Origin of the sequence: [Actinomadura] parvosata subsp. kistnae (genome assembly GCF_900323885.1) — a bacterium.
GTDB lineage: Bacteria > Actinomycetota > Actinomycetes > Streptosporangiales > Streptosporangiaceae > Nonomuraea > Nonomuraea composti.
Genome location: NZ_OOHJ01000009.1, coordinates 1 through 106,980, shown reverse-complemented (window position 1 = coordinate 106,980; position 106,980 = coordinate 1). Strand labels below are relative to the sequence as shown.

Genomic DNA, 106,980 nt, shown 5'->3' with positions numbered 1-106,980 from the left:
GCGCCGCCGACGTCCCGCTCGCCGGCGGCGGCCGGCTGTACGAGGCGCTGCGCGGCGGCCGCTTCGTCCTGCTAGGCGACGCCGACGTCACCGGCTGGGACGACCGCGTCCGCGTGGCCGCCTCCGCCGGGTTCGCCGCCCCTCTCGTGCTCGTGCGTCCCGACGGGTACGTCGGCTGGGCCGGGACCGACCCGCGGGCCTGCGCCGCGCCCTGGCCGAGCTCGCCGGGCCGCCGGCCCAGGCACTGCACCGGTGATCCGCTAGCCCGCAGGCAAAGGGGTAGTGTTCGCGTCAGGAAAGGTCCGGAGGCGTGGCCGCGACCGACCACCTGCACAGGTGAGGTGAGTGAGCCATGGCTTACATCTCGAGCCTGCTGACACACGGCCACTGGAGTGTCCTGCGCGTCGCCGGCACGGTCGACGACCGGCGGGTGCCGGCCCTGCGAGCCCAGCTCGACACCGCCGTCGACACCCGCCCGCGCGTGGCCGTCGACCTGACCGGCTGCCGGCTGACCGGCACCCGCTGGATGAGCGTCCTGCTCGGGGCGGCCCGCCGCGCGCACGAGCGCGGCCACCTGTTCGCCGTCGTCAGCCCCCGGCCGCACGCCGCGCGCCTGTGCCTGCCGGTCCTCGCCAGGGGCGGGCGGCTGCTGCTGTGCGAGTCCACCGAGCAGCTGCCGAAGCTGGAGCCCGCCGAACGCCGCTGACCGCGCGTCCCTCGCCGAACGCCGCTAACCGGACGACTGCTCTTGAAGCCGCTAACCGGACGACTGCTCTTAAAACGGTGGGAACCGGCCGAGTGTGTCCCACGTCCAACCAGAGCCAGCGTTCGCGCCGAGCACCCGCGCCGGCCGCGCGGCGGTGCCGGCGTCGTAGTCCGACCTGTTCGCCTTCGACCGACGACGCCAGTCAGCCCTCGTTCACCCGCCACGGCGGTGCTTCGCCGTGCGCGCGAACGGCAGGCAGCTGACCGCGAGGACCCCAGGGACCCCGAGAGGATCAGGTGACGCCCATGACTTCCGGCCGACCGCACGAGGAACGTCCCCGCCACCGGCGGCTGCTCAAGCTCGCCACCATCGCGATCGTCGCCACCGGCGGCCTCGCGGTGACCGTCTCGGCCTCCGCCGCCACCCTGACACCGGTGCCGCCGGCCACCGAGACCCCCACCCCGACCGAACCACCGGCCGAAACCCCGGCCCCGACCACGTCACCCACCCCGGCCGAGCTGCCGCCCATCAACCCGTGGGGGTTCGTCGGAGCGATGCACGGCGAGTTCGCGGTGGCCACCAAGGACGGATGCGGCACCGTCACGCTGCTCACCCAGACCGGCCAGGTGACCGCCCTGTCCGACGGCTCCATCACCGTACGCAGCCAGGACGGGTTCGAGCGGACGTACACCATCGACGAGTCCACCCGCCAGCCCAGCGTTCGGGGGCGCGACGGCGAGGACAGCGGAATCGAGCAGGACGACTGGGTGTCGGTGATCGCCACCAGCACCGCCGGCGGGACCGCCACCAGCACGGCCACCGCCACCGCCGTTCCTGAGGCCACCACCCCCACTCCCGCTGCCACCGACGGCCAGACCGCCACGGCGGCCTACCTCCTCGACCTGTCGCAGCCCGCCCGGCTGTACCCGCAGGGCAAGAACGGGTGGAAGCGCGCCAAGCAGTGGTGGGCGATCGTCCCGAACTGGCAGACCCCGACGCCATGTCCCACCCCGACCCAGACGGTCACCCCACTGCCGACCGACCCCACCCGGAGCCCCCGACCGAGACGCCCACGGAGACACCCACGGAGACTCCGACCGAAACGCCGACCGAAACCCCCACGGACACGCCTACGGAGACGCCCACCGCGACACCCACGGAGACGCCCACGGACACGCCGGCCTCCTGATCACGATCCCGCCTGTAGGAGGGGCGCGCCGGATCGTGCGAGGCGGAGCGTCACAGGGCCACGCGCCGGCCCGGAGACGCGGGGATCAGGCCGCGGACGCCCGCACCGGAGCCCGGTCCGACGGGTTGAGCGCGAGGAACACGATCCCGGCCGCGGCGGCGCCGATCAGCTCGGCCACCAGCCACACCCAGATCCGCGTCCAGTCGAACAGCCCGATCGACGCCGCCCCGATCGCGACCGCCGGGTTGAAGGCCCCGCCCGAGACCCCGCCGACCGTGAACGCCCCGGCCGCCACCGTGAACCCGATGGCCAGCCCGTAGAAGCTGTTGCCCGGGTGGTCCTTGCTCGTGGCCGCGTTGAGCACCACGTACGCCAGCGCGAACGTGAACAGCGCCTCGGCCACGAGCGCCACCCACACCCCGCGCCCGGACGGCGAGACGGCCCGCACCGCGGACGGGTTGATCACGTACGCGGCGACCATGGCCGCGACGACCCCGCCGGCCACCTGCGCGACCCAGTACGGCAGCGCGTCGGCCATCGTGATCCGGCCGCGCAGTAACACGGCCAGCGTCACCGCCGGGTTGTAGTGGCCGCCGGAGATGTGGCCGCCGGCGTACACCATGACCATCAGGATCGCCCCGATGGCCACCGGCGCCAGCGGCGCGCCCGTGAGCGCCGTGACGCCGACGGTGAAGACGAGGAAGAACGTTCCAATGAACTCTGTGATGTAACTGCGCACCGTGTCCTCCCACCTGAGGGACTTCGCATCGTGCCCTCCCAACGTGGGGCGGCACGGCGGGGTTCAACGCGGCGGGCCACTCCGGCGTCCCGCAGGTCAGAGCGCGCGCAGCTCGGCGACGGCCTCCTCCAGCGTGGCCCGCAGCTCCAGGACGCGATCGAGGCCGCGCTGCCGGAACAGCGCCCGCATCAGGTCTCCTGTCCCGCACACCAGCGCCCGGCCGCCCGCCGCCTGGGCGTGCCGGTGCGTCGCCAGCAGGACGGTCAGCCCGTACGAGTCGGCCGAGGTCAGCGCGGCCAGGTCGATCGCGACCCGGGGCCGCGCCCGCGCGAGCGCGGCCTGCAGCAGGTGGCAGGTGTCCATGTCGAGGTCACCGCCGACGGTGACCACGCTGACGCGGGAGTCGACCTCGGTCTCGGTGATCCGCAGACGTCCGGTCGTCATCGGCCGCCTCCCCACATGCGCAGGCGTCCGGCCGTCATGGGCCGCCTCGCCACACCCGTAGGCGCCCGGTCATGGGCCACCGCGCCGGTGCCGGCGCCGTCACGGCGCGGTCAGGGCCGCGTCGAGGGCGGCGGCGGGCCGTTCGCGCCCGCCTCCCGCAGCGGCGCGTCGGGCCGAGCCGGCGGCGGGCCGTGTCGCCGATGCGGACGGCCCCCTCGGTGACGTCCCCGCCGGCCGGCGGGATCTCGGGACGGGGCCCGGGCGGCTCGGCGTACGTGACGGCGCTCATCTCACCTCGAAGCAGTCTCGGGAAGCCCCCCATGATCTCATGCGACGGGAGTGAGCGACGGGCGCTTGGCCGCCCGCCCGTCGCCGGAGGAGCGCCCGCGCAGCCGCCGGCCGATCCACGGCCCCGCGAACGTCGCCAGCCAGCGCGCCTCGGCCACCGCGGCCCGCCAGACGCCGGGCGGGGGCAGCGCGGGCAGCGGCGCCATCCATGTGTCGTCGCTGCCGGGCAGCCCGAGCGCGTGCGCGACGCCGGCCGCGAACCTGGCGTGCCCCATCGGGCTGGCGTGCAGCCGGTCCACGCTCCACATGCGGGCGTCGGTCACGTACTCCAGCGGGTACGTGTCCACGAGCGTCACCCCGTGCCGGGCCGCGGCCTTCCTGACGCGTTCGTTGAAGTCGAGCACGCGCGGCACCAGCGGCCGGGCCAGCGGCGCGATCCTGCCGATGTCGGGGAACGTCACGGTCACCACCTGGGCGCCCGCGCCCGTCAGCGCCTCGAACATCTCCTCCAGCACCCCGGCCACCCGCGCCGCGTCGAACCCGGGGCGGATGACGTCGTTCATGCCCGCCATGACGGTGGCCAGGTCGGGCCGCAGCTCCAGCGCCGCCCCCAGTTGCTCGTCGCGGATGCGTGCCGCCGTCCGGCCGCGCACGGCGAGGTTGGCGTACAGCAGGCCGGGGTTGGCGGCGGCCAGGTGCTCGGCGAGCCGGTCGGCCCAGCCCCGGTGGCCCACGACGTCGTCGCCGTCGCCGAGCCCTTCGGTCTGGCTGTCGCCCAGCGCGACGTAACGCGTGTACGTCATGACACCCTCCTGCCCGCGCGTTCCTCCAGCGTCCGCGCGGTCTCCTGGCACCAGTCGCGCATCTCCCGCTCCAGCCGGCAACCGGCCAGGCAGGACAGGTACGGCCCGATCCGCTCGCCCTCGCGCAGGAACTCCTCCTCGCCGAGGTCGCCGCGCAGGCGCCGCAGGGTCTGCTCGAACAGGGCCAGCTTGGCCGCGGCCTCCTGCGCCCGCTCCCGTAGCTGCGCGATCAGCGGGGCCGGGTCGACCAGGTCGGCGGCGTGCACCTTGACGGCGAGGTCGTCGCGCAGCAGCAGGGGCTTGGCCGGGGTGGCGGCGAAGGCGGCCAGCTCCTCCAGCCCGGCGTCGGTAACCTTGAAGAGGCGCTTGTTGGGGCGGCCGCGCTGGACCACCTCGCGCCCCGCCACCAGGCCGTCGGCCTCCAGTTTGGCCAGCTCGGCGTAGAGCTGCTGGGGGGCGGCGTACCAGAAGTTGGAGACGCCGACGTCGAAGATCTTGGTGAGCTGGTAGCCGCTGTACTCGCCGTCGAGCAGTGCCGCCAGTACGGCGTGCCGGAGCGCCATCCTACTAGTCATCCCCATGAGTAGTCATGTCGATGACTATAAGGCGGCCGCTCCCGCCCTGCAAGGGTGTCCCTACGAGCCGGCCAGCGTCAGATCGAGCACGTCGATGCCGACAGGGGTGCGCTCGATCGCGATCCGGCCCACCGACCACGGGCCGGGGAAGCGGCGCAGCAGCGCGTGAACCGCGATCGCGACCTCGTGCCTGACCAGGTGCACGCCGAGGCAGAAGTGCACGCCGTGGCCGAAGGACAGGTGCTCGTTGGGTGTCCGGTCCGGCCGGAACTCCTCCGGCTCGGCGAACACCCGGGGGTCGCGGTTGGCCGAGAGCATCATGGCGATCACTCGCCGGCCGGGCTCGACGGTGTGCCCGGCGATGCGTGCCGGGCCGGTGGTGAAGCGGTCGGTGCCACCGGCCGGGGGCAGGAAGCGCAGCACCTCCTCGATGGCATGGGGCACCAGCTCAGGCTCGGCGCGGAGCCGGGCCAGTGCGTCGGGGTGGGCCGCCAGGCAGAGCACGACGTTGGCCAGCAGGGTCTTGGTGGTCTCGTGGCCGTTGATGAGCAGCAGCGTGCAGAAGTCGAGCAGCTCCTCGTCGGAGAGCCGGCCGCCGTCCGGCTCGGCGGCCAGCAGGGTGTCGATCACGTCGCCTCGGGGCCGGGCGCGGTGCTCGGCGAACACCTCCCGCAGGTACGCGGCCAGTTCGGCATGTGCGGCGCGGAACGCGTCCTGGCGCACCGGGTCCTCGGCGAACGAGCCGGCGAAGGACGTTATCGCCTCGCTCCAGCGCACGAAGTCCGGTTGCCGGTCGGCTTCGACGCCGAGCAGCGTGGCGATGGTGCGCACCGGCAACGGGTAGCCGAGCCGGCCGATCACGTCCAGCTCACCGCGCACGCCGGCCAGTTGCGTGCGCACGGTGTCGGTGATCGAGGGGAGGAGGGCCTGGATCGCGCGGGGCGTGAAGGCCCGGCTGACCAGCCGGCGCAGCAGGTGGTGCCGGGGCGGGTCGATCGCGGACAAGCTGCCGAGCACCGGATTGTCCCGGTGCGGCACGGGTCGCGCGCTGTGGCGCCGCTCGTCGGAGGAGAACGCCGCGTAGTCGGTGAGCACCTGCTTCACCTCGGCGTAGCCGTGCACCACCCAGGCGCCGACCGGCTCGGCGAACCGCACCCCGTCGCCGGCGAGACCGTCGCGTGCGGTCTCCCGGTACCAGCCGAAGATCTCCTCGACGACATCATCACTCATGCCTTCGAGTGTGTTGACCCCGGCCCGGCGGGGCTTGGAGAAAACGGACGTCCGGCAGCAGCGTGGCCGGCGGCGCCCCGACCGCGTGCCGGAACTCGGCGAGCAGGTGGGACTGGTCGTAGCAGCCGCTGCGGACGGCGATGGCCGCCCAGTCCGGGCGCTCGCCCCTGGCCATCGCGGCGCGCGCGGCGGCGAGCGCGTGGTGCAGCCGGACCACCCGCACGTACGCCTTGGGCCGCAGCCCGACCGCCACCCCGAAGCGCCGCCGTAGCTGCCGCTCCGACAGCCCGGCCCGGGCGGCATGCCGGTGCACCGGCGTACCCGGGCTCGCGTGCATGGCCGCCACCACGGCCCGCACCCGCTCGTCGACCTGGCACCGCCCGGCACGCGCCCGTACCAGGGCCAGCGCTCCGGCCGGCCGCTCGGCCACCGGCCCGTCCAGGCGCCCGGCATCGAGGGGCGCCCCGGCCAGCGGCACCTCGTCGGCCGCGACCCCGAACAGCCCGGTCACCGTGCCCGGCCGCAACCGCAGCCCGACGAGCGCTCCGCCCCCGGGCAGCGTCCCCTGCCGGACCCGCGTCTCCGGGCCGGCCAGCCGGCACTCCCCATCGGGCATGACCAGCAGATCGACGGCGGGGTGCGGCAAGCCTCGCGGCACCGCGCCGCCGGCCAGCACCCAGCTCGCGGCCACCAGGTGGGCCAGGTCGGCGGGCACGGGCAACGCGGTCACCCGTGCGGTCCGGCTGTTCACAGAGCGCCGCGGGCGGCGGCGATCACCCGGGTCAGCGACTCGTGCAGGCGCTGCAGCTCGTCGAGGCTCATGCCGAGCCGGGCCACGATGGCCGGCGGGATCTTCTCCGCCTGCGCCCGCAGCGCCCGCCCCTCCGGGGTGAGAGTCACGGCCAGGGCCCGCTCGTCCTTGCTGCTGCGCTCGCGCCGGACGTAGCCCAGCGCCTCCAGCCGCTTGAGCAGCGGCGACATGGTGCCGGGGTCGAGCTGCAGCAGCTCCCCCAGCTCCTTGACCGACAGCGGCTCGCGCTCCCAGAGCGCGAGCATCGCCAGGTACTGCGGGTGCGTCAGGCCCATGGGCTGCAGCAGCGGGCGGTAGAGGGCGATCACGCTGCGCGAGGCGACGCTGAGGGCGAAGCACACCTGCCGGTCCAGCGCCAGCAGATCTGTCGTCTCTGTCACAGGCTCCATCGGTGTGCACCCCTTTCGTCGTCTGGTAGCTTACTTGGTGTACAAACCATTGGCACACAAAACAAAACGTTCGGCTGGAGGACATCCCCGTGTTTCACCGCAAGCCGCTGGAGGAGCGCATCGCCGAGCGCCAGGCCAAGCTGCCGCCGCTGAAGGAAGGCAAGCACTTCGAGCACGGCCCGGCCAAGTTCGTGTTCGTCTCGCTGCTCGTCGCCGTGGCGCTCATGCACTTCGTCGGGCTGGCCGTCGTCATGCACTTCTCCTCCTGATCCGCCTCAGCGGCGGCGGCAGATCATCAGCTCCGTGGTGGGGCTCTCCCGCAGCACCCGCACCAGCCGCCGCTCCAGCGGGTAGAGCAGCGAGCCCGCCAGGCTCCCCGTCCACTCGCTCAACGTGACCGCGCGCAGGAGGCCGCCCCAGAGCTTGCGCCAGACGGGGTTCGCGTCGACCTGCGCGTTCATGAGGACGAGCATCGGCACCCGGCGCATCACGTCGAACCCGGCCGCCTCGAGCGCCTCGGTGATCCACGGCAGCGTGTGGTTGACCTGGTGGTCGCCGCGCTGCTCGGGCCGCCGCAGGAAGTTCTCCGACAGGACGAGGATGCCGCCCGGACGCAACGCCGCGGCCATCGAGCCGAGCGCGGCCCGGTAGCGGGCGTCGTCGGTGATGTGGAACAGCATGTCCATGGCCGACACCGCGTCGAACGCGCCCCGCTCCAGCACCTCGCCCGGCTCCGCGATGTCCACCTCGTGGAACTCCACGCCGGGGAAGCGCCCGCGCAGCCGCTCCACCGCCGCCGCCGTGAGGTCGCAGCCGACGATCGACCGGACCCCCAGGCCCTGCCAGCGGCGCACGTAGAAGCCCGTGCCCGAGCCGATGTCGAGGACGCGCGCCTCCGGCAGGTCGAGCGGCAGGGTGGCCGCCTCGCGGTCGAAGACCTCCGCGCGCACGCGGTACATCCACGTGTTGAACGCCCGGCCCAGCGCCGCGTAGCCGACCCCGCTCTCCGTCCAGTCGGACCGCAGGCGCCGCTCCCAGAACCCCTTCAGCTCACCATGCGTCTTCATCCGGACAGGCTAGCGGCGCGGCGCCGCCGATCTCCATGACCGCCGTCAGGCGATCTCGACGTGATCCAGCTCCGCCCAGCGGTCGTGGTGCCGGAACCGCAGCGTGTTCCAGCCGCGGGACAGCGGCAGCGACGCCGTCACCTGCCGCCACACGTCCCAGCCGTGCTGGGGGTAGTCGAGGGTGAACCGGGTCGAGCCGTTCACCGTCACCGCGTGCTGCGCGTCGCCGTAGCCGGCGGCGTAGGTCACGTGCGCGGTGTGACGGCCGGCCCGCGGCGCGTACACCTTCAGGTCCACCCAGCTGTCCTCGTGGTCGAGCCCTGCCACGACCGCGCCCTGTGAGGCGCCGGCGGCGCCGGAGCGGATCCTGGCGTGGCTGATCCGCCCGGCCTCCGCCTCGTAGCGGACCCGCGCGGCCGTCCTCAAGCTCGGTTCGAGGGTACGGCTGCCGCGGAAGGTCTCGCCCGCGACGCGGTAGCCGTGCGCGGCCTCGCTCTCCGCGTGGCCGACGTCGAGGGTGTCAGTGGTGCGCCATCCGCCGTCGGTCTGCTGCTCGACGGCGTACCTGAACTCGCTGAAGTCCCACTCCGAGGAGGTGAACGAGGTCAGGACGGCCAGCGTGCCGCGGCCTGCCGTCACGGACGGCGGCAGGTCGACGTGCTGCTCCGCCCAGCCGCCGCTGCCGTCGGGCAGGGGCTCCCAGTGGCCGGCGGGGGCGCCGTTCACCGTGATCGCGGCCCGCTGACGCGAGACGCGGGCGTCCAGGCGGCGGACCAGCCGCACCGGGCCGGCCGTCGGATCGATGCGCACGGTGAACCGGCTCGACCCGCCCGGGCCGAACGCGCGGCCGTCGTCGGTGAGCGTGTCCGAGCCCGGCCACGCGATCGCGACCGCCGTCACGATCGCGCCTGCCGTCACGATCACAGCCGCCGCCAGGGCCCCTGCCCGCACCGGCACGCCCCGCCTCCGTCTCGTGGATGCCTCCGGCGAGGCCGGCGGCGGAGCACCTGCGGCCGGCGGCGGCTGCATGCGGGCGAGGCGTACCCGCTCCCAGGCCCGCTCCCAGGCGGGCAGCCGCTGCTCGGGCACCTGGCAGGCCCGCAGGAACGCCACCATCACCGCCTTGCGCGGGAAGCGCCGGCCGGCGAGCATGTCGGCGCAGGTGGCGCGGGGCAGGCGGGTGCCGCCGGAGCGGTCGGCCCGCGCCTGCAGCTCCCGCAGCGACACGTCGGCCCTTGCGAACTGCTCGGCCAGCAACGCCACCAGCTCCTCGTGGCGGTGCACGGCCTCCGGCCGGAGCCGCCCTTCCTCCTCCGGCGCGGGAGGATCGTTGCCCGGATCGGCGTTCATCGGCCCCTTCCTGACCCCGTCCACGCCGGAAAGTATACGAATCATTACGCAGCGCGTCCGGGGGTGGCCGCAAAGTGTCCGGGACCGGCTCGCGGGCGGCCGGTTCCGGACGAGTTCGCACGAGTCCGTCCGCCTCCCTGTCGGACGGCCCGCCGGGCCCGTTTAGCTGGCACAGCGCCGGCCGGGAGCCCCCCGGAGCACCGGCCATCCGTCCTAGAGAGAAAGCAGGGACCACCATGCGGAAGACCATCCACCACGCCGCCCGCCCGACCCGTCTTCGCGGCGCGCTCCTGTCCTGCGGCGTCACGGCCCTCGCGGTGCTGGCCGCGCTGTCCGCCCCCGCCGCCGCCACGACCGGCCAGGTGCCGGCCATGGAAATGGAGCGCGCGAGAGCGGGATGCCCGTCCGGGCACGTGTGCATCTATCCGGACGCGACCCCGAACGGCAATCCGGACACGTACTTCAGGTACGGCGCCCACAACCTGAGGAACGTCTTCGGCGACCGCCTGGTCGTGAACAACCAGACCGGCGGCGCGGGCTTGCGCCTCTGCGCGGCCTACGGCGGCCAGAACTGCGGCGCCCGCCTCGGCCCCGGCGGCTACGTCGTGAACCTGTCGCCGGTCAACTCCATCCTGCTGGAGCCGTAGCCCCCGGCACCCGCGGGCCGGTCAGGCCGGGCCTCTCCCCCAAGGCCCGGCCTGACCCGGCTGGCGAGAATCCGTTGGAAGTTGGCGTTCCACCCCGTGGGACGCCAGGGCGGGACCGCTCTAGGCTGGCGGCGCCCCCCGGCCGGGCGGCTCGTCCATTCCTTCCACGTTTTCGCAGAACGGACCGTCATGTCCATCATCATGCCGATCGTGATCGGCCTGATCGCCGTCACCATCGTCTCCCTGGTGCCCGAGCCGCACCGCCGCCCCCTCAACGCCGTCGTGGTCGGGGGCGCGGGGCCGCCTACCTGAGCGGGTTCGGGCTCGGCTACTGGGAGTTCGTGCTGCCCGTCGTCATGTCGTACATCGCCTACCGGGGGCTCAAGAGCTGGACCTGGATCGGGATCGGCTGGCTCGTGCACACCGCCTGGGACGTCGTCCACCACCTCAAGGGCAGCCCCATCCTGCCCATCTCGCACGAGGCCTCCCTCGGCTGCGCCATCTGCGACCCGGTGATCGCGCTGTGGTGCTTCGCGGGCGGCCCGTCCATCCCCGGCTGGATCCGCGCCCGCTTCACCCGTACGCCGGCCGCCCCGCTCGCCGCCGGCCCCGAATAGCCCGCCGGCCCCGGACAGCCCGCCTGCCTCGGCGGACAACCAGCGGTTGTCCGCGCGTGAACGTCCGTTGTTTGAGCCTGCCGCCCTCCCCCGTGTTGGATCGGCTCCGGTCCGATCGGAGGGAGCGGGATGGCGGGCGACGGCGGCGGTCTGGGGCGCGACTTCGGCAGGTTGTGGGGGGCCTACGCGACCAGCGCCGCGGGGACGTACCTGGCCCTCGACTCCCTCCCGCTGATCGCCGTCCTCGTGCTGGACGCGAGCGCCGCGCAGCTCTCCTGGATGGCGGCGGCGTCCGGGGCGGCCGGCGCGCTGCTGGCGGTGCCGCTCGGCCCGTGGATCGAGTTCCAGCGCAAGCGCCCGCTGATGGTGCGCGCCGACCTGGTGCGCTTCCTCGTCCTGCTGAGCGTGCCGGCCGCGTACGCGCCGGGGCTGCTCACCTACGCCCAGCTCCTCGCGGTGGCCGTCGTGGTCGCCGTCTCCGACATCGTCTTCGTCGGGGCCGGCGGCGCGCACCTCAGATCGCTCGTCCCCGACCGGCACCTCGTGCGGGCCAACAGCCGGTTCGAGACCGTCTCCTGGCTGGCCACCGCCGTCGGGCCGCCCGCCGGCGGCGCGCTCGTCGGCCTGCTCGGCCCGGTCGTCACGGTCGCCCTGAACGCCGTCAGCTACGCGCTGTCCGCGCTGGGCCTGCGCTCGATCACCGCGCCCGAGCCCCCGCCGCCCGCCCGCGCCGCCGGCGGCTCCCGGCTGAGGGACGTGGCGGAGGGCTGGCGCGCGATCGCCGCCGACCGGGACCTGCGCCTGCTGTTCGCCAACGGCGTCCTGGTGAACGCCCTCATCATGGCCACCGCTCCCCTGCTGCTCCACCTGATGGTGCACGACCTCGGCTTCACTCCCCTGGAGTACGGGCTCGCCCTCGGCGTGCCGTGCCTCGGCGGGATCGCGGGGGCCCGGCTGTCCCGGCCGCTGGTGCGGCGCTTCGGGGAGCGGCGGATCCTGCTCGGCTTCGGGGCCGCGCGGGTGCTGTGGCTCGTGGGGCTGGCGTTCGTCGGCCCCGGCACGGGCGGGCTGCTCGTCGTCATGGCGGCCGAACTGGGCCTGATCACGTGTATCGCGGTCTTCAACCCGGTGCTGGTGACGTACCGGCTGCGCCGCGCGCCCCAGGACACGGTGGCCCGCGTCCTCACCGCCTGGACCATCACCAGCCGCGCCACGATCGCGACGGCCACGGCGTTGTGGGGCGTCCTGGCGGGCCTCGCCGGCGGCCGGACGGCGATCGCCGTCGCCGGCGTCCTCCTCATCGGCACCATCGCCCTCCTGCCCCGCTGAAGGGCCGGTGGTGTCCGGGGTCATGCGCACGGCGGGGCGTAGGCGACGTCCTTGCCCACGTCGCGCTGCCAGGTCTGGTGGGTGAAGAAGGTGCCCGTGAGGGTGCAGATGCGGTGGGCGGACTGTTCGGGGCGCAGGTCCCACAGGAGCACGTCGCCGTTGGAGGTCGCGCTGGCTAGGCGGCGGCCGTCCGGGCTGAAGAGGGTGCGGCCGATGACGGTGCCGGGGGTGGTCAGCGGGAGGCCGGTCGGGTGGGCCGAGGCGGGGTGGGTGGCGTCCCAGAGGCGGATGGTGTGGTCGGCGCCGGCGGTGGCCAGCCTCCGGCCGTCGGGCGAGAAGGTGACGGAGGCGACGGCGGCGGTGTGCGCGGGCGGGGGCAAGGGGTAGGGCGTGGCGTGCCGGGGGTCGCGCACGTTCCAGAGGCGTACGGTGCGGTCGCGGCCGGCGCTGGCCAACGTCGCGCCGTCCGGGCTGAACGCCACCGCGAGCACGTCGGTGCCGTGGCCGGCGAGCGGGCGGCCGAGGAGGGCGGGGCGGGCGGGTCGCGTACGTCCCACAGCCGCACCTTCCGGTCCTGGCCGGCGGTGGCGAGGGTGGTGCCGTCGCGGGTGAACGCGAGGGTGTAGACGCCGCCGCCGTGGCCGGTGAGCGGCCTGCCGCGCGGGGACGGGTGGTCGGGGTCGGCCACGTTCCACAGGCGGACCGTGCCGTCCTCGGCGGCGCTGGCCAGCGTCCGGCCGTCGGGGCTGAACGCCACCGCCATGAGGTAACTGGTGTGGCCGGTGAGCGGTTTGCCGCGGAGGGCCGGATGGTCCGGGTTCGTCACGTTCCACAGGCGGATCTCCCGGTCCTCGCCGGCGCTGGCGAGGGTGCGGCCGTCGGGGCTGAACGCCAGCCACGTCACCGCGTCGGCGTGGCCGGTGAGCGGCCTGCCCCGGGGTGCCGGGCGGTCGGGGTCGGTGACGTCCCACAGCCGGACGGTGCGGTCCTTGCCGCCGCTGGCGAGGGTGCGGCCGTCGGGGGCGAACGCCACCGTCCACACCTCGCCGGTGTGGCCCGCGAGCCGGCCCGGCGGCAGCTGCCAGAGGCGGACGGAGTGGTCGTTGGCGGCGCTGGCCAGGGTGCGGCCGTCCGGGCTGAACGCCAGGCCCCAGACCGCGTCGGCGTGACCCGTCAGCGGGCGGCCGCGCAGGCGGGGGACGCCGGGGTCGATGACGTCCCAGACGCGGATGGAATGGTCGGCGCCGGCGCTGGCCAGCGTCCGACCGTCGGGGCTGAACGCCACCGCGAGGACGGAGCCCGTGTGGCCGTCCAGCGGGTAGCCACGGGGAGCGGGGTGGCGGGGGTCGCGCACGTTCCACAGCCGCACGGAGGCGTCCATGCCGCTGCTGGCCAGCGTCTCGCCGTCCGGGCTGAACGCCAGCGCGGTGACCGTGTCGGAGTGCTCGGTCAAGGGCCTGCCGCGCGGGGACGGGTGGGCGGGGTCGCGCACGTCCCACAGCCGGATGAGCGTGTCGCCGCCGCCGCTGGCCAGCGTGCGGCCGTCGGGACTGAACGCCACCGCGATCACCTGGCCGTGGTGGGCGGTGAGCGGCTTTCCGCGCGGGCCGGGGGTTTCCACACTCCACAGACGTACGGTGCCGTCGGCGGCGCCGCTCGCCAGCGTCCTGCCGTCCGGGCTGAACGCGAGGGCGAAGACGTAGCCCTTGTGGCCGGTCAGAGGGGCGCCTCGGGGTGCGGGGCGGTCGGGGTCGGTGACGTCCCACAGCCGGATCGTGCCGTCGGCTCCGGTGGCGGCCAGCGTCCGGCCGTCCGGGCTGAACGCCACCTTGGCGTTGACGCCGGCGTGGCTGGGCAGCGGGCGGCCGCGCAGGGTGATGTGGCCGGGGGTCTCCATGTTCCAGAGGCGGATCGTGCCGTCGGAGCTGGTCGCCAGGGTCCGGCCGTCGGGGCTGAACGCGACCGCGTTGACCTCGGCCTGGTGGCCGGTCAGGACGATCGGCAGCGGGACGTGCTGGGTGTTGAGCAGGCGCGTGTCGGTCTCGTCCTTGGGCTGGTCGGCGGGGCGTTCGCGGCGGGCGAGCAGGGTGAGCTGGGCCGACAGGACGGTGTCGGTGTCGGCGGTGCGGTCGGCCTCCGACAGCAGCCGCTGGTAGACGGCGGTGTCGCGCTGGTGCAGCGCCTCACGCCGCTGCACGGAGGCGAACACGGCGGTGGTGGAGGCGAGCAGGGCCAGCGCCGCCAGCGCGGCGGTGACGGCGGTCCGCCGCCGCTGGGTACGCCGCCGCAACCGGACCGCGGCGTCCAGGAACGCCTGCGCGGCGGGGCTGAGTTCGTCGCGAGAACGGCCGGGGACTGCCTGGTCGTGGGAGCGGTGGCCGGTCCCGTTCCCGTCGAGGGAGCGGTGGCCGGTTCCGGTACGGTCGTGGGAGCGGTGGCCGGTTCCGGTGCGGGAGCGGCGCGGGTCGGTCTCGGCCCAGGCGCGGGCCGCGTCCAGGCGGCTGCCCCGGTACAGGAGGGCGGCGTCGTGGCCAGAGCGTACCCACGCGGCGGCTGTCTCCTCCAGGTCCTGGTGCAGCAGGCGGCCGGCGCGGTCGTCGCCGATCCAGCCGCGCAGCCGGGGCCAGCCGCGCAGCAGCGCCTCGTGCGTGATCAGCACCGTGCCGTCGTCCTGGGTGAGCAGGCGGTCGGCGGTGAAGGCGTCCAGCGCGACCGCGGCGGCTTCGGGGTCGGCGGCGGCCTCGATCAGCTCCGTGCGGGACAGGCGGCGCCGGGTGTCCTGCGTGCCGTCGCCGATCTTGACCAGGCGCAGGAACAACGGGCGCGCTGCCTGCCGCGCCGCCGGCGGCAGGGCGTCGTGGACGCGGTCGGCGGTGCGGGCCAGCGCGCGGTGGATGGTGCCGGCGTCGCGGTAGCCCTGCACGGTCATGGCGCTGCCCTGGCGCTGGACCCACGTGGCGCGCAGGGCGTGGGCGAGCAGCGGCAGGCGGCCGGGCTCGTAGCCGCCTCGCTCGTCCGGGTCCGTCCAGAGTGCCGTGTCGAGGTCCTGGTCCGGGACGGATGCGGGGTCGTGGCCGACGCCCAGGTCCCGTAGCAGCAGCTCGACCAGGCCGGGCTCGATCTCCAGCCCGGCCGCCCTGGCCGGGTAGGTGATCGCCTCCTCCACCTGGCGGGCGGTCATCGCGCCGAGCAGCAGGTGCCGGTCCTGGAGTGCGGCGCGCAAGGCGGGGTGGGCGGCGCAGGCGGGGTAGAAGTCGGCCCGCAGCCCGGCCACCACCAGCGCCACCGGCGCGGCGCCCGGGCGTTCGGGGGCGGCGAGGTGGGTGAGCGTCTCGATGAACGCCTCGCGCCGCCGGCGGTCGGGGCAGAGCGTGAACAGCTCCTCGAACTGGTCGACCACCACGACGACCCGCCGACCGGTCGCTGAAGCCGGGTCGGGGCCAGGGTTCAGGAGGTGGCGGAGTAGTGCGGCGGCGCGGGGTGGGCTCGCGGCCAGTTCGGCGGCCACCTGGGCCTGGTCGTCGCCGGGGCGGAGCTGGGCGGCCAGGGCGGCGAAGGGGTCGGCGGTCGGGGTGAGGACCAGGACGGGCCAGGTGCGGGAGCCCGGCAGCGCGCCCTCGGCCAGGCGGGGCAGCAGCCCGGCGTGCAGGAGTGAGGACTTGCCCGCCCCCGAGGGAGCCACCACCAGTTGCGGTCCGCCGGCGGTCAGGCGGTGGTCGAGCCGGGTGAGCAGGTCGGCGATGACCTCGTCGCGGCCGAAGAACCAGCGGGCCTGATGGGCGCCGAACGCGGCCAGCCCGGGGTAGGGGCAGTCGTCGGTGACCTCGTCCGTCGTGACGCGGGCGCGCTGCCAGGGGCCGTTGTGGATGATGACGGTCTGGGAGCCGCCGCTTGTCAGAAAGGCCCGGCCGTGCCCGGAGACCTCCACGTGGACGTCATGACGGACCGGCTCCTCTCCCGGCAGCCGTTCCCCGTCCGGCGGGGGTGCGGTCATGGGGTGGCGTCCATCGCGGTCCTCCTCGCCCTCGGTCGAGCCGGTCGGATGTCACCGTACTCGCATCCGTGACGGAAGGTAGGCAGATGACCGCAAGTGGTGATGAGGTCAGTCGTCCTGGGCGGGCGCGTAGTGGGCGACGCCGTCGCTGAACGACCAGTCGATCAGCTCGTTCTCGGTGAGGAAGACGAGGACGTTGCGCGGCTCGGTGCCCGTGTAGGAGTGGGCGAGTTCGGCGATGCGCCGGTACAGGGCGCGTTTCCGGTCGGGGGTGCGGCCGGAGCGCAGGGTGATGGAGATGTAGACGAGGTCGTCGTCGCGGCGGGTGTCGGGGAAGTCGCCGTACCGCATCAGGCTGTGCGTGCCGTCGTGGGCGGTCAGCACCTGGAACAGGTCGCCGGGCGGGATGCCGATGGTCTCGACGAGGGCGTCGTGGACGGCGCGGCCGAGCGCGTCGAGGCGGGCGGTGTCGGCGCGGAGGGCGTCGATGCGGACGAAGGGCATGTCAGTGGTTCTCCTTCTGCCGGTGGGGGCGGATGAGGGCGAGGGCGCCGTCGACGGCTTGGGCGTACAGGTCGGCGGTGCCGGCGGCGCGGGCCAGGACGTAGGCGCCCTGCACCACGGCGACCAGCGCGGCGGCCGTGGCCTGGGGGTCGAGTGCGGGGTCGAGCTCGCCGTCGGCGCGGCCCTGGGCGAGCAGGCCGGCCAGGGTGGCGGTGAGCCAGGAGAACGTCTCCTCGATGGGCCGGCGCAGGTCGGGGTCGGCCATGACGTCGGGGTCTTGGGTGAGGCGGCCGACGGGGCAGCCCTTCAGGGCGTCGCGTTCGCGGCGCAGGTAGGCGGTGACGCGGTCGGTCACGGTGCCGGGCCCGTCGAACGCGGTGCGGGCCCGCTCGCGCAGCTCGTCGGCGTTGCGGGTGATGGCGGCGAGCGCGAGGTCGGGCTTGCCGTGGAAGTGGTGGTACATGCTGCCCTGGCCGGCGCCGGAGCGCTGCTGGATCGCCTTGGGGCTGGTGCCGACGTAGCCGCGCTCCCACAGCAGCTCGCGGGTGGTCTCGATGAGTCGTTCCCTGGTGTCCACGCCGTACATACTAGTAGGTACAGACGGGGTTCTCACAACTCCCCCCTGCGCCAGGCTTCGGCTTCGGCCCGCAACGCGTCCTCGTCCGGCCCCTCCGGACGGGCGCGGGCGGCCCACTGCCGCAGCAGCCGGGCCAGAAGCGCCGCGTGCTCGGGGCGGGCCGTGGCGTGCACGGCGAAGTAGGTGACGAGCGGGTCGCCCGCGTCGCAGCGCGCGCACAACAGCACCTCGCCGAGCCCGCGCACCGGGCGGCCGGACGCGTTCGTCCAGGTGCGCGGCAGGCGCAGGACGGCGAGGATCTCGCCGAACCGGCAGCGTGGACAGGCGGGCGGGCAGGCGGGTGAGCCGTTCACGCGCCGCCGATCGCCGTGGCGCCCAGGAGCGCCTTGATGTCGCCGTAGAAGGACGGGCCGGGCGCGACCTGGAACGGCACCAGGTCCAGCAGCAGGCTCCCGGCGTGCCGGCGGTGCAGGTGCACATGGACGGGCGCACGCCCGGGATGGGCGGCGAGGATGTGCTTGAACTCCCGGACGATCCGGGCGTTCAGCAGGCTCTCCTGGAGCGATATCACCACGGGCTGCTCGGTGCCCGCCGTGGCGAGGTCGAGGACGGCGATCTCCTCGCCGTACACGCTGACCGTCTCGTCGCGCACGTTGATCCGGCCGCGCACCGAGATCACGCGGTCCTCGGCCAGCGCCTCGCCGTACAAGGTGTAGGTCTTGGGGAAGATCAGGCACTCCACGGAGGCGTCGTGGTCCTCCAGGGTGACGATCGCCCACGGGCTGCCCTGCTTGGTGACCTTGCGGTGCAGGCCGGAGACGATGCCGCTGATCCTGACGGTGCCGTCCTGGCGGCCGGAGGCGAGCAGGTCGGCGATCGTGGTGTCGCGGCCGGCGTCCAGGACGCGTTCGGCGCCGTCGAGCGGGTGGCTGGAGACGTACAGGCCGAGCATCTCCCGCTCGTGGGCGAGCAGGGTCGCCTTGTCCCACTCGCCGTCGGGGATCGCGATCGAGAAGGCGCCGCTCTGGCCCGCCTCGCCGAACAGCGTGTCCTGCCCGTGGGCCTGGTGGCGTTTGACGTCGATGACGGTGTCCACGGCCTGCTCGTGCACCGCCACCAGCGCCTTGCGGTGGTGGCCGAGCCCGTCGAACGCCCCGGCCTTGGCCAGCGACTCGATGACGCGCTTGTTGCAGACTACGGGCGGCACCTTGGCGAGGAAGTCGTCGAAGCCGGTGTAGGGGCCCTTGGCCTCGCGGGTGGCGACGATGGCGGCCACGACGTTGGCGCCGACGTTGCGCACGGCGCCGAGGCCGAAGCGGATGTCGGCGCCGACGGCGGTGAAGTCGAGCCTGCTGGCGTTGACGTCGGGCGGCAGCACCTTGATGCCGAGGCGGCGGCAGTCGGACAGGTAGACGGCCATCTTGTCCTTGTCGTCGCCGACGGAGGTGAGCAGCGCGGCCAGGTACTCGCAAGGATGGTTGGCCTTGAGGTAGGCCGTCCAGTAGGAGACCAGGCCGTAGCCGGCGGTGTGCGACTTGTTGAAGCCGTACCCGCTGAAGGGCACGAGCACGTCCCAGACCGCCTTGATCGCCTCGTCGGAGTAGCCACGGCCGCGCATGCCGGCCGAGAAGCGGTCCCATTCGGCGTCCAGGACATCCTTCTTCTTCTTGCCCATGGCGCGGCGCAGCAGGTCGGCGGCGCCGAGGGAGTAGCCGGCGAGCTGCTGGGCGATGGCCATGACCTGCTCCTGGAAGACGACCAGGTGGTAGGTGTCGCCCAGGATGGGCTCCAGGGCCTGCTCCAGCTCGGGGTGGATCGGCTCCACCTTCTGCTTGCCGGTCTTGCGCAGCGCGTAGTTGGTGTGGGCGTTCATCTCCATCGGGCCGGGCCGGTAGAGGGCGTTCACGGCCGCGATGTCGGTGAACGTGGTGGGCTGCATGAGTCTGAGCAGGACGCGCATGCCGCCGCTGTCGAGCTGGAAGACGCCGAGCGTGTCGCCGCGGGCCAGCAGCTCGTACGTGATGGCGTCGTCGAGCGGCACCTCGAAGATGTCGATGTCGATGCCCTTGTTGGCGCGCACGTTCGCGATCGCGTCGCCGATCACGGTCAGGTTGCGCAGGCCGAGGAAGTCCATCTTGAGCAGGCCCATGTCCTCGGCCTGCGTGAACGGGAAGCCGGTGATGACGGGCCCGCCGGCCTTGGGCTTGACCAGCGGGATCACGTCGATCAGCGGCTCGCTGGACAGGATGACGCCGGCGGCGTGCACGCCGGTGCCGCGGGTGAGCCCTTCGATGCCGGTCGCGGTGTCGATGACCCGCCGCACGTCGGGGTCCTGCTCGTACATGGCGCGCAGCTCGGCCGCCTCGCCGTGCCGGGGGTGGCTCTTGTCGTGGATGGCGGCCAGGGGGATCTCCTTGCCGCCGACGGCGGCGGGGAAGGCCTTGGTGATGCGGTCGCCGACGGCGTACGGCAGGCCGAGCACCCGGCAGGAGTCCTTGACGGCGGCCTTGGCCTTGATGGTGCTGAACGTGACGATCTGGCAGACGCGGTCGTCGCCGTACTTGCGGGTGACGTAGTCGATCATCTCGTCGCGGCGGCGGTCGTCGAAGTCGAGGTCGACGTCCGGCATGGTGATGCGCTCGGGGTTGAGGAAGCGCTCGAAGATGAGCTTGTGCTCGATCGGGTCGAGCTGGGTGATGCCGGTGCAGTACGCGACCATCGACCCGGTGGCCGAGCCGCGCCCGGGGCCGAGGCCGATGCCGTGCTCGCGGGCGTAGCGGCAGATGTCGGCCACCACGAGGAAGTAGCCGGGAAAGCCCATGGCGTCGATGACCGACAGCTCGTGGTCGATGCGGTCGAGCACGTCCTGGGGCGGGTCGCCGCCGTAGCGGCGGCGGGCGCCGGCCAGGGCCTCCTGGCGCAGCCAGCTCGACTCGGTCTCGCCCTCGGGCACGGGGAAGCGCGGCGTGAGGTCGCGGTGGGCGAACACCTCGCCGTAGTCGCCGACACGCTCGGCGATGAGCAGGGTGTTGTCGCAGGCGCCGGGCACCTCGGCGTCCCACAGCTCGCGCATCCGCGCCGGAGACTTGATGAAGTAGCCGGTGCCGCCGAAGCGGAAACGGTCGCTGTCGGCCAGGCGCTTGCCGGTGCCGACGCACAGGAGCGCGTCGTGCGCCTTGGCCTGGTCCTCGGTGACGTAGTGGGAGTCGTTGGTGGCCAGGGGCGGCAGGGCGAGGCGCTTGCCCAGGCGGAGCAGGTCCTCGCGGACGCGGCGCTCGATGGGCAGGCCGTGGTCCATCAGCTCCAGGTAGTAGTTGCCGGGGCCGAACAGGTCGCGGTGGCGGGCGGCGGCCTCGACGGCCTGCTCGTACTGGCCGAGGCGGAGCCGGGTCTGCACCTCGCCGGAGGGGCAGCCGGTGGTGGCGATGAGGCCGGCGCCGTGCTCGGCGAGCAGCTCGTCGTCCATGCGCGGATATTTCTGGACGTGTCCTTCGAGCCAGGCGCGCGACTGGAGGCGGAACAGGTTCCGCAGCCCCCGGGCGTCGGCCGCCCACATCGTCAGGTGCGTGTAGAGGCCGCGCCCGGAGACGTCGCCGCCCGCGCCGGTGTCGTCGTCGGAGCGGCGCAGGGCCAGGTCGTCGCTGAAGAAGACCGGCTTGCGGTGGTGCCGGGAGACGGGGGCCACGTACGCCTCGATGCCGATGATCGGCTTGACGCCGGCCTTGCGCGCGGACTGGTGGAACTCGTACGCCCCGTGCACGTTGCCGTGGTCGCTCATCGCCACCGCGGGCATGCCCTGCCGGGCCACCTCGTCCATCAGCAGCCCCACCTTGGCGGCGCCGTCGAGCATGCTGTACTCGGTGTGGACGTGCAGGTGGACGAAGGATTCCACCGGTCGATCACCCCTCGTGGTTGTAGTCTCGGGAACGGCGCCCGTCATTCGACCCGAGAGCAGGTGGGGTTGTCCAACAATCGACACGCCGATCCGGCACAACCATCGGTTGTGCGGGAAGGTGAGGCGGACCTGGATCTGGGCACGGTCCGCGCCTTCGTCGCCGTCACCGAGGAGCGCTACTTCAGCGAGGCCGCGGCCCGGCTCGGCATCAGCCAGCAGGCCGTCTCGAAGCGGATCGCGAAGCTGGAGTCCGACCTGGGGCTGAGGCTGTTCTCCCGGACGCGCTCCGGGGCCGACCTGACCGACGACGGGCGGGCGTTCCTGCCGCACGCCCGCGCCCTGGTCGGGCTGGCCGACCAGGCGCGGGAGGCGCTGCGGGGGCGGCGGCGGGCGCTGCGGGTGGACGTCCTGGACACCCGGCTGGCGCCGGTGGACCTGCTCAGGTCCTTCCACCGGCGGCACCAGGACGTGGACGTCGAGATCGTCACCTCCAACGGGCTCAGGAGCGCCCGCGACGCCATCGAACGCGGCTCCGTCGACGCCGCCTTCTGCCGGGTCAGCGGCCCCCTGGAGGAGCTGGGCAGCGTGCCGGCGTTCCTGGAGCCGGCGCACCTGCTCGTCAGCCGCGGCCACCCGCTGGCCGGCCGGACGTCGGTGCGCACGGCGGAGCTGTCCGGGTCGGTGGTGTGGATGCCGGGCAACGTGCCCGGCAGCGAGTGGGCCGAGTTCTACGACCTGCTCGGCGCCGCGTTCGGCATCCGGATCGACACCTCGGGGCCGGACTTCGGCTGGGACCACTTCGTCGCCGACGTCGGCGCGGGACGCGGGATGAGCCTGGTCGGCGAGACGATGCGGCTGCCGTGGCACCCCGGCACCGTACGGATCCCGCTCGTCGACCCGGTGCCCGTCTACCCGTCGTCGCTGCTGTACCACCGGCGCCACCGCCATCCGGCGCTGGAGGCGCTGATCCGATTCGTCCGGGACGACCGCCCGGTGTTCGACCCGGAGCGCCACTGGCTGCCCGAACCCGACCGAGCCGCGTTCTGCTGATTCGCGAAGAAGATCACGCAGAGCCGGATTTACCCGTATGATCCGGGTCAAGGCGAGGAAGGCAGGCGATGGTGGACGAGAACGTGCCCCACGGGATCGACCCGACGATCCCCAGCGTCGCGCGGATGTACGACTACTACCTGGGCGGCAAGGACAACTTCGCCGCCGACAGGGAAGCGGCCGAGCAGATCATCCGGCTCGCCCGCGACGCCGGCTCGAACGTCCGCGAGGTCGCCCTGGCCAACCGCGGGTTCCTCGTCCGCGCCGTACGGCACGTCGCCGAGGCCGGGGTGCGGCAGTTCCTCGACATCGGCGCCGGGCTGCCCACGCAGGACAACGTGCACCAGGTCGTGCAGCGCACCGCGCCCGGATCTCGGGTCGTCTACGTCGACAACGATCCGATCGTGCTCACCCACGCCCAGGCCCTGCTCGCCGACAACCCCGACACGTTCGCCGTGCACGGGGACCTGCAGCGGCCCGCGGACATCCTCCAGGCCGCCGCCGCCCACCTCGACTTCTCGCGGCCCGTCGCGATCGTCCTGGCCGCCGTCCTGCACTTCTTCAACGACGACGACGAAGTCACCAAGATCGTCACCACCCTCCGGGACGCGCTCGTGCCCGGCGGCTACCTGATCCTGTCCCACGGCTACATCGAGCCGGACGAGAACGACACGGACAAGATCGACGAGGCGCGCGGCGTCTACCGGCGCTCCGCCTCGGGGTCCATCGCCTGGCGCGACCGGGAGACCGTGCGCGGCTACTTCGAGGGGCTGGAGCTGCTGGAGCCCGGGGTGGTGCCGGCCCAGGACTGGCGCAACGACGACCCGTACCTGCCGCCCGGGCTGGACAAGGGCGGCGTGCTGGGCGCGGTCGGCCGCCGCCTCTGACCCCTGACACCGTGCGGCGCTGGGCGCCGCACGGTCGTGCGCGTGGGCGCCGGGGTGTTCGCTCTGGAACGGGGCGGGAGCCGCGTCTACCCTGACAGCGGGATCCCTGACGCGACGGAGGCCGCGCCATGCCGACCGAGATCAGCGATGACCCGCCCACGGGCAGGGAAGCGACGCGGTACCTCATCGACGAGGCCCTGGGCTACGTCTACTCGGGAGCGTTGCGCGCCGCCGCCTCGCTCGGCGTGGCCGACCTGCTCGCCGGCGGGCCGCTCACCGTGACGGAGCTCGCCGCCCGGGCCGGCGTGGACGCGGGCGGCCTGCGCCGGGTCCTGCGGGTGCTGGCCACGCGCCGCGTCTTCGAAGAGCTCGCCGACGGCCGTTTCGCCCTCACCCCCGCCGGGCAGGCGCTGCGCTCCGACGTGCCTCTGTCGGCGCGGCCGGCCGTCCTCATGCTCACCGACACCACGCTGTGGCGGCCCGCCGGCGAGGTGGAGCTGTCGCTGCGGCAGGGCGGCCCCGTGTTCGAGGACCTGTTCGGCATGTCGTTCTTCGACTACATCGCCCGCAACCCGCAGACCGCCACCGCCTTCCACACCGGCATGGCCGCCTTCTCCGACCAGGAGAACGAACCCATCGCCGCCTCCTACGACTTCCCCCGCTCCGGAGTCGTGATCGACGTCGGCGGCGGGCACGGCGGGTTCCTGCTGGAGGTGCTGCGCCGTCATCCCGGGCTCGACGGCGTGCTGATGGACGAGCCGCACGTCGTGACCGGGCACCGCCTCGACACCGAGGACGTCAAGGGCCGCTGGCGGCTCGCGCCCGGCGACTTCTTCACCGACGTGCCCGTCGGCGGGGACGTCTACGTCCTCAAGCGCATCCTGCACGACTGGGACGACGACAGCTGCGTCACCATCCTGCGCCACTGCCGCCGGGCCATGGTGCCCGGCGGGCGGATCCTCGTCATCGACGCCGTCATCCCGCCCGGCAACGAGCCCCACCAGGCCAAGGCCGTGGACATGATGCTGATGACGGCGTTCACGGGGCGGGAGCGGACGGAGGCGGAGTTCGCCGCGTTGTTCGCGGCGGCCGGGCTGCGGATCGCCCGGATCGTGCCCACGGGGACGATGGTCTCCATCGTCGAGGTGGTCGAGCCGTAACCTGGCATCGCGTCAGGCGGTCAGACGGTCAGGCGGTCAGGCGCAGGAGAGCCGGATCGGGCCCGCCGCCATCGACTGGTCGCCCGTCGCGTTCCCCGTGCCGGTGTCCTTGATCTCCACCATCACCAGGCCGCCCTCGACCGTCACCGGCGAGGGCGCCGCCACCCACGTGCCCTGCCGCATGCGCTGGTCGAGGGTGAACTCGGTGACCGTGCGGGCGCCCTTGTCGAAGCCGTCGGTGACCGTGTACCAGACGCGCTGGCCCGCCAGGCCGGAGCTGGGCACGTACACGCCCACCACGCACTGGTGCCGGCCGCGCAGGCCCGTCGTGAAGCGCCACTGGAACGTGTTGCTCGGCCGGACGGTGGCGGCCGGGTCGTCCTTCAGGTCCGAGAACAGGAAACCCTCGCCGCAGCCCGCGCCCGTCCAGCCGCCCGCCTTCGCGTCCTTCCAGCCGTCCCTGCCGGGGGCGCCGATGATGTTCACGCTGCGGCCGGAGTCGCGCGGGCAGCTCGGGCCGGCGACCGCCGAGAAGGCGAGGCCCACCCCGCCCTTACGTGCCTGCCCGCCCCGCTCCCCCTCGGCGGACCGGCCCGTCGCGCCCGCCCGGCCCTGCCTGCTCGTCGCGGCCGTCGTGGGCCGGGCATCCGGGGTGGCTTCCGTTGCCCGTGCTGGTACGGTCGCCCCGGCCGGTGCGGCGAGCGCCGTGCCCGGGTCGCGGTCCTGGTTGAGCAGCGTCACCGCGAACAGCCCGACCTGGGCGAGCACTCCGGCGATCACCCACAGCTTGAGTGAGCCACGCGACCGCCGCCCCTTGCGAGCCGCCACTTCCGGCGGGACGGGAGGCTCGGCCGCGTGAACCGCCGGCGCAGGGGTGTGCGCCTGGCGAGCTGGTGGTGCAGCGACTCGCGCCTCACTGGCTGCCGGTGCAGGGGCGGCCTGTGCCTGGCGAGCCGAAAGCGAGGGTGCCTGTGCCGGGCGGATCGGAAGCGCGGCCGGACGGACGTGCCGGAACTGGACCGTGGCCGCCGCCTCGTCGCTCCCCGCCGCAACGGCCGAGACGCCACCCGCCCGATCGGCGTCGTGAGCTCCAGGCTCAGCAGCCGCACGCCCCGACTCGGAGGCCGCAGGCCCGACAGTCGCGCGACCCGCCTCAGAGGCGGCATGCCGGGCAGCGGCGCGGCCCGGATCGGGGGCGGCAGGTCCGGTGACCGCACTGCGCGCGTTGCGGCCGGTGATGGCTCGGGTGGCGTCGCAGGTGCTGTCGGGTGGCGTTGTGCTTGCCTGTGCCGGGTGGGGGGCGTGGTCAAGGCCCCGTTCGTCGCGATCGTCCCGGGAGTTCCGGGCGTTCCGGGCGGGGCGGGCCGCCGGGTCGGGTGGTGGGGTGGGTGTGGGCTGGCCCTGGCGGTGGCGTCCGCCCGCCGATCTCCTGCTCGTCATCATGGCCCCCTGGATGCCGGTCGCCGCCCTCCCTCCGGGCGGCTCTCCGCTCCTGGATACGACGGGGCGCGGTGATCGGGCTGCTCGGCACGATGACCGGCGTTGTCCAGCCCGCACTGGACAAATCGTGGGGCACGTCGCGGCCGGGTGGTCGCGTTCCGGTCAAGGGGTGGGGTCGGGGTGGTCCAGGCAGATCTTGGGGAGGGGGAACCAGCGCAGGCGTTCGAACTCCTGCGGGAGGCCGGGTGGGTGCGGGTCGATCTCGGCGGGGCGGGATTCCAGGAGGGTGCGGGCCTCGTCCAGGTGGCCGGGAAGGGCGTCGTCGCCGGCTCGGGCGCGCGAGGAAAGCCACGCACCTGGGTCCGCCGAAAGCGGGCCGCCCGAACCACGGCCGTCCAAGCCACGGCCGCCCGAACCACGGCCGTCCAAGCCACGACCGTCCAAGCCACGGTCGCCCGGCGGTGGCTCGTCGAAGTGCAGGTCGGAGAGGTGGAGTGGGGGGTCGGTGGGGGCGGCGCGGTGGCGCCAGAGGCCGGTGGCGGGGTCGAAGCGGTAGTCGGGCAGCAGCCGGGTGCCGTACCGGGCGATGAGGTCGACGGCGTCGATCAGGTAGTCGCAGACGGCGTCCGAGATGAAGTAGTTGAAGTTGACCCGCACCCAGCCGGGTTTGATGCCCTCGCAGCCGTTGCCGATCTCCTCCTCGAACGCCCGGGAGCGGGCGGCGTCGATGGACAGCAGGCGGTGGCCGTAGGGGCCGGCGCAGGAGCAGCCGCCGCGCGCCTGGATGCCGAACAGGTCGTTCAGCACCGCGACCACGTAGTTGTGGTGCAGGAACAGGCCGTCGCCCGCGCGGATCCTGATGGAGACGATGGACAGGCGGCGGGCGTGGCGGTCGCCGAGGATGTCGATGCGGGGGTTGTGCTCCCAGCGGCGCAGGGCCCGCTGCCAGAAGCGTTCCTCGCGGGCCTGGATGAGGTCGGTGCCGATGGCCTGCTTGAGGCGGAACACCAGGCCGGCGCGGATCGACTCCACGATGGCGGGGGTGCCGCCCTCCTCCCTGGCGACGGGGTCGTCGAGGTAGCGGTGCCCGGTCGGGTCGACGAACAGGACGGTGCCGCCGCCGGGCGCGGTGGGGACCCGGTTGCGTACCAGCTCGCGGCGCACCACGAGCACGCCGGGCGTCTGCGGGCCGCCGATGAACTTGTGCGGCGACAGGAAGATCGCGTCCTTGTGGCCGCCCGCGCCGGCCGCCATCCGGATCGGCACGTACGGCGCGGCGGCGGCGTAGTCCCAGAACGACAGCGCGCCGTGCTCGTGCAGCAGCCGGGCCACGCGGTCGGTGTCGGTGAGGATGCCGGTGACGTTGGAGGCGGCCGAGAAGCTGCCGATGAGCAGCGGCCGGTCGGCGTGCCGGCGGAGCTGGGCGCGCAGGTCGTCGAGGTCGATGTGGCCGCTCGCGTCCTCGCCGACGGCGACGGTGTCGGCGATGGACTCGCGCCAGGGCAGCTCGTTGGAGTGGTGCTCGTACGGGCCGACGAACACGACCGGTCGCCCCTCGTACCGGCCGGGTGTGCGCAGGCCGAGGATGCCGACGAGCTTGTTGATCGCGGCGGTGGTGCCGGAGCCGCAGAAGATGACGACGTCGCCGGGGCCGGCTCCGACGCCTTCGTGCACGGCGCGGCGGGCCTCTTCCCGTAATCGGCTGGTCTGCAGGCCGGTGCCGGAGCTCTCGGTGTGGGTGTTGGCGTAGCGGGGCAGGACGTGGTCGCGGATGAAGTCCTCGATGAAGGTCAGCGATCGGCCGGAGGCGGTGTAGTCGGCGTAGATGATGCTGCACGGCCCGTACGGGCCGTGCAGCACCTCGTCGTCGCCGATGATGCTGCGGCGGATGCGCTCGAGCAGGGGCGAGGTCGGTGGAGCCTGCGGTGTCACCACTCCACCAGCATCCACGGCGTCGTCACTCTGGCAAGCGGCCTCTCACCGCTCCTGCGCGGAGGCGGCCGGTGCCGAGCGGCCTCTCCCCGCTCCTGAGGAGAGGTGGCCGGTGACGAGGGGGAGGTAGACCTCGTCGACGATCTCGACGAGCACGTCGTCGGGAACGTGAGGCGTGCCCCGGGTCACGAACTCGTTGCGCAGCAGCCCCATCGCGACCGTCGCGACCCTGGGCGTGACCTCGATGCCGGCCCGCCGCAGCACCGCCTGCCACATGCCCGCCCCGCTGTCGCCACCGCTGACGCGTGCGTGCAGGACGGACAGCAGCTCGGGGTCGTCGCCGGCGGCGGACAGCAGGCCGCGCAGGATCTCGCCGAGCGGCGACGACCAGTGGTCGTTGGCGGCCCGCAGCAGGGCCAGGACGTCGCCGCGCAGGCTGCCGGTGTCGGGGATCACGGTGCGGGTGGCGGCCAGCTCGGCGTAGGCGGCGACGCCGAGCGCGGCGCGGTGGGGCCAGCGGCGGTAGAGGGCGTTCTTGTTGGTGCCCGCCCGCTTGGCCACCCGCTCCATGGTGAGCCCGGCATATCCGGATTCGAGCAGTTCGTCCTGCGCCGCCTTCAGGATGGCCTGCTCCAGCTCTTGACCTCGACGCCTCATGCCCATCAGGGTACGGTACGTACCGTACCTAAGGGAAGGATGAGGACATGCGGGGCAAGGGCATCGTGTACGACACCGGCATCGTGATCGGCGACCACGACACCAGGGAGACGTTCGACATCGAGGACGTGCGGCGCGACCTCCAGGCGATCGGGCGCGACCTGCACTGCACGGCCGTCAGGATCATCGGCTCGAACCCCGACCGGCTGGAGGCCGCCGCCCGCGAAGCGGTCGCGGCCGGGCTGGAGGTGTGGTTCTCGCCGTTCACCGCCGACCTGTCGCCGGCCGAGCTGCTCGACCTGTACGCCGACTGCGCGGGGAGGATCAAGGGCAGCGACATGGTGTTCGTGGCGGGCGCCGAGCACAGCCTGCTCAGCCGGGGCTTCCTGCCCGGCGACACGATCGGCGACCGGGTCGGCCTGCTCTCCTCGCCCGAGACGCTGCGCCGGCACCTGGGGCGGGTGCCCGCGCTGGTCAATGCCTTCCTGGAGGACGCGGTGACGGTGGTGCGGGAGCGGTTCGCGGGCCGGATCACGTACGCGGCGATCCCGTTCGAGTCCGTGGACTGGTCGCCGTTCGACATCGTCGGGGTGGACCTGTACCGGTCGGCGGAGATCGCCGACCGGTACCGCGACGGCGTGCGCGAGCTGGTGGCGCGCAGCGGCAAGCCGGTGGCGATCACCGAGGTCGGCTGCATGACGTTCCGGAACGCCGGCGACCTCGGGGCGCGCGGCACGGAGGTCGTCCGGTACGACGGGCACCGGCCCGCCGGGCTCAGCCGGCCGCTGGCGCGCGACGAGGGCGAGCAGGCCGCCTACCTGGGCGAGGTGCTGGACGTGTGCGAGCAGGAGGGGGTGGACAGCGTGTTCGTGAACACGTTCGCGCAGCACGACATGCCCGGGGAGCTCGACGCGGCCAGCTACGGCATCGTGCGGGTGACCGGCGAGGGGTCGTGGGAGCCGAAGCAGGCCTTCCGCCTGCTCGCCGAACGCTACCGCTGAGCCGGCACCCGGCCAGGCCCGCACACCCCGCCCAGCCGCACGCCCGCCCAGCCGCACGCCTGCCCAGCCGCACGCCTGCCCAGCCGCACGCTCCCGGCCGCACGCCCTCAAGCGCGCTCTCCGCCCGGATCGGCGGCTACTTCCGGCGGGTCTCGCTCAGCGTCACGTGGAGGTGGTCGTTGTGGTCGGGGCGGAAGTCCTTGGCCGTGATGACCCTGTTGCCGATCCTGCTCCACTCCCCGATCCCGAGATCGAGCTCCCGGGTCTCCTTCTTCGCGTCCGTGTAGGCGTACACGCCGGTCCTGAGCAGCGCGCTCGCCCAGCCCGCGGTGAACCGCGGGTCCCCCTTCACGGCGCTGCCGGACGCGTAGTACATCCGCACCACGTTCCGGTCGTCGATCAGCCTGCCGAGCCGGGTCCTGGTCGCCTCCGCCCACTCCTTGACCTGTCCGAGCCCGTCCGCGTCGCCGTCCATGGCGGCCTGCGTGGCGGCCACCAGCCTGGCGTAGTCGCGGCCGCCGGAGCCGGCGGCGCCCGCGTCCACGCCGGAGAACCGGTAGGGGTGGAAGGCGTCGATGTCGTCGCCGGTCAGGTGGGTCTGGTGGCCGAGGTTGCGGGCGTGCTCGCCGGAGATGTCGTTGACGCGGGGCAGCAGCGCCCGGCCGGTCGCCGAAGACAGCCAGCCGTGGGTGAAGGACGAGCACCAGTCGTCCCCGCCGGTCTGGTCGTCGCGCAGACCGTACCGGTCGAGGCCGGCGGGCATCCGCCACAGCGGGAAGAAGTCGGCGGAGTCCTTGCGCGCGGCCACCACCGTGCCGTCCTGGTCCTCGCCGATCAGGCTGACGCGGTAGCCGATCCTGGTCACCTGCGCGGGCTTGACGCGGATCTTGGAGGGGTGCTGCTCGTCGAAGGTCACCCGCACCTTGAGCCGGTCGCGGCCGACGCTCCTGACGCCTTCGCCGCCGTCGGCGGTCGGCGCCGCCTCGGTGACCGTCTGCAGCACCGTCCCGCCGGAGCGCGGGGTGGTGTCGAGGAGGTCCACGCGGACGCAGGTCAGCTCGACGCCGGCGGGCAGCGCGTACTCGACGTCCAGGTACCGCTGCCGGGTGTTGGCCTCGTCCTGGCGCGGGATGCTGACCCGGTCGTCCCTGGCGAACCTCGCGTACTTCCGCGCCGGGTGGCGCGGGACCCGGTCGGCGGTGATCGCCGTGACGGCGAGCGCCGAGTCGCCGGCCGCGTCCGTCCCGGCGTCGCAGTCCGCGCCGGACGGCTCCGCGCCGTCCTCCTCCAGGCCGACGCCGGGGTCCGGCGACGGCGGGCCGGCCGCCCACGCGGGCCCGCCACCCGCCTGGAGCAGGCCCGCGGCGAGCACCGCCACGGCCACGGCCGGCAGCCGTCGCGGGCCTAACCCGCGGGCCATGGCCGGCAGCCGGCGCGGGCGTAACCCGCGGGCCGTGGCGCGCCCCGTCGAACCGATCATGATGGCCTCCTCCGTCAGGCGTCCGAGGGTTCGGTTGTACGGCGCCGCGTGTTGACCAGCCAGATCGGCACGTTGACCAGCGTTGTCCACGGTGATCGAGCAGGGCCGGGGCTAGCATGGGGGAGGCGGCCGTCCGCGCCTGCCGCACGGGAGACGTTCATGACCGAGCACGTGGACCTCACGCGGATGGCGGCGGCGCTGCACGTCAGCAACGGCGACGCCACCGACCTGGCGGGCACCGGGCTCGCGCGGCACATCATCTACTGGCGGGACACCCTGCACGAGGGGCCGGTCCCCGCGCTGCCGCCCGAGGAGCTGCGCCGGGTCAGGGCCGCGTTCCTGATGGGGGCCGGCGCCGACGACCGCGCCGAGGGGCTGCGCATGTTCGAGCAGCGGGACGCCGCCCTGGAGGCGCACCGCGACGGCGAGTACGTGCTGTGGTTCGAGGCCGACCTGTACGACCAGCTCCAGATCGTGGAGATCCTGTCCCGCCTGGCCGAGCTGAAGGTGCCGGCGGAGCGCGTCACGCTGGTCTGCGTCGGCGAGCATCCCGGCATCGCCCGCTTCGGCGGCCTCGGCCAGCTGCGGCCCGACCAGCTCGCCGCGCTGCCCGCGACCGGGGCGTGCGCCGCCCTCACCCCGGCCGCCTTCGACCTGGCCACTCGCGCGTGGGACGCCTTCCGCGCCCCCACCCCCGAGGGCCTGCCCGCGATCGCCGCCGACCGCTCCCCCGAGCTGCGCTTCCTCGGGGAGGCGTTCGAACGGCTGAGCCGCGAGTACCCCTCGACCCGCGACGGCCTCTCCCTCACCGAACGCCGCGTCCTGGCCGCCGCCGAGCCGGACGGCGGCTCCACGGCGGGAGACGTCTTCGCCCGCGCCTCCGCCAGGGAGGCCCGCCCCTACATCGGCGACACCTGGTACTTCGCGACGATCGACCGCCTCGCCGGCGGCCCGCACCCGCTGCTGAGCGTCGAGCCCGCCGGCCGCCCGGTCGGTTTCGCCACCGAGGTCCGCCTCACCCGGGCGGGTGCCCGCGTGCTGGAGGGTGAGGCCGACCACGTGACGCTCAACGGCGTCGACCGGTGGATCGGCGGCGTCCATCTGACCGGCCGGGACGTCCGCTGGAGGTGGGACGAAGGCCGGGAGCGCCTGACCGGGACCGCCTGACCCGCCCGGGTCTATGCCTCGACCAGCACCCGCACGTCCCACGGCCCCAGCCGCAGCTCCGTCCCCGCCGCGCGCTCGGTGCCGTCGAGGGCGTCGCGCACGGCGACCGGCACGGGCACGGCCGTCTCCTCCCAGCTCCAGTTGTGCAGGAAGCGCAGCCGCCGCCCGTCCCGCGCGGTCGCGCCGGTGGAGGTGACCGAGGGGGACGGGGCCGGGTGCCAGGGGCCCGGGTCCGGGGCGAGCCAGCGGAACAGGGCCGCGCCGAACGCCGGGTTCGGGAGGGTGCCGACGTAGGTGACGCGGCCGGCGCCGTGCGCCCGCGTGGTGGCGGCGGCGAACCGGCCGAAGTGCGGGTGCCGGTAGCCGGCCAGCACCTCGGCGCCGTCGGCCTGCAGCCCGTCGGCCCAGCGGGTGCCGGCGGCTTCCCCGGGCAGGTCGAGCGGGGAGCCGTCCGCCGCCCGTACCGGCAGGTCGGCGTCGAGGTTGCTGAACTCGTCGTACCAGGCCCCCGCCGCCTCCGCCAGCCGGGCCGGCTGCACGTCGCGCCGCGCCCGCGCCTCGTGATCGGCGTACGCGGTGCGCGGCCCGAGCACCAGGTGCCCGCCCGCCGCCGCGTACGCCCGGAGCCGGTCGAGGGTGGCGTCGTCGGTCACGTACAGACCGGCGGCCACCAGCACCGGGTGCCGGCGCGCGAGCGCGGCGGGGTCCTCGGCGACCGCCTGCCCGGCGTGCAGCACGCGCGCCTGGAGCCCCGCGTCGAAGGCGCCGCGGTAGAAGGCGTCGAAGATCGCCTCGTAGGAGCGCCGGTCGGGCCCGCCGTCGGCGGCCTGGAGCGGCGGCTGCGCGGCCAGCGCCCACTTGCTGGGGTGGGAGTAGAGCAGCGCCACGTCCGCGTCGGGGGTGAGACCTTCGACGAGGTCGCCGGCCCGCTCCAGCTCCGCGCCGATGCGGGCGATCTCCCGGTACGTGCGCCCGGGCCGCCCGCTGTGCGGCAGCACGCCGCCCCAGTACGTCTCGGTGCCGAACACGAGCGTCCGCCACTGCCAGTACTCGATCATTGACGCGCCCCGGGAGACGAGCGCCCAGGCGGCCTGCCGCCACTGCCCGTCGTAGGCGGGCTGGTTGACCCAGGGCGCGCCGATGGCCTGGGCGTTGGTCTCGGTGACGAGGAACGGCTCCTGCCGCGAGGAGTACATGCGGTCGGCCGCCCGGTAGAACGCCCAGATGTCGCGGGTGCGCCAGTCCTGGGTGGCGTGCGGCCGGGCAGGCAGGGCGAGGCCGTCCTGCATCGCGTAGTACGGGTTCCCGGCGGCGACGTCGAGCCCGGCGGTCAGCTCGTCGTCGGCGACGGCGGGCCGGTCGTAGGCGAGGCAGGTGGTGACGAACTGGCCGGGCCGGGCGTACTCGCGCACGATGCCGGCCTGCCAGCCGATGAACTCGGTCACCTGGTCGGCCTGGAAGCGCCGCCACGCCTGCTCGTACTGGGGCTGGGCGTTGCCGTCGGGCTGCCACAGGTCCGCCCACGTGGACAGCCGGTGCGACCAGTAGACGAGCCCCCATTCCTCGTTGAGGGTCTCGACGTCGCCGTAGGTGTGGCGCAGCCAGTCGACGAAGCGCTGGAAGATGCCGTGGTTGCGCAGCAGGTGCAGGCCGGGCTCGTTGTCCACCTGGAAGCCGATGACGGACGGGTGGCCGGCGTAGCGCTCGACGACCTTGCGGGTGACGCGCTCGGCGTGGAAGAGGAACGCGGGGTGGGTGAAATCCATCTCCTGGCGGGCGCCCCAGCCGATGCGCTCGCCGGTGCGCAGCTCGCCGGCGATCTCGGGGTAGAGGCGGGCCAGCCAGGGCGGGGCCGCGTACGTGGGCGTGCCCAGGATGACGCCGATGCCGCGCTCGTGGGCGCCGTCGAGCGTGGGTTGCAGCCAGTCGAGGTCGAAGCGGCCGTTCTCGGGCTCCCAGGTGGACCAGACGGACTCTCCGACGCGGATGACGGAGAAGCGGGCCTCGGCCATGAGGTCGAGGTCGGTCTTCAGCAGCTCGCTGGGGTGGTATTCGGGGTAGTAGGCGGCGCCGAAGAGCACTCGCGGCACGGGTGATCCTTTCATGGTCGGTACGGCCGGGTGGACCGGCGGGTCACCAGGCGCGTGGTCGGGACGTCCGGTGCGGGGGCGTCCTGGCGGCCTTCGATGCGGTCCACGAGCCGGGCCAGGCCCTGGGCGGCGGAGGCGGCGAAGTCCTGCCGGACGGTGGTCAGGGGCGGGGCCAGGTAGGCGGCGGCCGGGATGTCGTCCATGCCGACCACGCTCATCTCGCCGGGCACCGCGCGGCCGGCTTCGGCCAGGGCGTGCAGCACGCCGATCGCCATGTCGTCGTTGGCCACGAACACGGCGGTGACGTCCGGGTTCGCGGCCAGGGCCCGCCCGGCGGCGTAGCCGGAGGCGGGCGTCCAGTCGCCGGCCAGCAGCGGCGGCTCGGGGGCGCCGGCGGCGGCCAGCGCCGCCCGCCAGCCGCGCACGCGGTCGCGGGAGGCCCACCACCGCTCGGGACCGGCGACGTGCCACACGGTGGGGTGGCCGAGGCCGAGCAGGTGCTCGGTGGCCTCGCGGCCGGCGTCCTCGTTGGACGGGCGGTGCACGATCACATCCGGGCCGGACGGGCCGGGCAGCGGCCCCAGGCTGAGCACGGGCACGCCGGGATCGATGCGCGGCTCCTGGCCGCCGTCGATCGGGTCGGACAGCACGATGCCGTCCACGCCCTGCTCCAGCAGCGACTCCATGGCTCGGGCCACGCCGCCCTCGTCGCCTTCGAGGGTGTGCACGACGCTGAAGGCGTACCCGATCGCCCTGGCCCGCCGCTCCAGCTCGATGAGCTGCGTGGCGGGGCCGTAGAGCGCGCTGCCGAGCGAGACCACGCCGATGCGGTGGAAGCGGCCGAGGTTGAGCGCGCGGGCGGCGGTGTTGCGGCGGTAGCCGAGCTCGCGCGCCGCCGCGAGGACGCGCTCGCGGATCTCGTCGCTCACGTACGGCTCGCCGTTCATCACGCGGGAGACGGTCTTCTGCGACACTCCGGCCAGCCGGGCGACGTCGGTGCTGCCCGGCGGCCGGCGTCTGGTCCCGGACATGCGGCTCCTCCCGTGTGACTACGTAGTCAACATGATCGGTACTGTGCTGCTCCCGGCGGCGTCTTGTCAAGAGAGGGCTTCGCGCGGCCGGCGTTCCGCAGTACTCTCACGGGCACCAGGGTGTTCGAGCGGTACGGGCGGCTCGTGTGCTTCGTGGCGGGCGCCGTCCCGGGAGGGGGATGAGGCCCGTGAGCGCTCAGCCGGATGCGGGCGCGCCGGCCCTGAGCCGGTTCGTCACCGACGACCTGGGCGAGGTGCGCGAGTGGCTGGACCGGGTCTACGGCAGCCGGCTGCTCATGGGCAGGATCCGCGAAGGCACCGCGCGGCTCGCGGTCTCGGCCGCCGACGCCGGCCCCTTGCGCACCACCGACCTGACCCTCCCGGGCACGATGACCTGCCGCAACCGCGACATCGAGACCGTGCGGGCCGGTCTCGTCCTGAGCGGCACCGTCACGATCGAGGACGCGCAGGGCGTGCACCGCTACGGCCCCGGCGACGCGCTCATGGCCACCTTCCCCGGCGACGACCTCGTCTCCCGGGCCGAGAACCTGCGCATCCGTACCGTGACGCTGCCTGTGGACCTGCTGGCCGACGTCGCCGGCACCCCTCACAACGGCTCCGCCTGGCCGCCGCGGCTGCTGTCGCGCTCACCTCACGGCCCCGCCGCCTCCCGGATGATCGCCGACGCGCTGGCCCTGACCGACGCGCTGCTGTCCGGCCCCGCCGCCACGCATCCGCTCGTCGTCGGCAACGCCGCGCGGCTGCTGGCGGCCGGCATCCTGGCCGCGTTCCCCACCACGCTGACCGTGCGGGAGGAGGCCCGCGCCGACCACGTGGACGCCACCCCGGCCGTGCTGCGCCTGGCCGTCGCCCACATCGAGGCGCACTACGCCGACCCCGACCTGTCGCTGGCCGACATCGCGGCGGCCGCCTGCGCCACCCCGCGCGCCGTGCAGTACGCCTTCCGCCGCCACCACGGCACCACGCCGATGGGGTACGTGCGCCGGGTGCGGCTGGCGGCGGCCCACGCCGACCTGCTGGCCGCCGACCCCGCCGCGGGCGCCACGGTCAGCGCCATCGCCGCCCGGTGGGGTTTCTACCACCTGGGCCGCTTCTCCGCCTTCTACCGCCGCGTCTACGGCCGCTCGCCCCGCGACACGCTCAGCACCTAGATCACTGCCCGGTCTCTCCCCAGGCGCGCCGCAGGCGTTGCAACCGGATCGCGGCCTGGACGACTCGGAAGCGTTCGCCTTGCGTGACGAGATGGAACCGGGTCCGCCTGGCGGCGGCCACGACGCGCCGGGTCTCGGCCCGGATGTCACGCGCCTGGAGCCTGAGCCGGGCCGAGGTGGCGCGCATCTCCGCCACCCGCTCCACCACAGGGGGATCATCGGGCTGCCGCGCTGCCGGATCACACTCTGCGGCCCGCATCGCCCCTCGCCCTTCCCTCCCCGCCGATCTCCCGGCGACCCTCTTCACCATCGCCTCGCCCGGCCGGTCCCGCAGGTCGCGTGACGAACCGTTCGCCGTGGTTCATCCGGAAAACGAAAGACGCGGGCGGCCGTGCCAGTTGACCTGGAGTGCGCTCCAGGCGACAGTCTGGTCCTCATGCACAACACCACCATGCGAACGCGTGCCATCGGCGACCGGCAGGTCGGAGTCATCGGGCTCGGCGCCATGCCCATGTCGGTGGCCGGTCACATGCCGGACGAGGAGCAGTCCATCAGGACGATCCACGCCGCCCTCGACGCCGGCATCACCTTGATCGACACGGCCGACGCCTACACACCGTCCCACGAGGACGTCGGCCACAACGAGCGGCTGGTGGCCCGCGCCCTGTCCCGGTGGAGCGGCGACACCGACGCCGTGCTGGTCGCCACCAAGGGCGGGCACACCCGCACGCCCGACGGCTGGGACGTGGACGGCAGCCCGGCGTACCTGCGGGCGGCCTGCGACCGCTCGCTCAAGGCGCTCGGCGTGGACAGCATCGGCCTCTACCAGCACCACCGGCCCGACCCGAAAGTCCCCTACGAGGAGACGATCGGGGCGCTGAAGGAGCTGCACGACGCCGGCAAGATCCAGTACGCGGGCATCTCGAATGCCAATCCCGACCAGATCAGGCTCGCCCACAGCATCCTGGGTGAGCGCCTGGTCAGCGTGCAGAACGAGTACTCGCCGCGGTTCCGCACCAGCGAGCCGGAGATCGACGTGTGCGCCGAGCTCGGGCTGGCGTTCCTGCCGTGGTCCCCGCTCGGCGGCATCGGCCGCACCGGCGAGCTGAACGCCGTGTTCGCCGAGATCGCCGACGCCCATGGGGTCTCGCCGCAGCAGGTGTGCCTGGCCTGGGAGCTGGCCCGCAGCCCGGTCGTCATCCCGATCCCGGGCGCCAGCCGCCCGGAGACCATCATCGACTCGGCCGCCGCGGCCGGCCTGGAGCTGAGCGAGGAGGAGCTCGCCCGCCTCGGCTGAACGCCCGCGACGAGCGACGCCCCGCCCTGGCCAGGGCGGGGCGTCGCTCGCGTTCAGGGCTCGGCCGGTGAGGGCGGGGCGTCGCCCGCGTTCCCGGGCGCTCGCCTGCAACCTTCCGGCCCGCGGGTGGCGTTGGGAACGGGCGAGAGGAGCTCACATTGGATCACCACGACGGCTTCCGCGAGTTCGTGCTCGCCCGCCAGCAAGCGCTGATGCGGACGGCGTACCTGCTCACGGGAGACGCCCATCTCGCCGAGGACCTGCTGCAGAGCGTCCTGATCAAGGTCGCGGGGCAGTGGGGCAAGCTGTCCAGGGGCGGCAACCCCGAGGCGTACACCCGTAAGGCGCTGGTCAACCAGTACATCTCCTGGCGCCGCCGGCCGCGCCCCGAGCTGCCGAGCGCCGAGGTGCCCGAGCGCGCCGCCATCGGCGACGACGCCACGCTCGACCGCATCGTCCTGCGGCAGGCCCTGGCCAAGCTGGGCCCCCGGCAGCGGGCCGTGATCGTGTTGCGGTTCTGGGAGGACCTGACCGAGGCGCAGGCCGCCGAGGTGCTCGGCTGCTCCGTCGGCACCGTCAAGAGCCAGACCCACCACGCGCTGACCCGCCTGCGCACGATCGCGCCCGAGCTGGCGCACCTGCTGAACGACCCTGAGATCGTGGAGGTGTCCCGATGACCCGGCTGCGTGAGGCCCTGGACGGCATCGCCGAAGAGGCGCCCCTGGTGGACCTGCTCGACACGGTCGTCGCGGGGCACCGGCGCCGGCGGCGGATCTCGCTGGCGCTGGCCGCCGTGGCGACGGCCGCCGCGGTGGGCGCGGCGGGCACCGCCGTGGCGCTGCCCTGGCGGTGGAGCGCCGCCCCGCCGGGCCGCAGCAGCAGGCGAACGCGGTGCCCGACCTGCCCGGCGGCAAGGTGGGGCCGCTCGGCTACGCGTACCGGACGAAGTGCGAGAGGGTCGCCGAGCCGCCCGGCCTCGACTGCGACGACGTGGAGTGGCGGGTCGTCACGACCGCCGGGAAGACGTACCGGTTGCCGCAGGCGCTCGCCCGCAACGACGACGGCCACGACGCGCCGGTGGCGCTCAGCCGCGACGGGCGAAAGCTCGCCTACTACAGCCGCGACGCCCAGGCGCACGTGGTGCGCGACATGCTGACCGGGGCCGAGGTGGCCGCGCCGCCCATGCCGCAGGACAAGATCGGGACCGGCTCCATGCTGGTGGTCTCCGACGACGGCCGCTACCTGGTCTTCGACCCCCGGGAGGGCAGCAAGTACCCGGGCGTGCTCATCGACACCAGCACGGGGAAGCGCACGACGATCAACGGCAGGTACGAGCCGGTCGCCATCAAGGACGGCGTGGTCGAGCTGATCCGCTACATCAAGACGGACCTGTGGTTCATGCCCGTGACCGGGGGCGGCAAGCCGGTGCGCTTCGACGGGACGTTCGTCGCGCCCAGCGAGCCGGCCCCCGACCAGCGCACCGTGGTCGCGTTCGACCACGGCAAGTACGGCAGGAACACCAGGCCGGTGCTCACCGTGCTCGACGTCAGCACGGGGCGCGCCGTGCGGGAGATCACCGTCACCGGGCTGTCGGCGGACCGCGGCTACCTCACCCCGACCATCTGGCGCGACGCGACGGAGGTCGAGGTCAAGTTCGACGGCAAGCGCGGCTGGGAGCTGTACGCGCTGAACGTCACGACGGGCAAGGCCCGCCTCCTGAAGAGGTACGACACCAAGCTCTCGAACCTGACCCTGCCCGGGGAGGCGGCAGGCATCGGGCTCTGACCTCCCCGGCCGGGTCAGAGCGCCTGGTCGCGCATCAGCTCCGTCACGGTGGTGGCCCGCATCATGTGCGGGTCCAGCAACTCGGCCCGCTCGCGCGGCACCCCGCCCGCGAGCGCCGCCGCGGTGAGCGCCGCCGTGACCCACTGGACGTCCACCGGCCGGCCGTCGGGCCGCCTGAGCAGCGGCTCGCCCGGCGTACGGGCGGCGGACAGGGCCCGCAGCAGCGTGCGGGCCAGCGGCGGGACCGGGAAGGCGACCAGGTCGCCGCGGCCGTCGTGCACGGTCACGACGGCGGGCCCGCCGGCCGTCACCGCCCGCAGGTCCTGCACGGTCAGCCCGGCCAGCGCGGAGACGGGCGCGCCGGTCGCGTCCAGCAGCGCGACGGCCGCCGCCTCGGCCGCCCTGCCCTCCTCGGCCAGCCGGGCGACGCCCTCGCGCAGCAGCCGCCGGTCGGCGCGGCCCAGCACGGCGGGGTCGCGGGGCGGCGCCGGGCGCGGCACCACGGCGGCGTGGTCGTGGCGGACGACGCCGCTGCGCCAGGCGAAGGTGTAGAACGACGACAGCACGGCCCGCTTCCTGGACACGGTCGTCCTCGACAGGGGCCGGCCCGGGTTGCGCACGCCGACGGTCAGCTTGCCGGCGCGCGCCGCGTCGCAGTAGGCGTCGAGGTGCGCGCCGGTGACCGCGAGCAGCTCGATCGCCGGGTCCACGCTGCGCAGCCAGCGCACGAACGCGGCCAGCACCTGCAGCCTGGCCTGCCGGGTGGCCGCCGACTGCCTCTCCAGCAGCCAGGCCGCCACCGTGCGGCGGGTGGCTGGCGGCAGCGCGTCCACCAGGTCGACGTCGGCGCCCGACGCCTCACCCCCGTCGCCGGGACGGCGGCGCGGCCGCAGCCCGCCGATCCGCCCCACACTCAGCACCGCCTCCTCGGCCCTGTCCGGAACGGCCCGAGCCACCCCGGTCTCACCTCGCTCCTCCGCCATCGCCACCAGGCGCCACTCATCCGCGACCGGGCTCACCCGCGGCCCGCCCTGCTTGCCGCCCTGCTTGTCACTGGCCGCCGGGGGCATGCTCAGCACGCGACCGCTCCCGCCCGCACGGCCGCGGCGCCGAGCCCCGCCCGGCCGAGCAGCCCCGGCCGCGCCATGAACGTCACGGACGTGTCGGCGGCCGGCACGCGGGCGGAAGCGCCCCTGCGGCGGCCTGAGCCAGGCAGTGCAATCATGGATTCGATCTTCTCACGGAGCGACCCCATGTCGGGCTGTGACCGCTGATGTCATGATCGGACGGTTTCGCTGGTCAGCGCGCCCCGGCCCGCTCGATGGACCGGGCCCCGCCGTGAGGGGCGGGTGATGCGCTCCTCACCTCCAAGATGCTCGGCCGCGGCCGGAGGATCACCGCTTGGCGGCCCGCTCGACGAGGGCGTCGTAGCTGCTCGGGTCGAAGGAGCCGACGACGGGGAATCCCGCCGCCCACGGCCCCTGCCAGGAGACCTGGATGCCGGGATTGTGCTCGGCAGTCCCGTCGGGCAGGCGCAGCGTCGGGCTGCCCTTGACGGCGTCGGTCCGGGAGACGGCGAAGTCGCGCATCACGTCGCCGCGATGCCGGCCGCTGTCCAGGGCGGCGGCCAGCGCGTCCACGTCCACGGCCCCGCCCGGCACCTCGGCGGCGACGTCGAGGATGGCCTGGCGGTGGCTGATCGAGCGGGAACGCGTCCAGAACGCCCGGCGCAGCGCGAAGTCGAGCTCCTCCCCCGCCTGGAGGCTCTGCGCGTTCGCGGCGTGGACGGCCTCGGCGGCCAGCAGCACGGTGTGCGGGTAGAGGTCGTCGGACTCGGTCCAGATCCGGAACTCCGCCTCGGGCTCGATCTGCCCGAGACCGACCGCCTCGGTGTCGGTGCCGCGGCGGGGGTGCGGCCCGTTGAACAGCTCCAGCGGGAACGTGCGGTGCTCGACCCGTACGACGCCGTCGAGCCCGAGGCTGCGGCGGGCCCGCCGCAGCCAGATCAGGCCGACGTAGGCGAACGGGCACAGCAGGTCCGACCAGACCTGGACGGTGCCGGACGCCACCGGCGGCGGGGCGGGAACGTGGTCGGTGTGTCCGTCCGGGTTCGTCATGGGGTCTCCTGGTGTTCGGTGCCGGCGGGGTTGGTGGTGAAGTGGTGCGGGTGCAGCAGCACGGCGACCCGCCGCTCGGCGGCCATCACCCGGTCGTACTCGGCGAGATCGGGGTGGTCGCCGCCGGCCGCGTGGTAGATGTCGCGCAGCAGCCGGTCCAGCTCCACCCCTGGGAGGGGGTCGTCGGGGCCGGCCAGGTCGACCGGCCCGCGCACCGCCACCCACTCCCAGCCGGCGCGGAACACGAGGGTGGCGTACGGGTTCGCGCGCAGGTTGGCCAGCTTGGCGGTGCCGCCACGGGCGACGAAGGCGACCGTGTCCAGGCCGGTGACCGGATGGGGCAGCACTCCGGCGTTGACGACGCACACGGAGGGCCGGCCGTCCGTCCGCGTCGTCACCAGCACCGCCAGCCACCGCTCCGCGGCGCCGTACCGGCGGACCAGCCGCAGCCCGTCCTCACGGGCGAGCGCCATCACAAGCCCTCCTGCGCCGCGCCCGGGCACGCTCGCGCAGGGGACGAATACGGAAATGTCAGCATGGAACGCCCTCTCACGCGTACTGGCCGGACACACCGGCCTGACTGAAACGGCAGCATACGGACCACGGTCCGATTACGTCAATCCGCCGTGCCGCGAGCGCCCTTCCCTTCCCCTCCCGGGCCTATGATCAGCGGCATGGCGCTACGACTCGTACAGGTGAACTTCAAGGCCCGGGACGACGCGGCGCTCGGCCGCTTCTGGGCCGAGGCGCTGGGCTGGGGCGTCTCCAGCGAAGCGCCCGGGGTGACCAACCTGGAGCCCGAGGGCGTCACCTGGCCGGACCCCGCCGGCTTCTACATCGACCTCGTCACCGTCCCCGACCCGGAAACGGTGCGGTACCGCGTCCACATCGACCTGGCCACCACCTCGGCCGCCCACCACGCCGAGCTGGTCGCCCACCTGAAGGACCTCGGCGCGACCCCCGCCGACGTGGGCCAGGGCGACGTCCCGTGGACGGTGCTGGCCGACCCGGAGGGCAACGTCTTCTGCGTCCTGGAGCCCCGGGACCTCTACCGCGACACGGGACCGATCGCCGCCGTGGTGGTCGACTGCGCCGACCCGCCCGCCATGGCCCGGTTCTGGGGCGCGGCGGTGGACTCGGTCCCGCAGGAGGTGACCGACGACCACGCCCGCCTGCGCCCCTCCGAGGGCACGGGCCCGTACCTGGAGTTCCTGCGCACCCCGCCCGGCCCGCGCACCTGGTGTAACCGCATCCACGTCGACCTCCTCCCCGACCCCGTGGACACCAAGGACGCGGAGGTCACCCGCCTGCGCACCCTGGGCGCCACCAGCGCCGACGTCGGCCAGGGCGAGGTGCCGTGGACGGTGCTGGCCGACCCGGAGGGCAACGAGTTCTGCCTCCTCGGCAAGGGCTGACGCGGTGTGCTCGCTGCTCGTCCCGGCGGACCGGCAGCCTCTGCCGCCGCTCAGTCTTCAGAGCGCCAGTCCAGGCGGCCCTTCTCCACGCGCGGATGCCGGCCGCGCACCGGCTCGCCGCGCTCCAGGGCGTGGGCGACGGCCTTGAGCAGGGCCGGGTAGGAGGGCCAGACGTCACCGTCGCCGGAGTGCAGGCCGTCCTCGGCGTGCCAGCTGCCCGTGCGGCCGGTGTCCGGATCGACGAACAGGCTGCCGCCGGTGCCGTCGTCGCCGAACGGGATCAGGCGGCCGTGCCACCACTGCGCGCCCAGCTCGGGATCGGCGAGGACGATGTCGCAGTTGACCTGCCAATCGCGCCGCATCCCGCGGACCGACATGAGGGTGTGGATCGGCGGGAAGGTGAAGCCGCCGTCGCGTGCCCCGTCGTGGCGCAGCAGCGAGGCGCGCAGGCCGTCGGGCAGGCGCGCGCCCATGGCGGCCTCGGCCCGGGCGATCGCCTGCGGCGTGGCCAGCGGGCGCAGGCTCTTGTAGGTGGCGGGCGCGTGCCGGGCCAGCCACCGCTCGATGCGCCGCCAGGCGGCGTTCACCTCGGCGGTGACGGCGGCGCGAGGCATGCGCACGACGGAGGCGCGGCGGGCGGGCAGGCAGCCGGTGGCGCGCTTGTCAGCCTCGGTGGGCGGCTGCGTGGGCGGCTGCTCGGTCGGCGTGGGGGTGGGGGTCGCACGCGGCTCTCCCGCGCAGCCACCCGGCAGCGGCGCGGGCTCGGCGGCCCAGCGCAGCTCGCAGCCGCCGGTCACGGTCGGGTACGAGCCACCCAGCGCGGTGCCGCCCTCCAGCGCGGCGGCCAGCGCCTCCAGCATCGCCGTGTGGGAAGGGAAGCCCATCGGGCCGTCGTAGCGCAGCCGCTCGCCGGAGGCGGCCTCGCCCACCCGGCCGGTGCGGGGCTCGACGAACAGGTCACCTCCCGCGACGTCGCTGCCGGTCGTCAGCAGGCTGCCGTGCCAGGTGCCGTGCTCGGGGTCGGCGTCCGTCAGGTCACCGCGCAGGATGAGGCTGTGGCAGTTGCTGTCGTTGACGCTGTCCATGTCGCTGACCGGCAGCAGCCCGTACCCGCCCGGCAGCCGGAAGCCGTCGCCCAGGTTGCCGTCGGCGCCGTCATGGCGCAGGTAGGAGGCATACAGGTCGTCGGGCAGGCGGCGGCCCGCGTAGTGCTCCCACCCGGCCAGGTGCTCCGGCTCGACACCGAGGCGCAGCTTGCGCAGCGTGGCCGAGGCGTGCGCGCCGAGCCAGCGCTCGATGCGCCCCCACGCCGCGTCGACGCGGGCGGCCCGCGCCGGGTCCGGGGTGCGGACGGCGAAGGTGGGCTCGGGCGCCGGCCGGGTTTCGCCGGACGACTCCTGCTGCCGTCCCACGTAGAGCGGCGAGCAGCCGATGGAGCGGGCCTCGGCGGGCGTGAGCATGGCGGCCGCCATGGCCGCGTCACGCTCGGCAGAGCCACAGGACATCGTGTCGCCGACGAAGGCACAGAAATAGCTTTCGCCTTGGGGCAACGCGTCGGCGGCGAGGCAACCCAGCAGCAGCACGGCCGCGAGCCCGGCGGCCAGCGGCCGAGGTAAGCCGATCATGGGAGCCCACCCTACGGCAGCACGCCGACAGAGCGGCCCCTCTCGCCACCGACGGCTACCCGCAGGTCAGTCGAACAGTGACAGGTCCACGGAGTCGGCCAAAGCCTGGTAACCCGCGTCGTTGCCGTGCAGGTGGTCGCCGGAGTGGTAGTCCTGCCTGATGCGGGTGGGGTGGGCCGGGTCGCGCCAGACGGCGTCGAAGTCCAGGACGGCGTCGAAGGCGCCGCCGGTGCGGATCCACGCGTTGACCGCCTGGCGGGCGGTCTCGCCCTCCGGGGTGTGGATGTCGGCGCCCTCGAAGGGGGCGATCGTGGTGGCGTGGACCCGCACGCCTCGGTCGCGGGAGCGGGCGATCAGCTGGCGGAGGCCGGCGATGACGTCGTCCACGGTCACCGGCGCGCCGGGGAACATCTCCAGGAAGCCCGCCAGTGAGCCGCCGTCGCGGGCGGCGAACGAGACGCCCAGGTCGTTGCCGCCCACCGAGAGCACCACGTGGCCGAGGCCGGGGGTCGCCAGCACGTCCCGGTCGAAGCGGGCCAGGGCGGCGGGGCCGATGCCGTCGTTGAGCAGGCGGTTGCCGCTGATGCCCTGGTTGGAGACGTATCGGGCGGGCGTGCCGCGCTCGGCGAGGCGGGCGGCCAGCAGCTCGGGCCAGCTGCGGGCGGTGTCCGGGGTGGAGCCGGCTCCGTCCGTACGGGAGTCGCCCAGCACGACGACGGCCCTGGCCGGGGCGTCGGCGAGCACCTCGACGGCGGAGATCAGGGCCCGCACCGGCAGGACGGCGGCGTCGTCCGGCAGGGCGGGGGCCGCGACGGCGTTGCCCGGGATCGTCCAGCCGGTGTCGAGGGCGGGGTCGTGGCAGGTGCAGGTTTCCACGCGTTCCGGCAGGTACAGGCTGATGGACAGCCTGGCGAGGGCGGGCAGGGGCAGGTCCACCGGGTCGCTGAGGATCGGCGCGCCCGCCGGGACGGTGACCCGCGGCGCGCCGGCGAAGGTCAGCACGCGTGCGCTGCCCGGCCGCACCCCGCCGCCCGGCTCCGCCAGACCCACCTGGGCGGCGCCGATGGTGTAGGGCGCCGTCCCGTACTCGTTGGTGAAGCGGACGCGCACCTGGTGGCCGCCGCCGCTGATCCGCACCACCTGGCGCAGGGTCACGTCGGCGAGGGGCGGGTGGCCGTCCAGCGACCCGATCCCGCCGTCGGGCGGCTGCGGCGAGGCGCCCCAGCTCCGGACCCACGCGCGGGCGTCATGCTTGTCGGTCATCGGTCTGCCTCCGTGTTGATCATGGTGATGGGTACGGCAGGCGCCAGACTGGGGCAGCCCGGTGACATGCGGCGGACACCGGGCATACACGGGGCTGTTGTGCGGTTTCGCCGGTGGGCGCGCGAAGATTGGGGGATGGACGGGGAGGCGCCGCTTCGCATCACCTTGCTCGGCACGTTTCAGGTGTCTCGTGGTGAGGTCGTCCTGCCTGTTCCCGGTGCGCGGTTGCAGGCGCTGCTCGCCCGGCTGGCGCTCGCCGGTGGGCGCCGGGTCGAGCCGGGTGAGCTGGTGGACGCGATCTGGGGCGACGCGCCGCCGTCCGGGCCCGCCGCCGCCCTCCAGACCCTCGCCTCCCGGCTGCGCCGCGCCCTCGCGACCCGTGGCGCGGCCGGGCAGATCCCGGCCGGTGTGGTGGTGCAGCAGGTTGCCGGGGGTTACCGGCTGGCGGTGGACGTTGCCGACGTGGACGCGCTGCGCTTCGAGCGGCTCGCCGCCGCCGGCCAGGAGAGGCTGCGGGCCGGCGACGCGGAGGGGGCGGGGCCCGCGCTCGCGGAGGCCGTCGCGTTGTGGGGCGACCGTCCCGGTGCGGAGCCGGCGGTCGTCGCCGCTGTCGCCCCCACGGTCGCGACCCGGCTGGCGCAGGTGTCGATCGAGGCGGTCGCCGACCTCGCAGAGGCCGAGTCGTCCCGGGGACGGGCGGACGCCGCCGCGGCCCGGCTGACCGCGTTGCTGGCCGAGCATCCCGTCCATGAACGGGCGGCGGCGCTGCTGATGGACGCGCTGGCCGCGCAGGGGCGGCAGGCCGAGGCGCTGGCCGTCTACGAGCGGACCCGCCGGGCGCTGGCCGACGTGCTCGGCGCCGACCCCGGCACCGCCCTGCGGGAACGCCACCTCCGCCTGCTGCGCCCCGCCCCGCCCATCCCGGTGGCGGGCACCCCAGAGCGAGCCGTTCCGCCCCAAGGCCCGGCGGCGGCAGGCGCCCCGACCGCAGGCGTTCCAAGCGCAGGCGCCCCGGTCGCAGGCGTTCCAAGCGCAGACGTTCCGGCCCGACAGGTTCCGAGCGCAGGCGTTCCGACCCGAGACGTTCCAGGCGCGGACGTTCCGGGCGCTTTGTCTGTCACGGCGGTCTCGGAGCCCGGCCCGCTGCGGCCGTTCGCCCTGCCCGCGCCGCTGACCAGCTTCATCGGCCGCGACGACGACCTCGCACGCATCGCCGGCCTGCTCACCACCGGCCGCCTGGTCACCGTCCTCGGCCCGGGCGGTGCGGGGAAGACCCGGCTGGCGTTGGAGGCCGCGCGCCGCCACCAGCATGAGTACCGCGACGGTGCCTGGCTCGTCGACCTCGCTCTCGTCACCGAGCCGGCGAAGGTCGGGGCGGCCGTGCTGGCGGGGATCGGGCGGCGGGACGGCGGGTTGCCCGGGGTTCGCAGGCGGGCCGAGGGCGCGGAGCTGGATGTCCTCGTCGGCGAGTTCGGCGGCCGGGAGTGCCTGTTGCTGCTCGACAACTGCGAGCACCTGGTCGACGCCGTGGCTCATCTGGTCGCGGCGCTGCTCCCCCGCTGTCCCGGGCTGCGGGTGCTCGCCACCAGCCGCGAGCCTCTCGCGGTGGACGGGGAGGCGCTCGTGCCACTCGGGCCGCTCGCCCTGCCCGGCCCGGACGACGGTGTCGAGCAGGCCCGGGAGGCGGCTTCGGTGCGGCTGTTCAGCGAGCGGGCCGCTGCCGTGCGGCCCGGTTTCGGCGTCGATGAGACGACGCTGCCCGAGATCGTACGGGTGGTGCGCGCCCTGGACGGCATGCCCCTGGCGCTGGAACTGGCGGCCGCCCGGCTGCGGACGTTGTCGCTGCCCGACCTGGCCGCCGGGCTCTCCGACCGGTTCCGGCTGCTCGCGTCCGGCACCCGTACCGCACCGCCCAGGCACCGGACCCTGCGCGCGGTCATCGCCTGGAGCTGGGACCTGCTCGGCGAGCACGAGCGCGTCGTCGCGGAGCGGATCTCCGTCCTGTCCGGCGGCGTCACCCCGGCCTCGGCCGCCGCCGTCTGCGCCGGCACCGCCGTGCCCGCCGCCGACCTGCCGGACCTGCTCGCCGCCCTCGTCGACCGTTCGCTGCTGCAGCTCGCGCCCGGCGCGGGCCGCTACCGCATGCTCGAGACCATCCGCGAGTACGGCGTCGAGCGCCTGGCCGGCACGGGCGGCCCAGGCCCGGCTCCTGACCGGGCCGGCACCGGCGGCCTCGGCTCGGCCCGCGACCTGGCCGCCGCGCACTTCGCCGGGCTGATGGCCCGTCACGACCCGCTGCTGCGCGGCCCCGGCCAGCTCGCCGCCATGGAGGCGATCGGCGCCGAGTACGACAACACGCTCGCCGCCCTGCGCCACCTGTGCGCCACCGGCGACTCCCCCGGCGCGACCGCCCTCGCCCTGAGCCTGGTCTGGTACTGGCAGATGTCCGGCCGCCACGCCGACGCCGCCTCCTGCCTGGCCGAGACCCTGGCGGTGCCCGGCTGCGACCCGACGCCGGAACGCGACTGCGCCCGCGCCGCCTACCTCCTCACCCGCGCCGACATCCTGTCGGGGATCACCGAGGGCGAGGCCGCGGACGACCGGGCGGAGATGCGCGCGCTCGCCGCCCGCCTGCTCGCGCATCAGGAGCTGCCGGGCCACTACCGCGTGTTCGGCGCGATCCTGCTCTTCCTGAGCCAGGAGGAGGACGCCGCGCTCGCGATCTTCCGGCGCCTGGCCGAGGGGGACGAGGTATGGCTGTCCGGGCTGGCCCACCTGTTCCAGGCCGAGCTCGCCGAGAACGCGGGCGCCCTCGACCGGACGCGTGCCCACGTGGAGGCGGCCCTGACCCGCTTCCGGCAGGCCGGCGACCATTGGGGACAGGCCGCGACGCTGCCGGTCCGGGCCCGGCTGCGGCGCTACGACGACCTCGACGGCGCGCTGTCCGACCTGCGCGCGGCCCGGACGCTGAGCGCCGAGTTCGGCGCGCTCAGCCTCGGCGACCAGCTCTACAGCGACCTGCGCTGGATCGACCTTCACCTCCGGCGCGGCGACACCGGCCAGGCGCTGGCGATGCTCGGCTCCGCCCGGGCCCGGCACGCGTCCTCGGCGGCGATGCTGATCCTCATCGACGCGCAGGAGGCCGCCCTGCGGGTGCGGCTCGGCGACCTGGACCGGGCGGGTGACCTGCTCGCCGCCGCCGAACGCGGTGTGCTCGGTGACACGGCGTTCCCCGCGGACCACGTCCGGACGCTGGTCGGCACCGCGCGGGCGGCGCTCTGCCTGGCGCGCGGCGACCTGCCCGGCGCCGGCCGGGCGGTGCGGGAGGCAGGTGCGGCCGCGCTGGCGACGGGCGAGTTGCCGATCCTGTCAGGGGTGGCCGTGAGTGCGGCGGCGCTCGCCCAGGCGCACGGGCGGCAGGACGAGGCGGCCGTGCTCCTCGGGGCCGCCGCCCGGCTGCGGGGCGCGCACGACCGCACCGATCCCCAGGTCCGCGAGCTCACCCGCCGTGGCCGGGCCGCGCTGGGCGGGGACGCGTTCACCGCGGCATACGCGAAAGGCTGGGAGATGGACGCGGAATCGGCCACGACTGCTGTCGGTTTGGTTTTGTCTGATCCGGGCGCCTTTACGTTGTAGATTTTGAGGGCGGACCGGTCTGTCCGATGACCTGCCGGGCCGCGCGAAGTTCAGCGTCGCGGGCCTGCCGGAAGCGGGCGAAGTCCGTGCGGTGGGCGGCGATGGCGGCGAGCTGGACGGCCTGGTCCGCAGCGGACCAGGTGGCGACGAGGCCGGTCGCCCGCTTGCAGACGACATCGGCGACCGCGACGGCGATCTCGCGGGGCGCCGGACGGGCGGAGCTTGCCCAAGCCCGGTCGTTGGCGGCGTCGAGGGGTGTGCGGTAGGTGAAGCCGCCGGCCTTCATGCAGGCGCTCCAGGCCCCGAACGCCGCGACCACGGCCGGAACGCGCTGGGACGCCTCGAAGGTGTCACCGATGTAGCCGTTGAGCTGCTGCTGGTCGACGGCGGGGATGCCCTGCGCCAGCCGCGTGCGGGCGGTCTCCCGGCAGCCGCCCTGGCCGTCGGGCCCGTAGGCGGCCCGCTGCTCGGCCGGGGGCAGCGCCTCCCGTCGCCGCCACACCTGCTCGCGCGCCTGCTGGTCAGGGGCCGGCGGCGGTACGTGGTAGCCGTAGCGCTCGGCGACCTCGGGCTCGATCACCCCGTATCGCCTGCGGTGCAGCGGGTCGGTGTCGGTGCGCGCCGGTGGTGGCAGCAGCTCCCAGTCGAAGCCCCGGCCGCGCATGCACGCGCGGGTGAGCAGGTCTTCGGCGTACTCGATCGTGTGGATGTCCAGGCGGGAAAGGGTGAAGTCGTCGAGAGGGACGCGGAGGGCGCGGGCCTCCGCGCTCGCCTCCACGGGACGGTCGGCCGGCACGGCGGGCTGCGGCGGGGGCGCACACCCGCCGAGAAGCACAAGCCCGGCGAGGACGACGAGATCCGCCGCATGCGGCGGAGGGCGGCGGTGAGCAGCGCGGGCGGGCCGCGACGGCGGGAAGAGGCCCGTGGGCCGGGGAATCGGCATGGTCGCGCTCCTCGTCGTTCCTCGTGCCCCGCCGCCCTTCAGGTCCGTCAGATCACGAAGCGGACCGAGCTGGCCACGTTGTCGAAGTTGGAGGGGTTGTGGCTGTTGTGGGTCAGGTCGCTGTCGTTGGAGTGGGCGAGCGCGGAGTAGGCGGCGCCGGTGTAGTTCGCGTCGGAGTACAGCACCGCGCGCTGGTCGCCCTGGTTCTTGAACGAGCTGATGTTGTCGTTGATGCTCGCCCCCGTGCGGGTCCAGTAGTTGTCGATGAAGTTGCGGTCGTCGCCGGAGAGCTGTGCCGAGCGGCCCTCGTAGTCGTCGTGCTCGTACACGAACAGGAGGCGGGGCGCCCGCGCCTACGCGTCGGCCGGCGATCCTGCCGCGAGCAGCCCGCAGATCGCGGCCGCCGTGACGCCGAGGGCCGTGCCGAACCTGTGCTTCATCCGCGCTCCCTGCTTTTGGGCACCTGCCAGCGCCGGCTTCTTTGGGTAGCGTGATCGTAACGGAAAGTAGCGGTCTTGGGATGGCCATGGCCGCAGGCGGCATCGATCGAGGGGGCGAGCGGTCAGGTCGTCGGCTTCGTCCCGTTCGGGAGGGTGATCGTCAGCCCTTCCTCTGCCGCCAGCACCTCGCCGCCGAATTCCTTGCGGGCGGCGGCCACGGCGGCGGCCCGGTCGTTGCCCGGCCAGAAGTGGGTGAGCATCAGCCGGCGGGCGCCCGCGCGGCGGGCCCACTCGCCGGCCTCCGCGGAGGTGAGCAGGTTGCGGGTGGGGCGGGCGGTCTCGCCGTCACGGTCGGTGGCCTCGACGATGAACAGGTCGGCGTCGCGTCCGAGGTCGGCGAGCGCCGGGGTGGGGCCGGTGTCGCCGGTGTAGGCGATGGCGACGCCATCGGCCTCCAGGCGGATGCCGGCGTTGGGGACGTAGTGGGGCAGCGGCGATCCGGTGAGCGCGAACGGCCCCACCTGGTGGTGGCCGGGCAGGGGGTGCGGGTCGAAGACGGCGTGGAGGTCGACGTCCGGTTCCAGGCCGGCGAGCCGGTCGAGCACGCCCGGCGGGCAGTACAACGGCAGCCTGGGGCCGCCGGGGTCGCCGTAGAGGCGCATCCGGAACAGGCCGTGCAGGTCGACGCAGTGATCCGGGTGCTCGTGGGTGACGACGACGGCGTCCACGCCGCCGTCCGGCCAGTGCGCGAGCAGCCGTGGCAGCGCGGCGTAGCCCAGGTCGAGGAGGAGGCGGTAGCCGTCCCAGTCCACGGCGAAACCGCTGCAGGCGCGGCCCGGCTCGGGGTAGGCGCCGCAACTGCCGAGCACGGTCACGTGTCGCATCATCCGTACAGGATGCCAGCCCTGCCGCACGCCGCCTGAAACCGGACCGCGCCCGGCCGGGCCGCCCGGAAGCCGGCCCCGGCGCCCGGGCCGGGGATCAGGCGAGTTTGAGGAGCAGGTCGGTCAGCTCGGCCGGCATGGTGATCATGCAGTCGTGGCCGGTCGGCAGCTCCCACACCTGCGCCGGGCTGCCGTTCGGCTGGATCGGGGGGACGGGCCGCCGTTCGATGCCTTCGGGGGTGGCGCCGACGCAGTGGATGTGCGTGCGCGGGATCCCGCGTACGGCCGGGTTGTCGAGGCGGACCGGCTGCTGGAGGCAGAGCACCGGCTGGTCCGACAGCAGGGAGCGCAGCCAGGCCACGTCGTCCGGGTCGGTGACCCCGAACAGGCCCAGCGGGGGCGGCAGCTCGGGCATCGGCGGGATCCGCCAGGGGGTTTCCGTCCGGGCGGCGCGGTCGATGAGGGCCCGGGTCACCGGTTGCACGTCCAGGGCGCTCTCGCCGTCCTGCGGCACCATCGCGTCGAGGTAGACGAGGTGGGCGATCCGGTCGGGCAGGTGGTTGGCGGCCGAGGAGATGACCAGCCCGGCGTAGCTGTGGCCCACGAGGATGACGTCGGTGAGGTCGTGCTCGGTGATGAGGGTGACGAGGTCGTCCACGTGGGTGTCCAGCCCGACCTCGGGGCCGAGCAGGTGGGCCTTGTCGCCGTAGCCGGTGAGCGACGGGGCGAGCACCCGGTGCCCGGCCGCGGCCAGCAGCGGGACGACCCGCTCCCAGCACTGCCCGCTGTGCCAGGCCCCGTGTACCAGCAAATATGTCGACATGGTGTGGCTCCTTGCCGTGTCGTCGATGTTCGAGACGAGGCTTCCGCTCGCACGACGACGCAGCCAGAGCCCCCGCGATCCTGGGGGTGACAGGACCAGGCAGGCACGACGGCGGGCGCACTACCGTGGGGGCATGGGCGACGAAACGAACCTGCTCGGCGACTACGTACGCGCCCGCCGGGAGCTCGTCACTCCCGAGCGGGCGGGCATCCCCTCCGCGGGCGTGCGGCGGGTGCCTGGCCTGCGCCGGGAGGAGGTCGCGATGCTCGCCGGCATCAGCGCCGACTACTACCTGCGCCTGGAGCAGGGCCGCGACCGCAACCCCTCCGCGCAGGTCCTCGAATCCCTCGCCCGCGTGCTGCTGCTCGACGACGACGCGACCGCCTACCTGCTGCGCCTCGGCGCGGAGCGGCCCCGGCGGCGACGGCGGCGGCCCCGCAAGGAGACGGTCCCGCCGGGTGTCGCCCAGCTCGTCGGCACGCTGCCGCTGCCGGCGTACGTGGAGGGCCGCTACCTGGACGTCCTGGCCGCGAACGCGGCGGCCACCGCGCTGTCACCGCGCCTGTCGGCGGGGCACAACCGGCTGCGGGACGTGTTCCTCGATCCGGCCGAGCAGGCGCTGCTCCCCGGCTGGGAGGACGCCGCGCAGGGCATGGTCGCCGGTTTCCGCATGGCGGTCGGCACGGACACGGACGATCCCCGGTTCATCGAGCTGGTCGGCGAGCTGTGCCTGGCCAGCCCGCTGTTCAGCAGGCTCTGGGCCCGTCACGACGTGAACACGTGCGAGGGCACGCCCAAGCACCTCGACCATCCCCAGGTCGGCCGCCTGCGGCTCAACCGGGAGCGGCTGGGCGTCGCCGGAGCGCCGGGGCAGACGCTCGTCGTCCTGCATCCGGACCCCGGCACCGACAGCGCCGAGAAGCTGGCGCTCCTGGCGTCCCTGACGCGAACGGCCGGCTGAGCGGACGCGGCCGCTACGCGTATCCCATGCCGGGGATGGCGGTCGCGAGCGCCCGCTCCACCATCGCGCGGGTGGCGGGGTCGAACTGGCCGTCGCGGTGGTCGAGCTCCCGCGTCCGGAACGCCGAGGGAGTTTCGTAGTCCTCGACGCCGACGCTCTCGAACAGGGCCTTGCGCCGGGCCGGCCAGTCGGCGGCGAGGTCCTCGGCGCTGACCTCCACGTAGCGCCGGGCGCCGAGGCCGGCGGTGACCTTCCAGGCGAGCCACCGGTCGTAGATCGGCGTCAGCCAGGCGAGCGCGCCCTCGACGGTGGACGGCGCCCAGGGCTGGTCGACGTGCGAGGCGACCACCGCGACCGGGTGGCGCTTGATGTGCACGATGGTCGCCTCGGGGACGAGCTCCCACAGGAAGTCCATGCACAGCAGGTTGAACGGGGTCTTCTCGCACCAGGCGGGCTTGCTGGCGTCGGCGGCGGCCCCGCCGAACATGGTGTCGACGGCGCCGCGGAGCAGGCGGAGCAGCTCGCCGCGGTCGCGGAAGTGCCGGGGGACGGCCCGCCGGCGGGTCTGCCGCTCGAACGGCCCGGCGGGCCAGCCGGCGTGGCGGGCTCCCGGCGTGGGCACGAGCTCGTCGAAGGTGTGCGCGACGAGCTCGTGCCACAGCCGTCCCACCGCGTCCCAGTAGTGCCGCTCGCCGATGGCGCCGGGAACGGTGTGACCGCGGTCGACGTCGAGCCGGCCGGGCAGCCGCTCCGTGAGCAGCTCGCCCAGCCGGCGCAGGGCGTCGTCGCCGACGTACGGGTCGTAGCGCAGGGTGAGCGCGTCCGCCAGGTCCCTGAACCCGCCGGGGTCGACGATGAACCTGGTCTCGATCGGGATCCGGTGGATGTGCGGGTGCTGGCCGAGGATGTCGGCGAGCTGCGAGGTGCCCGACCGGCCGGTGCCGGCGACGAAGATCGGAGGTGGGTGCGTCACGGGCGACCATCCTGGGCGGGCGGCCGGCCGTGACGCAAACGGTTTGTCAGCCCTTGAAGGCGCCGTCCATGATCCCCGCGACCATGCGCCTGCCGACGAACACGAACAGCACGATCAGCGGCAGCGTGGCCAGGAACGAGCCGGACATGGCCAGGCCGAGGTCGATCGAGTAGCTGTTCTGCAGCGCCTTGATGGCGATCTGCGCGGTGTACATCTCGGGTGACTTGAGCACGATGAACGGCCACAGGAAGTCATTCCAGGCGGTGACGAACCCGAGCAGGCCGAGCACGAACGCGGCCGGCCGCACCAGCGGGAACGCGATCCGCCAGAAGATCTGCCAGGTGCCGGCCCCGTCGATGCGGGCGGCCTGGAGGATCTCGTCGCTGATGGTGGTGGCCAGGTGCTGGCGCATCCAGAAGATGCCGAACGCGCTGGCCAGGCCGGGCACGATGAGCGCCTGGAGGGTGTCCACCCACCCCAGCGATGAGATGATCATGTACTGGGGGATGACGGCGAGCTGGGTCGGCACGGTCATGGTGAGCACGACGACGAGGAACAGCGCGTTGCGGCCGGGGAAGCGCAGCTTGGCGAAGGCGAACCCGGCCAGCGAGCACAGCAGGGCGTGGCCGATGCCGATCGAGCCGGCCACGACGAGGCTGTTGATGATGGAGCGGACGAACGGCACGGTCGTGAAGACGAGCCCGGCCAGGTGGAAGAAGTTCCCGCCGGGCAGGATCTCGGGCGGCAGTTTCGTCGCGGTGGCCGTGTCCGTGGTGGCGACCACGAACATCCAGTAGAGCGGGAACACGCAGGCGAGCGTGGCCACCCCGAGCAGCAGGTAGGTCCACCAGCGGACCCGGTCGGCCTTCTTCATCCTCGCTCCGGGCGGATTCGGGTGGACAGGACGTAGTTGAGCGTCGCGACGGCGATGATCAGCACGAACAGGGCCACGCCGATGGCGGAGCCGTAGCCGAACTGGAACTGGCCGAAGCCCTGCTCGTACAGGAAGAGCGTGAGCGTCTGGCAGTGCCGCGCCGGCCCGCAGGTGAGCGGCGAGGTGTTCGAGACGAGCAGCGGCTCGGTGAAGATCTGCAGGCCGCCGATGGTGGAGGTGACGATGGTGAACACGATGACGGGGCGCAGCGACGGGACGGAGATGTGCCGGAACTGCTTCCAGGCCCCGGCGCCGTCCACGGACGCGGCTTCGTAGATCGTGCGGGGCACGGCCTGCAGCGAGGCGAGGTAGAGCAGGGTGGTGTAGCCGAACCAGCGCCAGGTCACCATCACGGCGATCATGGTGTGGCTCCCCCACCCCGACTGCAGGAAGTCGATCGGCCCCACGCCGAACAAGCCGAGCAGCCAGTTGAGCAGGCCGTAGTCGCGGTCGAACATCTGGGCGAAGACGACGGTGGTGGCCGCCACCGAGGTGATGTACGGCACCAGCATCGACATGCGGAAGAAGACCGCCAGCCGGAGCCGGGCGTGGTTGAGCAGGTGTGCCAGCACCAGCGCGATGAGCAGTTGCGGCACGGTCGACAGCAGCCAGATGCTGATCGTGTTCCAGGCCGCGTCCCAGAAGCGGGTGTCGCCGAACAGCCGGGTGAAGTTGTCGAAGCCGATGAAGACGTGCTCGCCGATCGGGTTCCAGTCGAACAGCGCGACGTAGAAGGTGAACAGCAGCGGGACGAGCCCGAAGACGGCGAAGAGCAGGAAGAACGGGGCGATGTAGGCGTACGGGGCCACCCGCTCGGCCAGGCTCTGCCGCACCCGCGCCTCGGCTTCGGGCATGACCCCCGGGACGGGCTGAGCGTCGTGGTCACGTTACTTGCCGATCGCGGTCTTGATGTTGGCCAGCGCGGTGTCCCAGGCCTTGGCGGGGTCGCCCTTGCCCTGCTCGACGTTGGTGATGGCGTTCAGGAACTCCTGGCCGATGGCCGCACTCTCCGGGCCGATGAGGAACGGCTTGAGCCCGAGCACCGAGTCGGTGTAGATCTTCCCGATGGGCGCGTCGGAGAAGAACTCGTCCTTCTCGGCGAGGAGCTTCGGGTCCTTGTACACGGACGGCGTGGTGGGCAGTGAGCCGACGTCGAGGAAGTGGGCGAGCTGGTTCTGCGGCGACTGCATGGTGGAGATGTAGTCCCAGGCCGCCTTCGGGTTGGCCGCGCCCTTGGGGATGGCCAGGTAGCTGCCGCCCCAGTTGCCGGCGCCGCCGGGGATCGTGGCGATGTCCCACTTGCCCTTGAGGCCGGGGGCGTAGTCGCGGATCTGGTTGAGCATCCACGACGGCGCGGAGACGACGGCGTAGTCGCCCTTGCTCATGCCCGCGATCCAGTTCTCCTCGAAGGAGCTCTGCTTGGCGGTGATGCCGGCCTGGATCGCCTTGAGCGCGTAGTCGAACGCGCTCTTGACCTGCGGGCTCGTGGAGTAGACGACGTTGCCGGACGGGTCGTGGTACTTCTGCGGGCCCTGGTTGACGGCCTGGTAGAAGACGCTGGTGCCGGCGTTGTCGACGAACGCCTTGCCGGTGGCGGCGGTGTACTTCTTGCCGGTCTCGATGAAGGCGTCCCAGGTGGGCCAGAGCTTGCTCACCTCGTCGCGGTCGGTGGGCAGCCCGGCCTTCTTGAACAGGTCGGTCCGGTAGGCCACCGCCAGGCCGCCGACGTCGGTGGGGATGCCGATGATCTCGCCCGTCTTGGCCGTGGCCTGGCTCATCACCCAGTCGAGGTAGTCGCCCTTGATCTTGTCGGCGCCGTACTGCCGCAGGTCCTGGAAGTTCTGCGGCTGCTGGACGAACTGCGGCAGGTTGTCGCCCTGGATGAGCACCAGGTCGGGCACCTTGCCGCCGGCCAGTGCCGTGGTCAGCGACTGCGCGGTCTCGGTCGAGGTGCCCACTTCGGTGAGCTTCACCTGGACGTTCGGGTTGATCTTCTTGTAGTCCTCGACGGTCCGCTTCTGGTTGATGCCGGTGAACGACCAGAACTCGAACGACTTGCCGTCGCCCGCGGGCTGACCGGATCCGCCGCCGCCTCCGCAGGCGGCGGTGGTCAGGACGAGCGCTGCGGCGAGCACGATGGGTGCGGTGGTACGGAGCTTCACGGGTGGTCTCTTCCTGAGCCATGCGGCCCATGGCCGGGGGTTCGTGCTGGGGGGTCGCTGCTGCGTGAAGGCATTCGCAGCTCTGAAACTTTCGGATTAGCTCACGATCGTTAAGGCGCGACCTTACGTGCGGGTTCGGAAATCCGTCAAGAACCCGTTCGCAAGAATCCCGAAACGTGAGCGGCGAAATGCCGAAAGCTGCTGGTTAGACTTCCGCCATGAGCACGGCCGAAGGCCCGACCGACGACGGCGCCACCCCGTCCCAGCCGCTGACCATCGCCCAGCTCGCGGAGCTGGCCCAGGTCTCCACCGCCACCGTGTCGAAGGTCGTCAACGGCCGCGCGGAGGTCGGGCCGGAGACGCGGGCCCTGATCGAGCGGCTCATCCGCGAGCACGGCTACCGGCCGCAGCGGCGCCGCGCGACCTTCGCGCCCCTGGTGGAGCTGGTCTTCCACGCGCTGGAGGGCGAATATCCGACCGAGATCGCCAAGGGCGTCGAGCAGGTGACGCGCGAGCACCGGCTGGCCGTGGTGCTGTCGCAGCTCCAGCACCGCGACACCCCTGGCAGGGGCTGGATCGAGGGCGTGCTGAGCCGCCGTCCCCTCGGCGTGATCTCGGTGTTCTCCGGCCTGACCGAGGCCCAGCGGGAGCAGCTCGCGACCCGCGGCATCCCGCTCGTATTGCTCGACCCGCGCGGCGATCCCGCACCTCAGGCGCCTTCGGTGGGTGCGAGCAACTGGAACGGCGGGCTGATGGCCACCCGCCACCTGCTCGATCTCGGGCACCGGCGCATCGCCGCCATCACCGGCCCCGACTGCGCGCTGTCCGGCCGGGCCCGGCTCGACGGGTTCCGCACGGCCCTCGACATGGCCGGCGTCCCCGTCGACCCGGAGCTGATCGGCCCTGGCGACTTCCTCATCGAGGGCGGCCTGGCGCAGGCCGAGCGGCTGCTGCGGCTGCCCTCCCCGCCGACGGCCATCTTCACCTGCAACGACGGCCAGGCGTCGGGCGTCTACCGGGCGGCGCACCGGCTCGGCCTGCGCATCCCCGAGGACCTGAGCGTGGTGGGCTTCGACGACCTGCCGGCGGTGCGCTGGATGAACCCGCCGCTGACCACGGTGCGCCAGCCGCTCACCGCGATGGCCGCCGCCGCCACCGACATGCTGCTCAAGCTGTCGCGGGGCGAGCTGCTGCCCCGGCACCGCGTGGAGCTGGGCACGGAGCTGATCGTCCGCGAGAGCACCGGGCCCGCCCGGCGACGCTGACGAAACTTAACGAAACCTTTCCCGAAAACTATCCTTGACAGCTCGGAGCGGCTCGACCTAGCGTTTCGCCCACCACGGCCACGTACAGCCGAGATGTTAACGCTAACAGCCCCGCATGCATGGAGCGACCCACCACCGCCGGAAGGGGAAGAATTGGGGCCACCTGCCGAGCGCCGCCTGCCGGTCATGGCCGACGTGGCCAAACTCGCCGGCGTGTCGCACCAGACCGTCTCCCGGGTGCTCAACGACCACCCCAAGGTCAGGAAGGAGACGCGCGCGCGGGTCCTGCGCGCCATCACCGCCCTCGGCTACCGCCGCAACCTGACCGCGCGGGCGCTGGTCACCCGCCGCTCGCACCGGCTCGGGGTGGTCAGCTTCGACACCATCCTGTACGGCCCGGCCAGCACCGTCCACGGCATCGAGCGGGCGGCCAGGGAGGCCGGCTACTTCGTCAGCATCATGAGCCTGCGCACCATCGACCGGGCCGGCGTCAACGAGGCCATCGGCCACCTGGCCGAGCAGGGCGTGGACGGCGTGGTCGTGGTCGCGCCGCAGCGCGCCGCCGCCCAGGCGCTGGCCGACCTGCCCCGGGGCTGCCCGCGGTGGCGGTCGAGGGCCGGCACGAGGGCGAGGTGGCCGTGGTCAGCGTGGACCAGCGCGAAGGCGCCCGGCACGCCACCGCCCACCTGCTCGCCCTCGGCCACGACACGGTCTGGCACGTCAGCGGGCCGGACGACTGGCTGGAGGCCGAGGGGCGGCAGGAGGGCTGGCGCGCCGCGCTGGCGGCCGCCGGCCGGGAGATCCCCGAGGTGCTGGCGGGCGACTGGACCCCGAGATCCGGGTACCGGGCCGGCCGGGTGCTGGCCGCCCGCGTCGCCGAGGTCACTGCCGTGTTCGTGGCCAACGACCAGATGGCGCTCGGGCTGCTGCGGGCCTTCTCGGAGGCGGGCGTGCGGGTGCCCGAGCAGGTGAGCGTGGTCGGCTTCGACGACATCCCCGAAGCGGCGTACTTCACCCCCGCGCTGACCACGGTCCGGCAGGACTTCGGCGAGGTCGGCCGGCTCAGTATCGGCCTGCTGCTCAAACAGATCGAGTCGTCGGGGACGTCCGGCTACGACCACCTGATCGTGCCCCCGCGGTTCGTCATCAGGGACAGCACCGGCAGGGCGCGCTCCGCGCTGCCGTATTGATCGATCAACCATCAGGACAAGGAACGAGGAAGGTCGTCATGGCGAAGAGATTCTCGGCGCTCGTCGCGCTCGCGGTGGGGGCGTTACTGACCACGAGCTGCGGCGGCGGTGGCGGTACCACCAGCGCGGGTACGGGCGGCGGCGGTGACGCGATCACCATGGGCTTCTCGCAGGTCGGTGCGGAGAGCGGGTGGCGCACCGCGAACACCAAGTCGGTGCAGGACTCGGCGAAGAACGCGGGCATCACGCTGAAGTTCTCCGACGCCCAGCAGAAGCAGGAGAACCAGATCAAGGCGATCCGGTCGTTCATCCAGCAGAAGGTGGATGTGATCGCCTTCTCGCCGGTGGTGGAGTCGGGCTGGGACACGGTGCTGATGGAGGCCAAGAACGCGAAGATCCCGGTGATCCTGACCGACCGGGCGGTGGATTCCAAGGACACCTCGCTGTACAAGACGTTCCTGGGCTCGGACTTCGTGGAGGAGGGCAAGAAGGCCGGGCAGTGGCTGGTGCAGGAGTACAAGGACTCCAAGGATCCGGTGAACATCGTGGAGTTGCAGGGCACCACGGGGTCGGCGCCGGCCAATGACCGCAAGGCCGGGTTCGCGGAGGTGATCGGGGCGGATCCGAAGTTCAAGATCGTGGCGTCGCAGACCGGTGACTTCACCCGGGCCAAGGGCAAGGAGGTGATGGAGGCGTTCTTGAAGTCGACGCCGGACATCGACGTGCTGTACGCGCACAACGATGACATGGGTCTGGGTGCGATCGAGGCGATCGAGGGCGCGGGCAAGGTGCCGGGCAAGGACATCAAGATCATCACGGTGGACGCGGTGAAGGACGGCATGCAGGCGCTGGCCGACGGGAAGATCAACTTCATCGTGGAGTGCTCGCCGCTGCTCGGCCCGCAGCTGATGGACCTGGCCAAGAAGGTCGTCAAGGGCGAGCAGGTGCCGGCCCGGGTGGTGACCGAGGAGACCACGTTCACGCAGGAGCAGGCCAAGCAGGTCCTGTCCTCCCGCCAGTACTGACCGAAGGACGCCGGCCGGTCCGGCTCGTCCTGGAGAGGGTCCATGACCGCATCCACCCCGGTGCTCACGATGACCGGGATCAGCAAGCAGTTCCCCGGCGTGAAAGCGCTCGACGGCGTCGACTTCCGGCTGCTGCCGGGCGAGGTGCACGCCCTCATGGGCGAGAACGGCGCCGGCAAGTCGACGTTGATCAAGGTGCTGACCGGTGTCCACGACATCGACGAGGGCCGGATCGAGCTGGACGGCGCCAGGGTGGCCTTCACCGGCCCCCTGGCCGCCCAGCAGGCCGGCATCAGCACCGTCTACCAGGAGGTCAACCTCTGCACGAACCTGTCGGTGGCCGAGAACATCTTCATCGGCCGCGAGCCCCGCGACCGCTGGGGCCGCATCCGGTGGAAGGAGGTGCGCCGCCGCGCGGCCGGCATCCTGGCCCGCCTCGACCTCGACATCGACGTCACCGCCTCGCTGTCGGCGTACTCGCTGGCCGTGCAGCAGCTCGTCGCGATCGCGCGCGCCATCGACGTCCAGGCCAAGGTGCTCATCCTGGACGAGCCCACCTCCAGCCTGGACGCCGGCGAGGTGCAGCAGCTCTTCCGGGTGATGCGGCGGCTGAAGGACGACGGCATCGCGATCCTGTTCGTCTCGCACTTCCTCGACCAGATCTACGAGATCTCCGACCGGATGACGATCCTGCGCAACGGCCGGCTCGTCGGCGAGTACCTGACGAAGGAGCTGCCGCAGGTCGAGCTGGTCGCCAAGATGATCGGCCAGGAGCTGGCCGAGCTGGAGCGGCTGCACGGCACCGCCAAGGTGTTCGACCGGCCGCTCGTCGAGGCGCGCGAGCTGGGCCGGGCCGGCGCGATCGAGCCGTTCACGCTCACCATCCACGAGGGCGAGGTCGTCGGGCTGGCGGGGCTGCTCGGCTCCGGCCGTACGGAGATCGCCCGGCTGCTGTTCGGCGCCGACCACGCCAGCACGGGCGAGATCGCGATCGGCGGCACGCCGCAGCCGCTGCGCACGCCGCGCGCGGCCATGAGCCACAAGATCGCGTTCTGTTCGGAGAACCGCCGCTCTGAAGGGCTCATCCCCGACCTGACCGTCCGCGAGAACCTCGTCCTCGCGTTGCAGGCCGCCCGCGGCTGGACCCGGCCCCTGCCCCGCAGCCGCCAGGACGAGCTCGTCTCCCGGTACGTCGCCGCGCTGAACATCCGCCCGGCCGACCCCGACCAGCTCATCCGCAACCTCAGCGGCGGCAACCAGCAGAAGGTGCTGCTGGCCCGCTGGCTGATCCTGGAGCCCCGGCTGCTGATCCTCGACGAGCCCACCCGCGGCATCGACGTCGGCGCCAAGGCCGAGATCCAGCGCCTGGTGGCCGAGCTGTCCGGCGGCGGCATGGCGGTGCTGTTCATCTCGGCCGAGCTGGAGGAGGTGCTGCGGCTCAGCCACCGGGTGGCCGTGCTGCGCGACCGCCGCCTGGTGGCCGAGCTCGACAACGACGACCGCCTGACCACGGAGAGCCTCATGGAGACCATCGCCGGCGGAGGACACCCCGCATGAGACGCCTGTTGTGGCCGCTGCTCGCCCTGGCCGCGCTGCTGCTGCTCAACGTCGCCTTCACCGACGGCTTCCTGAGCATCCAGATCAAGGACGGCCACCTGTACGGCAGCCTGATCGACATCCTGCGCTTCGGCGCCCCGCTGATCCTGGTGTCGCTGGGCATGACGCTGGTCATCGCGACCGGCGGCATCGACCTGTCGGTGGGCTCGGTGGTGGCGATCTCGGGCGCGCTGGCCTGCCTGCAGATCAGCGAGGACGCCAGCGTGTTCACCGCCGTGGCGCTCGCGCTCGGGCTGTGCCTGGCGCTGGGGGCCTGGAACGGGTTCCTGGTCGCCGGCATCGGCATCCAGCCGATCATCGCCACGCTCATCCTCATGGTGGCCGGGCGGGGCCTGGCCCAGCTCATCACCGACGGGCAGATCATCACCGTCAACAGCCCCGCCTACAAGCTGATCGGCGGCGGCTACTGGCTCACGCTCCCGTTCGGCATCCTCGTCGTGGCCGCCATCTGGGCCGTCACCGCGTTCCTCACCCGGCGCCTCGCCCTCGGCCTCGTCATCGAGGCGGTCGGCGGCAACCCCGTGGCCAGCCGCCTGGCCGGCATCGACGCCCGCCGCGTGACCGTGATGGCCTACACCGCCTGCGCCCTGTGCGCCGGCATCGCCGGCCTCATGATCAGCTCGAACGTGTCCAGCGCCGACGGCAACAACGCCGGCCTGTGGATCGAGCTCGACGCCATCCTCGCCGTCGTCATCGGCGGCACGTCGCTGACCGGCGGCCGCTTCTCCCTCACCGGCACCGTGCTCGGCGCCCTGATCATCCAGACGCTCACCACGACCATCTACTCCATCGGCGTGCCGCCGGAGACGACGCTGCTGTTCAAGGCGCTCGTGGTGACGACCGTCTGCCTGCTGCAGTCCCCCGCCTTCCGCGCGAAGGTCTTCCACCGCCGGCCCAGGCCCGCGCCCAAGGCGGCGGCCGAAGAGAAGGTGAAGGTCACCGCATGACCACCCTGCCGGGCCTGGCCGGCCACTCCCCCGCAGGTACGTCCCCGTGCTGGTCACCGCCGGCCTGTTCGCGGCCATGTTCGTGGCCGGCGGCGTCCGCTACGAGGGCTTCGCCACCGGCCAGATCGTCCTGAACGTCTTCATCGACAACGGCTTCCTGCTCGTCGTCGCGGTCGGCCTGACCTTCGTCATCCTCACCGGCGGCATCGACCTGTCCGTGGGCGCGGTCGTCGCGCTGTCGACCATGGTCTCCGCGAGCCTGCTGCAGGCCGGCTGGCCGTGGTGGGCGGTCATCGCCCTCGTGCTCGCCATGGGGGTCGTGCTGGGCGGCGGCATGGGCGCCATCATCCACTTCTTCGGCATCCAGCCGTTCATCGTCACGCTGGCCGGCATGTTCCTGGCGCGCGGCCTGTGCTACACGATCGGCACCGACTCCATCCCCATCACGGACCCGGCGTTCACGGCGTTCGCGCAGACCAGGATCGACCTGTTCGCCGACCTGTGGATCTCCCCCAGCGTGCTCATCGCGGTCGCGGTCGTGCTGGTGGCGGCGTACGTGCTGCACTACACCCGCTTCGGCCGCGCCGTCTACGCGACCGGCGGCAGCGAGCAGTCGGCGCTGCTCATGGGCCTGCCCGTGGCGCGCACGAAGATCACCGTCTATACGGTCAGCGGCCTGTGCTCCGCTCTCGGCGGCGTCCTGCTGGCGTTCTACATGCTGTCGGGGTACGGCCTGCACGCCGTCGGCATGGAGCTGGACGCGATCGCGGCGGTCGTCATCGGCGGCACCCTGCTCACCGGCGGCAGCGGCTACCTGCTCGGCACCGTCCTCGGCGTGCTGGTGCTCGGCCTCATCCAGACCGTCATCAGCTTCGAGGGCACGCTCAGCTCCTGGTGGACGAAGATCTTCATCGGCGCGCTGCTGCTCGTCTTCATCCTCCTGCAACGGTTGATGTCCAGACGCGGGGCGTGAGGCGGTGAGCCGGCGCTGATCACCGCGGGCGGCGCGTGGTTAGACTGCCGCCATGGCCACGGAGTCGTCCCCTCTCACCATCGCCCAGCTCGCCGAGCTGGCCGGCGTGTCCACCGCGACGGTCTCCAAGGTCGTGAACGGCCGTGCGGAGGTCTCCTCCGAGACCCGCGCCGCCGTGGAGGAGCTGATCCGCCTGCACGGCTACCGCCGCCAGCGCCGCCGCTCCACCCCGACCGCCCTGGTCGAGCTGGTCTTCCACGCCCTCGAAGGCGACTACCCCGTGGAGATCACCAAGGGGGTGGCGCAGGTCGCGCACGAGCACGACCTCACGGTCGGGATCTCGGACCTGCGCCGCGACCGCAGCGCCGCCGACGCCTGGCTGGACGTCGTGCTGCGGCGGCGCCCGAGCGGCGTGATCGCGGTGTTCGAGGGGCTGACCGAGGCGCAGCGCGAGCAGCTCGCCCGCAGCGAGATCCCGCTGGTGCTGCTGGACCCGGCCGACGTCCCGGCACGAGACCTGCCGTCGGTCGGCGCCGGGAACTGGAACGGCGGGCTCATCGCCACCCGCCACCTGCTGGAGCTGGGGCACCGCCGCATCGGCATCGTCACCGGGCCCGACTCGGCGGTGTCCAGCCGGGCCCGGCTCGACGGCTACCGCACCGCCCTCGACATGGCGGGGGTCCCGGCCGATCCGGAGCTGATCGGCCGGGGCGACTTCTTCATCGAGGGCGGCCTGGCCCAGGCGGAGCGCCTGCTGCGCCTGCCTGACCGCCCCACGGCGATCTTCGCCGCGAACGACGGCCAGGCGATCGGCGTCTACCACGCGGCCCACCGGCTCGGCCTGCGCGTCCCGGACGACCTGAGCGTGGTCGGCTTCGACGACATGCCGTCGGCGCGCTGGCACCTGCCGCCGCTGACCACCGTCCGCCAGCCGCTCACCGAGATGGCCGCCGCGGCCACCCGGATGCTGCTGCAGCTCGCCAACGGCGAGCGGCTCGCGCGCAACCGCGTCGAGCTGGCCACGGAGCTGGTCGTCCGCGAGAGCACCGCACCTCCTCCCACTCCTGCGGGTTGAACGTCAGGAACGCGTCCACCTCTGGTTGGCGCCGCCGTTGCACGTCCAGATCTGCACCTTGGTGCCGTTGGCGGTGCCGGCGCCGTTGACGTCGAGGCACTTGTTCGCGCCGACGGCGGTGATCGTGCCGTCGGAGTTCAGGCGCCACTTCTGGTTGTTCTGGCCGTTGCAGTCCCAGACGAGCACGGCGGTGCCGTCGGCCGTGCCGGCGCCGTTCACGTCCAGGCACCGGCCGGCGGCGGTGCGCAGCTCGCTCGCGGCGGTCGCGGTCCACTGCTGGCTCGCCTGGCCGTTGCAGTCCCAGATCTGCGCCTGCGTGGTGTTGCTCGCGTCCAGGCAACGGCCGGAACCGACGCCCTTGATCACGCTCGTGTCGCCGGGCGGCGTGCCGTCGCCCTGCCCCACGCCGTCGCCGTTGAAGGTGATGGCGTCCACGTCGAACGCGTTCGCGGACGGCGCCTTGAACACGACGTGCACGTTGTGGGTGCCGCCCGGATCGGTGACGGGCACCACGGGCAGCGACACGTAGGAGTTCCAGCCCCCGGTCGCCGGGACGGAGGCGGAGGCGAGCAGGGCGCCCGTCGGCGAGTCGGCGCGCAGCTCGATGGAGGCCCCGGTGCTGGACGGCGCCGAGACACGGAAGGACACCGTGTCGATGCCGGACAGGCTGATCGGGCTGAAGGAGATCCAGTCGTTGTTGGAGATGTCGCCGACGCGGCGGCCGCCCTCGGCGCCGGCCTCCTCGACGACGCGGATGCCGGACGAGCCGGTGAAGTGCTCGGCCTGCTTGTGCTTGGGCTGCAAGGTGATGCCGGCGGTGCCCTTCAGCCCGCCCCGGTCGGTGTAGTCGGCGGACAGGACGTAGTAGACGTTGGAGAACTCGTCGTGGCCGGACGCGGTGGTCGTGACCGTGCCGGAGCAGCCGGTGTACTGGCCGGTGTCGTGGGCGTGCTGGTCGTGGCCGAGCGCCGTGACGACGTTGACCTTGGTGCAGTCGGCGGCCCCGTCCTCGGCGTCGGTGACGCCGACCGTGTAGTCCACGTCGTCGCCGAAGTCGATGAAGCCGCCGTCGGGCGGCGCCGAGAACGTCACCTTGGGCCGGGTGTTGCCGACCACGATGGGCACGGTGACGCTGCCCGTCTTGCCGCCGGAGTCCCGTACGGTGAGCTTGGCCTGGTAGGTGCCGTTGGCGGTGTAGGTGTGGGAGGGGTTGGCGCTGGTGGAGGTGGCGCCGTCGCCGAAGTCCCACGCGTAGGTGATCGCGTCGCCGTCGGGGTCGGCCGAGCCGGCCGAGGAGAACGCCACCGTCAGCGGCGCGGCGCCCGAGTCGGGGCTGGCGCTCGCCTTGGCCAGGGGCGCGCGGTTGCCGGCCACGTAGTCGATGCGGTAGATGCTGTCGTCGGTGTTGGCGTGGCCGAAGCCGTTGCCCCAGTCGGCCATGTAGAGGGCGCCGTCCGGGCCGAACTTCATGTCGATCGGCGCCCTCGGGGCCAGCTGCGCCACGAACGGGTTGATCTTCAGCAGGCCGCCCGAGGAGTCGAGGCGGAACTCCTTGACGAAGTTGCGGCTCCACTCGTAGAAGAAGGCCGCGCCGTCGAAGTACTCGGGGAACCTGCGGTCGGAGGCGCCGGCCGCGTCGTAGCGGTAGAACGGGCCGCCCATCGGCGCGGCGCCGCCGCAGCAGTTGATCTCGGGGAACTCGGCCGAGGCGTGGTAGTTGTACCAGACGGTCGCCGGCTGGGCGGCGGGCAGGTTGGTCAGGCCCGTGTTGTTGGGCGAGTTGTTGACCGGCGCGGAGCAGTTGAACTTCGCGCCGGAGGTGTTGGTGGCGAAGTTGAAGTCGTTGAACGGGATGTTGTTGCCGGTGCAGTACGGCCAGCCGTAGAAGCCCGGCTGCTTGATCAGGTTCCACTCGACGGTGCCCTCGGGGCCCCGGTTGGCGTTCGCCGAGCCCGCGTCGGGGCCGTAGTCGCCCACCGAGATCCAGCCCGTCGTCTTGTCCACGGAGAAGCGGAACGGGTTGCGGAAGCCCATCGCGTAGATCTCCGGCCGGGTCTTGGCGGTGCCGGGCGCGAACATGTTGCCGGACGGGATCGTGTAGGTGCCGTCCGCTTCGGGGTGGATGCGCAGGATCTTGCCGCGCAGGTCGTTGGTGTTGGCCGAGGAACGCTGGGCGTCGTAGTGCTCGCGGCCCTGCCGCTCGTCGATGGGGGCGTAGCCGCTGGAGCCGTTCGGGTTGGTGTCGTCACCCGGGCCGATGTAGAGGTTGCCGCCAGGCCCGAACGCGAGGTAGCCGCCGGTGTGCCCGGGCTCGTCCACGTTGCGGTACGCCGGCACCTCGATGATCTTCTTCTCGCTGGACAGGTCGAGGCTGGTGCCGTTGAAGGTGAACCTGGACACCCGGTTCACCTCGCCGCCGTTGGCCGGCGAGTAGTTGAGGTAGATCCAGCCGTTGGTGGCGAAGTTCGGGTCCAGCGCCAGGCCGATGCCGCCGTCCTCGCCGCCGTCGTAGACGGACAGGGTGCCGATGACGCGCGTGCCGCCGCCGGCGGCGGGGATCAGGTTCACCTTGCCGGAGCGGGAGATGTAGAAGACGCGGCCGTCGGCGGCCACGTCCAGCTCCATCGGCTGGTCCGGCGCGCCGTCGAGGGTCACCTTCTGGAAGCGGGAGGTGACGGTGCCGCCGCAGTCGCCCGCCGCCGCGCCCGCGGCCCACTGCACGGCGCCGAGCAGGTGCTGCTTGAACAGCGGCTCGGAATAGGAGGAGGCGTTGTGGCCCATCGCGGTGGCCCACACGCGCGCGCCCTCCGGGTTGTGGCACCAGGAGATCGGGTGGTCGGCGCCCATCTTGTTGGGGCCCGCGTCGTAGGTGGTCTCGTCCGCGGTCACCAGCACGTGCACCGAGCCGCGCATGTTCTTGTCGAAGTTGTACCACTCCTCGGTGCGCACCCACCGGTCCGGCAGCCCCTTCGTGGAGGGGTGCACCTTGTCGGCCACCTTGGCGGTGCCCTGGAGGATGGACGAGTGCGCGGTCATGTGGGCGCCGGCCAGGACGACCTGGTCCCACCAGGGGAACTGCGACTCGATGTTCATGTCGGTGGCGTTGTGCACGGCGACGACGCCGCGCCCGCTGCGCACGTAGGACTGGAAGGCCTGGCGCTGGGCGTCGTTGTCCCAGACCATGCCGCTGGTCTGGAACATGATCACGGCGTCGTAGGTGCTCATGGCCGCGCTGGTGAAGACGCTGGAGTCCTCGCTGCGGTCGAGCTGGAAGTTGTTGTCGGCCGCGAGCTGCTGGAACATCGTGACGCCGGCGGCGATGGAGTCGTGCCGGTAGGCGCCGCTGGCCGTCTCGGAGAACAGCAGCACCTTGAACGCCGGCGCGGCCGCGTGCGCCACCTGCGGCGACACGGACATCAGCAGGCCCAGTAAGGCGGCGGCCAGGGCGGGGAACAGGCGTGATCTTCGCATGAGGGGGTCTCCTGGGGAGGGCGGGCGGTTCAGAGCGTGCGGAGGTAGGTGCGGCCGTCGGTGGCCGGCGCGTCCTGGCTTGCTGCGAGGGGCCGCCCGATGGAGGCGCCGGCCGCGGCCCGGGCCGCCTGGGCGGGGTCCTTCTCCTCGATGTTCAGGTGGTAGGTGTCAAGTGCGAGGTGGCAGTCGTCGGTCAGCGGGGAGACCCAGACCCAGGTGTTCACTCCGATGGAGAACATGGCGTCCCTCCTCGTCATCGTGTCGCGGGAAACGTGCATCAGCCCTTCGTCCCGCCCCACGCCTCGGGGAAGCCGGGCAGGTCCTCGCAGCCGCACAGCGCGTAGTGCAGCGGCGGCATGTTCGGCTTCAGGTAGGTCGCCAGGTTCTCGCCGGTGACCTTCGGCTGCGGCAGGTTCCACGTCTGGGGCACCTGCTCGCCCTTGAGGATCTTCAGCGCGGCGATCACCGGGGTGCGCCACTGGTAGGTCGGATAGGTCGGCGCGACCGCGGTCAGACCGGCGTCCTTCCACTTCTGCAGGAAGTCCTGCTGGTCCTCGCCGTTGATCGGCGGCACCGGCAGACCCGCGTCCTCGAACGCCTCGATCGCCGCCACCGCCGTGGCACCGGCGTCCATCCAGACGCCGTCGATCTTGCCGTAACGCTGGAGGTAGTCGCTGACGATGCTCTTGGTCTTGGCGGCGTCACCGTCGGAGAACTCCACCCCGACCACCTGGACCTTGCTCTTGTCGAAGACCACCTTGGCCGCCGACCAGCGGGTCTCCAGCACGTCCACGCCGGGCAGGATGCGCAACGCCAGCACCTTCCCACCGGCCGGCACCTTCTCCACCAGGAATTCGGCGGCATCAGCGCCGAAGGCGTAGCCGCCGATGGGCTTGATGAACGTCACCGGGCAGTCGGTCTGCACCCCCCGGTCGAACACGATCACGGGCACCTTCTCACACGCCGCCGTCACGGCCGGAGTGAGCGTCGCCGTCGTGTTCGGCGAGACGATCAACGCGTCGCACCCCTTGGCCTGCAACTCGGCGATGTCGGAGATCTGCTTGTCGTCCTTGCCCTCGGCATCCAGCGCGGTGAACTTGGTGATCTCCTTGTGCAGGCCCACCTCGGCCTGCATCGTCTTCCACCCGACCTGCCGCCACGGGTTGTTGACCGCCGCGTTGGAGAAGCACAGATGGTACGGACCGTCCTTCTTGTACGTCGCCGTGTCGATCATCTTCGGCGCGATGGCCTGCTCCCACGGCTTGTTCGCCGGCCCCTCCGGGGTCTGGGAACGCATGGCGAGCTGCGCGTCGAAGTCCGCCTGCACGAAGAACTTCGACTGCGCGCCCGTACCGGAGCCCTGGGTGCTCGCCGCGGTCGTGGGCTCGGGCCGATCGGTGGTGCACCCGGCGACGACGAGCGCGGCGATCACGGCGGCGGCTGCGGCTTCACGACGCGGCATGGGCGTCTCCTGTTCGGGGGGTGTGCTTCCTCCAGGGGAGCCGGACGGCTCCCGCCGCGACCGCGACGAGCGCCCAGCCGATCGCGGCCAGGGCGAGCAGCGCGAGGAACACCACGGACGTGGGCTCGCCCAGGCGGCCGTTGGCCGGGGCGCGGACGGGACGGGTGAGCAGGTTCATTCAGCCGTCTCTCCTGCTGCCAGGCGCATGACCGCTTCCTCGGCGGGCCCGGCCGGCAGTGGCGCCATCGTCAGCCGCGTGACGAGCACGACCTTCTGCTCGTTGCCGCCGGACAGGTAGCGGACCTCCTGCTCCTGGCGCGCCGAGGGGAGGCGGACCCGTCCGAACAGGCCGGCGAGACCGTCGCGCGCCCTGGCGCCTGCCGCGCGGGCGGCGCGCAGGGCGGTGTCGCGGACGGGGAACACGTTCTCGGCGACCCTCGTCCGGCCGGTGCACCCCGCACATGATCTTCATCAGGGTGGACCTGCCGGCGCCGTTCTCGCCGACGACGGCGTGGACCTCGCCGGCCGTCGCCTCGAGGTCCACCCCTGACAGCACCGGCACGCCCGGAAAGCTCTTGCCGATGCCGCGCATGCTCAGCATCGTCCGGCCTCAGCCCCGGGTCCAGCGCTGGCCGGCGCTCGCGGTGCAGGTCCAGATGCGGGCCTTGGTGCCGTTGGCGGTGCCGCCGACGTCCAGGCACTTGTTCGCGCCGACGGCGGTGATCGTGCCGTCGGCGTTCAGGCGCCACTTCTGGTTGTTCTGGCCGTTGCAGCTCCAGATGATGACGGCGGTGCCGTCGGCGGTGCCGGCGCCGTTGACGTCCAGGCACTTGCTGCCGTAGACGCGCAGCTCACTCGCGCTGGTCGAGGTCCACTGCTGGTTCGCCTGACCGTTGCAGTCCCAGATCTGCGCCAGCGCGCCGTTGGCCTGCGAGGCGCCGCTGACGTCCAGGCAGCGGCCGGAGCCGGCGCCCTTGAGCGGGCCCGTGCCGCCGCCCGGCGTGCTGGTCAGCTCCTTGACGCGGACGTTGCGGAAGGACACCACGTCGCCGGAGCCGTGGTTCTGCAGGCCGAGGTAGCCCTGCTGGAGGGAGCGGGCCGGGTCCGTGTTGGTGAAGTCGTTGATCTTGGTGCCGTTCAGGAACACCTGCAGCCGCTCACCCTCCACCAGCAGCTCGAAGGTGTTCCACTGGCCGGGCGGGTTCAGCGCCGCGTCGCGGGCGGCGATGTCGGCGGCCTTGACCCCGTAGATGGCCCCGGTCGTCTTGTCCGTGGTGTCGGTCGCGTCGATCTGCACCTCGTAACCGGTGTCGAGGGCCGCCTGGGGGTCACTCGTGGCGGGGAAGCCGACGATCACGCCGGAGTTGGAGTCGCCGGTCATCCTCCAGTCGAGCTTGAGCGAGTAGGAGCGCAGCTCCTTGGCGCTGTACCACAACATGCCCATGCCGCCCTGGGAGGTCAGCGTGGCGTCGCTGTTGGCGAACGATCCCGGGCCCGCCTGCGACCAGCCCGTGGTCGAGCCGTTGTACAGCGCCGTGTACCCGGTCTCCGGGCGGCAGTCGGCGTTGACGGCCTTGGCCGCGTACCGGATGCCGCCGAGCAGCAGCGCGCGGAAGCTCGGGTCGGCGTACGACTCCTGGGTGTGCCCCAGCCCGGTGTAGAACGAGCGGCCGGACGACTGCGGGTGGCACCACGTGATCGGGTGGTCGCCCATGCCGCCGCCGCTGTAGCTGCCCTCGTCGAGGCTCTGCAGCACGCGCACGTTCGGGCGCGGGTTGGTGCGGTAGTTGTACCACTCGTCGGTGCGCGACCAGGTCGCCCCGAGGTGCGCGGTGGCGGCGTGCGCCCGGTCCTCGGTGCGTACGGTGGCCTGCTGGATCGCCGGGTGGTTGTTGAACCAGGCGCCCATGAGCTGCCCGTAGTAGGGCCAGTTGTACTCGGTGTCGGCGGCGGCGTGCACGCCCACGTAGCCGCCGCCGCCGTCCACGTACGCCTGGAAGGCGGCTTGCTGGGTGTCGTTGAGCACGTCGCCGGTCGTGCTGAGGAACACCACCGCTCGGTACTGGGCCAGGTTGGCCGCGGTGAAGGCGTTCCCGTCCTCGGTGGCGTCGACGGTGAAGTCGCCGGTGGCGCCCAGGTCGCGGATGGCCTGGATGCCGGCGGGGATCGAGTCGTGCCGGAACCCGGCCGTCTTGGAGAACACGAGCACCTTGAAGGCGGCGGCCTGGGCGGGGACGGCGGGGATCAGTATCGCGGCGGCGATGAGGGCCGCCACGGTCGCCGCCAGGCGTCTCAGTGCGGTGGGGGTCGGAGGTCGCAGCATGGGGGTCCCTTTCAGACGCGGGTCCAGCGCTGGCCGGTGCCTGCGGTGCAGGTCCAGATGCGGGCCTTGGTGCCGTTGGCGGTGGCGCCGACGTCCAGGCACTTGTTCGCGCCGACGGCGGTGATCGTGCCGTCGCTGTTCAGGCGCCACTTCTGGTTGTTCTGGCCGTTGCAGTCCCAGATGATGACGGCGGTGCCGTCGGCGGTGCCGGCGCCGTTGACGTCCAGGCACTTGGAGCCGTAGACGCGCAGCTCACCCGCGCTGGTCGAGGTCCACTGCTGGTTCGCCTGACCGTTGCAGTCCCAGATCTGCGCCAGCGCGCCGTTGGCCTGGGAAGCGCCGTTGACGTCCAGGCAGCGGCCCGAGCCGACGCCTTTGAGCGCGCTCGTGCTGCTCGACGGGGTGCCGGTGTCGAAGGTGAAGGCGTCCACGTCGAACAGGTACCCCTGCCCGGTCGGCCCGCGGAAGACCAGGTAGAGCGTGGTCGTGCCGGCCGGCGCGCCGCTGAGTGCCGCCGAGACGTCGGCGAAGGTGTCCCAGCCGCCGGTGCTCGCCACGGTCGCCGTGCCCAGCAGGGTGCCGGTCGGCGAGCCGGCCCGCACCTCGATCCGGCCGCCCGCGCCGCCCGACGACACCCGGGCGGTGAACCGCGTCGCGGAGGCCAGGCCGTACGGCTGGAAGGAGATCCAGTCGCCGTCGTCGACGAAGCCGGCCGTCTTACCGCCCTCCGCCGTGGTGTGGTCGGCCGTCTGCACGCCCTGCTGGGCGCCGAAGTGCTCGGCCTGCCGGTGCCGCGGCTGCAGGACGCGGGCGCTGGTGGAGGTCAGCCCGCCCTGGTCGGTGTAGGACGCCTCGAAGACGCCGTAGATGTTGGCCGCGGCGTCGTGCTCGCCGTCCACCGGCACCGCGATCGAGCCCGAGCAGCCCGTCTTGGACGTGATCTGGTGGCGGTGGCTGTCGTGGCCGAGCAGGTAGGCGACGGTCACCCGGTCGCAGTCGACCGTGCCGTCCTCCGGGTCGGTGACCGTGACCTGGAACGGCACGGTGTCACCGAAGGAGAACAGCTGCCCGTCCGTGGGGGCGGTGAGGGTGACCGACGGCGCGGTGTTGCCGACGGTCACGATCACGCTCGCCGTGCCGGTGAGGCCCTGCGGGTCACGGACGGTGAGCGTCGCCGTGTACGTGCCGTTCGCGGTGTAGGTCTTGGACGGGTTCGCCGCCGTGGAGGTGGTGCCGTCGCCGAAGCTCCACGCGTACGTCAGCGCGCCGCCCTCCGGGTCCGAGCTGCCCGCCGAGGAGAAGCTCACCGTCAGCGGCGCCGGGCCGGACGTCCGGTCGGCGGAGGCCTTGGCGATCGGGTTGCGATTGGCGCTGCCGATGTACTCGATGCGGTACAGCGCCTGGTTGTTGCTCCCGGTGCCGTAGTCGAGCACGTACAGGGCTCCGTCCGGGCCGAACGCCATGTCCATCACCTGCGTGCCCGACCAGGGGAAGGCCGCGATCTCGCCGTAGCCGCCGTCCTGCCGGACCTCGATGGCCTTGATCCAGCGCCGGCCGTACTCGCCGGCGAAGAAGCGCCCGTCGAGCGACTGGGGGAACTTGACGGACGAGCTCAGGGCGGGGTCGAAGCGGTAGACGGGGCCGCCCATCGGCGACTCGGAGCCGGAGCCGAACTCCGGCGGGCTGCCGGCGTCCCCCGCGTACCGGATCCAGGCCGGCTTCGCCGAGGGCAGCGTGGTCAGGCCGGTGTTGCGGAAGGAGTTGTTGGTGGGGCCGCCCGCGCAGTCGTACTTCGGGCCGGTGCTGTTGGTGGCGAAGTTCCACTCGTTGTAGGTCTCGCTGGTGGTGTTCGTGCCGGTGCAGTACGGCCAGCCGTAGTTGCCCGGCCCGGTGACGCGGTCGAACTCCACCTGCCCGCTCGGCCCCCGGGTGGAGCTGGTCACGCCGGCGTCCGGACCGTAGTCGCCCAGGTAGACGACGCCGGTCGCCTTGTCCACGCTCATCCGGAACGGGTTGCGGAAGCCCATGGCGTAGATCTCCGGCCGGGTCTTCGCCGTTCCCGGCGGGAACATGTTGCCGCTGGGGATCGTGTAGCTGCCGTCGGGCTGCGGCTTGATGCGCAGGAGCTTGCCGCGCAGGTCGTTGGTGTTGGCGGCCGAGCGCTGGGCGTCGTACTGCGGGTTGCGGTTGGTGCGCTCGTCCAGCGGGGCGTAGCCGCTCGACTCGAACGGGTTGGTGTCGTCGCCGGTGGTCAGGTACAGGTTGCCGGCGGCGTCGAAGTCGATGTCGCCGCCCACGTGGCAGCACTGGCCGCGGTCGTTCTGCACCCGCAGGACCACTTTCTCGCTGCTCAGGTCGAGCGTGTCGTCCGACTTGAGGGTGAACCGCGACAGGTACAGCTCACCCTTCCACTGGTCGAACTGCGACTGCGTGCCGGTGCTCGGCGCGTCGCCGGTCGGCGTGCTGAGCCGCGGCGAGTAGTAGAGCCACAGGTAGCGGTTCGACGCGAAGCCGGGGTCGGCCGCCACGCCCTGCAGGCCCTCCTCGTCGTGGGTGTAGACGTTGAGCTTGCCGGCCACCTTCGTGGTGCCGGCCGCGTCGGTGATGCGGACCGTGCCGTCGCGGGCGGTGTGCACCACCGACCGGTTCGGCAGCACGGCCAGGGACATCGCCTCGCCCAGCTCGGCGCCGCCCGAGGCGAGCGACACCTGCTGGTAGTCGGACGGCGGGATGTCGACGGCGTTCGCCGGGGACGCGTGGAGCGCCGTCGTGGCCAGCATCGCGGCGATCAGGGCGAGCCGCAGACGTCGGGGCATGGGGGGTTCCCTCCTCCTCCTGTGACAGGAGGACCGGTCAGGCGCGGGTCCACTTCTGGTTGGTGCCGCCGTGGCAGGTCCAGATCTGGACCTTGGTGCCGTTGGCGGTGCCGGCGCCGCTGACGTCCAGGCACTTGTTCGCGCCGACGGCGGTGATGCTGCCGTCGCTGTTCAGGCGCCACTTCTGGTTGTTCTGGCCGTTGCAGGTCCACGTGATGACCGCGGTGCCGTCGGCCGTGCCGGCCGCGTTGACGTCCAGGCACCTGCCGTCGGACGTCTTCAGCTCACCCGCACTGGTCGACGCCCACTGCTGGTTCGCCTGACCGTTGCAGTCCCAGATCTGCACCTGCGACGTGCTCGGAACGTCCAGGCAGCGGCCGGAGCCGACGCCCTTGATCGGACCGGTGTTCCCCGAGGGCCCGCTCCGGGGGCCGGCGGCGGCGATCACGGCCTGCGCGCCGGACGGCCAGGCGCCGTTGGCGACCGTGACGTTGTTGTTCACCACGTTGCCGCGGTCGCCGTTGGTCACGTTGGTGCTGCCGTTGGTCGACCAGTTGCCGGTGACGGTGAAGTTGCCCATGTTCTCGCCGCCCCAGTAGTTCGCGGTCGCCCACGTGCCGGTGTTCGCCAGGACGTTGTTCCTGACCGTGTAGTACCGGGAGCCCTCGTCGAAGTAGACGCCGAACCAGCCATTGGTGCGCAGGCAGTGGTTGTCGCTGATCACCGCGCCCGGGTTCCACGACAGCGTGTAGATGCAGCCGCCGTCGGTCATCTGCTGCATCACGTCGTGCACGTAGTTGCCGACGAGCTTGTTGCCGGAGGCGGTGGTGGCCGTGGTGTAGCGGGGCTGGAAGTCGTACAGGCCGCGGTTGGCGTAGTGGGTGCTGCCGCCCGGCTCGTTGGAGCCCCAGCCGTACCCGATCGACATGCCGGTGTAGGGGAGGTTGTAGACCTCGTTGTGGGACACGTCGGTGCCGGTGACGTACGTGGTCAGCACCGAGACGATGCCGCGGTGGTCGAGTCCGAGGTCGTGGATGCGGTTGTCGCTGACCGTGATGTCGCGGTTGACCATCCGCGCGTCGCTGGGGTGGTGCGCGTCGGCGCGCACGCCGCCGACCACGACGCCGCCGGCCGAGCTGCGCGCGATCTCCGAGCGGGTCACCGTGATGCCGGAGGCGCCCAGGCCGACGCCGCTGGCGTGCGCGTTGGCGTCGTTGCCGATGCCGATCGCCGTCTGTCCCAGGTTGACGAAGCGCGAGTCGGTGAACGTGATCGTGTTGGCCGCGGAGACCTGCACGGCGGCGGGCATCTGGAACCAGTTCGGCCGGGTCGCCTCGAACTGGCGGCAGCCCTCGTGGCAGGAGGTGAAGGCGGGCCAGCTCCAGTTGCCGGCCATGTAGGCGCCGGTCTGCTGGTCCACGTAGCCCTGGTCGCTGCTCGGGCCGAGCCAGCTCGTGCCGGTGAAGGTGATGCCGCTGAACGTCAGGTGGTGCGCGGGCGCGTCATAGGTGCCCCCGACCTGCACCAGCGACTGCAGCACCGGCAGCTCCACGCTGACGTTGCCCATGCTCTGCCCGGCGAGCGGGATGTACGACAGGGTGCCGGTCCCCGGGTCGAGGTACCACTCCCCCGGCGAGTCGAGGAACTCGTAGGCGTTGACCAGGTAGAGCGGCCCCGCCCGGTGCGGGCTGGTGAAGGTGTCGTAGCCGAAGTTGTTGTTGTTCCAGGCCGGCTGCTTCATCGTGATGAGGTTGCCGGCGATGCTCTGCACCGGGGAGTACCGGTCGGTGAACGAGCCGACGCTCTCCATCTCGATCCGGCCCTGGTTCGCCAGGTTGTTCAGGTAGCTCAGGGCGCCGCTGGTGAACCTCATGCCCGTGCTGCTCGCGGTGAAGTCGGAGCGGTTGACGGCGGTGCGGGCCCGGGTGGCGAGCGCGCCGTCCACGTACAGCTGCCGGCTGTCGATGCCGGCGCCGACGGAGGCGCGCCAGATGTTCTTCCCGGAGTCGGCCAGGGACCAGCCGGTGACCGCCCTGGCCCCGCTGATCACGGGGGTGGCGCCGGCCGCGGCCTGCCACCTGACGGTGTAGCCGTTGGTGCCGGAGTCGGCGGCGGTCAGCCGCAGCGGCTGGGACAGGCGGTACACCCCGCCGGCCAGCTCCACCACGATGTCACCGGACATGCCGGCGTTCAGCGAGCGCACCGCCGCCTGCGCGGCGGGCAGCGCGCACGGCTGGGCGGAGGTGCAGGCGGTGCCGGTGCCGGCGGGGGCCGCGTACAGGGTCGTGGTGGCCGCGCTCGCCGAGGTGGCGGGGGCGACGAGGGCGAACGCCGCGGACAGCGCGGCGGTGACGATGCCGATCAGGAGGGGTCGCGAAGGTAATGGCACAGTCGTTCCTTTGGGGGGTAGGGGCGCCGGCCTCGCTCCTCATTACGTTCGGATCTTGCAGATCCGTCAAGACTTTAAGCCCGCTTATTTCGCGATGCGCACACCTTTAGTACGACTGTGGTGAGCCTTTTTGCTGATTTACCTGGCGCTTTGTCTGCGACCGGGTGCGGCGGTGGCGATCGCTCGCGAATGAACCGTTCATATGTGTCGTACACATCGAGGAAGACCCGTCCGAGGGAGGGCCGGACGATCAGTCATACTCATGCAGGGAACGGCGAGGAGGAAGCACGGTGACCGACACCCCGCGCGAGAGCGGATACCGGCCGGGCTACGAGGTGGCGGCCGAGCAGGTGCTCGAACTGATCGTCCGGCTCGGCCTGCGGCCCGGTGACCGCATGCCGACCGAGAACGAGCTGGCCCAGCAACTGGGCACCAGCCGCACCGTCGTCCGCGAGGCGGTGAAGATCCTCTCCGCGCTCGGCCGCGTGCGCGCCCAGAAGGGCCGCGGCCTGTACGTCGCCGACGACGAGGGCATGTTCGGCACCGGGCGCTGGGGGTCCTTCTTCCTCCCCACCGACCTCGACCACGTCTACATGCTGTTCGAGTTCCGCCGGGCGCAGGAGATGGAGACCAGCCGGCTCGCCGCCCGCCGCGCCACCCCCGCCGAGCTGCGCGCCATCGAGGAAGCCGCCGGCGTGTGCCGCCACGGCTTCGAGACCGGGCGGGAGGAGCTGTTCAACGAGGGCGACGACGCCTTCCACACCGCCATCGCCACCGCCTCGCACAACATGTTCCTCCAGGTCGCCGTCCGGGAGGCGCGCCGGCTGCAGGCGCAGTCGAGCCTCATCGGGCTGCGCGGCTCCGTCGGCGGGCACGCCGCCAAGGCCGTCGAGGAGCACGACGCCATCTACCAGGCCATCCGCGCCGGCGACCCGGAGGCGGCGGCCCAATCGGCGGCCACGCACATCGACAACACCCTCGACGACTACCGCCGCGAGATCCAGCAGCGCCTCTTCTTCTCCTCCCACTGACCCGCCCGCCCCACCTCGGCCCGGCGCGCCGGCGTGGGGGCGGCTGGTGGGGCGTGGGGCAGGCGGTGGCCGGCAGGCGAGCGCGGCCTGGACACGCACAACGACCAGCACACCCCGAGCGCGGCCAGCGGCGGGCGCGGCCCAGGCACACACAACGGCCAGCCCGCACCAGGCGCGGCCAGCGGCGGGCGCGCCCCGGGCACGAGCGGTGGCGGGCGCCGCCTGTGCAGGGGCGGTGGTGGGCGGGGGGCGCGGTGGGCTGCGGTCCGATCCGGCCTGGGGCGTCCCGGCTGTTGTCATCCTGGCCGCCGTGCTGGGCAGGAGTTGCCGGTGACGGCCAGGAGGCGGCGGCCGGCGTGTTCGGGGCGGATGTGGGGGCCCTCCGCGGCGCGGGTGGCGGGGTGGCGGGCGGAGGTGTCGATCGTTCGTTCGTCGATCGTGATGCCCAGGCCCGGCGAGTCGCCGAGGATGAAGGCGCCGTCCTCGATGTGCAGGTCGAGGGACAGGCCGCGGGGCGGGTGGAGGTCCTGCAGTTCGCTGGCCAGGTGGTTGGGGACGGACGTGGCGGCGTGCAGCAGCGGGACGGGGGTGGCGCCGATCGGGCTGACGGGCAGGTCGTGGGCGTGGGCCAGGGCGGCGACGCGCAGGAAGTGGGACACGCCCCAGACGACGGCCGTCTGGACGATGTCGACGGCGCCGGCGGCCAGCAGCGGGCGGAACTGTTCGAGCCCGGTGAGGTTCTCGCCGGTGGCGACGGAGGCGCGGATGCCGCGGCCGACGGCGGCGAGTCCTTCGGCGTCCCAGCGCCGCACCGGCTCCTCGATCCATGTGAGGTCGAGGGCGCGTTCGAGCTCGCAGACGTGCCGGACCGCCTGTTTGCGGGTCCAGGCCTCGTTGACGTCGAGCATCAGGCCGGGCCGGGCGCCGTGCCCCGCCTCGGTGAGGACGTCCCGGACGAGGGTGAGGCGGTGCCGGTCGCGTTCGATGTCGAGGCCGCCCTTGAGTTTGGCGGCGCGCAGCCCGTGCCGGGCGTACTCCTGGTGGACGGCGACGAGCTCGTCGTCGGTGAGGCCGATGTCGAGGCCGGAGGCGTAGGCGGGCACCTGCCGGTCGCGCCCGCCGAGCAGGCGCCACAGGGGCTCGCCGGCGGCCTGCGCCTTGATGTCCCACAGGGCGGTGTCGAGCGCGCCGATGGTGCCGAAGACGGCGCCGGCGTGGCCGGCCTTGAACGTGCGCCGCAGCATGCGGTCGTAGAGAGCGGTGACGCTGCGCGGGTCCTCGCCCTCGATGGCGGCGAAGACGGCCTCGATCTCGACGTGCGGCCCGAGGCCGACGCCGGTGATGCCCTCGTCGGTGTCCACGAGGACGAGCGGCACGGGGACGGCCCCGTCGGCGAAGACCCCGTTGACGTCTCCGACGGGCCGGCCCCATTCCTGGACCGTGGTCATGGTGCGATATCCGGTGATCCGCATGTCAGCCCTTCGTGGAGCCGGCGGTGACGCCGTCGGCGATCTGGCGCTGGAGGAACAGGTAGATCATCAGTACGGGCACCGCGGCGATCAGGATCCCGGAGGCGAACGTGGGGATGTCGTCGGAGTACTGGCCGCGTAGCGCGTTGACGCCGATCATGAGGGTGCGGTGCTCGGGTGACGGCATCATGAGCAGGGCGATGAGCACGTCGTTCCAGCAGAACAGGGCGTCGAGGATGCCGACCGACAGCAGCGCGGGCGCGCCGAGTGGGAGCATGATGCGCCGGTAGACGCCGTAGACGGTGTTGCCGTCGATCCTGGCCGCGTCGACGATCTCCGCCGGGATGGTCCGGTAGTGGCTGGTCATCAGGAAGACGGTGAAGGGGAGGAACTGGGCGACGTAGGCCAGGATCAGCCCGGGGTAGGTGTCGACGAGCCCGGTGTCGGCCATGACCCTGGTGAGCGGCACCATGATCACCTGGAACGGGACGAACAGCCCCGCGAGGCACCCGAGGAAGATCACCGAGGAGCCGCGGAAGCGCAGCCGGGCCAGCGCGAAGCCGGCCATCGACCCCAGCAGCAGCAGGAGGGCCACGGCGCACGCGACGACGACGAACGAGTTGACGAAGTAGCGTGCCATCCCGGCGCCGGCCCACGCCTCGGCGAGGTTGTCCCAGCGCGGGGACGCCGCCGGGGAGAACCGGTCGAGGACGTAGTCGCGGCGGGTCTTCATGGCGACGTTGGCGGTGAACACGAGCGGGTAGATCGTCGCCAGCGCGAGGGCGGCCATCGGGACGGCGGCCGCCCACCTGGCCAGGCGCGTGCCGGGCATCAGTCCTGCCTCCCGGTCCGCCGGAGCAGGGTGATCTGCAGCAGCCCGACGACGAGCATGACGACGAACAGGACGGTGGAGGCGGCCGAGGCGAGCGCCGGCCGGTTCATCTGCCCCTGCTGGTGCCAGATGTAGTACTCCGGCAGGTAGGTGGAGCCCTCCGGGCCGCCGCTGGTCATGACGAAGAGCAGGCCGAACATGGAGGTCAGCATTCCGATCATCGTCGTCACGAAGACGAACTGGATGGTGCGGGTCAGGCTCGGGATGATCACGTGCCAGATGGTCCGGGCGAGGGACGCGCCGTCCACGCGGGCGGCGTCCAGCAGGGTGGCGTCGAGGGTGCTGAACCCGGCCAGGAACACCACGAGGGCCATCCCGAACGTGGCCCAGATGTGCACGCCGGTCACCGTGAACATGGCGATGCCGGGGTCGCCGAGCCAGTCCACGGGGCCGGCGCCGAACGCCGCGAGCAGGGAGTTCAGCGGGCCGTCGTACCCGAGCAGGAGGTTGAAGATCGCGCCGACGATCACCGGCGACAGCACCGCGGGGAAGAAGTAGACGCTGCGGTAGACGCGGTGGCCGGGCACGCGCAGGTAGATGAAGGTGGCGAGCAGGCCCGGGATCGCCACCGCCACGGGGAGCAGCAGCACCAGCAGGCCGACGTTGCGCAGCGAGACGCGGAACAGCGGGTCGGCGGCCAGCTCCAGGTAGTTGCCCAGCCCGACGGGGGTGCCGTTGAGGTCGCCGTCGCCGGTGAAGGAGAAGTTGACGCCCAGGGCCAGCGGCCACAGGCGCAGCGCCACGATGATCAGGACGGCGGGGGCCACCAGGACGTAGGGCGCGAGCCGTTCGGCCCGCACCTTGCGGGCGTCCCGGTGGGATCCTCCCTGCCGCCGTGCGATCGCCGGGCTGCGCTGATGGGCTCGCGGCGGTGCTCCGATCGGCACGCGGTCAGCCCTTCCGGTCGGAGGCGGCGAGCTGCTCCACCGCCTTGTCCACGGTGGTGGAGCCGCTGAGGAGCTGCTGGGACAGCCGGCCCATGAGGTCGAGGGTCTTGGACGACAGCGCCACGTGCAGGGCGGGCCGGCCGGTCTTGATCTCGGAGGCGATCGCGGCGACGGCGGGGCCGGCCTGGGTGACGTCGATCGTCGTGTCGGACGCGATCGCGCCGGCCTTCTGGTAGAAGGCGGTCAGGGCGCCGGTCGAGGTGAGGGAGCGTACGAGGTCGGCGGCCAGGGCGGGGTCCTTGGTCCACTTGGCGACCGCGTAGCCGATGCCGCCGTCGTACGGCAGGCTCGGGGTGGCCCCCTCGGTGACGACCGGGGCGGTCATGACGCCGATCTTGTCGGGCGGCAGGAACTCGGCGAAGTCGTTCCAGTGCCCGACGTCCGACATCAGCCCGATGATGTGGGCGGCCTTGCCGGTCTCGAAGACGGTGAAGACGTCGCTGAACATCGCGGTGGAGTTGGCGCCGTCGTTGTTCAGCCCCTTGTCGCCGGTCTGCTTCCACAGCTCGAAGACGCGCCGCACGTTCGGGGAGTCCCAGTCGCGCTTGCCGGCGATCCAGTCGTCGTACTCGCGGGGGGTGAGGATGCCGGAGCCGAGGCCCGACAGGAAGAACTGGATGCCGAAGCCCTCCTTGTTGCCGAGCGCGAAGCAGGCGGCTCCGGTCGCCTTCTTGATGGCGGCGCAGCCGGTGACCAGCTCGTCCCAGGTCTTGGGCGGGGCGGCGGGGTCGAGGCCGGCCTTCTCGTAGAGCGCCTTGTTGTAGTAGATGGGGTGGCCTTGCAGGGTGACCGGCGCGGCGTAGACCTTGCCGTCCTTGCTGAACGCCTCCCAGCCGGCCAGCCGGCTCTTGTCGCCGGCCACGTACTCGTCGAGCGGGAGGAGCGCGCCGGCCCGGTCGCGGATCTGCCCGCCCCCGTTGAACAGCATCACGTCGGGCCCCTTGCCCGCCTGGATCGCGGTGCCGAGCAGCGTGTAGTACTGGTCGAACGGCTGGGCGACGAACTCGACCGTGACCTCCGGGTGCCGCTTGGCGAAGTCGGCCTTGGCCTGCTCGATGTAGGTGGCGGCGGCCGGTTCGCCGGACTTCCAGTCCCACACCACGAGCTTGCGCTGCTTCTGCTGGGGGTCGCCGGACGGGGTGTCCGTGCGGGTCGCGCTCCCGCAGCCGGCCACGGCCAGTGCCGCGGCGATGAGGGCCGACCATAACGCTCGCTGCTTCATCGTTGCCCGCTTCCCGGAGCGGCCGCTGGATCCGGCCGACTGCTCGCAAACGTAATTCGTATGACGTCTGACGGCAAGAGGGGGCGCGTATACTGGCTTGCCAGGGCACCGGAGGCGAAATGACGGCATCTCAGGAAACGTCCGGGGGTGTCCCGGCGCCACCGGCCTGGGTTCGCCGCCCGGCGAGTCTGGCCAGGGCGGTGACGGCCGAGCTGGTGGAGCGCATCGTCCGCGGTGTCTACCCGCCGGGCACCGTGCTGCCGCCCGAGCCCGCGTTGTGCGAGGCGTTCTCCGTGAGCCGCACCGTCGTGCGCGAGGCCGTGAAGATCCTCCAGGAGAAGGGGCTGGTGCAGGTCCGTCAGGGCTCGGGCACCATGGTGACCCCGCCGGCGACGTGGGACCTGCTCGACGAGCTCGTGCTGACGGCGACCATCGCCGAGGACGAGAGCCTGGCGATCCTCGACGACCTCGTCGTGACGCGGCGCGTGCTGGAGTCCGACATGGCCAACGTCGCCGCCCGCCTGGCCGGGCCCGACACCGTCGACCGGCTGCGCGAGCTGGTCGATCGGATGGACGAGCTGGTGGACGACCCGGCCACGTACGCCGAGAGCGACCGCGCCTTCCACGACACGATCATGCGGGCGTCGGGCAACCGGATCGCCCGCGCCGTCGTGCGGTCGCTGGAGGGCCAGGTGGTCAACACCGCCCGCTACCTGGGCCGCACCGAGCGGGCCCTGTGCGTGGCGTCGAACCTCGGCCACCGCCGCATCTACGAGCGCATCGCCGCGCACGACCCCGGCGGGGCCGCCGAGGCGATGTTCCAGCACATCACCGAGGCCTGGATCGTGCGCCGCAGCGGGACGGCCGATCCCGTGCGGCTGCGGCGCTGAAACTTTCACGCCCCGGGGTCGGCGGCGGCCGCGGCCGCTTGTCCTGGTCAGGCGGAGGAGCGCGCGGGCGCTTGCCCGCACCGGCTCCCGACGCCCGGCGGGCCGCGCCTTGACAGGTCTTGTCACGGTCGGATTTGCTCCGCTGCACCATCACCGGCAGCCGCCCCGAAGAAAGGAGAACAGGGATTCGGCGGCAGTTTAGTTAGCGCTAACATCGCGAAAATCCGGCCGGTTCAGGCGCAGCGCGAATTCGGCGCGCCCGCACGGCTTTCCCCCGCATGCGTGTCATCACGAGAACGGCAAAGGAATGTGCGTGATGTCCAGGCTCAGATTATTTCTCACCGCCGTCTTCTCCGCGGTTCTGCTCATCGTCCCCGCCGCGGCGCAGACGGCGATGGCGCAGACGGCAATGGCCGGCCCCACCGCGGGATGCGGTAAGACCCCGACGCTGAGAAGCGGCTCCCAGTCGATCACCACGAGCGGCAAGAACCGCAGCTTCATCCTGCGAATTCCCGACAACTACTCCAACACGACGCCGTACCGGCTGATCTTCGGATTCCACTGGAACGGCGGCACCGCCGGCGACGTCGACAGCGGCGGGACCAGCGGCTATCCGTGGTCCTACTACGGGCTGCGAGCACTGTCGAACAACACCGCGATCTTCGTGGCGCCCCAGGGCCTCGGCAACGGCTGGGCCAACTCGGGCGGCGAGGACATCACGTTCGTCGACGACATGATCCGCAGGATCGAGGCGGACCTGTGCGTGGACACCACGCAGCGCTTCGCCATGGGCTTCAGCTACGGCGGCGGCATGAGCTACGCGCTGGCGTGCGCCAGGGCGTCGGTCTTCCGCGCGGTGGCGGTCTACTCGGGCGCGCAGCTCAGCGGGTGCAGCGGCGGCACGGAGCCCGTCGCGTACATCGGGCTGCACGGCCTGCGCGACCCGGTGCTGAACATCTCGGCGGGCCGGTCGCTGCGTGACCGGTTCGTCAGGAACAACGGCTGCACCGCGCAGAACCCGCCGGAGCCCGCGCAGGGCAGCCTGACGCACGTCGTCACCTACTACTCGGGATGCCGTAGCGGCTATCCGGTGGCGTGGGCGGCGTTCGACGCGGGCCACACCCCCAACCCCGTGGATGGACGGCCGGGCGACTACGAGCCCGGCGAGAACTCGTGGACCAGGCCGGTGGTCTGGGACTTCTTCACCCGCCTGGGCGGCGGCGACCCGAACCCGCCGGCGACGGGCACGATCAAGGGCGTCGGCTCCGGCCGCTGCCTGGACGTTCCGAGCACGTCGCAGGTGCAGATCTGGGACTGCAACGGCCAGGCGAACCAGCAGTGGGCCTCGACCAGTGCGGGTGAGCTGAAGACGTCCGACGGCCGGTGCCTGGACGTCAACGCGGCCGGCACGGCCGACGGCACGGCGGTCATCACGTGGACCTGCAACGGCCAGAACAACCAGAAGTGGCGTCTGAACAGCGACGGCAGCATCACCGCCGTCGGCGCGAACAAGTGCCTGGACGTCAGCGGCGCCGGCACCGCCAACGGCACCAAGGTCCAGATCTGGACCTGCCACGGCGGCACCAACCAGAAGTGGACCCGCGCCTGACGTCAGCGGGTCTCCGACCGGCTGCGCCGCCGGTACTCGGTGGGCGTCAGCCCGACCAGGGCGCGGAAGCGGCGCGCGAAGTACGTCGGGTCGTCCCATCCGACGGCGGCGCCGACCCGGGCGGCCGGCAGGGCCGAGTGCGCCAGCAGGGTGGCGGCGCGCTCGGCCCGCAGCCGGGCCAGGAAGTCCAGCGGCGTCACCCCGGCGTGCCGCTTGAACAGCCGGCCGAGGTAGGCGGGATCCAGGTTGACGGCGCGGGCGAGGTCGTCCAGCCGCCACGCCCGGTCGGGCGCCGCCTCCAGCCGGGCGACGGTGGCGGCGACGGCGGGGTGGACGGCGGGGCCGGGCGTCTCCGGCTCGGGGCGCGGCCGTCGGCCAGCACGCCGAGCACGCTGACCAGGCGGCCCAGCACCCGGCCCGGCCGCCGCCGATCGGCCGCGAGGTCCCGTTCGAGCAGGCCGATCTCCGTGACGGCCTCGCCGGCGGCGGCCGGGTCGACCGCGGTGACCGCCACGCCGTGCGTGCCGGACGCCACCGGGTCGGTCCACAGCAGCCGGCGCAGCAGCGGCAGCTCGTGCAGCGCCGCCAGCTCGGCCCGCAGCGCCTGCGCGGACAGGCAGCAGTTGGCGACGACGAGGCCTTCGCAGCCGCGGAACCCGTGCCAGGCGCCGGGGCGCAGCACGACGACCTGCCCGCGGCGCAGCGGCCGCTCGCCCTGGCTGGTCACGTGCCGCCCCCGCCCTGCGCCGATCACCGCGATCTCCAGGAAGTCGTGCGCGTGCGGCTCGACGTCGAGATCGAGGCGGTGCACCCCGGCCAGGACGGGGGCTCCGGTGAACAGCGCGTGCTCGTGCAGCGTGCGGGGCATGTCGGGATCGTACGACCACCGGCCGCGATCGGCCTAGCCCCGGAGCGCCTCGCCCGGCGACGCTGGTGCCATCCCGACTACGGAGGTCAGCGATGGCAACGAACACGACCGAGCACGCCCCCAGCGACGTCCGCGCCGACGGCACGGTGCCGCAGGAGCTGGTGACGGCCTACCGCGAGCACGGTTTCGTCCGAGTGCGGGGCGTTCTGACGCCCGGCCAGGCCGAGCGCTTCAGGGCCGCCGCCGAGGCGTTCCTGGAGGCGCACCGCGCCGAGAGCCTGGAGCGGGGCGGCGTCTTCAGCCAGCTCGTCAACGTCTGGCAGCGCGACCCGGCGCTGCGGGAGCTCACGCTCGACCGGCGGCTCGGCCGGATCGCCGAGCAGCTCGCCGGGTTCCCGCTGCGGCTCTGGCACGACCAGCTGCTCGTCAAGGAGCCGCACAACAACGCCGCCACGGAGTTCCACCAGGACCGCCCCTACTGGCCGCACACGGGCGACCGGCTGCCGCTGTCGGCCTGGATCGCGCTGGTGGACGTGCCGCCGGAGCGCGGCTGCATGACGTTCCTGCCCGGCACCCAGGACCGCACCGGCCTGCGCCCGCAGGACCTGCACCACGAGGACGACCTGTTCGAGGTGGACCCGTCGCTGCGGTGGGCGCCCCGGGTCACCGTGCCGCTGCGCGCCGGCGACTGCACCTTCCACAGCGGCTACACGGGCCACATGGCGCTGCCGAACCGGACGGGGCAGGCCCGGCTCGCGCACGTCACCATCTACATGGACGAGGCCACCCGCTACAGCGGCGCCGGGCACGTCGTCACCGATCCCCTCGGGCTCGCGGCGGGCGAGCGGCTGGACGGCGACACCTTCCCCCGTCCCTGGGCCTGACGGACACCCTCTTGTCCATATACGGATAGTAGTTATCTGATTACTTTAAGTGATTACATGGAGGGAATCCGCACGAGAAAGGCACATCATGGTCACCCCCGCCCACCGTTCCCTCCTCCGGCTGGCCGCCGCGGCGCTCGTCGCGGCGGCCACGCTCGCCGCGCTGCCCGCCGCGCCCGCCCTGGCCGCCAACGCGAGCCAGGCCCAGCGCCTGGAGAAGTTCCTCCAGCGGCCCGAGGCCCTGCGCCTCTGGTTCACCTACTCCTGCGACGCCGGCTCCGACATCCGGTTCGTGCACGGCGCGCTCCGCAAGGACGGCGAGAACGTCGCGGGCGCGGGCCGCTACCGCCTCAACTGCGACGGGAAGACCCACCAGCGGCTGCTCATCTTCGCGCCCCGCAACGACGTCGTCCGCACGGGCGACTCGGTCGAGGTCACGCTCAGGCTCGGCAAGGCCGTGGACGGCAGGCCCGAGTGGGTGACCGAGGACACCAGGACGCTCACCGTGACGGAGGTGGCGGTCTGACCCCCGCCGCGCGGGTCGACCGGCCGCGATACGCCGCCGCGCGGGTCAACCGGGCGCGGTACGCCGCCGCGCGCGTACCGCGCTGGTTGTAGCGGCGCTCATCCGCACGAGTGATGAGTGACGCGGGCGCTCACGGCTAGCATGCGCTGATGCGCGCAAAGGTGCTGTCGTCCGTCGGACGGCTCGCCGTGACGAACCCCTTCCTCACCGACCTGCTGTTCGGCCTCGTGGTGGCCGGCGTCACCCTGGTGTTCGGCCGCGTCCTGGGCGACGACCCGGCCGGCGCGGGCTACGCGCTGCGCCCGCTGGACCCGGCCGGCGTGGCGCTGACCCTGGTGGCGAACCTCGCTCTGGCCTGGCGCCGGCGCGTCCCCGTCACCGTCCTGATGATCTCCTCGGCCGCCTCGGTCGTCTTCCACGCGGCCGGTCACGACGCCCGGCTGAACGGGGTGGCGCCGCTGCTGGCGCTCTACACCGTCGCCTCCCTGCGGGCGCCCGCCGTGTCGGTGCCGTGCGCCCTGCCGCCGGCGTTGTCGCTGTGGCACGCGGCGTTCCTCGCCCCGGCCCCGTTCGTCTGGCCGAACGTCGCGCAGACGAGCATCATGACCGCCGTCGCGTGGACGTTCGGCAACAGCACCAGGATGCTGACCGAGCGCAACGACCGGCTGGCCCGCCTCACCGAGCGGCTGCGCCAGGAGCAGGAGGACAAGGCGCGGCGCGCGGTGACGGAGGAGCGGATGCGCATCGCCAGGGAGCTGCACGACGTGGTCGCCCACCACATGTCGGTGATCGTGATCCAGGCCGGGCTGGCCCGGTACGTGCTCGGCTCCGACCCGGCCACCGCGCGCGGCGCGCTGGCCACCATCGCCGGCACCGGCAGCGAGGCCCTGGGCGAGATGAGACGCCTGCTGTCCATCCTGCGCATCGACACCGAGGACGAAGGCTACGACCCCGCGCCGGGGCTGGAGCGGCTCGACCAGCTCGTGGAGCGGATGCGGTCGGCGGGCCTGCCGGTCGAGGTGTCGGTCACCGGCTCGGTACGCCCGCTGCCGCCCGGGATCGACCTGTGCGCGTACCGCGTCGTGCAGGAGTGCCTGACCAACGTGCTGCGGCACGCGGGCCCCGCCACCGCGCGGGTCCGCCTGCACTACGGCGGCGAGCTGGAGCTGCGCGTCACCGACGACGGGCGCGGGGCGGCCGCCGCCGTGCGGGAGGAGGGCCACGGCTTGATCGTCATGCGCGAACGCGTCAAGCTCTACAGGGGAACGGTCACGGCCGGGCCGAAGCCGTCGGGCGGGTTCGAGGTCGTGGTCACCCTGCCCCTGTCCCCCGTGAGCCCCACTCCCCCGACGGACGGTGAGCCAGAGTCATGATCAAGGTGCTGGTCGTGGACGACCAGATCCTCGTCCGCGCGGGTCTGGCGGCGCTGCTGCGCGCGGCCCCCGGCCTCGACGTCGTCGGGGAGGCGGCGACCGGTGAGGAGGCCATCGACCAGGCGGCCGCCACCGGGCCCGACGTCATCCTCATGGACATCAGGATGCCGGGCATGAACGGCGTGACCGCGACCGAGCACATCCTGTCCGCCAGGGGCGAGCAGCCGCCCCGGGTGCTCATCCTGACCACCTTCGACCTGGACAAGTACGTCTACGACGCGCTCCGCATCGGCGCCTCGGGGTTCCTGCTGAAGGACACCCCGCCGGAGCGGCTCATCGCCGCCGTCCACACCGTCGCGGCGGGCGACATGCTGTTCGCCCCCAGCGTCACCCGGCGCCTGATCGAGGCGTACACCAGCCGGGCCGACCCGCCCGCCGCGCTGCGCTCGCCCGCGCTGCACCCGCTGACCGCCCGCGAGGTGGAGGTGCTCAAGCTGGTCGGGCGGGCGCTGTCGAACGCTGAGATCGCCACCCGGCTGCAGGTCAGCGAGGCGACCGTCAAGACGCACCTCAACCGGACGATGACGAAGCTCAACCTGTCCAGCCGGGCCCAGGTCGTGGCGCTGGCGTACGAGTCCGGCCTCATCACCCCCGGCAGGGAGGGCGCGGCACCCGTGTGAAAGCGGGTGGATCTTCGGCTGGCGCGCGGGGCGTCCCGGCCGTAGCGTTCGACCATGATCCGGCGAGCCCTCGACTGGTGGAGCGAGCACCCTCAGCTCGCCGACGCGCTGCTGGCCGCGGCAGCCTGCACGTTCCTGCTGGTGGAGGTGCCCTACAGCGAGCACACCATCGCCACTCCCGGCCTCCTGCCGGTGACGTTCTGGGGCGACCTGCTGGCGTACGCGAGCATCGCCCTGCGCCGCCGGTACCCGGTGCAGGTGCTGGCGCTGGTGTGGACGTTGTGGCTGGCGGGCGGGCGGTGGGACATCTGGGCGGAGTGGAACGCCTCGTGGTCGGAGCTGAGCACGCCGACCGCGCTCATGCTGGCGCTCTACACCGCCGGCCGGTGGACGTCCTCGGGCCGGCCGCTCGTCTTCCTCGCGGGCACGCTGCTGCCGACGCTCGTCACAGTGGTGCGCATCTGGATGGGGCCCGTGCTTCCCGAGCCACCCGCCGACCTTTACCTGGTCTCGTTCGTGACCTGCGCGGCGGCGTGGGGGCTGGGCAGGCTGCGGCGCTCGGAGGCGGAGGCGGTGGCGCGCGCGGCGGCCCGCGCCGAGGAGAGCAAGGCGCAGGCGGCGCTGGCGGAGCAGCGCATCCGCATCGCGCGCGAGCTGCACGACATCGTGGCGCACAACGTGAGCGCCATGGTGATCCAGTCGTCGAGCGCGGGCGTCGCGCTGCTGAACGGCGACCAGGCCGGGGCGAGCGCGGCCGTCGAGGCGATCGGGCACGTGGGCCGCACGGCGCTGGCCGAGCTGCGGCTGCTGCTCGGCGTGCTGCGGGAGGGCCCGGCGGCGCCGCAGCCGGGCATCGGGGCGATCCGGGAGATGACCGAGTGGTTGCCGCTCGACGTGCGATTACGGGTGGAGGGCAGCCCGCGCGAGGTGCCGTCCGAGGTGGGGCAGGCCGCGTACCGGATCGTGCAGGAGGCGCTGACGAACACGCTCAAGCACGCCGAGAAGGACGCCACCGCCGAGGTGGTGCTGCGGTACGCGGCGGACGCGCTGCACCTCCAGGTGACGGACGACGGCAGCGGGGGCGGGGAGCGCGAGCGCTCCGGCGCGGGCGGGTACGGCCTGCTCGGCATCCACGAGCGTGCCGCCGCCCTCGGCGGCACGGCGCACGGGGCGCCGCTGCCGGAGGGCGGCTTCAGGGTCGAGGTGCGCCTGCCATGCGGGTGAGCGCCCGGACGGTGGGACCGTCCGGGCGCTGCGTGCTCAGCCTCCCGGGTGGTAGGTCTCCCAGACGAAGCCGCGCAGCCTCTCCCGGAACCAGGTCACCGGGTTGCCGAACCGTTTGGCCACCGTCTTGCCGCGCTCGGTGGTGACGCTCACGGGGAGCGCGCCGTCGGTCGCCTTGTCGAGGTCCTTCGACAGGCCGTAGCTGACCTCGGCACCGCCGCCCGTGACCTTGCCCGAGCTGTTGGTCATGACGTACCCGCCGCCGCCCCAGCCCTTCTTCTCGTAGGCGATGCCGTGGTAGGCGTCCCACGTGCCCGGCGTGGTGTTCAGCCCCTCGATGGTGGAGTGGCTGTAGAACACGCCGCCGGTGGCTCCCGCGCCGATCGAGGTGGACAGGCCGTTCTTGTAGGTGCCGGCCAGGCCGACGCCCTTGCGGTCGAAGACCAGGCACGCCTCCACGGAGAACGACCCGCCGAGCTTGATGCCGAGCCCGCCGCACAGGCCGACGGTGCCCTTCTTCGGCTTCGGCGGCGCGGCCGGTTTGGGCGGCTCGGCCGGGGGCCGGGGCGTCAGGTCGGGGATGCCGGGCTGCCGCAGCAGCGGTTTCTTGCCCGGCGCGACCGGCCCCTGGAGGTAGGCCCACTGGCGGGCGGCGACGAACCAGTTGCTGACCGCCAGGTAGAAGCGGTGGGTGAAGATGTTCAGGTACACGTGAACCAGGTAGAGGTTCTGCCGCATGAGGTAGTTGTAGTTGCCGTACCGCACCCAGAACTGGCGGTAGCCGAGCAGGTAGTAGTTGACGTACGGGAAGCGGCCGTCCGGGTCGGACAGCGTCGTGGGGTTGTTGTCGGCGTAGTTGTAGCCGTTCATCTGCTGGGAGCGGCCCATCTCGATCTCCGGGTCCACCGAGATGAAGCGGCCGGTGTTCGGGTCGTAGCCGCGCGCGCCGAGCGTCGTCAGGTCCGTGGTGGCGTCGACGACGCCGCCGACGAAGCCCTTCTCGTTGCCGGCGGGCCACTCGCCCTTGGCCGCCCTGACCTGGCCGAACGGGGTATAGCGGCGCCGGCTCACCGACCCGTCGGCCGCGTCGATCGCCAGCTCGGCGGTGCCGTGGTGGTCGTTGACGAGGAAGGTGACGCCCTGGGCGGTGCGCATGGCGTTGCGGTGGTAACGCACGGCCTTGGCCGCGCTCTGCCCCTTGGCCAGCCGCACCTCCATGTCGGGCAGGTAGAGGGTGGTGCCCGCCGGGTCGCGGCGCAGCAGCCGCTCCCCGTCGGCGGTGTAGAGGAAGGTGGTCTCCCCCTTCTTGTCGTCCACGACCTTGACCAGCTCGCCCTCGGCGTCCCAGTGCAGCGTCTGGTTGCCCGACGACGTCCTGCGCTCGGTGGTGTTGCCGACCGGGTCGTAGCCGTAGGACTCGGGGGCGCCGCTCACGTCGGCGAGCTGGTGGCCCCGGTACGTGGGGTCGACGCCGGGGTTGCCGGCGTAGCGGTAGCCGCGCGTGGCGGTCCGCGTGCCGCCCGACGGCCCCGCGCCGTAGTGCGTCTCGCCCGTCCGGTTGCCGGTGTCGTCGTAGGTGTAGGTCACCCGGTACGGCGCCGGCCCGCCGATCGTGGCCTGGCCCGGGTCGGCGGCGCAGGTGGTGCCTTCCTGGGTCCAGGCGTCGGCCAGGCGTTGCAGGTCGTCATAGCGGAAGCACTGGTTGTCCACCCCGTCCCTGGAGGTGTCGACGGCCTGGAGCAGGTTGCCGGAGTCGGTGTAGCGGTACTCCACGCTGCGGTCGGTGCCGGGCGTGCCGGCGTGCGCGGTGGTGGCCTTCTGGAGCCGCTGCGTGCCGTACTCGTAGGTGAAGGTCTGGTCGACCTGCTTGCCGGCGGCGCCGATCGACAGCCGCTGGCCGATCTGCTTGCCGGTCTTGGTGTAGTCGACGCCGACGAGGTACGTCGACAGGTTGGAGCCGGACGCGACCAGCCGGCCGAGGTCGTCGTAGGTGAAGGCGGTGTTCTCCGCCGGCAGGTCGCCGGCGGCCGGGCTGCTCGCGGCCTTGACGCTGCCGTCCAGGTTGTAGGCGGTGTCGAAGACGTAGCCGCCGTCGGGGGCCAGCGCTCCCTCGCTGCTCGGCAGCAGGACGCGGCGGCGCGTGGGCCGGTTCAGGTTGTCGTAGATGTCGATCTGGGTCGTGTACCTGGCCGTCCCGGCGATGCGGGTGGCGCTGGTGAGCTGGCCCTTGCGGACAGTGTCGTAGACCCATTCGGCGACCTTCACGCCGGGGCTCGCGGTGGTGGCGTCGTACAGGGCGGTCCTGCGGCCGATGCCGTCGTAGCCGACCGCGATCTTCTTGCCGCGGGCGTCCTCGGTGGAGATGAGCTGGTCCACGTCGTTGTAGGCGAACGTGGTGACGCCCTTGTCCGGGTCGGACGTGCGGATCTTGCGGCCGCGCAGGTCGTACGCGGTCGTCCAGACGTGGCCGCCGGGGCCGGTGACCGAGGACTCCAGGCCGCGGTGGTCGTAGCGGAACAGCGTGGCGACGTGGCCGCCGGCGCGGTGCTCGCGCACCTCGGTCCTGCGGTCCTGGGCGTCGGTGAAGGTGGTGACGGGGGTGCCGCCCGCCGGGGGGATCACCTTGGTCCAGTTGCCGCCGTACTCGTAGCGGGTGCGCCACCTCTCCTGGGTGTCGCTGCTGCCGACGAGCAGCCGGTCGGCCGTCTTGCGGCCCTGGCCGTCGTACTCGTACACGTGCTGGGTCTCGATCTTGCCGGGGTCGGCGACGCCGAAGACCTCCGGTCTCGGCTCGCCGTCGGCGTAGTAGCTCTCGTAGGTGCGATCCACCTGGCCGGCCGCGTTGTAGAAGGTGTCGGAGACGAGCCGGCCCTTGGTGGTGCCGTCGCGGCCGGCCGCCTGGAGCTGGCGCTGGCGCAGCCAGCCGTCGTACAGCGTGTACGACAGCTCCTGGCCGCCCTCGGCGGTCAGGGACTTGGTGGCGACGGCCACCACCGCGCCGGGCCGGATGAGGTAGTCGTACTCCTTGTCCGGCACGGCGGAGACGGGCCGGTTGCCCAGCCACACCTTGGTCAGGTGGCCGGCCGCGTCGTAGTGGACGGTGGTGGTCCGGCCGCCGGCGTCGGTGTCGCTGACCGGGCTGCCCCACGCCGGGTCGAGCACCTTGGCGGTGGTGTGCGCCGTCGTGGCGTCGCCGGGCTTGGCGGGCGGGCCGGTCACCTCGACCTTCGTGGTCAGGCCGTGCGTCTCGGTGTACTTCGTGGTGGTGGTGCGGTTCGCGGCGTCGGTGACCGTCACCGGCCGGCCGTAGGTGTCGTACGTGGTGCGGGTCGCGGCGAGCGGCGTCACCGTGGTCGCCGTCGCCTCCTTCGCCTTCTCCACGAGGGTCGCGTCGCCCAGGGTCGGCGCGGCCTTGAAGGCGCCGTTGTCGTAGTACGTGCGCTCCTCGGAGACGAGGTCCTTCGCCAGGTCGGGCGTGTCGGCGCAGCGCCGGGCCACGGTCCTGACCTGCGCGGGCTTGCCGAGCACGCGGGCGCCGTCGGCGGTGAACGTCGTGGTGACGCACTTCTCGTCGCCGGTGACGTCCAGGTCTCCCTCGTCGTCCACCTGGGCGGGCTCGCCGGTGCCGAGGTTGAACGCGGTGACGGTCGAGCGCGTCGCCCGCCAGCCGTCGTCGAGCCGCTTCAGGGTGCGGGTGCCGGCGACGCCGCTGAGGTTCGCCGTGACGGTGATCGTGTCCTTGTCGATCGTGCGGGTGCGTGCGGCGGTCTGGTGGTGCCAGGGCCGGTTCATGGTCTTGCTGACGGCCTCGCCGCCGGCCCGGTCGTAGGTGATCGTCTTGAGGGTCAGGCCCTGGAGCGACTCGTGGTCGGGGTACGAGCCGCCCTCGCCGTCGGCGGCGGTGACGTTCTTGGTGCCGCCGTCGCGGTTGAGGCGGTCGCCGTCCATCCCCTGGAAGAACCAGTGGTCGGTCTGCGACGGGGCGGCGCCGGTGACGCCGGTGCGCACCCTGACCTTGTCGTAGCCCTGCCACTGCGACCAGGTGCGGTACTTCTCCTTGGTCAGCCCGTCGTCGTCGGTGAAGCGCCAGGCGGGCTCGCCGATGCCGTAGTCGTAGGCGGTGACCATGTCGGGCGAGCCGCCGGTGAGGTCGGTCTGCACGAGCTGGGTGACCACGTACTTGTGGAACCAGTCCAGCGTCGGGCTCGCGTCGCCGCTGGTGCGCTCCCACATGACGGGGAAGCAGCGGCGGTGGTTGGCCGGCGGGCTGGGCGTGTCGCCGACGCGGCAGTCCGCCGCCGAGTAGTTGACGTCCAGGACGCCGCCGGTCTCGTTGGTGATGGAGCCGACCCGGTTCTTGATGAACGGGCCGACGTCGTCACCGAGGGCGTCGACCCGGTTGGCGAGCTGCGTGTAGGCGAAGCTCACCGGCGGCATCACCACCGGCGCCGGGCCGGCGTGGCCGGTGTGCACGATCGACTTCAGCAGGAGCTGCCGGTCCACGTCCGCGGTGCCCCAGTCGTGGGTGAAGGCCCACGAGTCGACGGTACGGTGCCCCGGCCCGTCGCTCTCGATCACCTTCGTGACCGCCTCGACGACCCGCTTGCGCGTCCAGAACGTCGGCGCGGAAGCCCCCTTGTAGTTCTCGCACTTCGTGCCGGCCGCGCAGTTGAGGTCCCAGGGCACGTCCTCCCAGTACGACGGGTGATCGTCGATCTTCGACTCGGCGCAGTCCTCCGCCGGGCGCAGGCACCGCTCCGCGACCTTGAAGTCCACCCTGGCCGGCGCGTCGGCCGGATACGGGTCGCCGGCGTCCAGCCCGTACTCGACGCTCTTGAGGTAGCCGCCCCTGACGTACGGGGTGTCGTCCCCGGCCCGCAGGTTGCGGCCGTAGCGGTTGCCCTCCTGCCCGTAGTAGTAGACGATCGCGTTGCCGTGCGGGTCCTCGACGAAGTCGAGGTTCCACCGCCACGCCTGCTGGCACCACGACTTGGCGAAGGTGTCGCCGTGGCACGGCTCGCCGGAGTCGTCACCGAAGATCGGCACCGTCCAGGCCGACTTCGTCTCGGGCTTGCCGGCGGCCCAGCCCTTCATCCGGTTCTTGCCGAAGTAGTAGCGCTTGCCGTCCGGGGCGGTGGCCACCCAGTACTCGTTGTCGTCGTCGCCGTTGGCGGTGTCGGTGCCGTTCCCGGACACCTTCCTGACGCGGGTGCCGTCGTCCTTGCGCAGCCGCCACTCGTTCGTGCCGGACTGCACCAGCTCGCCGCCCTTGCCGCCGAGCGTCATCACGGCGTTGTCGTAGCCCCAGCACTGGTCCATCGGGTGGACGTCGTACGTGTCGTCCTTGGGCACGCCGTCGTCCTTGCACGAGCGGTACTTGCGCTCGATGTAGCCGGGCCACAGGTCGAAGCCGTCGCCGACCTGCGAGCCCTGGTTGTTGGAGCTGGAGGTGCGGCCGTCGATGGACGAGGAGGAGTAGGCCACGGCCAGCTCCGGCGCGAGCCCGCCGGGCACCGGCGGCATCCGCAGCGGGTACGACCAGGTGAAGTCGCCCGTCTGCGTGCCGACCTGCCAGGTGGCCGAGGCGGCCAGCTCGGTCGCCTTGTAGTCGCCCTTGGCGCTGTCCGCGCCCGCGACCGCCGCGAGCACGGCCGGCTCCGCGGCGGCCTCGACGTCGGCCGTGACCGTCTTGGCGCGGGTGTCGTTGGCGGACGGCAGCGGCGTGGCCGTCCGGCAGCCGGGCAGGGCGGGAGTCGTCAGCGCGCACGCGGGCAGGCGCACCAGCCGCACCCGCGACCCGAACGCGCCGCCGAACGCCTCGGCGAAGCCGGAGTAGTCCAGCCGCAGCCCCACCCTGCTCGCTTTCCTGGTCGCTTTCACGCTCTCTGCCCCGCTCGCCTGGTCCGGCGGGCCGGCCGCCCGGCCGACGGTGAGCAGCACGCCGCTGACGCCGGCGCGGCCGGCGGCCGCCTGGTCCAGCATCCGCACCCGGACCGTCGCGGGCTCGGCGGCCGGCCCCTGTGCGGCCGCCTTCTCCGTGGTCGTGGGAGCGGAGATCCAGACCGGCAGCTCGCCGGCCCGCCGGGCACCGTCCGCCCACCGGGCGCCGTCGGCCTGCCCGGCGCCGTCGGCCTGCCCGGCGCCGTCGGCCTGCCCGGCGCCGTCGGCCTGCCGGGTGGCGGGCGGGCCGTCGATCGTGACCTCGGCCTCGGCGGCGGCCGGCCAGCGGACGACCGGCTCGGGAGCGCGCGGCGCGGCCTTGCGCGCCTTGACCTTGAGCGACGCGCCGGGCACCACGGCCTCGCGGTCCACCGGTTTGGGCGATTCCCCTACGGCCTGGGCCGTGCCGGTCACCGGCGGGGCCACGAGTAATCCCGCCACCAGGACGGTCGTCAGTGCCGTCGTCAATCCCGTTCTGAGTCGTAAGGAGCGGAGCCGGCGGGCCAGCCCGGTCCCCACCCGCGTCATGACACCGCGGACAGTCATGCGTAACCTCCGAGCGAGTCGTGGAGTCAGGCGGAGGGGGGCCGGTGGCGGCGCGGCCACCGGCCCCGCCGGGGTCAGCCGGGGATGGTGGAGATCTCCGTCGGGACCGCCAGCATGTCGATGAGCTGCTGCGAGGCGACGCCGCGCAGCACCCAGACGTCATCGACCGCGCCGGCCCACGCCCGGCCCGCCGGGTAGGCGCCGCCGGTGAGGCTCCGGCCGATCTGGAGCGAGGCGATGGGGCCGAAGGGCCGGGTGCGGTGGCGGAAGGACAGGTTGTCCGCGCCGCTCGCGGCCTCCTTCACCCCGTTCACCCACAGCGTGACCGTGCCCTCGGTCGCGTCGTAGGTGACGGCGAGGTGGTCCCAGTCGCCGAAGTTGCCCTGGTGGAACATGGAGTGCTCCACGCTGGCCGTGCTCGCGCCGGTGCCGTCCTTGTCGGGCACGTCGAGCACGTAGCGTTGCTTGCCCGGGTCGTAGCGCACCGTGATCGCGCTGTTGTGCGAGCCGGCCAGGCCCAGCACGGTCATCGCCTTGCTCGGCTCGCCCGGCGTGGACACCCACGCCGAGATCGTGAAGCTGTCGCGGGTGTCGATCACCGGTCCGGTCGCCGCGGCGTAGTCGCCGGCGCCGCCGGGCAGCTCCAGCGCGCCGCTGGGGGTGCCGGCCGGGGACTTCACGAGCACCTTGGAGAAGTCCGTGGTGATCTTGGCGGCGCCGTTGAGCGTCAGCGGGTAGGCGACGCCCTGCCCGGTGTCGGCGCTGGCGGGCGGCGTGCCGGTGGCGGTGTTGAGGTGCCACTTGCTCTCCACGACGGGCTTGATCGTGTAGAGGTCCCGCACCTCGTCGGCGGTCACCACCCGGTCGAAGACCCGCACGTCGTCCACGACCCCCGGCGTGTAGTTGGCGAACTGCCCGTTGTACAGGCCCCGGCCGATCTGGAAGGCGTTGCCCGCCGCCCAGGCCGCCGTGCCCATGTCGGCCGGCACGCCTTCGACGCCGTTGACGTAGAGCCGCAGCTTCTTGGTCACCACGTCCTGCACGCCGACCAGGTGCGTCCAGCCGCCCGCCCGGGCCGGCTCCTTGGAGTACGCGGTGCCGGCGCCGGTGGTGCTCGCGTCGGACTGGACCCGCCACAGCTTCCACTTCTTGTCGTTCGGGTCGTACTTCAGGTAGAACGGCGAGTTCTTCGCCGCGGCCTGGCTGGCCACGACGAAATGGGTGGTGGGCAGCGTGGCCGGCATCTTCACCCACGCCGACACGGCGAGGTTCTGGGTGGTGTCCAGCACCGGGCCGCCGGTGGCGGCGTAGGCGGTGGTGCCGTTCAGCCGCATCGCGGTGCTCAGCGCCCCGGGCGCGCCGAGCGTGGCGCCGCCCTGCGGCGTGGCCGGGTACGCGTTGCGCGCGTCGGCCAGCCGGGTCGCGCCCGCCGCCTCGTCGAGCTTCCAGTGCGCCTTCGGGGCCCTGCCGTCGGCGACCCAGAACTCGTAGGTGCCGGTCGACCAGTTGCCGGCCGCGTCCCACGCCGTCACGTACAGGGTGTTCAGTCCGGCGACCGTGGGCATCGCCTTGATCGACTCGGTGGCGGCGGTCTTGGCCTTCGCGCTCCCCTCGGCGGGGTCGGTGTTCATCGCCCACGCGTACTTGCTGACGCGGGTGTCGAGGGCGAGCGTGAACGTGCCGTACCGGCCCACGCCGTCCGTCGCCACCTGGTTCGGGTCGGCCGGGTCGAGCGCGGGATAGCCGTCGGCGCCGGTGGAGGTGACCTTCGGCTCCGGCAGGGCCCTGGCGTCGTAGACGAAGTAGCAGGCCGTGGCGTTGCCGTCCCAGCTCCACGGGCTCCACGCCCGCCCGTCGTAGGCGCGCACGCCCCAGTGGGCGACGACGCCCTGCGGAACGAGGTCCTTGGGGACGGCCACGCTGAAGGAGGACTTGCGCGGGCCGTTGGCCGACATCTTCTTGACGGTGCCGAGGTTCTTGACCTTCTGGACGCCGTTCTCCGTCCAGATCACCTGGAACTGCGCCTTGAGCTTCTCCCCTTCGACGCCCTTGTTGTCGGGGTCGGTGAGGTTCTTGGCGAACAGGGTCGGCAGCCGGTTGAACGTGGCAGGAGTGGACGGGCCGCGGCAGGTGCCGCCGGGGCTGGAGGACAGCTGGCTCATCTTCGGCTGCGCCGGCGGGCTGTTGTAGTGCACGCGGACGAAGGCGTTGCGGTCGAACCGCTTCCAGGCGAGCTGGTCGCCGCCGTCACGGGCGCGCAGCCCGAACGTGGTGTTCGACCAGCCCTTCCTGGCCGCCTCCTGGACGGCGCCGGTCACGTTGAACAGCACGTCACCGGCGGGGCAGCCGGAGCTCCACCCCTTGGCCACGTTCCGGCTGTCCAGCCTGCGCACCCAGTTGTCCGAGGTGGAGTTCCAGGTTGAGCCCGTTCCGAAGCTCTTGGCCAGGTAGATGTCCACCACGCGCTTCCTGCACGAGGTGGCGAATGTCTCCTGCACGTGGAACTCGGCCGAGATGATCTGCTTGTGCGCGAACCTGGCGGTGGGGACGCGGTAGAACAGCCGCTTCTCGTACCAGCCGTTGCAGTAGCGGCCGGCCGGCGGGTAGTCGCGGGGGCAGCGACCCATGCCCTCGTTCTTGCCGAAGTTGTACTTCGACCAGCCGGCGCTCGACACCATCAAGCGGGCCGAGGCACGCGGGGTGTCCCACATCGGGTCGATGTAGAGCGGGTAGGTGGTGTCGGCGCCGGTGAGCAGCGCCGGGTCCGGCTTGAGCGTCATCTCGCCGCCGGCCACGCTCGTGGCCACCGTGGCGATCTTGGAGGTGTCGCCGGGCTGGCTGGCCGAGGCCTCCACGACACCGGTGTCGGTCAGCTCCTCGCCGGGGCTCTCCCCGTCGTCGGCGGTCGCCGCCGCCCGTGCCGCCTGCCCGGCGGGCGCCGTCGAGTCCCACATGATCGGCACCGGCGCCTCGTAGACGACGCCGCCGGTGGTCGCGTCGACCGCCTCCTGGGTGCCGTCGTCCGCCGTGCGCACGGTCAGGCCCGGCGCGGACAGCCCCAGCTTGATCGAGGCCAGGCGCGGGTCCTGGGCCGCCGCGGCCGTCTTCACGACCAGCACGTGGGAGAAGCCCTCCGGCTCGACCCGCACCCGCAGGTCCACGTCGGGGCCGAGGATGCCGGGGTAGACGGCGGAGTCGCCGTCCAGCCACGGCTTGGGCAGCGCGGCCGGCCAGGTCAGCGACATCGGCCGGCCCGCCCGGACGATCGTCACCAGCGGGCCCGTGCCGCCGCCCGACAGCTTGATCTCGGCCGGCACCGCGTTCGGCACGATCGACCCGTCGGCCAGCTTGCGCAGCTTGGTGTCGACGGGCGTCCAGGCGCCGTCCTTGACGACCCGGACCGGCTGGAAGTGCTCCTTGGAGGTGAAGCCGCCGTCGGGCGTCGCGTAGACCTCGCGGGTCTCGCCGCGCTCCGACAGCACCTCGACGAGCTGCCCGGTCGCCGCGGCGGCGGCCAGCGCCTCCGCCTCGGTCTGCTTCGGCTCCTTGGACAGGCCCCAGGTGTTCTCCACCAGGGAGACGTTGTCGAGGTGGACGGTGATCGCGCCGTTGCCGCCGAGCTGGAAGACCACCTCGGCCGCGGTGGTGTCGACCGTGGAGGTGAACGGGAAGGAGTAACGCTGGCGCCCCGTCTCCAGCTCGACGCTCTGGGCGAGCGCGGCGCTGCTGGGCGCCTCGCCCTCCTGCACCGCCACCTGGACGGCCACGTCGGCCGAGGCGCGGGCGTCGAAGGAGACGGTGTAGGTGCGGCCGGCGATCAGGGTGCCGGTCTGCTGCGTGACGACGGCGTCGCCCGGCTCCGCCGCGCCGCCGGCCACGGTCGCCCGCAGCTCCCCGTTCTCCACGGTGAGCTGCGGGTTGCCGGCCGACCACCACGGCGTGATCGACGGCCCTTCCAGCGTCCCGTTGCGCACCAGCTCGATCTTGGCCGGCTCGTCCGGCCAGGCCAGCGCGCCGAGCCGGATCAGCCCGCCGGAGGTCACGCCGAGGGCCGCGGCCACGTCGGCGGGCAGCTCCGCGCCCGCCGACTCGGCCGGGCTGCCCGGCACCAGCCGGTAGTCGCCCGCCGCCGCGTTGACCACGTAGCTCGTCTCCTGGTAGCGGGAGCTCGCGTCGCGGCCCGTCGCGGCCTGGAACTGGGCCAGCGAGGTGTAGTGGATGCTCGACCCGGTCACCCGCGACCACTGCACGAGCGTGGCCGGCGTGTCGGCGGCGGTGCGCGAGTAGCCGTTGTGGTGCATCTGGGCGGCCGGGATCATGCCGTCGGCGCCGACCCGGCGCCCCGACTCCGCGGTGTTGTTGTCGGTGGTGTTGACCAGCGGCGCCGTGCTCGTGTCACCGGCGAGCACGTTGTTCACCAGGGTGATGTTCGCGGTGTCCCACGTGATGCCCGCCGCCTTCTCGGCGTCGGTCGGGCAGACGTCGTCGGCGCCCGGGCACGTCGGCCGCGCGTCCTCCTGCACCGCCAGCGCCTGCGCGTTGCCGATCGAGGTGTTGTTGATCACTCGTACGTTGTTCGAGCCCAGCAGGCTCAGCCCCGCCATGCCGTTGCCGGCCAGCACGTTCGAGGCGATCAGCGCCCGGCCCGAGACCTTGTAGTGCAGGCCGTGCCGGGAGTTCGCGCGGATCAGGTTACGGACGATCGTCACGTCGTCGCACGACAGGTCGCACCACAGGCCGGCGCCCTGATTGGCCTCGAAGACGTTGTCGCGCACCGTCGCGCCGGTGACCCGGGTGGCGTTCATCCCGGCGCCCGCCAGGTGGTAGCCCTGCGAGTAGCCGAGCCGCTCGGTGTTGTTGCGCAGCACCCGGTTGCCCTCGACCGTCAGGTTCGCCGACCGGTGCGCCCCGATGCCCAGGTAGCCGTTCTCGGCGATCGCGTTGCCGCTCACCCGTACGTCGTCGGCGTTGACCAGCAGGCCCGACGCCGCGTTGTGCACGATCGTGTTCTTCTCGAACACCATGCCCTTGGCCTGGGCGATGAGCGCCGCCGGTTCCTTGCTCTGGTTCTGGCTGCTGCCGTAGTGCGCGAACCCCAGCCCGCGCACCACCGAGCCGTCTGCGCCGGCGAAGAAGTGCATGCCGCTCTTCCTCGCGGTGATCTCGACCCGCCGTCCCGTCGGGTCGCTGCCGATGAACGTCCGGTCGGTGGCTCCGTCGTGGAAGAACGTGCCCGCCTTGACCTCCTCCCGGGTGGCCACCTGGCGCAGCGGCTCGCCGTCCACGAACACCATCTGCGGGTCCCCGCCGACCGGATTGTCGTCGTTGAAGTGCAGCGGGTTCATGCACTCGTCGTACGCGGGCGCGCTCGCCCGGCACACGCTGCCCGGATTCCAGCCGTCCAGCCGCCAGGCGCCCCCGTCGGCCGTCAGCTGGCTCTGCTGGATCTCCGCGCTGCCCTTGAACCAGACCTGCTCCCCCGGGTACGGCTGCAGGGTCACCGGCGCGGCGACGTTGCCCAGCCGCTCACGGTACTCGCCGGCGCGCAGCACGATCGTCGTCATCCTGCCCGCCGCCGCCTTCGCCACCGCCGCGCCCGCCGTGCGCAGCGGGGCGTCCATGGTGCCGGCGTCGGCGTCGTCACCGCCGGGGGCGACGAATATCGCGTCCGGCGGCACCGGGTACGACGTCGGAATGATGGCCAGTGGCGAAGCCGCCCCCGCGGCGGACGCCGAGGCCGCGGCGGCGGCCGGTTTCTCCCCGTAATGCGAGAAATTCAGTGCGCTCGCGGCAATCATCGCCAAAGAGACGAGGATCGCCGCACCCCGTAATCCCATGGACGGCCTCCTAGGACGGTTTTTCCCGGCAGGTGAAAGGCGGTGGGCGCGCCGATGCTCCCGGCGCGTTCGGCCGGGTTTTCGTCAAAGGCGCGCTGAATGCCGGCGGTCGTTTACCCGCACCCGTGACCGGATCCGACATTCGGCATCACGATAGCGATCGGCGTCTTCCTGGTCGTCCACCCAGGATTTGACGATGGCCGTCAAACCGCCGCGGTAGTCCGGGCGGGATCTCCACCTGCCGCGGTAGCCTCCGGCACCCGCCCCGGCCTCTCGTCCGCTCCCGCCCGCGGCATCCGCCGGGTGTCCTTCGGGCGGGCGACCGCGCCCCGCGCACGCGCCTTGCCCGCGTCTCAGCCGCGCGTCCCGCGCTCGTGCATGCCAGGGCCGGCGGGGCGGCACGCGTGCCCTGAGCGGGGCGGCGGCGCGGCCAGGACTGGCGGGAGGGGCGGCTTGGCTTGGGCGCAGGGGCGGTGGGAGGGGGTGGCGGGTGGAGTCGTCAGGGGGTGTCGTCGTCCTCGGGCTTCAGCCTGCGGGCGGTTCGCCGGCCGGCCGCGGCCTGGCGGTCGGTGCTCGACTCCCGCCTGTTCATGGCGGACGCGCGCCGGTCGCGGTCGCCGGCGGCACGGTCGGCGGCGCTGGCCCGCCGGTCCTCCGACGAGGCGCGCCGGTCGCCCAGGGCGTTCTCCCGGGCGCGGTCCTCCTCGCGATCGGCTCCCAGCCGCAGCTCGCGCAGCGCGTTCAGCAGGCGCCGGATCTCCGCGCGGTCCAGCCGGTTCTGCTCGCGCTCGGCCGCGGCCTGGTCGCGTTCGGCGGCGAGCAGCGTCGCTTCGGCGGCCATCCCGGCACCGTCCCAGGTCAGCAGGCCGTGCCGGCGCTCGGCGTCGCGGTCGCGCCGCTCGGCGTCGCGGTCGCGCAGCTCCGCCGCCCACAGCAGATCGTGCAGGCGCCGGTCGGTGGTGTCCTCCTCCTCGCGCCGTTCGTGTCCCTCCCGCGCCTGCGTCCGGGCGGCCTGGTCGCGCTCGTCCGCCTGCTCGTCGCGGTGCTGGGCGGCCTCGTCGCGCGAGGCGGCGGCCTGGTCCCGTCTCTGGCTCGTGGCGTCACGTTGCGCGGCGACCCGGTCCCGCCAGTCCGCTTCCTCTTTCTCAAGGTTTCGCTGATCGTCGCTCATCGCCGTCTCCGAAAGCGGTCGGGCGGCCGGTGGCGCCGCCGTGGCCGTGCTCCCGCCCGGCCCTGCCGATGATCGTCTGCCCGCGGCCCGGCTCCACCCGGGCCCGCGGGACGTGGACGCGTGGCGATCCCGTACGTCCTGCCGGGCGCGTCGAGCCTCGCCTCGACCTCGTACCTGGGCCGCACCGGCGCCACCTCATCCCGCGAAGCACCCCCATGCTCCCACCATGAGCACCGGGACGCTGTCACCTCCCGGCGACATCGCCTTCGACCGTCGCCGTCACAGCAGGGCGGCGAACGCTGCCTCTGACACCCGCCATCATCATAGGCTTCGCTCCCCGCCCGGGCGCCGGTGGCGCGGGCGTCAGGGCGTTGACGCGCCGTCCAGCCCGGTCAGCCGGCACAGTGCGGCGAACCCGTCGTCGGTGCCCGGCCGGTGACGGCGCACCGCCGCCGGGCCGGCGCGGCGCACCAGGCGCAACACGTGCGGCGGGAGGCGCGGCGCCTCCCGCTCCCCCGAGTGCGGCCACGGCCGGGCGCTCACCGGCCGAGGTTACGCTCGCCGCGGATGTCCGGGAGCCCGGCTGTGGCCCGTGGGTACGTTGGCGTCATGGACAGTGACCAGTGGGACCTGCGGTACGCGGCCACGGACCTGGTGTGGTCGGCGGGGCCGAACCGGTGGGTGGAAGAGGTGGCCGCGGACCTGCCGCCGGGGCGGGCGCTGGATCTGGCCGCGGGCGAAGGGCGGAACGCGCTGTGGCTGGCCGAGCGGGGCTGGAGCGTGATCGCCGTGGACTTCTCGGCCGTCGCCCTGGAGCGGGCCCGGTCCCTGGCCGGGCAGCGGCTCGGCGAGCAGGCGGGCCGGGTGGAGCTGGTCAAGGCGGACGTACGGGATTATGTGCCCGAGCCCGGCGCCTTCGACCTCGTGGTGATCGCCTACCTCCAGGTGGCGCAGGATGTCCGGCGGCAGGTGATGCGGTCGGCGGCCGGCGCGGTCGCGGCCGGCGGGCTGCTGCTGGTGGTCGCGCACGACAGCGACAACCTGGCACACGGCACGGGCGGCCCGCAGGACCCGGCGGTGCTGTACCGGGCGAATGACGTGGCGGCCGACGTCGACGGGGCCGGGCTGCGGGTCGTGCGCGCGCGGGCCAGGGCCCGTCCGGTCGAGGGTGCGGCCCGCGACGCGATCGACGCGTTCTTCGTCGCGGTACGGGACGCCGCGCCACCCGCGTGAAGCCACCGCACCCGCCCCCTCCGCCGAGGGGGCGGGACGGCGTTTCGTCAGCAGCAGGCGGGGGCCGGGCGGGCGGGGCTCGGCTCCTGGTCCTGGGCGATGCGGCCGCGCAGCATGGTCTCCATGACCTCCATGAAGCGGCGCGTCCTGGCCCGTCCGATGACGAACGGGTTCTCGCCTCCCGTGGTCCCGGCGCGCAGTTGCTCGATGCGGGTCAGGCCGTGATCGGCGCCTCCGTGGTTGTTCAGCTCGACGTCCACCCCGGCGCGCCGCATCGTCGCGGCGAACGAGAGCACGGAGGCCAGGTTGGTGCGCTTGGCGGCCGTCGCGGCGGGCGGGTTGGTGCCGCCCCACAACATCGCGGTGTGCCGCCGGCCCTTCCACCGCACCGGGAAGATCGGCGAGACGGTGCCGGGGGTGTGGCCGGGCGTGTGGTGCAGCGTCACCGTGGTGTCGCCGAGGGTCAGGCGCTGGCCGTCGGCGATGACCAGGTCGCGCCTGGGCGCGTGGGCGGGCGTTCGGCGGCGATGAGGTCCCAGTCGGCGCGGCTCATCAGGACGCGGGCGCCGTACTGGTCGGCGAGGTACTGGGCGCCGCCGAAGTGGT

Annotated in this window: 86 protein-coding genes and 6 pseudogenes; 34 read left to right on the top strand and 58 right to left on the bottom strand. The window is 72.9% G+C overall.

Annotation, left to right across the window (positions count from 1 at the left end; genetic code table 11):
- Positions 1-377, top strand: a 377-nt coding sequence (locus tag KIS93_RS63260) for an aromatic-ring hydroxylase C-terminal domain-containing protein (RefSeq protein ID WP_478212895.1), incomplete at its 5' end; no start/stop codon positions are given.
- Positions 353-706, top strand: a complete 354-nt coding sequence (locus KIS93_RS10345) for an STAS domain-containing protein (RefSeq protein WP_080038250.1) — start codon at positions 353-355, stop codon at positions 704-706. The genes KIS93_RS63260 and KIS93_RS10345, both read left to right, overlap by 25 nt.
- 292 nt (positions 707-998) lie before the next feature.
- Here the strand turns inward: KIS93_RS10345 and KIS93_RS10340 are convergent, their stop codons facing one another.
- From KIS93_RS10340 to KIS93_RS10305, 8 genes are all read right to left on the bottom strand, one after another.
- On the bottom strand, positions 999-1,589 hold the full coding sequence (locus KIS93_RS10340; RefSeq protein WP_186404074.1) for a hypothetical protein: 591 nt from the start codon (positions 1,587-1,589) through the stop codon (positions 999-1,001).
- A 391-nt stretch (positions 1,590-1,980) separates the two neighbouring features.
- Positions 1,981-2,634 (bottom strand): MIP/aquaporin family protein, encoded by a 654-nt coding sequence (locus KIS93_RS10335; RefSeq protein ID WP_080038248.1) that lies wholly within the window; start codon positions 2,632-2,634, stop codon positions 1,981-1,983.
- A 96-nt stretch (positions 2,635-2,730) separates the two neighbouring features.
- On the bottom strand, positions 2,731-3,078 hold the full coding sequence (locus KIS93_RS10330) for an STAS domain-containing protein (protein ID WP_080038247.1): 348 nt from the start codon (positions 3,076-3,078) through the stop codon (positions 2,731-2,733).
- Positions 3,079-3,404: 326 nt separating this feature from the next.
- A complete protein-coding gene (locus KIS93_RS10325; protein ID WP_080038245.1) occupies positions 3,405-4,169 on the bottom strand; it encodes an SGNH/GDSL hydrolase family protein in 765 nt (254 codons plus the stop codon).
- On the bottom strand, positions 4,166-4,744 hold the full coding sequence (locus tag KIS93_RS10320) for a PadR family transcriptional regulator (protein ID WP_230466116.1): 579 nt from the start codon (positions 4,742-4,744) through the stop codon (positions 4,166-4,168). The genes KIS93_RS10325 and KIS93_RS10320 overlap by 4 nt, the downstream gene beginning before the upstream one ends.
- A 60-nt stretch (positions 4,745-4,804) precedes the next feature.
- Complete coding sequence (locus KIS93_RS10315) at positions 4,805-5,974, bottom strand: cytochrome P450 (protein WP_080038243.1); 1,170 nt, start codon at positions 5,972-5,974, stop codon at positions 4,805-4,807.
- Positions 5,967-6,704 (bottom strand): helix-turn-helix domain-containing protein, encoded by a 738-nt coding sequence (locus KIS93_RS10310; RefSeq protein WP_155126939.1) that lies wholly within the window; start codon positions 6,702-6,704, stop codon positions 5,967-5,969. The genes KIS93_RS10315 and KIS93_RS10310 overlap by 8 nt, the downstream gene beginning before the upstream one ends.
- Before the next feature lie 17 nt (positions 6,705-6,721).
- A complete protein-coding gene (locus KIS93_RS10305; RefSeq protein ID WP_080046668.1) occupies positions 6,722-7,165 on the bottom strand; it encodes a MarR family winged helix-turn-helix transcriptional regulator in 444 nt (147 codons plus the stop codon).
- Between the two features lie 98 nt (positions 7,166-7,263).
- On the opposite strand from KIS93_RS10305, the gene KIS93_RS10300 reads away from it, so the two are divergent.
- Positions 7,264-7,443: a hypothetical protein gene (locus KIS93_RS10300; protein WP_080038241.1), complete on the top strand. Its 180-nt coding sequence runs from the start codon at positions 7,264-7,266 to the stop codon at positions 7,441-7,443.
- A 6-nt stretch (positions 7,444-7,449) separates the two neighbouring features.
- Here KIS93_RS10300 and KIS93_RS10295 read toward each other — a convergent pair whose 3' ends face one another.
- A complete protein-coding gene (locus KIS93_RS10295) occupies positions 7,450-8,241 on the bottom strand; it encodes a class I SAM-dependent DNA methyltransferase (protein WP_080038240.1) in 792 nt (263 codons plus the stop codon).
- 45 nt (positions 8,242-8,286) lie between these two features.
- A complete protein-coding gene (locus KIS93_RS10290) occupies positions 8,287-9,615 on the bottom strand; it encodes a CBM35 domain-containing protein (protein ID WP_155126933.1) in 1,329 nt (442 codons plus the stop codon).
- 212 nt (positions 9,616-9,827) lie between these two features.
- Between KIS93_RS10290 and KIS93_RS10285 the strand changes: the two genes are divergently transcribed.
- The 3 genes and pseudogenes from KIS93_RS10285 (at position 9,828) to KIS93_RS10275 (ending at position 12,184) form a co-directional block, all read left to right on the top strand.
- The gene (locus KIS93_RS10285; RefSeq protein WP_080038238.1) at positions 9,828-10,238 is read left to right on the top strand and encodes a hypothetical protein; all 411 of its coding nucleotides are present in this window, start codon (positions 9,828-9,830) and stop codon (positions 10,236-10,238) included.
- A 189-nt stretch (positions 10,239-10,427) separates the two neighbouring features.
- Positions 10,428-10,855: pseudogene (locus tag KIS93_RS68935) on the top strand (DUF6010 family protein).
- 129 nt (positions 10,856-10,984) lie between these two features.
- Positions 10,985-12,184 carry an MFS transporter gene (locus KIS93_RS10275; protein ID WP_080038236.1) on the top strand — a complete coding sequence of 400 codons (1,200 nt, stop codon included), beginning with the start codon at positions 10,985-10,987 and terminating at the stop codon, positions 12,182-12,184.
- 20 nt (positions 12,185-12,204) lie between these two features.
- On the opposite strand, the gene KIS93_RS67385 is transcribed toward KIS93_RS10275, so the two are convergent.
- The 7 genes and pseudogenes from KIS93_RS67385 to dnaE form a co-directional block, all read right to left on the bottom strand.
- Positions 12,205-12,336 (bottom strand): hypothetical protein, encoded by a 132-nt coding sequence (locus tag KIS93_RS67385; protein WP_281261961.1) that lies wholly within the window; start codon positions 12,334-12,336, stop codon positions 12,205-12,207.
- Positions 12,337-12,501: 165 nt separating this feature from the next.
- Positions 12,502-12,666: pseudogene (locus KIS93_RS68930) on the bottom strand (WD40 repeat domain-containing protein); the annotation flags it as partial.
- An 80-nt stretch (positions 12,667-12,746) separates the two neighbouring features.
- A pseudogene (locus KIS93_RS64920) lies at positions 12,747-16,178 on the bottom strand (nSTAND1 domain-containing NTPase); the annotation flags it as partial.
- Between the two features lie 108 nt (positions 16,179-16,286).
- On the bottom strand, positions 16,287-16,682 hold the full coding sequence (locus tag KIS93_RS10235) for a tautomerase family protein (RefSeq protein WP_080038233.1): 396 nt from the start codon (positions 16,680-16,682) through the stop codon (positions 16,287-16,289).
- A 1-nt stretch (position 16,683) separates the two neighbouring features.
- Complete coding sequence (locus KIS93_RS10230) at positions 16,684-17,259, bottom strand: TetR/AcrR family transcriptional regulator (RefSeq protein WP_080046667.1); 576 nt, start codon at positions 17,257-17,259, stop codon at positions 16,684-16,686.
- Between the two features lie 32 nt (positions 17,260-17,291).
- Entirely contained in the window at positions 17,292-17,612 is a 321-nt protein-coding gene (locus KIS93_RS10225; protein ID WP_080038232.1) for a DUF6300 family protein, read from the bottom strand.
- Positions 17,609-21,199 carry a DNA polymerase III subunit alpha gene (gene dnaE / locus KIS93_RS10220; RefSeq protein WP_080038231.1) on the bottom strand — a complete coding sequence of 1,197 codons (3,591 nt, stop codon included), beginning with the start codon at positions 21,197-21,199 and terminating at the stop codon, positions 17,609-17,611. The genes KIS93_RS10225 and dnaE overlap by 4 nt, the downstream gene beginning before the upstream one ends.
- Positions 21,200-21,262: 63 nt before the next feature.
- On the opposite strand from dnaE, the gene KIS93_RS10215 reads away from it, so the two are divergent.
- From KIS93_RS10215 to KIS93_RS10205, 3 genes are all read left to right on the top strand, one after another.
- Positions 21,263-22,204 carry a LysR family transcriptional regulator gene (locus tag KIS93_RS10215; protein ID WP_080038230.1) on the top strand — a complete coding sequence of 314 codons (942 nt, stop codon included), beginning with the start codon at positions 21,263-21,265 and terminating at the stop codon, positions 22,202-22,204.
- A gap of 68 nt (positions 22,205-22,272) precedes the next feature.
- A complete protein-coding gene (locus KIS93_RS10210; RefSeq protein ID WP_080038229.1) occupies positions 22,273-23,091 on the top strand; it encodes an SAM-dependent methyltransferase in 819 nt (272 codons plus the stop codon).
- A gap of 128 nt (positions 23,092-23,219) precedes the next feature.
- Complete coding sequence (locus KIS93_RS10205) at positions 23,220-24,251, top strand: methyltransferase (protein ID WP_080038228.1); 1,032 nt, start codon at positions 23,220-23,222, stop codon at positions 24,249-24,251.
- 36 nt (positions 24,252-24,287) lie between these two features.
- Here the strand turns inward: KIS93_RS10205 and KIS93_RS10200 are convergent, their stop codons facing one another.
- The 3 genes from KIS93_RS10200 to KIS93_RS10190 form a co-directional block, all read right to left on the bottom strand.
- The gene (locus tag KIS93_RS10200; RefSeq protein WP_155126927.1) at positions 24,288-25,031 is read right to left on the bottom strand and encodes a hypothetical protein; all 744 of its coding nucleotides are present in this window, start codon (positions 25,029-25,031) and stop codon (positions 24,288-24,290) included.
- An 822-nt stretch (positions 25,032-25,853) separates the two neighbouring features.
- Positions 25,854-27,626 carry an aminotransferase class V-fold PLP-dependent enzyme gene (locus KIS93_RS10195; RefSeq protein WP_080038226.1) on the bottom strand — a complete coding sequence of 591 codons (1,773 nt, stop codon included), beginning with the start codon at positions 27,624-27,626 and terminating at the stop codon, positions 25,854-25,856.
- A gap of 42 nt (positions 27,627-27,668) precedes the next feature.
- Positions 27,669-28,280: a TetR/AcrR family transcriptional regulator gene (locus tag KIS93_RS10190; protein ID WP_230466115.1), complete on the bottom strand. Its 612-nt coding sequence runs from the start codon at positions 28,278-28,280 to the stop codon at positions 27,669-27,671.
- Between the two features lie 47 nt (positions 28,281-28,327).
- Here KIS93_RS10190 and KIS93_RS10185 point away from each other — a divergent pair, with 47 nt between their 5' ends.
- A complete protein-coding gene (locus tag KIS93_RS10185) occupies positions 28,328-29,281 on the top strand; it encodes a hypothetical protein (protein ID WP_080038224.1) in 954 nt (317 codons plus the stop codon).
- A gap of 136 nt (positions 29,282-29,417) precedes the next feature.
- On the opposite strand, the gene KIS93_RS10180 is transcribed toward KIS93_RS10185, so the two are convergent.
- Entirely contained in the window at positions 29,418-30,761 is a 1,344-nt protein-coding gene (locus KIS93_RS10180) for a hypothetical protein (protein ID WP_080038223.1), read from the bottom strand.
- 159 nt (positions 30,762-30,920) lie between these two features.
- Here KIS93_RS10180 and KIS93_RS10175 point away from each other — a divergent pair, with 159 nt between their 5' ends.
- Positions 30,921-31,928: a hypothetical protein gene (locus KIS93_RS10175; RefSeq protein ID WP_222107381.1), complete on the top strand. Its 1,008-nt coding sequence runs from the start codon at positions 30,921-30,923 to the stop codon at positions 31,926-31,928.
- Between the two features lie 11 nt (positions 31,929-31,939).
- Here KIS93_RS10175 and KIS93_RS10170 read toward each other — a convergent pair whose 3' ends face one another.
- Together KIS93_RS10170 and KIS93_RS10165 are read right to left on the bottom strand one after the other, a co-directional pair.
- Positions 31,940-34,018, bottom strand: a complete 2,079-nt coding sequence (locus KIS93_RS10170) for a beta-galactosidase (RefSeq protein WP_222107380.1) — start codon at positions 34,016-34,018, stop codon at positions 31,940-31,942.
- Positions 34,019-34,029: 11 nt separating this feature from the next.
- A complete protein-coding gene (locus tag KIS93_RS10165; RefSeq protein ID WP_080038221.1) occupies positions 34,030-35,049 on the bottom strand; it encodes a LacI family DNA-binding transcriptional regulator in 1,020 nt (339 codons plus the stop codon).
- A 188-nt stretch (positions 35,050-35,237) separates the two neighbouring features.
- Here KIS93_RS10165 and KIS93_RS10160 point away from each other — a divergent pair, with 188 nt between their 5' ends.
- The gene (locus KIS93_RS10160) at positions 35,238-36,221 is read left to right on the top strand and encodes an AraC family transcriptional regulator (protein WP_186404072.1); all 984 of its coding nucleotides are present in this window, start codon (positions 35,238-35,240) and stop codon (positions 36,219-36,221) included.
- Position 36,222: 1 nt separating this feature from the next.
- Here KIS93_RS10160 and KIS93_RS10155 read toward each other — a convergent pair whose 3' ends face one another.
- On the bottom strand, positions 36,223-36,429 hold the full coding sequence (locus KIS93_RS10155) for a hypothetical protein (protein ID WP_080038219.1): 207 nt from the start codon (positions 36,427-36,429) through the stop codon (positions 36,223-36,225).
- 243 nt (positions 36,430-36,672) lie between these two features.
- Between KIS93_RS10155 and KIS93_RS10150 the strand changes: the two genes are divergently transcribed.
- The 3 genes from KIS93_RS10150 to KIS93_RS10140 all read left to right on the top strand — a co-directional run bounded on the left by KIS93_RS10150 (position 36,673) and on the right by KIS93_RS10140 (position 39,303).
- Positions 36,673-37,518, top strand: a complete 846-nt coding sequence (locus KIS93_RS10150; RefSeq protein WP_080046665.1) for an aldo/keto reductase — start codon at positions 36,673-36,675, stop codon at positions 37,516-37,518.
- A gap of 158 nt (positions 37,519-37,676) precedes the next feature.
- Positions 37,677-38,195: a SigE family RNA polymerase sigma factor gene (locus tag KIS93_RS10145; RefSeq protein ID WP_080038218.1), complete on the top strand. Its 519-nt coding sequence runs from the start codon at positions 37,677-37,679 to the stop codon at positions 38,193-38,195.
- A 172-nt stretch (positions 38,196-38,367) separates the two neighbouring features.
- On the top strand, positions 38,368-39,303 hold the full coding sequence (locus KIS93_RS10140; RefSeq protein ID WP_186404071.1) for a TolB-like translocation protein: 936 nt from the start codon (positions 38,368-38,370) through the stop codon (positions 39,301-39,303).
- Positions 39,304-39,317: 14 nt separating this feature from the next.
- Here the strand turns inward: KIS93_RS10140 and KIS93_RS10135 are convergent, their stop codons facing one another.
- The 4 genes from KIS93_RS10135 to KIS93_RS10120 all read right to left on the bottom strand — a co-directional run bounded on the left by KIS93_RS10135 (position 39,318) and on the right by KIS93_RS10120 (position 41,893).
- Positions 39,318-40,382 (bottom strand): site-specific integrase, encoded by a 1,065-nt coding sequence (locus KIS93_RS10135; RefSeq protein WP_080038216.1) that lies wholly within the window; start codon positions 40,380-40,382, stop codon positions 39,318-39,320.
- Complete coding sequence (locus tag KIS93_RS10130) at positions 40,376-40,528, bottom strand: hypothetical protein (protein ID WP_155126924.1); 153 nt, start codon at positions 40,526-40,528, stop codon at positions 40,376-40,378. The genes KIS93_RS10135 and KIS93_RS10130 overlap by 7 nt, the downstream gene beginning before the upstream one ends.
- A 169-nt stretch (positions 40,529-40,697) precedes the next feature.
- Positions 40,698-41,420 (bottom strand): DsbA family oxidoreductase, encoded by a 723-nt coding sequence (locus KIS93_RS10125; RefSeq protein WP_080038214.1) that lies wholly within the window; start codon positions 41,418-41,420, stop codon positions 40,698-40,700.
- A complete protein-coding gene (locus KIS93_RS10120; RefSeq protein ID WP_080038213.1) occupies positions 41,417-41,893 on the bottom strand; it encodes a pyridoxamine 5'-phosphate oxidase family protein in 477 nt (158 codons plus the stop codon). Before KIS93_RS10120 ends, KIS93_RS10125 begins: the two co-directional genes overlap by 4 nt.
- A gap of 201 nt (positions 41,894-42,094) precedes the next feature.
- Here KIS93_RS10120 and KIS93_RS10115 point away from each other — a divergent pair, with 201 nt between their 5' ends.
- Positions 42,095-42,835, top strand: a complete 741-nt coding sequence (locus tag KIS93_RS10115; RefSeq protein WP_080038212.1) for a VOC family protein — start codon at positions 42,095-42,097, stop codon at positions 42,833-42,835.
- Positions 42,836-42,885: 50 nt separating this feature from the next.
- Here KIS93_RS10115 and KIS93_RS10110 read toward each other — a convergent pair whose 3' ends face one another.
- Both KIS93_RS10110 and KIS93_RS10105 read right to left on the bottom strand, forming a co-directional pair.
- Positions 42,886-44,460 (bottom strand): SMI1/KNR4 family protein, encoded by a 1,575-nt coding sequence (locus tag KIS93_RS10110; protein ID WP_080038211.1) that lies wholly within the window; start codon positions 44,458-44,460, stop codon positions 42,886-42,888.
- A gap of 66 nt (positions 44,461-44,526) precedes the next feature.
- Positions 44,527-45,723, bottom strand: a complete 1,197-nt coding sequence (locus KIS93_RS10105) for an SGNH/GDSL hydrolase family protein (RefSeq protein WP_080038210.1) — start codon at positions 45,721-45,723, stop codon at positions 44,527-44,529.
- Positions 45,724-45,858: 135 nt separating this feature from the next.
- On the opposite strand from KIS93_RS10105, the gene KIS93_RS64915 reads away from it, so the two are divergent.
- Positions 45,859-49,359 carry an AfsR/SARP family transcriptional regulator gene (locus KIS93_RS64915; RefSeq protein WP_080038209.1) on the top strand — a complete coding sequence of 1,167 codons (3,501 nt, stop codon included), beginning with the start codon at positions 45,859-45,861 and terminating at the stop codon, positions 49,357-49,359.
- Here the strand turns inward: KIS93_RS64915 and KIS93_RS10095 are convergent.
- The 4 genes from KIS93_RS10095 to KIS93_RS10080 all read right to left on the bottom strand — a co-directional run bounded on the left by KIS93_RS10095 (position 49,349) and on the right by KIS93_RS10080 (position 52,449).
- Positions 49,349-50,302, bottom strand: a complete 954-nt coding sequence (locus KIS93_RS10095; protein WP_155126921.1) for a hypothetical protein — start codon at positions 50,300-50,302, stop codon at positions 49,349-49,351. The genes KIS93_RS64915 and KIS93_RS10095 overlap by 11 nt on opposite strands.
- A gap of 47 nt (positions 50,303-50,349) precedes the next feature.
- Positions 50,350-50,631: a peptidase inhibitor family I36 protein gene (locus KIS93_RS10090; protein WP_186404070.1), complete on the bottom strand. Its 282-nt coding sequence runs from the start codon at positions 50,629-50,631 to the stop codon at positions 50,350-50,352.
- Positions 50,632-50,864: 233 nt separating this feature from the next.
- Positions 50,865-51,629 carry an MBL fold metallo-hydrolase gene (locus tag KIS93_RS10085; protein WP_230466113.1) on the bottom strand — a complete coding sequence of 255 codons (765 nt, stop codon included), beginning with the start codon at positions 51,627-51,629 and terminating at the stop codon, positions 50,865-50,867.
- Between the two features lie 94 nt (positions 51,630-51,723).
- Positions 51,724-52,449, bottom strand: a complete 726-nt coding sequence (locus tag KIS93_RS10080; RefSeq protein ID WP_080038206.1) for an alpha/beta fold hydrolase — start codon at positions 52,447-52,449, stop codon at positions 51,724-51,726.
- A gap of 133 nt (positions 52,450-52,582) precedes the next feature.
- Between KIS93_RS10080 and KIS93_RS10075 the strand changes: the two genes are divergently transcribed.
- Complete coding sequence (locus tag KIS93_RS10075) at positions 52,583-53,410, top strand: helix-turn-helix domain-containing protein (RefSeq protein ID WP_080038205.1); 828 nt, start codon at positions 52,583-52,585, stop codon at positions 53,408-53,410.
- Positions 53,411-53,423: 13 nt separating this feature from the next.
- Here the strand turns inward: KIS93_RS10075 and KIS93_RS10070 are convergent, their stop codons facing one another.
- Genes KIS93_RS10070 through KIS93_RS10055 form a run of 4 tightly spaced genes read right to left on the bottom strand, consistent with a single transcriptional unit; the run spans position 53,424 to position 57,479 of the window.
- Positions 53,424-54,383 carry a sulfotransferase gene (locus KIS93_RS10070; protein WP_155126918.1) on the bottom strand — a complete coding sequence of 320 codons (960 nt, stop codon included), beginning with the start codon at positions 54,381-54,383 and terminating at the stop codon, positions 53,424-53,426.
- A 46-nt stretch (positions 54,384-54,429) separates the two neighbouring features.
- On the bottom strand, positions 54,430-55,257 hold the full coding sequence (locus tag KIS93_RS10065) for a carbohydrate ABC transporter permease (RefSeq protein WP_080038204.1): 828 nt from the start codon (positions 55,255-55,257) through the stop codon (positions 54,430-54,432).
- Positions 55,254-56,171, bottom strand: coding sequence for a carbohydrate ABC transporter permease (locus KIS93_RS10060; RefSeq protein WP_186404069.1), 918 nt, complete (start codon positions 56,169-56,171; stop codon positions 55,254-55,256). Before KIS93_RS10060 ends, KIS93_RS10065 begins: the two co-directional genes overlap by 4 nt.
- A 33-nt stretch (positions 56,172-56,204) precedes the next feature.
- Complete coding sequence (locus tag KIS93_RS10055; RefSeq protein WP_080038202.1) at positions 56,205-57,479, bottom strand: extracellular solute-binding protein; 1,275 nt, start codon at positions 57,477-57,479, stop codon at positions 56,205-56,207.
- Positions 57,480-57,697: 218 nt separating this feature from the next.
- Here KIS93_RS10055 and KIS93_RS10050 point away from each other — a divergent pair, with 218 nt between their 5' ends.
- From KIS93_RS10050 to KIS93_RS10020, 7 genes and pseudogenes are all read left to right on the top strand, one after another.
- Complete coding sequence (locus tag KIS93_RS10050) at positions 57,698-58,744, top strand: LacI family DNA-binding transcriptional regulator (RefSeq protein WP_080038201.1); 1,047 nt, start codon at positions 57,698-57,700, stop codon at positions 58,742-58,744.
- Positions 58,745-58,930: 186 nt separating this feature from the next.
- Positions 58,931-59,934, top strand: a pseudogene (locus KIS93_RS10045) (LacI family DNA-binding transcriptional regulator).
- 38 nt (positions 59,935-59,972) lie between these two features.
- Positions 59,973-60,959, top strand: coding sequence for an ABC transporter substrate-binding protein (locus tag KIS93_RS10040; protein WP_080038199.1), 987 nt, complete (start codon positions 59,973-59,975; stop codon positions 60,957-60,959).
- A gap of 42 nt (positions 60,960-61,001) precedes the next feature.
- Entirely contained in the window at positions 61,002-62,516 is a 1,515-nt protein-coding gene (locus KIS93_RS10035) for a sugar ABC transporter ATP-binding protein (protein WP_080038198.1), read from the top strand.
- Complete coding sequence (locus KIS93_RS10030; RefSeq protein WP_080038197.1) at positions 62,513-63,523, top strand: ABC transporter permease; 1,011 nt, start codon at positions 62,513-62,515, stop codon at positions 63,521-63,523. The genes KIS93_RS10035 and KIS93_RS10030 overlap by 4 nt, the downstream gene beginning before the upstream one ends.
- A 43-nt stretch (positions 63,524-63,566) precedes the next feature.
- Positions 63,567-64,496 (top strand): annotated as a pseudogene (gene yjfF / locus KIS93_RS10025) (galactofuranose ABC transporter, permease protein YjfF); the annotation flags it as partial.
- 52 nt (positions 64,497-64,548) lie between these two features.
- Positions 64,549-65,571 (top strand): LacI family DNA-binding transcriptional regulator, encoded by a 1,023-nt coding sequence (locus KIS93_RS10020; RefSeq protein WP_080038196.1) that lies wholly within the window; start codon positions 64,549-64,551, stop codon positions 65,569-65,571.
- A gap of 3 nt (positions 65,572-65,574) precedes the next feature.
- Here KIS93_RS10020 and KIS93_RS10015 read toward each other — a convergent pair whose 3' ends face one another.
- The 9 genes and pseudogenes from KIS93_RS10015 to KIS93_RS64900 form a co-directional block, all read right to left on the bottom strand.
- The gene (locus tag KIS93_RS10015; RefSeq protein ID WP_080038195.1) at positions 65,575-69,042 is read right to left on the bottom strand and encodes a ThuA domain-containing protein; all 3,468 of its coding nucleotides are present in this window, start codon (positions 69,040-69,042) and stop codon (positions 65,575-65,577) included.
- 29 nt (positions 69,043-69,071) lie between these two features.
- The gene (locus tag KIS93_RS10010; RefSeq protein WP_155126915.1) at positions 69,072-69,281 is read right to left on the bottom strand and encodes a hypothetical protein; all 210 of its coding nucleotides are present in this window, start codon (positions 69,279-69,281) and stop codon (positions 69,072-69,074) included.
- A 38-nt stretch (positions 69,282-69,319) separates the two neighbouring features.
- Positions 69,320-70,504 (bottom strand): ABC transporter substrate-binding protein, encoded by a 1,185-nt coding sequence (locus tag KIS93_RS10005; protein ID WP_080046661.1) that lies wholly within the window; start codon positions 70,502-70,504, stop codon positions 69,320-69,322.
- Positions 70,491-70,682 (bottom strand): hypothetical protein, encoded by a 192-nt coding sequence (locus KIS93_RS10000; RefSeq protein ID WP_186404068.1) that lies wholly within the window; start codon positions 70,680-70,682, stop codon positions 70,491-70,493. Before KIS93_RS10000 ends, KIS93_RS10005 begins: the two co-directional genes overlap by 14 nt.
- On the bottom strand, positions 70,679-70,927 hold the full coding sequence (locus tag KIS93_RS64910) for a hypothetical protein (RefSeq protein ID WP_230466644.1): 249 nt from the start codon (positions 70,925-70,927) through the stop codon (positions 70,679-70,681). The genes KIS93_RS10000 and KIS93_RS64910 overlap by 4 nt, the downstream gene beginning before the upstream one ends.
- Before the next feature lies 1 nt (position 70,928).
- Positions 70,929-71,105, bottom strand: a pseudogene (locus KIS93_RS64905) (ATP-binding cassette domain-containing protein); the annotation flags it as partial.
- Positions 71,106-71,114: 9 nt separating this feature from the next.
- Positions 71,115-72,827 (bottom strand): ThuA domain-containing protein, encoded by a 1,713-nt coding sequence (locus KIS93_RS09990; protein ID WP_080038192.1) that lies wholly within the window; start codon positions 72,825-72,827, stop codon positions 71,115-71,117.
- 11 nt (positions 72,828-72,838) lie between these two features.
- Positions 72,839-75,643, bottom strand: a complete 2,805-nt coding sequence (locus KIS93_RS09985; protein WP_080038191.1) for a PQQ-dependent sugar dehydrogenase — start codon at positions 75,641-75,643, stop codon at positions 72,839-72,841.
- Positions 75,644-75,680: 37 nt separating this feature from the next.
- Entirely contained in the window at positions 75,681-78,032 is a 2,352-nt protein-coding gene (locus KIS93_RS64900; protein WP_230466111.1) for an RICIN domain-containing protein, read from the bottom strand.
- 290 nt (positions 78,033-78,322) lie between these two features.
- Here KIS93_RS64900 and KIS93_RS09975 point away from each other — a divergent pair, with 290 nt between their 5' ends.
- Positions 78,323-79,063: a FadR/GntR family transcriptional regulator gene (locus KIS93_RS09975; protein WP_080038190.1), complete on the top strand. Its 741-nt coding sequence runs from the start codon at positions 78,323-78,325 to the stop codon at positions 79,061-79,063.
- 296 nt (positions 79,064-79,359) lie between these two features.
- Here KIS93_RS09975 and KIS93_RS09970 read toward each other — a convergent pair whose 3' ends face one another.
- The 4 genes from KIS93_RS09970 to KIS93_RS09955 are packed head-to-tail and all read right to left on the bottom strand — an operon-like array spanning position 79,360 to position 83,593.
- Entirely contained in the window at positions 79,360-80,535 is a 1,176-nt protein-coding gene (locus KIS93_RS09970) for a mandelate racemase/muconate lactonizing enzyme family protein (protein ID WP_080038189.1), read from the bottom strand.
- A 1-nt stretch (position 80,536) separates the two neighbouring features.
- Positions 80,537-81,364, bottom strand: a complete 828-nt coding sequence (locus tag KIS93_RS09965; protein WP_080038188.1) for a carbohydrate ABC transporter permease — start codon at positions 81,362-81,364, stop codon at positions 80,537-80,539.
- Positions 81,364-82,311, bottom strand: a complete 948-nt coding sequence (locus KIS93_RS09960) for a carbohydrate ABC transporter permease (protein WP_222107379.1) — start codon at positions 82,309-82,311, stop codon at positions 81,364-81,366. The genes KIS93_RS09965 and KIS93_RS09960 overlap by 1 nt, the downstream gene beginning before the upstream one ends.
- 4 nt (positions 82,312-82,315) lie before the next feature.
- Positions 82,316-83,593, bottom strand: coding sequence for an ABC transporter substrate-binding protein (locus KIS93_RS09955; protein ID WP_080038187.1), 1,278 nt, complete (start codon positions 83,591-83,593; stop codon positions 82,316-82,318).
- 119 nt (positions 83,594-83,712) lie between these two features.
- Here KIS93_RS09955 and KIS93_RS09950 point away from each other — a divergent pair, with 119 nt between their 5' ends.
- Both KIS93_RS09950 and KIS93_RS09945 read left to right on the top strand, forming a co-directional pair.
- A complete protein-coding gene (locus KIS93_RS09950) occupies positions 83,713-84,483 on the top strand; it encodes a FadR/GntR family transcriptional regulator (RefSeq protein WP_080038186.1) in 771 nt (256 codons plus the stop codon).
- A 316-nt stretch (positions 84,484-84,799) separates the two neighbouring features.
- On the top strand, positions 84,800-86,092 hold the full coding sequence (locus tag KIS93_RS09945) for an RICIN domain-containing protein (RefSeq protein WP_080046658.1): 1,293 nt from the start codon (positions 84,800-84,802) through the stop codon (positions 86,090-86,092).
- A gap of 2 nt (positions 86,093-86,094) precedes the next feature.
- Here the strand turns inward: KIS93_RS09945 and KIS93_RS63240 are convergent, their stop codons facing one another.
- Both KIS93_RS63240 and KIS93_RS09940 read right to left on the bottom strand, forming a co-directional pair.
- Positions 86,095-86,313, bottom strand: a complete 219-nt coding sequence (locus KIS93_RS63240; protein ID WP_246005247.1) for a helix-turn-helix transcriptional regulator — start codon at positions 86,311-86,313, stop codon at positions 86,095-86,097.
- Entirely contained in the window at positions 86,289-86,960 is a 672-nt protein-coding gene (locus KIS93_RS09940) for an AraC family ligand binding domain-containing protein (RefSeq protein WP_222107378.1), read from the bottom strand. The genes KIS93_RS63240 and KIS93_RS09940 overlap by 25 nt, the downstream gene beginning before the upstream one ends.
- Positions 86,961-87,052: 92 nt before the next feature.
- Here KIS93_RS09940 and KIS93_RS09935 point away from each other — a divergent pair, with 92 nt between their 5' ends.
- From KIS93_RS09935 to KIS93_RS09915, 5 genes are all read left to right on the top strand, one after another.
- Entirely contained in the window at positions 87,053-87,844 is a 792-nt protein-coding gene (locus tag KIS93_RS09935; RefSeq protein WP_080038184.1) for a phytanoyl-CoA dioxygenase family protein, read from the top strand.
- Between the two features lie 88 nt (positions 87,845-87,932).
- Positions 87,933-88,370 (top strand): hypothetical protein, encoded by a 438-nt coding sequence (locus tag KIS93_RS09930; protein ID WP_080038183.1) that lies wholly within the window; start codon positions 87,933-87,935, stop codon positions 88,368-88,370.
- 149 nt (positions 88,371-88,519) lie between these two features.
- Complete coding sequence (locus tag KIS93_RS09925) at positions 88,520-89,743, top strand: sensor histidine kinase (RefSeq protein WP_080038182.1); 1,224 nt, start codon at positions 88,520-88,522, stop codon at positions 89,741-89,743.
- The gene (locus KIS93_RS09920; RefSeq protein WP_080038181.1) at positions 89,740-90,423 is read left to right on the top strand and encodes a response regulator; all 684 of its coding nucleotides are present in this window, start codon (positions 89,740-89,742) and stop codon (positions 90,421-90,423) included. The genes KIS93_RS09925 and KIS93_RS09920 overlap by 4 nt, the downstream gene beginning before the upstream one ends.
- Positions 90,424-90,477: 54 nt before the next feature.
- Positions 90,478-91,647 carry a sensor histidine kinase gene (locus KIS93_RS09915; protein ID WP_080038180.1) on the top strand — a complete coding sequence of 390 codons (1,170 nt, stop codon included), beginning with the start codon at positions 90,478-90,480 and terminating at the stop codon, positions 91,645-91,647.
- A gap of 36 nt (positions 91,648-91,683) precedes the next feature.
- Here KIS93_RS09915 and KIS93_RS09910 read toward each other — a convergent pair whose 3' ends face one another.
- From KIS93_RS09910 to KIS93_RS09895, 4 genes are all read right to left on the bottom strand, one after another.
- Positions 91,684-98,133: an RHS repeat-associated core domain-containing protein gene (locus KIS93_RS09910; RefSeq protein ID WP_186404067.1), complete on the bottom strand. Its 6,450-nt coding sequence runs from the start codon at positions 98,131-98,133 to the stop codon at positions 91,684-91,686.
- Between the two features lie 74 nt (positions 98,134-98,207).
- A complete protein-coding gene (locus KIS93_RS09905; RefSeq protein ID WP_080038179.1) occupies positions 98,208-103,970 on the bottom strand; it encodes a LamG-like jellyroll fold domain-containing protein in 5,763 nt (1,920 codons plus the stop codon).
- A 499-nt stretch (positions 103,971-104,469) separates the two neighbouring features.
- Positions 104,470-105,141: a hypothetical protein gene (locus KIS93_RS09900; protein ID WP_080038178.1), complete on the bottom strand. Its 672-nt coding sequence runs from the start codon at positions 105,139-105,141 to the stop codon at positions 104,470-104,472.
- Between the two features lie 363 nt (positions 105,142-105,504).
- The gene (locus KIS93_RS09895; RefSeq protein ID WP_080038177.1) at positions 105,505-105,684 is read right to left on the bottom strand and encodes a hypothetical protein; all 180 of its coding nucleotides are present in this window, start codon (positions 105,682-105,684) and stop codon (positions 105,505-105,507) included.
- 66 nt (positions 105,685-105,750) lie between these two features.
- On the opposite strand from KIS93_RS09895, the gene KIS93_RS09890 reads away from it, so the two are divergent.
- Positions 105,751-106,374: a class I SAM-dependent methyltransferase gene (locus KIS93_RS09890; protein WP_080038176.1), complete on the top strand. Its 624-nt coding sequence runs from the start codon at positions 105,751-105,753 to the stop codon at positions 106,372-106,374.
- 47 nt (positions 106,375-106,421) lie between these two features.
- Here the strand turns inward: KIS93_RS09890 and KIS93_RS09885 are convergent, their stop codons facing one another.
- Entirely contained in the window at positions 106,422-106,820 is a 399-nt protein-coding gene (locus KIS93_RS09885; RefSeq protein WP_186404066.1) for an MBL fold metallo-hydrolase, read from the bottom strand.
- Between the last annotated feature and the right edge of the window lie 160 nt (positions 106,821-106,980).

Excerpts from the sequence above, each read along its gene's own strand:
- KIS93_RS10010 (WP_155126915.1), bottom strand. The coding sequence starts at position 69,281 with ATGTTCTCCATCGGAGTGAACACCTGGGTCTGGGTCTCCCCGCTGACC.
- KIS93_RS09935 (WP_080038184.1), top strand. The coding sequence starts at position 87,053 with ATGGCAACGAACACGACCGAGCACGCCCCCAGCGACGTCCGCGCCGAC.
- KIS93_RS10285 (WP_080038238.1), top strand. The coding sequence starts at position 9,828 with ATGCGGAAGACCATCCACCACGCCGCCCGCCCGACCCGTCTTCGCGGC.
- KIS93_RS10175 (WP_222107381.1), top strand. The coding sequence starts at position 30,921 with ATGACCGAGCACGTGGACCTCACGCGGATGGCGGCGGCGCTGCACGTC.
- KIS93_RS10110 (WP_080038211.1), bottom strand. The coding sequence starts at position 44,460 with ATGATCGGCTTACCTCGGCCGCTGGCCGCCGGGCTCGCGGCCGTGCTG.
- KIS93_RS10035 (WP_080038198.1), top strand. The coding sequence starts at position 61,002 with ATGACCGCATCCACCCCGGTGCTCACGATGACCGGGATCAGCAAGCAG.
- KIS93_RS10105 (WP_080038210.1), bottom strand. The coding sequence starts at position 45,723 with ATGACCGACAAGCATGACGCCCGCGCGTGGGTCCGGAGCTGGGGCGCC.
- KIS93_RS10030 (WP_080038197.1), top strand. The coding sequence starts at position 62,513 with ATGAGACGCCTGTTGTGGCCGCTGCTCGCCCTGGCCGCGCTGCTGCTG.
- KIS93_RS10320 (WP_230466116.1), bottom strand. The coding sequence starts at position 4,744 with ATGACTAGTAGGATGGCGCTCCGGCACGCCGTACTGGCGGCACTGCTC.
- KIS93_RS10060 (WP_186404069.1), bottom strand. The coding sequence starts at position 56,171 with ATGCCCGAAGCCGAGGCGCGGGTGCGGCAGAGCCTGGCCGAGCGGGTG.
- KIS93_RS10000 (WP_186404068.1), bottom strand. The coding sequence starts at position 70,682 with ATGAACCTGCTCACCCGTCCCGTCCGCGCCCCGGCCAACGGCCGCCTG.
- KIS93_RS09915 (WP_080038180.1), top strand. The coding sequence starts at position 90,478 with ATGATCCGGCGAGCCCTCGACTGGTGGAGCGAGCACCCTCAGCTCGCC.
- KIS93_RS09905 (WP_080038179.1), bottom strand. The coding sequence starts at position 103,970 with ATGGGATTACGGGGTGCGGCGATCCTCGTCTCTTTGGCGATGATTGCC.
- KIS93_RS10005 (WP_080046661.1), bottom strand. The coding sequence starts at position 70,504 with ATGCCGCGTCGTGAAGCCGCAGCCGCCGCCGTGATCGCCGCGCTCGTC.
- KIS93_RS09925 (WP_080038182.1), top strand. The coding sequence starts at position 88,520 with ATGCGCGCAAAGGTGCTGTCGTCCGTCGGACGGCTCGCCGTGACGAAC.
- KIS93_RS09985 (WP_080038191.1), bottom strand. The coding sequence starts at position 75,643 with ATGCCCCGACGTCTGCGGCTCGCCCTGATCGCCGCGATGCTGGCCACG.
- KIS93_RS10210 (WP_080038229.1), top strand. The coding sequence starts at position 22,273 with ATGGTGGACGAGAACGTGCCCCACGGGATCGACCCGACGATCCCCAGC.
- KIS93_RS10190 (WP_230466115.1), bottom strand. The coding sequence starts at position 28,280 with ATGAGGCGTCGAGGTCAAGAGCTGGAGCAGGCCATCCTGAAGGCGGCG.
- KIS93_RS09920 (WP_080038181.1), top strand. The coding sequence starts at position 89,740 with ATGATCAAGGTGCTGGTCGTGGACGACCAGATCCTCGTCCGCGCGGGT.
- KIS93_RS10080 (WP_080038206.1), bottom strand. The coding sequence starts at position 52,449 with ATGTCGACATATTTGCTGGTACACGGGGCCTGGCACAGCGGGCAGTGC.
- KIS93_RS09930 (WP_080038183.1), top strand. The coding sequence starts at position 87,933 with ATGGTCACCCCCGCCCACCGTTCCCTCCTCCGGCTGGCCGCCGCGGCG.
- KIS93_RS09890 (WP_080038176.1), top strand. The coding sequence starts at position 105,751 with ATGGACAGTGACCAGTGGGACCTGCGGTACGCGGCCACGGACCTGGTG.
- KIS93_RS09955 (WP_080038187.1), bottom strand. The coding sequence starts at position 83,593 with ATGAAGCAGCGAGCGTTATGGTCGGCCCTCATCGCCGCGGCACTGGCC.
- KIS93_RS10345 (WP_080038250.1), top strand. The coding sequence starts at position 353 with ATGGCTTACATCTCGAGCCTGCTGACACACGGCCACTGGAGTGTCCTG.
- KIS93_RS10075 (WP_080038205.1), top strand. The coding sequence starts at position 52,583 with ATGGGCGACGAAACGAACCTGCTCGGCGACTACGTACGCGCCCGCCGG.
- KIS93_RS09940 (WP_222107378.1), bottom strand. The coding sequence starts at position 86,960 with ATGCCCCGCACGCTGCACGAGCACGCGCTGTTCACCGGAGCCCCCGTC.
- KIS93_RS10020 (WP_080038196.1), top strand. The coding sequence starts at position 64,549 with ATGGCCACGGAGTCGTCCCCTCTCACCATCGCCCAGCTCGCCGAGCTG.
- KIS93_RS10180 (WP_080038223.1), bottom strand. The coding sequence starts at position 30,761 with ATGATCGGTTCGACGGGGCGCGCCACGGCCCGCGGGTTACGCCCGCGC.
- KIS93_RS10235 (WP_080038233.1), bottom strand. The coding sequence starts at position 16,682 with ATGCCCTTCGTCCGCATCGACGCCCTCCGCGCCGACACCGCCCGCCTC.
- KIS93_RS10295 (WP_080038240.1), bottom strand. The coding sequence starts at position 8,241 with ATGAAGACGCATGGTGAGCTGAAGGGGTTCTGGGAGCGGCGCCTGCGG.
- KIS93_RS10325 (WP_080038245.1), bottom strand. The coding sequence starts at position 4,169 with ATGACGTACACGCGTTACGTCGCGCTGGGCGACAGCCAGACCGAAGGG.
- KIS93_RS10040 (WP_080038199.1), top strand. The coding sequence starts at position 59,973 with ATGGCGAAGAGATTCTCGGCGCTCGTCGCGCTCGCGGTGGGGGCGTTA.
- KIS93_RS09945 (WP_080046658.1), top strand. The coding sequence starts at position 84,800 with ATGTCCAGGCTCAGATTATTTCTCACCGCCGTCTTCTCCGCGGTTCTG.
- KIS93_RS10330 (WP_080038247.1), bottom strand. The coding sequence starts at position 3,078 with ATGACGACCGGACGTCTGCGGATCACCGAGACCGAGGTCGACTCCCGC.
- KIS93_RS10065 (WP_080038204.1), bottom strand. The coding sequence starts at position 55,257 with ATGAAGAAGGCCGACCGGGTCCGCTGGTGGACCTACCTGCTGCTCGGG.
- KIS93_RS10050 (WP_080038201.1), top strand. The coding sequence starts at position 57,698 with ATGAGCACGGCCGAAGGCCCGACCGACGACGGCGCCACCCCGTCCCAG.
- dnaE (WP_080038231.1), bottom strand. The coding sequence starts at position 21,199 with ATGACGGGCGCCGTTCCCGAGACTACAACCACGAGGGGTGATCGACCG.
- KIS93_RS10130 (WP_155126924.1), bottom strand. The coding sequence starts at position 40,528 with ATGATTGCACTGCCTGGCTCAGGCCGCCGCAGGGGCGCTTCCGCCCGC.
- KIS93_RS09965 (WP_080038188.1), bottom strand. The coding sequence starts at position 81,364 with ATGCCCGGCACGCGCCTGGCCAGGTGGGCGGCCGCCGTCCCGATGGCC.
- KIS93_RS10150 (WP_080046665.1), top strand. The coding sequence starts at position 36,673 with ATGCGAACGCGTGCCATCGGCGACCGGCAGGTCGGAGTCATCGGGCTC.
- KIS93_RS10015 (WP_080038195.1), bottom strand. The coding sequence starts at position 69,042 with ATGCGAAGATCACGCCTGTTCCCCGCCCTGGCCGCCGCCTTACTGGGC.
- KIS93_RS10205 (WP_080038228.1), top strand. The coding sequence starts at position 23,220 with ATGCCGACCGAGATCAGCGATGACCCGCCCACGGGCAGGGAAGCGACG.
- KIS93_RS10120 (WP_080038213.1), bottom strand. The coding sequence starts at position 41,893 with ATGGCGCTCGCCCGTGAGGACGGGCTGCGGCTGGTCCGCCGGTACGGC.
- KIS93_RS10115 (WP_080038212.1), top strand. The coding sequence starts at position 42,095 with ATGGCGCTACGACTCGTACAGGTGAACTTCAAGGCCCGGGACGACGCG.
- KIS93_RS10165 (WP_080038221.1), bottom strand. The coding sequence starts at position 35,049 with ATGTCCGGGACCAGACGCCGGCCGCCGGGCAGCACCGACGTCGCCCGG.
- KIS93_RS10315 (WP_080038243.1), bottom strand. The coding sequence starts at position 5,974 with ATGAGTGATGATGTCGTCGAGGAGATCTTCGGCTGGTACCGGGAGACC.
- KIS93_RS10185 (WP_080038224.1), top strand. The coding sequence starts at position 28,328 with ATGCGGGGCAAGGGCATCGTGTACGACACCGGCATCGTGATCGGCGAC.
- KIS93_RS10085 (WP_230466113.1), bottom strand. The coding sequence starts at position 51,629 with ATGATGCGACACGTGACCGTGCTCGGCAGTTGCGGCGCCTACCCCGAG.
- KIS93_RS09910 (WP_186404067.1), bottom strand. The coding sequence starts at position 98,133 with ATGACTGTCCGCGGTGTCATGACGCGGGTGGGGACCGGGCTGGCCCGC.
- KIS93_RS09990 (WP_080038192.1), bottom strand. The coding sequence starts at position 72,827 with ATGCTGCGACCTCCGACCCCCACCGCACTGAGACGCCTGGCGGCGACC.
- KIS93_RS10275 (WP_080038236.1), top strand. The coding sequence starts at position 10,985 with ATGGCGGGCGACGGCGGCGGTCTGGGGCGCGACTTCGGCAGGTTGTGG.
- KIS93_RS09900 (WP_080038178.1), bottom strand. The coding sequence starts at position 105,141 with ATGAGCGACGATCAGCGAAACCTTGAGAAAGAGGAAGCGGACTGGCGG.
- KIS93_RS64915 (WP_080038209.1), top strand. The coding sequence starts at position 45,859 with ATGGACGGGGAGGCGCCGCTTCGCATCACCTTGCTCGGCACGTTTCAG.
- KIS93_RS10125 (WP_080038214.1), bottom strand. The coding sequence starts at position 41,420 with ATGACGAACCCGGACGGACACACCGACCACGTTCCCGCCCCGCCGCCG.
- KIS93_RS09950 (WP_080038186.1), top strand. The coding sequence starts at position 83,713 with ATGACGGCATCTCAGGAAACGTCCGGGGGTGTCCCGGCGCCACCGGCC.
- KIS93_RS09970 (WP_080038189.1), bottom strand. The coding sequence starts at position 80,535 with ATGCGGATCACCGGATATCGCACCATGACCACGGTCCAGGAATGGGGC.
- KIS93_RS10095 (WP_155126921.1), bottom strand. The coding sequence starts at position 50,302 with ATGCCGATTCCCCGGCCCACGGGCCTCTTCCCGCCGTCGCGGCCCGCC.